The organism is Shewanella electrodiphila (genome assembly GCF_023283985.1).
Lineage (GTDB): Bacteria > Pseudomonadota > Gammaproteobacteria > Enterobacterales > Shewanellaceae > Shewanella > Shewanella electrodiphila.
In genome coordinates this window covers 57,672-173,014 of the sequence record NZ_JAKIKU010000007.1, presented here as the reverse complement: position 1 = coordinate 173,014, position 115,343 = coordinate 57,672, and the positions used below count along the sequence as shown (strand labels likewise).

Annotated in this window: 90 protein-coding genes (2 of these 90 cut by a window edge); 43 read left to right on the top strand and 47 right to left on the bottom strand. The window is 41.6% G+C overall.

Going from position 1 to position 115,343, the window contains the following annotated elements; translation table 11 throughout:
• Both L2737_RS14110 and L2737_RS14105 read left to right on the top strand, forming a co-directional pair.
• A protein-coding gene (locus L2737_RS14110; RefSeq protein ID WP_248956119.1) for a TlpA family protein disulfide reductase crosses the window boundary here: on the top strand, window positions 1–72 show its final stretch. The gene continues 456 nt to the left of window position 1, outside the view; only the last 72 of its 528 coding nucleotides appear in the window; its start codon lies beyond the left edge, outside the window; the stop codon is at window positions 70–72.
• A 147-nt stretch (window positions 73–219) separates the two neighbouring features.
• The gene (locus L2737_RS14105; protein WP_248956118.1) at window positions 220–666 is read left to right on the top strand and encodes a YHS domain-containing (seleno)protein; all 447 of its coding nucleotides are present in this window, start codon (window positions 220–222) and stop codon (window positions 664–666) included.
• A 198-nt stretch (window positions 667–864) separates the two neighbouring features.
• Here the strand turns inward: L2737_RS14105 and L2737_RS14100 are convergent, their stop codons facing one another.
• Complete coding sequence (locus tag L2737_RS14100) at window positions 865–1,269, bottom strand: hypothetical protein (RefSeq protein ID WP_102527736.1); 405 nt, start codon at window positions 1,267–1,269, stop codon at window positions 865–867.
• Window positions 1,270–1,696: 427 nt separating this feature from the next.
• Between L2737_RS14100 and L2737_RS14095 the strand changes: the two genes are divergently transcribed.
• Both L2737_RS14095 and L2737_RS14090 read left to right on the top strand, forming a co-directional pair.
• Window positions 1,697–3,370: a SulP family inorganic anion transporter gene (locus L2737_RS14095; RefSeq protein WP_229370706.1), complete on the top strand. Its 1,674-nt coding sequence runs from the start codon at window positions 1,697–1,699 to the stop codon at window positions 3,368–3,370.
• A gap of 310 nt (window positions 3,371–3,680) precedes the next feature.
• The gene (locus tag L2737_RS14090) at window positions 3,681–4,172 is read left to right on the top strand and encodes a TIGR00645 family protein (protein ID WP_102527734.1); all 492 of its coding nucleotides are present in this window, start codon (window positions 3,681–3,683) and stop codon (window positions 4,170–4,172) included.
• Window positions 4,173–4,344: 172 nt separating this feature from the next.
• On the opposite strand, the gene L2737_RS14085 is transcribed toward L2737_RS14090, so the two are convergent.
• Window positions 4,345–5,646: an anaerobic C4-dicarboxylate transporter gene (locus L2737_RS14085; RefSeq protein ID WP_248956117.1), complete on the bottom strand. Its 1,302-nt coding sequence runs from the start codon at window positions 5,644–5,646 to the stop codon at window positions 4,345–4,347.
• Window positions 5,647–6,051: 405 nt separating this feature from the next.
• Window positions 6,052–7,032, bottom strand: coding sequence for a helix-turn-helix domain-containing protein (locus L2737_RS14080; protein WP_248956116.1), 981 nt, complete (start codon window positions 7,030–7,032; stop codon window positions 6,052–6,054).
• Window positions 7,033–7,626: 594 nt separating this feature from the next.
• On the opposite strand from L2737_RS14080, the gene L2737_RS14075 reads away from it, so the two are divergent.
• Window positions 7,627–8,604 carry a DUF1852 domain-containing protein gene (locus L2737_RS14075; RefSeq protein WP_229370704.1) on the top strand — a complete coding sequence of 326 codons (978 nt, stop codon included), beginning with the start codon at window positions 7,627–7,629 and terminating at the stop codon, window positions 8,602–8,604.
• 91 nt (window positions 8,605–8,695) lie between these two features.
• On the top strand, window positions 8,696–9,733 hold the full coding sequence (locus L2737_RS14070) for a methionine synthase (RefSeq protein WP_248956202.1): 1,038 nt from the start codon (window positions 8,696–8,698) through the stop codon (window positions 9,731–9,733).
• A gap of 116 nt (window positions 9,734–9,849) precedes the next feature.
• Here L2737_RS14070 and L2737_RS14065 read toward each other — a convergent pair whose 3' ends face one another.
• Complete coding sequence (locus L2737_RS14065) at window positions 9,850–10,680, bottom strand: sulfite exporter TauE/SafE family protein (protein WP_248956115.1); 831 nt, start codon at window positions 10,678–10,680, stop codon at window positions 9,850–9,852.
• 419 nt (window positions 10,681–11,099) lie between these two features.
• Here L2737_RS14065 and L2737_RS14060 point away from each other — a divergent pair, with 419 nt between their 5' ends.
• From L2737_RS14060 to L2737_RS14050, 3 genes are read left to right on the top strand one after another with little or no spacing between them, the layout of a single operon-like run.
• Window positions 11,100–11,519 (top strand): hypothetical protein, encoded by a 420-nt coding sequence (locus tag L2737_RS14060; RefSeq protein ID WP_248956114.1) that lies wholly within the window; start codon window positions 11,100–11,102, stop codon window positions 11,517–11,519.
• Between the two features lie 47 nt (window positions 11,520–11,566).
• The gene (locus L2737_RS14055; RefSeq protein WP_248956113.1) at window positions 11,567–12,013 is read left to right on the top strand and encodes a hypothetical protein; all 447 of its coding nucleotides are present in this window, start codon (window positions 11,567–11,569) and stop codon (window positions 12,011–12,013) included.
• The gene (locus L2737_RS14050; protein WP_248956112.1) at window positions 12,010–12,636 is read left to right on the top strand and encodes a DUF1240 domain-containing protein; all 627 of its coding nucleotides are present in this window, start codon (window positions 12,010–12,012) and stop codon (window positions 12,634–12,636) included. The genes L2737_RS14055 and L2737_RS14050 overlap by 4 nt, the downstream gene beginning before the upstream one ends.
• Before the next feature lie 388 nt (window positions 12,637–13,024).
• On the opposite strand, the gene L2737_RS14045 is transcribed toward L2737_RS14050, so the two are convergent.
• A complete protein-coding gene (locus L2737_RS14045) occupies window positions 13,025–13,714 on the bottom strand; it encodes a zinc metallopeptidase (protein WP_248956111.1) in 690 nt (229 codons plus the stop codon).
• A 376-nt stretch (window positions 13,715–14,090) separates the two neighbouring features.
• On the opposite strand from L2737_RS14045, the gene L2737_RS14040 reads away from it, so the two are divergent.
• Entirely contained in the window at window positions 14,091–17,171 is a 3,081-nt protein-coding gene (locus L2737_RS14040; protein ID WP_248956110.1) for a hypothetical protein, read from the top strand.
• A 259-nt stretch (window positions 17,172–17,430) separates the two neighbouring features.
• Here the strand turns inward: L2737_RS14040 and groL are convergent, their stop codons facing one another.
• Window positions 17,431–19,074, bottom strand: coding sequence for a chaperonin GroEL (gene groL, locus L2737_RS14035; protein WP_229372485.1), 1,644 nt, complete (start codon window positions 19,072–19,074; stop codon window positions 17,431–17,433).
• A gap of 49 nt (window positions 19,075–19,123) precedes the next feature.
• Window positions 19,124–19,414, bottom strand: a complete 291-nt coding sequence (locus L2737_RS14030; RefSeq protein ID WP_055022857.1) for a co-chaperone GroES — start codon at window positions 19,412–19,414, stop codon at window positions 19,124–19,126.
• Between the two features lie 224 nt (window positions 19,415–19,638).
• On the opposite strand from L2737_RS14030, the gene L2737_RS14025 reads away from it, so the two are divergent.
• From L2737_RS14025 to L2737_RS14015, 3 genes are all read left to right on the top strand, one after another.
• Window positions 19,639–21,030 carry an MATE family efflux transporter gene (locus L2737_RS14025; protein WP_248956109.1) on the top strand — a complete coding sequence of 464 codons (1,392 nt, stop codon included), beginning with the start codon at window positions 19,639–19,641 and terminating at the stop codon, window positions 21,028–21,030.
• 158 nt (window positions 21,031–21,188) lie between these two features.
• Window positions 21,189–21,539: a hypothetical protein gene (locus L2737_RS14020; protein WP_248956108.1), complete on the top strand. Its 351-nt coding sequence runs from the start codon at window positions 21,189–21,191 to the stop codon at window positions 21,537–21,539.
• Between the two features lie 349 nt (window positions 21,540–21,888).
• A complete protein-coding gene (locus tag L2737_RS14015; RefSeq protein WP_248956107.1) occupies window positions 21,889–23,700 on the top strand; it encodes a methyl-accepting chemotaxis protein in 1,812 nt (603 codons plus the stop codon).
• A gap of 83 nt (window positions 23,701–23,783) precedes the next feature.
• Here the strand turns inward: L2737_RS14015 and L2737_RS14010 are convergent, their stop codons facing one another.
• Entirely contained in the window at window positions 23,784–24,425 is a 642-nt protein-coding gene (locus L2737_RS14010) for an FxsA family protein (protein ID WP_248956106.1), read from the bottom strand.
• Window positions 24,426–24,794: 369 nt separating this feature from the next.
• Here L2737_RS14010 and cutA point away from each other — a divergent pair, with 369 nt between their 5' ends.
• From cutA to L2737_RS13990, 4 genes are all read left to right on the top strand, one after another.
• Entirely contained in the window at window positions 24,795–25,118 is a 324-nt protein-coding gene (gene cutA, locus L2737_RS14005; protein WP_102527720.1) for a divalent-cation tolerance protein CutA, read from the top strand.
• The gene (locus L2737_RS14000) at window positions 25,115–26,977 is read left to right on the top strand and encodes a protein-disulfide reductase DsbD (RefSeq protein ID WP_248956105.1); all 1,863 of its coding nucleotides are present in this window, start codon (window positions 25,115–25,117) and stop codon (window positions 26,975–26,977) included. The genes cutA and L2737_RS14000 overlap by 4 nt, the downstream gene beginning before the upstream one ends.
• A 152-nt stretch (window positions 26,978–27,129) precedes the next feature.
• The gene (locus tag L2737_RS13995) at window positions 27,130–28,803 is read left to right on the top strand and encodes a cation:proton antiporter family protein (RefSeq protein ID WP_248956104.1); all 1,674 of its coding nucleotides are present in this window, start codon (window positions 27,130–27,132) and stop codon (window positions 28,801–28,803) included.
• Between the two features lie 197 nt (window positions 28,804–29,000).
• Window positions 29,001–29,777: an ABC transporter permease gene (locus L2737_RS13990; RefSeq protein WP_248956103.1), complete on the top strand. Its 777-nt coding sequence runs from the start codon at window positions 29,001–29,003 to the stop codon at window positions 29,775–29,777.
• A 103-nt stretch (window positions 29,778–29,880) separates the two neighbouring features.
• On the opposite strand, the gene L2737_RS13985 is transcribed toward L2737_RS13990, so the two are convergent.
• Window positions 29,881–31,668: a flavocytochrome c gene (locus tag L2737_RS13985; RefSeq protein WP_229372499.1), complete on the bottom strand. Its 1,788-nt coding sequence runs from the start codon at window positions 31,666–31,668 to the stop codon at window positions 29,881–29,883.
• Window positions 31,669–32,136: 468 nt separating this feature from the next.
• Here L2737_RS13985 and L2737_RS13980 point away from each other — a divergent pair, with 468 nt between their 5' ends.
• The 4 genes from L2737_RS13980 (at window position 32,137) to L2737_RS13965 (ending at window position 38,130) form a co-directional block, all read left to right on the top strand.
• Window positions 32,137–34,113, top strand: coding sequence for an ATP-binding protein (locus L2737_RS13980; RefSeq protein ID WP_346349197.1), 1,977 nt, complete (start codon window positions 32,137–32,139; stop codon window positions 34,111–34,113).
• Complete coding sequence (locus L2737_RS13975) at window positions 34,110–35,492, top strand: sigma-54-dependent transcriptional regulator (protein ID WP_248956102.1); 1,383 nt, start codon at window positions 34,110–34,112, stop codon at window positions 35,490–35,492. Before L2737_RS13980 ends, L2737_RS13975 begins: the two co-directional genes overlap by 4 nt.
• 396 nt (window positions 35,493–35,888) lie before the next feature.
• The gene (galK, locus tag L2737_RS13970; protein ID WP_102529469.1) at window positions 35,889–37,031 is read left to right on the top strand and encodes a galactokinase; all 1,143 of its coding nucleotides are present in this window, start codon (window positions 35,889–35,891) and stop codon (window positions 37,029–37,031) included.
• 64 nt (window positions 37,032–37,095) lie between these two features.
• The gene (locus L2737_RS13965) at window positions 37,096–38,130 is read left to right on the top strand and encodes an aldose epimerase family protein (protein ID WP_248956101.1); all 1,035 of its coding nucleotides are present in this window, start codon (window positions 37,096–37,098) and stop codon (window positions 38,128–38,130) included.
• Between the two features lie 250 nt (window positions 38,131–38,380).
• Here L2737_RS13965 and L2737_RS13960 read toward each other — a convergent pair whose 3' ends face one another.
• Complete coding sequence (locus L2737_RS13960) at window positions 38,381–38,812, bottom strand: hypothetical protein (protein ID WP_248956100.1); 432 nt, start codon at window positions 38,810–38,812, stop codon at window positions 38,381–38,383.
• Window positions 38,813–40,221: 1,409 nt separating this feature from the next.
• Between L2737_RS13960 and L2737_RS13955 the strand changes: the two genes are divergently transcribed.
• Window positions 40,222–40,641: a hypothetical protein gene (locus tag L2737_RS13955; RefSeq protein WP_248956099.1), complete on the top strand. Its 420-nt coding sequence runs from the start codon at window positions 40,222–40,224 to the stop codon at window positions 40,639–40,641.
• 100 nt (window positions 40,642–40,741) lie between these two features.
• Here the strand turns inward: L2737_RS13955 and L2737_RS13950 are convergent, their stop codons facing one another.
• Window positions 40,742–41,722: an NAD(P)H-quinone oxidoreductase gene (locus tag L2737_RS13950; RefSeq protein ID WP_248956098.1), complete on the bottom strand. Its 981-nt coding sequence runs from the start codon at window positions 41,720–41,722 to the stop codon at window positions 40,742–40,744.
• Window positions 41,723–42,103: 381 nt separating this feature from the next.
• On the opposite strand from L2737_RS13950, the gene L2737_RS13945 reads away from it, so the two are divergent.
• From L2737_RS13945 to L2737_RS13915, 7 genes are all read left to right on the top strand, one after another.
• On the top strand, window positions 42,104–42,889 hold the full coding sequence (locus tag L2737_RS13945) for a substrate-binding periplasmic protein (RefSeq protein ID WP_248956201.1): 786 nt from the start codon (window positions 42,104–42,106) through the stop codon (window positions 42,887–42,889).
• 409 nt (window positions 42,890–43,298) lie between these two features.
• The gene (locus tag L2737_RS13940) at window positions 43,299–45,755 is read left to right on the top strand and encodes a M1 family metallopeptidase (RefSeq protein ID WP_248956097.1); all 2,457 of its coding nucleotides are present in this window, start codon (window positions 43,299–43,301) and stop codon (window positions 45,753–45,755) included.
• A complete protein-coding gene (locus tag L2737_RS13935; protein WP_229369834.1) occupies window positions 45,755–46,267 on the top strand; it encodes a DUF6702 family protein in 513 nt (170 codons plus the stop codon). The genes L2737_RS13940 and L2737_RS13935 overlap by 1 nt, the downstream gene beginning before the upstream one ends.
• Window positions 46,268–46,584: 317 nt before the next feature.
• Window positions 46,585–47,316: a DUF1538 domain-containing protein gene (locus L2737_RS13930; protein WP_198589547.1), complete on the top strand. Its 732-nt coding sequence runs from the start codon at window positions 46,585–46,587 to the stop codon at window positions 47,314–47,316.
• Window positions 47,317–47,388: 72 nt separating this feature from the next.
• The gene (locus tag L2737_RS13925) at window positions 47,389–48,255 is read left to right on the top strand and encodes a DUF1538 domain-containing protein (protein ID WP_248956096.1); all 867 of its coding nucleotides are present in this window, start codon (window positions 47,389–47,391) and stop codon (window positions 48,253–48,255) included.
• A 3-nt stretch (window positions 48,256–48,258) separates the two neighbouring features.
• The gene (locus L2737_RS13920; protein ID WP_102527483.1) at window positions 48,259–48,609 is read left to right on the top strand and encodes a P-II family nitrogen regulator; all 351 of its coding nucleotides are present in this window, start codon (window positions 48,259–48,261) and stop codon (window positions 48,607–48,609) included.
• Window positions 48,606–49,010 (top strand): CBS domain-containing protein, encoded by a 405-nt coding sequence (locus tag L2737_RS13915; protein WP_102527482.1) that lies wholly within the window; start codon window positions 48,606–48,608, stop codon window positions 49,008–49,010. Before L2737_RS13920 ends, L2737_RS13915 begins: the two co-directional genes overlap by 4 nt.
• A gap of 170 nt (window positions 49,011–49,180) precedes the next feature.
• Here L2737_RS13915 and rfaD read toward each other — a convergent pair whose 3' ends face one another.
• From rfaD to L2737_RS13875, 8 genes are all read right to left on the bottom strand, one after another.
• Complete coding sequence (gene rfaD, locus L2737_RS13910; RefSeq protein WP_248956095.1) at window positions 49,181–50,134, bottom strand: ADP-glyceromanno-heptose 6-epimerase; 954 nt, start codon at window positions 50,132–50,134, stop codon at window positions 49,181–49,183.
• Window positions 50,135–50,186: 52 nt separating this feature from the next.
• Window positions 50,187–51,206, bottom strand: a complete 1,020-nt coding sequence (locus L2737_RS13905) for a glycosyltransferase family 9 protein (RefSeq protein ID WP_248956094.1) — start codon at window positions 51,204–51,206, stop codon at window positions 50,187–50,189.
• A gap of 253 nt (window positions 51,207–51,459) precedes the next feature.
• Window positions 51,460–51,756: a hypothetical protein gene (locus L2737_RS13900; RefSeq protein WP_248956093.1), complete on the bottom strand. Its 297-nt coding sequence runs from the start codon at window positions 51,754–51,756 to the stop codon at window positions 51,460–51,462.
• Complete coding sequence (locus L2737_RS13895) at window positions 51,753–52,223, bottom strand: cytochrome b/b6 domain-containing protein (RefSeq protein WP_248956092.1); 471 nt, start codon at window positions 52,221–52,223, stop codon at window positions 51,753–51,755. The genes L2737_RS13900 and L2737_RS13895 overlap by 4 nt, the downstream gene beginning before the upstream one ends.
• A 98-nt stretch (window positions 52,224–52,321) precedes the next feature.
• The gene (locus L2737_RS13890) at window positions 52,322–54,307 is read right to left on the bottom strand and encodes a TonB-dependent receptor domain-containing protein (RefSeq protein ID WP_248956091.1); all 1,986 of its coding nucleotides are present in this window, start codon (window positions 54,305–54,307) and stop codon (window positions 52,322–52,324) included.
• A 109-nt stretch (window positions 54,308–54,416) separates the two neighbouring features.
• Complete coding sequence (locus L2737_RS13885; RefSeq protein WP_248956090.1) at window positions 54,417–55,325, bottom strand: LysR family transcriptional regulator; 909 nt, start codon at window positions 55,323–55,325, stop codon at window positions 54,417–54,419.
• A gap of 273 nt (window positions 55,326–55,598) precedes the next feature.
• Window positions 55,599–56,348, bottom strand: coding sequence for a single-stranded DNA-binding protein (locus tag L2737_RS13880; RefSeq protein ID WP_102527479.1), 750 nt, complete (start codon window positions 56,346–56,348; stop codon window positions 55,599–55,601).
• 121 nt (window positions 56,349–56,469) lie between these two features.
• Window positions 56,470–57,837, bottom strand: coding sequence for an MFS transporter (locus L2737_RS13875; protein WP_248956089.1), 1,368 nt, complete (start codon window positions 57,835–57,837; stop codon window positions 56,470–56,472).
• A gap of 341 nt (window positions 57,838–58,178) precedes the next feature.
• On the opposite strand from L2737_RS13875, the gene uvrA reads away from it, so the two are divergent.
• From uvrA to L2737_RS13855, 5 genes are all read left to right on the top strand, one after another.
• On the top strand, window positions 58,179–61,097 hold the full coding sequence (uvrA, locus tag L2737_RS13870) for an excinuclease ABC subunit UvrA (protein ID WP_248956088.1): 2,919 nt from the start codon (window positions 58,179–58,181) through the stop codon (window positions 61,095–61,097).
• 58 nt (window positions 61,098–61,155) lie between these two features.
• The gene (locus tag L2737_RS22510; RefSeq protein WP_428848392.1) at window positions 61,156–61,251 is read left to right on the top strand and encodes a pentapeptide repeat-containing protein; all 96 of its coding nucleotides are present in this window, start codon (window positions 61,156–61,158) and stop codon (window positions 61,249–61,251) included.
• Window positions 61,252–61,387: 136 nt separating this feature from the next.
• Entirely contained in the window at window positions 61,388–62,308 is a 921-nt protein-coding gene (locus tag L2737_RS13865; RefSeq protein WP_428848391.1) for a M20/M25/M40 family metallo-hydrolase, read from the top strand.
• A gap of 166 nt (window positions 62,309–62,474) precedes the next feature.
• Window positions 62,475–64,304, top strand: coding sequence for a DEAD/DEAH box helicase (locus L2737_RS13860; protein WP_229369818.1), 1,830 nt, complete (start codon window positions 62,475–62,477; stop codon window positions 64,302–64,304).
• Between the two features lie 124 nt (window positions 64,305–64,428).
• Window positions 64,429–65,457 (top strand): lipid A deacylase LpxR family protein, encoded by a 1,029-nt coding sequence (locus L2737_RS13855; RefSeq protein WP_248956086.1) that lies wholly within the window; start codon window positions 64,429–64,431, stop codon window positions 65,455–65,457.
• 146 nt (window positions 65,458–65,603) lie between these two features.
• On the opposite strand, the gene L2737_RS13850 is transcribed toward L2737_RS13855, so the two are convergent.
• Entirely contained in the window at window positions 65,604–66,545 is a 942-nt protein-coding gene (locus L2737_RS13850) for a DMT family transporter (RefSeq protein ID WP_248956085.1), read from the bottom strand.
• A 242-nt stretch (window positions 66,546–66,787) separates the two neighbouring features.
• Here L2737_RS13850 and L2737_RS13845 point away from each other — a divergent pair, with 242 nt between their 5' ends.
• Window positions 66,788–67,891: a phosphoribosylaminoimidazolesuccinocarboxamide synthase gene (locus tag L2737_RS13845; RefSeq protein ID WP_229369812.1), complete on the top strand. Its 1,104-nt coding sequence runs from the start codon at window positions 66,788–66,790 to the stop codon at window positions 67,889–67,891.
• 86 nt (window positions 67,892–67,977) lie between these two features.
• Here L2737_RS13845 and L2737_RS13840 read toward each other — a convergent pair whose 3' ends face one another.
• Window positions 67,978–69,132, bottom strand: a complete 1,155-nt coding sequence (locus tag L2737_RS13840) for an acetyltransferase domain-containing protein (protein ID WP_102527470.1) — start codon at window positions 69,130–69,132, stop codon at window positions 67,978–67,980.
• Window positions 69,133–69,437: 305 nt separating this feature from the next.
• On the opposite strand from L2737_RS13840, the gene L2737_RS13835 reads away from it, so the two are divergent.
• A complete protein-coding gene (locus L2737_RS13835) occupies window positions 69,438–71,585 on the top strand; it encodes a TonB-dependent siderophore receptor (protein WP_248956084.1) in 2,148 nt (715 codons plus the stop codon).
• A gap of 89 nt (window positions 71,586–71,674) precedes the next feature.
• Window positions 71,675–72,793: a PepSY-associated TM helix domain-containing protein gene (locus L2737_RS13830; RefSeq protein WP_229369802.1), complete on the top strand. Its 1,119-nt coding sequence runs from the start codon at window positions 71,675–71,677 to the stop codon at window positions 72,791–72,793.
• 135 nt (window positions 72,794–72,928) lie between these two features.
• Here the strand turns inward: L2737_RS13830 and L2737_RS13825 are convergent, their stop codons facing one another.
• Window positions 72,929–75,109 (bottom strand): ExeM/NucH family extracellular endonuclease, encoded by a 2,181-nt coding sequence (locus L2737_RS13825; RefSeq protein ID WP_248956083.1) that lies wholly within the window; start codon window positions 75,107–75,109, stop codon window positions 72,929–72,931.
• A 251-nt stretch (window positions 75,110–75,360) separates the two neighbouring features.
• Window positions 75,361–76,812 (bottom strand): S10 family peptidase, encoded by a 1,452-nt coding sequence (locus L2737_RS13820; protein ID WP_229369844.1) that lies wholly within the window; start codon window positions 76,810–76,812, stop codon window positions 75,361–75,363.
• A gap of 333 nt (window positions 76,813–77,145) precedes the next feature.
• Between L2737_RS13820 and L2737_RS13815 the strand changes: the two genes are divergently transcribed.
• Window positions 77,146–78,114 (top strand): phosphotransferase, encoded by a 969-nt coding sequence (locus L2737_RS13815; RefSeq protein WP_248956082.1) that lies wholly within the window; start codon window positions 77,146–77,148, stop codon window positions 78,112–78,114.
• A gap of 192 nt (window positions 78,115–78,306) precedes the next feature.
• Window positions 78,307–79,746, top strand: a complete 1,440-nt coding sequence (locus tag L2737_RS13810; RefSeq protein ID WP_248956081.1) for a methyl-accepting chemotaxis protein — start codon at window positions 78,307–78,309, stop codon at window positions 79,744–79,746.
• A 126-nt stretch (window positions 79,747–79,872) separates the two neighbouring features.
• Here the strand turns inward: L2737_RS13810 and L2737_RS13805 are convergent, their stop codons facing one another.
• On the bottom strand, window positions 79,873–81,243 hold the full coding sequence (locus L2737_RS13805) for a hypothetical protein (RefSeq protein ID WP_248956080.1): 1,371 nt from the start codon (window positions 81,241–81,243) through the stop codon (window positions 79,873–79,875).
• A 182-nt stretch (window positions 81,244–81,425) separates the two neighbouring features.
• A complete protein-coding gene (pmbA, locus tag L2737_RS13800; RefSeq protein WP_102527462.1) occupies window positions 81,426–82,769 on the bottom strand; it encodes a metalloprotease PmbA in 1,344 nt (447 codons plus the stop codon).
• Window positions 82,770–83,017: 248 nt separating this feature from the next.
• Between pmbA and yjgA the strand changes: the two genes are divergently transcribed.
• The 4 genes from yjgA (at window position 83,018) to L2737_RS13780 (ending at window position 88,023) form a co-directional block, all read left to right on the top strand.
• Complete coding sequence (gene yjgA / locus L2737_RS13795) at window positions 83,018–83,551, top strand: ribosome biogenesis factor YjgA (protein WP_102527461.1); 534 nt, start codon at window positions 83,018–83,020, stop codon at window positions 83,549–83,551.
• A gap of 24 nt (window positions 83,552–83,575) precedes the next feature.
• Window positions 83,576–86,137: an Ig-like domain-containing protein gene (locus L2737_RS13790; protein WP_248956079.1), complete on the top strand. Its 2,562-nt coding sequence runs from the start codon at window positions 83,576–83,578 to the stop codon at window positions 86,135–86,137.
• Window positions 86,138–86,373: 236 nt separating this feature from the next.
• Complete coding sequence (locus L2737_RS13785; protein WP_248956078.1) at window positions 86,374–87,270, top strand: LysR substrate-binding domain-containing protein; 897 nt, start codon at window positions 86,374–86,376, stop codon at window positions 87,268–87,270.
• A 252-nt stretch (window positions 87,271–87,522) separates the two neighbouring features.
• Entirely contained in the window at window positions 87,523–88,023 is a 501-nt protein-coding gene (locus L2737_RS13780; protein ID WP_248956077.1) for a hypothetical protein, read from the top strand.
• 120 nt (window positions 88,024–88,143) lie between these two features.
• Here L2737_RS13780 and L2737_RS13775 read toward each other — a convergent pair whose 3' ends face one another.
• The 22 genes from L2737_RS13775 to L2737_RS13670 form a co-directional block, all read right to left on the bottom strand.
• The gene (locus L2737_RS13775) at window positions 88,144–89,283 is read right to left on the bottom strand and encodes an ABC transporter permease (RefSeq protein WP_248956076.1); all 1,140 of its coding nucleotides are present in this window, start codon (window positions 89,281–89,283) and stop codon (window positions 88,144–88,146) included.
• The gene (locus tag L2737_RS13770; RefSeq protein ID WP_248956075.1) at window positions 89,280–90,482 is read right to left on the bottom strand and encodes an ABC transporter permease; all 1,203 of its coding nucleotides are present in this window, start codon (window positions 90,480–90,482) and stop codon (window positions 89,280–89,282) included. The genes L2737_RS13775 and L2737_RS13770 overlap by 4 nt, the downstream gene beginning before the upstream one ends.
• A 47-nt stretch (window positions 90,483–90,529) precedes the next feature.
• On the bottom strand, window positions 90,530–91,504 hold the full coding sequence (locus tag L2737_RS13765; protein WP_102527455.1) for an HlyD family secretion protein: 975 nt from the start codon (window positions 91,502–91,504) through the stop codon (window positions 90,530–90,532).
• Window positions 91,494–92,939 carry a TolC family protein gene (locus L2737_RS13760; RefSeq protein WP_241906383.1) on the bottom strand — a complete coding sequence of 482 codons (1,446 nt, stop codon included), beginning with the start codon at window positions 92,937–92,939 and terminating at the stop codon, window positions 91,494–91,496. The genes L2737_RS13765 and L2737_RS13760 overlap by 11 nt, the downstream gene beginning before the upstream one ends.
• Window positions 92,940–93,075: 136 nt before the next feature.
• A complete protein-coding gene (tldD, locus tag L2737_RS13755) occupies window positions 93,076–94,524 on the bottom strand; it encodes a metalloprotease TldD (protein ID WP_248956073.1) in 1,449 nt (482 codons plus the stop codon).
• A 233-nt stretch (window positions 94,525–94,757) separates the two neighbouring features.
• The gene (locus L2737_RS13750) at window positions 94,758–95,591 is read right to left on the bottom strand and encodes a carbon-nitrogen hydrolase family protein (RefSeq protein WP_248956072.1); all 834 of its coding nucleotides are present in this window, start codon (window positions 95,589–95,591) and stop codon (window positions 94,758–94,760) included.
• Window positions 95,515–100,005 carry a YhdP family protein gene (locus tag L2737_RS13745; protein WP_248956071.1) on the bottom strand — a complete coding sequence of 1,497 codons (4,491 nt, stop codon included), beginning with the start codon at window positions 100,003–100,005 and terminating at the stop codon, window positions 95,515–95,517. The genes L2737_RS13750 and L2737_RS13745 overlap by 77 nt, the downstream gene beginning before the upstream one ends.
• Window positions 100,005–101,495, bottom strand: coding sequence for a ribonuclease G (rng, locus tag L2737_RS13740; protein ID WP_229369773.1), 1,491 nt, complete (start codon window positions 101,493–101,495; stop codon window positions 100,005–100,007). The genes L2737_RS13745 and rng overlap by 1 nt, the downstream gene beginning before the upstream one ends.
• A gap of 101 nt (window positions 101,496–101,596) precedes the next feature.
• A complete protein-coding gene (locus L2737_RS13735; RefSeq protein WP_248956070.1) occupies window positions 101,597–102,190 on the bottom strand; it encodes a Maf family protein in 594 nt (197 codons plus the stop codon).
• 2 nt (window positions 102,191–102,192) lie between these two features.
• Window positions 102,193–102,681 (bottom strand): rod shape-determining protein MreD, encoded by a 489-nt coding sequence (gene mreD, locus L2737_RS13730; protein WP_102527448.1) that lies wholly within the window; start codon window positions 102,679–102,681, stop codon window positions 102,193–102,195.
• Complete coding sequence (gene mreC / locus L2737_RS13725) at window positions 102,678–103,583, bottom strand: rod shape-determining protein MreC (RefSeq protein ID WP_102527447.1); 906 nt, start codon at window positions 103,581–103,583, stop codon at window positions 102,678–102,680. Before mreC ends, mreD begins: the two co-directional genes overlap by 4 nt.
• Before the next feature lie 63 nt (window positions 103,584–103,646).
• The gene (locus L2737_RS13720; protein ID WP_055022908.1) at window positions 103,647–104,696 is read right to left on the bottom strand and encodes a rod shape-determining protein; all 1,050 of its coding nucleotides are present in this window, start codon (window positions 104,694–104,696) and stop codon (window positions 103,647–103,649) included.
• A gap of 289 nt (window positions 104,697–104,985) precedes the next feature.
• Window positions 104,986–109,599, bottom strand: coding sequence for a DUF6701 domain-containing protein (locus L2737_RS13715; protein WP_248956069.1), 4,614 nt, complete (start codon window positions 109,597–109,599; stop codon window positions 104,986–104,988).
• Window positions 109,589–110,026: an MSHA biogenesis protein MshP gene (locus L2737_RS13710; RefSeq protein ID WP_248956068.1), complete on the bottom strand. Its 438-nt coding sequence runs from the start codon at window positions 110,024–110,026 to the stop codon at window positions 109,589–109,591. Before L2737_RS13710 ends, L2737_RS13715 begins: the two co-directional genes overlap by 11 nt.
• Window positions 110,027–110,051: 25 nt before the next feature.
• Entirely contained in the window at window positions 110,052–110,897 is an 846-nt protein-coding gene (locus L2737_RS13705) for a PilW family protein (RefSeq protein WP_248956067.1), read from the bottom strand.
• Window positions 110,897–111,466 (bottom strand): type IV pilus modification PilV family protein, encoded by a 570-nt coding sequence (locus tag L2737_RS13700; protein WP_248956066.1) that lies wholly within the window; start codon window positions 111,464–111,466, stop codon window positions 110,897–110,899. The genes L2737_RS13705 and L2737_RS13700 overlap by 1 nt, the downstream gene beginning before the upstream one ends.
• The gene (locus tag L2737_RS13695; protein ID WP_248956065.1) at window positions 111,456–111,953 is read right to left on the bottom strand and encodes a type II secretion system protein; all 498 of its coding nucleotides are present in this window, start codon (window positions 111,951–111,953) and stop codon (window positions 111,456–111,458) included. The genes L2737_RS13700 and L2737_RS13695 overlap by 11 nt, the downstream gene beginning before the upstream one ends.
• 190 nt (window positions 111,954–112,143) lie before the next feature.
• Entirely contained in the window at window positions 112,144–112,632 is a 489-nt protein-coding gene (locus tag L2737_RS13690; RefSeq protein WP_248956064.1) for a type II secretion system protein, read from the bottom strand.
• 173 nt (window positions 112,633–112,805) lie between these two features.
• The gene (locus tag L2737_RS13685) at window positions 112,806–113,309 is read right to left on the bottom strand and encodes a type II secretion system protein (RefSeq protein WP_248956063.1); all 504 of its coding nucleotides are present in this window, start codon (window positions 113,307–113,309) and stop codon (window positions 112,806–112,808) included.
• A gap of 173 nt (window positions 113,310–113,482) precedes the next feature.
• Window positions 113,483–113,971 carry a type II secretion system protein gene (locus L2737_RS13680; protein ID WP_248956062.1) on the bottom strand — a complete coding sequence of 163 codons (489 nt, stop codon included), beginning with the start codon at window positions 113,969–113,971 and terminating at the stop codon, window positions 113,483–113,485.
• A gap of 199 nt (window positions 113,972–114,170) precedes the next feature.
• On the bottom strand, window positions 114,171–114,683 hold the full coding sequence (locus L2737_RS13675; protein WP_248956061.1) for a type II secretion system protein: 513 nt from the start codon (window positions 114,681–114,683) through the stop codon (window positions 114,171–114,173).
• A 167-nt stretch (window positions 114,684–114,850) separates the two neighbouring features.
• Window positions 114,851–115,343: the 3' portion of a pilin gene (locus L2737_RS13670; RefSeq protein WP_248956060.1), read on the bottom strand. The gene runs 113 nt beyond the window's last position; the window shows 493 of its 606 coding nt (coding positions 114–606); the start codon falls outside the window, past its right edge; the stop codon is at window positions 114,851–114,853.

Below are 115,343 nucleotides of genomic sequence, written 5' to 3'. Positions count from 1 at the left end.
CGTGGTTTTACCTCTGAAACCATGTTACGCAGGTTAACCAACGAACTCAGCCAAGGTGAATGCGCATTGTAATCACAATTTGTATTTAAATATTCTTGGCTATTTCACTCTTTCTGAAATGATTTACTGCTTTATTAGGTCTCATTCTTTATCAAGATAACCAGCGAGACCAGTTGTACTTTACAACTGAATAAGGCGAAGTCTTCCAAAGGATATGAGATGAAATTACTGACGACACTATTACTGCCACTGATATTATTCATCATGGCTGGCTGCACCAGCTTAAATAAACACCCCATCTATAATAACGAAGGTTATGCTGTTTCTGGATATGATGTTGTCGCTTATTTTACCGACAATAAAGCCGTAAAAGGTGACCGCCAATTTCAGATTGAATACCAAGGCACTCAGTGGTTATTTGCCAGCCAGCAGCATCAACAGTTATTTGAACAATCCCCTGAGCGATATATACCGCAATACGGAGGATACTGCGCCTATGCCATGAGCAGTGGCTTTGTGGTCAGTAGTGATCCAAATGCATTCACCGTTTTTGAAGACAAACTCTACTTAAACTACAGCTTGAGCGTGAGAGAAAATTGGCTTGAAAACAAACACCAATTCATCAAAGAAGCGGATGAATATTGGCTTGAGAAAACCAGCCACTAATTCGTCAACAAAAAGGCCAGAATAACGCTATTCTGGCCTTTTTTAAGTTGTGCTAGGGGTTGGATTTTGCTGGTTGAGTTTTTAGAGATAAAAACGGATTAAGCGCCGCGAGTGGATTACCGCCTAGCAATCTAGGCAAAAATCGCGAACATAACCTTGAAAGCTCAACACCTCCTAATTATGCACCCCGATAATTCGCTACTTAACCCAGCGCATAAGCTCATTGGCATTCATTAATGCATACTGCCTTTTCACCAACTTACCTGCTGGCTCAAAAAGGAGTACCTCAGCAGGTCTGGCTTGATACTTGCCAATAAACTGGTCACCCTCTGGGGTACCGATCCTTGCAATAAGAAATGCAACATCATCACCTAATGCACCACGAGCCTCATTCATTTGCTCTGTCTGGCTATTACTTACAGCAAGGTTGGGATCATAGACAAATACGACTGCAGAGATACCCGAACCAATATCCTCATGGGAAGTTTTAAAACCTTTTGGCAAAACCGAAAAAACTACCGCAACCAATACGATAATAGCAGCGACAATACCCAAGCCCACTAAAGGCTTGCGGCGAGTAGTGTTTGAATTAGAAGTCCCCATAATAGCAATGCTCTCTTTAAGTGTTGAATTAATTGACGTCGTAACAGACTGTAACAACCCTACCTGAGGCCAAGATTAAATCAATATAATGAGCTTGAACTTAGCAGTAATTTATAATTTGTCTGCTTTAAAAATCGGTTCACACTGTCCAACATGCAGATAAAAAAGCACTACGGCGGCCAAGCTTAAATTAACCCAAGCTTAAAGAAACCACAGCTTAAGAAGCTATATTTAAGAAGCTAATAACTCTAAAAGACATGGCCTTATTTAGCGAAATTCTGCCTAAAAATGTAATCTCATGCAATAAATCTCATTTGCAAAACAAGCTCACAAATTCAATTACATTTGCGACATTGATCCCATTAATATATTCACTATACAATGCTGCAAAAATTTTGTGTTGCTAACGTTTTAGGTGGTATTCGCTTTGTTTAAACAACGCTTTCAAGATGTCAGTCTAAAGGGAGATATATTTGGTGGTGTTACTACTGCCATTATTTCATTACCACTTGCTCTCGCCTTTGGTGTAGCGTCAGGTGCTGGCGCAGAAGCGGGGTTATGGGGCGCCATTCTCGTTGGTTTTTTTGCCGCATTATTTGGCGGTTCTTCGACACTAATTTCTGAGCCTACGGGCCCAATGACAGTGATCATGACGGCTATTTTGACCACCATGGTGGCCAAATATCCAGAATCAGGCGTAGCAATTTCATTTACCATTGTGATGATGGCTGGTGCATTTCAGTTTTTGCTGGGTATGCTCAAATTAGGTAAATATGTCACCTTAATGCCCTACAGCGTAGTGTCTGGTTTCATGTCTGGCATTGGTATTATCTTGATCATCTTACAGTTGTCGCCACTTTTAGGCCATGCAGCTCCTGCTGGCGGTGTTATTGGGACACTTAATGCGCTGCCTGAAACCTTACTAAACATAGATTTCAAAGAACTATTTTTAGGCATATTAACCCTAGTCACCTTATTTTTATTCCCACAAAAATACCGTAAATATGTCCCCGCACAACTGGTCGCGTTAATCGCAGTCACATTACTGTCGATCATATTTTTTGATGATGACAGCATACGCCGAATTGGCGAGATCCCAGCAGGCCTTCCTTCAATCGTCATCCCGCATATCAATAGTGAAATCTTCACCACCATGATTATTGATGCCTTAGTGCTCGGAACTTTAGGCTGTATTGATACCTTACTGACAGCCGTGATTGGCGACTCATTAACCCGTAAAGAACATGATTCAGATAAAGAATTACGCGGCCAAGGTTTGGCTAATATGTTGGCCGGTTTATTTGGCGCATTACCCGGTGCAGGCGCAACGATGGGCACAGTCACCAACATTCAAGTAGGTGCGCGTTCGCCGGTTTCAGGCATGACACGTGCGTTAGTACTGGCATTAGTTGTGTTAGTGGCAGGTGGATTAACCGAACCTATTCCGATGGCGGTACTGGCTGGTATTGCTGTCTATGTGGGCTTTAATATTTTAGATTGGAGCTTTATTCAGCGCGCTCATAAAGTCAGTGTTGCAGGCATGGCCATCATGTACGGCGTTATGCTGCTTACTGTGTTTGTCGATTTGATTGTTGCGGTCGGATTAGGGGTGTTTATCTCAAACATCATCATTATTGAACGCCTTAGCCGTGAACAAGCTCGCCAAGTCAAAGCCATAAGTGATGCAGACCAAAACACAGTACCACTCACGCAAAGCGAAAGTGATTTATTGGATCAAGCCAACGGCAAAGTGTTGTTCTTTTATTTGTCGGGGCCGATGATTTTCAGCGTATCGAAAGCAATATCACGTCAACACAACAGTATTAGCGAATATGAAGCGATGATTTTAGATTTAACCGACGTCCCCATGATTGATGTGACTGTCGGTTTAGCTCTAGAAAATGCGATTAAAGATGCCCAAGATGCTCATTGTGAAGTGTTTTTATTGTGCCCAAATCCGCAAACCCGTGAGCAATTAAATAAGTTCCGAGTGATTGATTCATTGCCTGAGCAAAATACCTTCTTATTCCGCTATGAAGCGCTACAAGCGGCGTTGAAGCATGTGGGCCTTAACAATCAAGCCAAGGTTGGACATAACTAGCAATAACTAATAGCCATTAGCGCAAGACACCTCAAAGCTAAAGTCGTGCGCTATTAGCATCAGTAAAATGGCAATGGATTTGCCAAGCAAGAAAAAATATCTACAGCTTTGAAGTGCATCAATATCAATATTTGTTCTACCTACAATTAAGTTAGCGCCTTGAATTTAAGTAAACTCATCAGTGCCGATAAATAACCTAAACTTATTATCTTGATGAAAGATAAAATGATGAGTGTGGATTAGCATCATTGTGGTATTGTTCGAAAATCGCTGATGAGTAGCGATTTTTATTTTAAAGGTTGGATTACCAATGGAACAAATGTTTGAGAAATTGATGTATGCATCACGCTGGATCATGGCGCCAATTTATCTAGGATTAAGCCTGATTTTGATTGCACTGGGTCTGAAGTTCTTTCAGGAGATCTTTCATATCTTACCGATTATCTTTCAAATGAAAGAAGTTGATTTAGTGCTAATTGCCTTATCACTGATTGATATCACTTTGGTTGGCGGGCTCATCGTGATGGTGATGTTTTCAGGCTATGAAAACTTTGTCTCACAACTTGATGTCGCTGATAAAGATGAAAAGCTCAACTGGCTTGGCAAGATGGATTCAGGCTCGCTTAAAAACAAAGTCGCGGCCTCAATTGTCGCCATCTCATCGATTCATTTATTGAAGGTGTTTATGAATGCCGAAAATATCGAAAACGACAAAATCATGTGGTACTTACTTATCCATATCACTTTTGTGTTATCAGCCTTTGTCATGGGCTATCTCGACAAAATAAGCCGCACCAAATAATCACTATTTGTGCTAACTCATTAGAGAAATAACTAAGCAAATAGCTAGATAAATAACTAGATAAATAACTAGATAAATAGCCCTGCAAATAATTGGGGTAGCAATAAGCTACCCCAAACAACTTTCAGTTACAGCTTGTATGACTAGATAGTAAAACTAATCGTATTTATGCCTATAAAATCATCTCAGCAAGTACAAAGCCGATAATCACTGAACTCACAATAGACACCACACCCGGTATCACAAAAGGATGATTAAATACCCATTGACCAATGCGGGTAGAGCCAGTGTCATCCATTTCAACTGCAGCCAACAAGGTTGGATACGTTGGCAATACGAATAACGCACTCACTGCTGCAAACGAAGCAATGGCCGCCTCTGGGCTAACCCCTAGCATAAATGCTGATGGCATTAATGCAGCAGTTGTTGCTGCTTGCGAGTACAGCAACATGCTCGCTAAAAACAAAATAATAGCCAACATCCACGAGTGCTCTTCTAACAAGCCACCCGATAGCGCTTTAATCTCTTCTAAATGCCCTGATACAAAGGTGTCACCAAGCCACGCTACACCTAATACACAAATACACGCGCTCATACCCGACTTAAACGTCGCAGCATTAAGCACCTCTGCCGTATCCACTTTACAAAACAGGGTAATAGCGGTGGCGGCGGTTAACATAAACACCATAATGGCTTCATTTCGCGGTAATGTCGGATTCTCAATAAGCGCAACAGCATCACTAATCGCCGTGGCATAAAACACCACCGCCACAATAGCTACCAGAAAAACCATCACTGAACGCTTAGCGCTCGCAGGTAACTCAATGCTATTTGTTTCGCGTTTGCTCACTAAACCTTGCGCAACACGTTCTTGATAAACCGGGTCATCTTTTAACTCTTTACCCATAAATTGGGCAACAAAAGCACCGACCATACAAGCAAGAAAAGTAGATGGAATACAAATCATCAATAAACTGATATAGCCCACGCCTTTACTTTCAAGCATGCCACTCATAAGCACAACTGCAGCTGAAATCGGTGACGCTGTAATCGCAATTTGAGAGGCAACAACGGCAATACTTAATGGCCTTGAGGGACGAATGCCCTGCTCTTTAGCTACTTCAGCAATAACGGGCAAAGTGGAAAATGCTGTGTGTCCCGTACCCGCAAACAATGTCATTGTGTAAGTCACAACTGGGGCTAAAAAAATTACCTGCTTAGGATTTCGGCGTAAGATCCGTTCAGCAATATTAACTAAATATTGCAATCCACCCGCAACTTGCATCGCCGCAATCGCTGCGATGACCGACATGATAATCAGAATCACATCAATAGGAATGGTGCCTGGGGTCATACCTAACCCAAGAGTTAACACCAACACACCTAAACCACCAGCAAAGCCAATACCAATGCCGCCAATCCGTGCGCCGATAAAGATGGCTGCTAATACCACCACTAACTCAATTGTTACCATAAATCCTCCCAAGCCATAATTGCGCGCACTCTACTGCAAAGCTAATAGATCTTATAGATGATTAAATCAATAAAACCTTAATTAGCAGAACAATTATCAATAAGTGTTAACTAGGGCGTGTTGTTCATTGCAGGTTGAGTTTTGTTCGAGATAAAAACGGAATAAGCGCGGGCTGTGAATTGCCGCCTAGCAATTTAAGCACTCTTGTTCGCAAAAAACGCTCAACAATGCAGAATCCGATTTAACCGCCCCCTACGGGCAGCGTTTGTTGTCCATTTTTACGACGTTATCGGCTTTATTATGCAGAATAAAATGTATTGTGCGCAGAAGAGGTTTACCCTTGGCGATTTGCTCCAAGTTTCTTTCGACGCACTGACTTCGCCCCCCTGAATTCCCACGTATTAATTAAGGCGTGTCTTTGTGAAGTAATTCCATCAAGCCAACGAGTGCGGCAAACAGTACGGCGCCAACAGGCCAAATAATCCAAGTGATACCCCAAGCCATTGTCCAAAAGCTCCAGCCAAGATAGATAGCAATCAGCAAGGGCCAATAAAATCCAGCCAACTTCTCGGCTCGTTTAGTACGTCTAGTTGTCTCTGTCTCTTTAACGGCTTCTTTCAATACATTGCTATAGGCATCATATTTTGCTGAAACCGGTAAAATAATGAATAGGCCAACTGCAATGATAAAAAGCAGTACATCTATCATTAATAAAACGATGTCTTGCTCAAAAGAAAAAATACTCACGCACAGCAGCGGAACAAAGCTAACAATAAAACAGAAGATACCTACAGATAAACGCAAATTATAAGCCGGTCTAAACTGTTTACGCTTTTCATGAAACACGCTGTGAACACCATAAGCGAGTTCAAATGGTTCATCTTCTATCGCCGCTATTTCATCTTGATATTGGTTTGTCTTGATAAAAAAGCTCACTCCAACTGACACCAAAATCAACACACTCACAATACCCAATGCCGCTGCGATATCACCCGTCATGTTTAATCGATTCGTTTCCGCCATCGCCATAAAGAAAAATAACGGCATTGCAGAACACACACACAAAACCACGCCTTTAGAAACAAGATTTGTCATTGCGATTTTATGCTCAACATACTCAGTCGCTTGCTCTAGGGTAATATGGTTAATGCCTGGTTCTTTGGCTTCCGTAGCAACTTCAAATTCCTCGTGCTCATCCTTTAGTAAGAAGTCTGTAGACACATCAAAAATCTGTGAAAGCATAATGATTTTATTTAAATCAGGAATGCTATTTGCCCCTTCCCATTTAGAAACAGACTGACGAGAAACATTCACTTTCTCAGCCAACTCTTCCTGCGACCAGCCCAGTTTCTTCCTTAATCTAATAATCTTATCTGCAAGTATCATTAGTGAGTCCTTTTAATCAATAATTGAGCAGCAAGCATAAGAAATCAGGCAGTTGCTCACTAGCAAGCCAGCTTGTTAATCTGTCAACCAGCAGTTGCGTTATTGATTATTAAGCCATATTTCAGCCATATTTTGTATCTAATCGCTAAATAAGCACAGAATCTGAAACACGGTGCAAAATACTCTTCCACCCTATCGATATTAAAAAGCACCGATATCTTATGCTGTCGAGGCGCTCAAATCTTGTCGCTTTATCCCTTCAGGTGACAAATCAGCAAGCATCATTTCAGGCATGGTTAACCAATAACGTGGCCACTAATTCAAACAAGTTACGCCTACCCTGACAGCTCCCATTATTAGCGTTTTAATACCGCGCTATCTCAGCCATTTTCTTCACCCAAAACTCAACATGAACAACGCTCATGTTGCAGCGGAAATTTAATCAATTTTCATCAAGTAATGAAACACGTATAAATCAAACACAGCTTAGAAAAACTTGAAACTGCTGACTGGCAGTTATCAAAAAGCAGCAAAATACTAAAAATATTAACCAATATTCAGCTTTGATTACACAAGATGGGATACCAGAACATCATGAATAACGAATTTACTTTTACGATTAAAAACATCTGTCTCGATGAGAACTACCAGCCATCAGACAGTACCCGTATTACCACTAACTTTGCTAATTTGGCCAGAGGTGAGAGCCGCCAACAGAACTTACGTAATGCGTTAAAAATGATTGATAATAGTTTTAATGCGTTAGCTTACTGGGACAACCCAAAAGCTGACCGTTATTCAGTTGAGCTTGAAATTGTCTCTGTTGATATGGAAATTGAAAACAGTGGACAGACGTTCCCCTCCATTGAAGTATTAAAAACCCATATTATTGATCATCAAACCAACGAGCGGATTGAAGGCATAGTCGGCAATAACTTCTCATCTTATGTGCGAGATTACGACTTTAGCGTATTACTGTCTGAGCATAATAAAGGCCAAAGCCAATTTAGCATTCCTGATACCTTCGGCGACTTACACGGCAAGCTGTTCAAGTATTTTGTTAATTCAGATACCTATAAACAGCACTTTAAAAAAACACCCGTAATATGCCTGAGTGTGTCAGATAACAAAACCTATCAGCGCACAGGCAATCAACATCCATTATTGGGCTATGAGTACCAACCAAATGAGTCGTCGTTAACTGAGCAATATTTCAAAAAGATGGGTCTACAAGTGCGCTATTTTATGCCGCCTAAAAGTGTGGCGCCTCTAGCATTCTATTTCTTTGGAGATTTACTCAATGATTACAGCAACCTTGAGTTAATTAGCACCATCAGCACTATGGAGACGTTTCAAAAGATTTACCGCCCTGAAATTTATAACGCGAATGCCGTGGCAGGTAACTGTTATCAACCTAACTTGAGCAATCAAGATCACTCTATCACTCAGATTGTTTATGACCGAGATGAGCGCAGTAAATTAGCCATAAAACAGGGTAAGTTTGCCGAGGAGTACTTCATTAAACCGTATCAAGCCATATTAGAGCAATGGTCTGCGAGCTACTCGCTTTAATCAGCAGCGCTATTAACAAGCACATGAATAAACAATCGCAATCGAAACACTTTTAGCCAAACGGACAGCAGCACTTATGACGACGAATACAGTGAAAACATTACTGCCAACATCAACGGCTGGCAGTTTACCTAAACCTTCATGGCTGGCAGAGCCTGAAGCGCTTTGGTCACCTTGGAAATTACAGGGCGCAGAGTTGATTGACGGTAAGCACGATGCGCTGCGTTTATCACTACATGAGCAACAGCAATCGGGTATTGATATCGTCAGTGATGGCGAACAAACTCGCCAACACTTTGTGACCACCTTTATTGAGCACTTAACGGGTGTCGATTTTGAACAGCGTAAAACCATTAAAATTCGTGACCGTTATGACGCCAGCGTTCCAACAGTAGTCGGTGCGGTTTCTCGGCCAAAGTCAGTGTTTGTTGAAGACGCAAAAATACTGCGAAAACAAACCAATCAACCGATCAAATGGGCGCTACCTGGCCCTATGACCATGATAGATACTCTTTATGATGCCCATTATCAAAGCCGTGAAAAACTGGCTTGGGAGTTTGCCAAAATTCTCAACCAAGAAGCGAAAGAGTTAGAGGCTGCAGGTGTTGATATTATTCAATTTGATGAGCCTGCATTTAATGTATTTTTTGACGAAGTGAATGAATGGGGTATTGCTTGTTTAGAGCGAGCCATTGAAGGGCTTAAGTGTGAAACCGCGGTGCATATTTGCTATGGCTACGGTATTAAAGCCAACACGGATTGGAAAAAGACCTTAGGTACTGAGTGGCGCCAATATGAGCAAGCTTTCCCTAAGCTACAACAATCTAATATCGATATTATATCGCTGGAATGTCACAACTCCCATGTGCCCATCGAACTGCTTGAGCTTATTCGCGGTAAAAAAGTAATGGTCGGCGCTATTGATGTCGCCAGCAACAGCATTGAAACACCAGAAGAAGTCGCCAACACCTTACGTGAAGCGCTTAAATACGTCGATGCTGATAAGCTGTACCCATGCACTAACTGCGGCATGGCGCCGTTATCTCGTGATGTCGCAAGAGGAAAGTTACAAGCATTAACAGCAGGGGCTGATATTGTTCGAAAGGAACTATCAATGAGCGAACGATAAAAGCGTAAACCCCGAGTTAGAAAGGCTAATGGTAAGTGCTTAACCTGAGCACTTACCCAATCCTCCTAAAGTGAAACACTAAAGTGAGAAGCTAAACAGACAGCTAAATAAACAAGTTATAGAAAAGGTTGTATCAACATACGCAACCCCGTAAAGAGTAATACCAAAGCAAAGATCTTCTTCAATTTAGCAGCATCCAGTTTTGCCCCGAGCGATGCACCAACCGGCGCAAATAACACCGTCAAAGGGACAATACACATAAAGCCAAATAGGTTAACTAGACCCAATGTCCCAACTGGCGCATCGCTTGGAGTGCTCGCCAATATCAGCATAGTCAGTGCAGCAGGCAATGAAATAATGAGCCCAATCGCCGCAGCCGTGCCAACAGCCTTATGCGCAGGATAATTAAATAACGTCAGTAATGGCACCGAAATAGTACCGCCGCCAATACCCACCATTGAACTAAAAAAACCAATAGAAGTGCCCATCATCGTTTGGCCCGCTTTGCCGGGTAATTGTTGAAAAAGCGCAGACTTCCCCGTTCTCAATAACATGTTTAGTGCTGATAAGGTTGCAATGATGGCAAACATCGCCGTCAAGATAGCACCATCAACACGCGTCACAAGCCAACTCCCCAGTAAAACGCCGAGCAGAATAAATCCTCCCCAACGCTTAAGCAGTTCAAAATCGACATTGCCTTTTTGATTATGAGATCGAATCGAACTCACCGAGGTTGGCACTATGGTTGCCAGCGAGGTAGCAGTCGCAACCAACATAGCTGATTCAGCTGACACCCCAAAACCTTGAAACAAAAAATACAGTACTGGCACAATAACGATGCCGCCTCCTACCCCCAACAAGCCCGCTAAAATGCCCGCAACGACACCAGTGGCAGCCAAAGCAATAATGGTAGACAGGTTTGCTGTTATAAATTCAATAATATTCATGCTCGTCGACTTCAATTTGTTTATTGTGACAATTTAACTAATTGTAAATAAATAGACTTGGTTGATGAATTGAATTGTATTCATCAATACATGAGTGGAATTCAATATGAGATTGAGTAGAGGTGTTCGCTAAGGTTGCGTAGTAGGTATTAAAAATTAATTCTGTCATTAAAAGACCAGCAGGACTTGATATAGGGGCTTTAATTTTTGAATAAAATAATAAGATAAAAAGAAGCGATACAGATATTGTGAAAGTTTACTTTTCATATTGGTATTCATTTCTAGATTACATCATTAAGAATGCATTTAGGTTTTTAGATAGCTATTTAGGCTAGATTACATAAGCCAAATGCTGAGTTACAATTAGCATTATAAAAAAGGATTTAGACACGAAATATAAGGATATTCCATGTCAGCATATGCCAGTAGAGCCACCCACGATTACCAAAGAAAAAAAACAACTCACCAAAATATTGTCATGTAACGAACACACCTTAGTACAAATGAATTCTGCCGAATTTATTGAACTTACTATTAGTCACAAACAAAAACAGGGCATGAGTAAAGAGCAAGCTGCAAATGAAGTAGGCACAATACTTTCAAATGCATCTCCCGCAGGTGAGCAATATTGGGACAAATACCGTGATAAAATTAAAACATTAAGCGGATATATACCTGTATTTGATGATGGTATAGCACTTGCTGCTCTTGCGATTGACATGCAGCGAAGTGGCAATGTTTCAATAAATATAAGCTCGCAACTTATTCTGGAAAATCTTTTATCATATTCCAAGGCTATGCAGGCCTTAGAAGAGATCTTACTGGCACTCGGTATTTAGCTAACAACCCCAAAGTCATCTCAATGGGGATAGGGAAAGCTGGAGCATTGAGCACGATTAAGGCTGGTGGTGTAGTTACAATTCTCATTTCAGCGGCATTCCATGCATTCGAACAATTGATGGATGATAAAAAAACCTGGCACCACTTTGTTGGAGGCATGGCTGTTGATATATTGATTGCTGCAGGAAGTGCTGCAGTATCTTTAATATTAGTTACAGCAGCGGCAGCTTTAACGACTGCAGTTGTTGGCGGGTTAGCAGTAATTGTTATTGTTGGCACAGTTATTGGCTTTTTTAGTTCCATGTTTATAGATACCAAATATTGGTCTAAGCGAATAGCTGAAGCATTGATCGATATGGAAAAAAATATGCTCACTAACACTTCACATATTAATAACCAACTACAAGAAGCTAATAGGCAATATCACGATGACCCAATATTATTTATACATAGATTATTTGGTATTCCATATCGAGGCCCAATTCTACGATGAGCAATAAAAGTTATATTGAAAAGCCAATAAGTAAAAAACAACTAAAAGTTCTTTCCGCACTGTTAGTCTCAATTTTTTCATTTATGTTTTATGTTTGCGGCAGTGTCTTTTTCGAAGAGCTTAGCAATATAGAAAAAATAAGAGATAGTCATATTTATATTGGTAATAGAGATCTCGCTTTTGGTGCAATTTTTTTTATCCCTGTTCTCGCAGTACCAGATTACATGTTTATCCTCGTCCTTCTGGATAAATTTAAGGATAATGTGATGAAGCTATTTATCAAAATAGCGATCATTTCAATACCAGTAATGATAATTTCAAGCATCACATATAGCTTTTGGATTGGTTCTGAATTAAGGGCAAATGGTTACTCACATTGCACTTTGTATGACTCACCAACTCGAGGGGCGCCTGTAATATGGGTTAAGTCTGATAGATATTGTCAAAAGCGAGCGGTGCTTATTGAGTATGATTTACTCAAACGACTCGACCAATACGACAATGATGGAAAAGAACCCTCAGATGAAGAATTAGACGTAATGATTGTCGAACTACTCGAAGATAACCCATTCTATCGCCGAGAATATGGGTTATCAGATCTTAAAAAGCGGCAACCTTTATAAGATTAAACATATATGTGAGCACTAACTAAAGAAGTTCTTTAAGACAGAAAGCTCATTTTTAAATACCCCAGTAAAGAACAAGAAGCCCCGATAACGTTAGCTATCGGGGCTTTATCATTTCTATTCAATAAGCTTTGCTTTAACGTTCAGACTAAAGACCAACATAAGCATCTAACGCAGGATTAGTCAGATTAGAACAAAGAGATTTACCACGACGTTTAGCTGACTATACGGGTGGTGCAGCAACGCCATTATCACCGATTTAGACAAGCTAAGAAGTGAAATTAGTTCACGCCATCCAAAGTTTAATAACACCTTAAAGTTTACTCTGGCCTTGTTTACTCGACTTGTTTCAATAGCCGCACACGCTACTCACTGATAGTAGCTATTAGCGACGCAGCACCGCTATCCAGCGGCCAAGATTGAGTAAGCTGGCCAGCGAGCCAGCCACGTAGGTTAGCGCCGCTGCCTTGAGAATCTTCTCCGCATGTTTTAGGTCACCGTCGTGCAGGTAGTTACCCTCTTTGAGTATGGGCAGCGCCTTGCCATAACTGGCGTCGAACTCCACCGGCAAGGTCACCAGATGCACAACAGTGCTTAACCCCATAGAAAGCACGCCGATTAATATGGTCAAGGCGCCAGCCTGCGGTATACGGGTGAGCATTAAGACCACTGGCGCCGCGAACATCATTATGCCGGCAATACGTTCACCGACCATCGCTGTTCTAGCGAGCTTCTGTCGCATCAAAAACAAAGACTCGCCGCGAGAATCCTGCAGCGCATGCCCAACCTCGTGGGCAGCGACAGTCACAGCAGTCAGGGAATGACCGGAATAGTTATCCGGCGAAAGGCGAACAGTCTTAGCCCCAGGATCATAATGATCGCCATCAGGCGTCTCTTCAACCTTAACGTCATTTAGGCCAAAACGATCTAGAATATGGCGAGCAAATTCACCACCGCTACCTTGCTGACGGTAGCGATCAGCGGGCTGTTGAAACTTGCTCATAATGTGCTTAACCCACAAACCAGGCAAGAATACGCAGCCCGCAATGACAATAATTAGAATGATCCATAGCATGCAAACCAGTATGCCATAAACCTTGATATAACTCTCACGGTTTTAAAGCCACTAAAAAGCCTCAATACCGTTAGGTATCGGGGATGTGTAATTTTCTATGCTTTAAGCTTTTAAGCTTTAGAGCAGCGATGAATTTTGCATTCTTAGCACAGGTTAAAATGGGTGGCTAAAAGTTTTTACTCGACCCTAGTTGTCATTTTTCAAGAGTTCGGTGATAAATTTCCTCTATTTTTTTATCAATTATTTGGCCTAGATGTAGATGGGGCGCATGGCCTTTCGCAAATGAAACTCATTAATTTCAATAGAAAAAAATTAAAATGAGTGATACCGTACCCACTTAACAACTTAGCAACATAACCACATAACAAGGAAGATTATGTATTTTAGAATGCTCATCATGGCATTTAGCCTAATGTTCACAGCATTAACAAGCGCAGCTTCGTTACCAGGAGTTAGAATTCATGACCCTTATCCGGTTTTTACACCAGGTACAAAGCTAAAAAGCTTCTACGGTGGTTTCGAAGAAGCAAAGGTCACCACGACAAACTCCAACTTATTCAAAGCAATAGAACTAGAATCAAAAATACTATTGCTAATGACGGACGAAAATCAACTTCTTAGGCTTTACGTGCTAAATAACGAAAAGCTAGAAAAATTATCAATAAACACAAATTTCCATGTACCAAGCAATTCGAGGTTGAATATACCGATAAACCATATCGTCTTAAATGATAAGGTTGCTATTATAAAGATACCAGATGCATACATAGTTACAGATGGAACGGAAGGTGGCACACATCAGTTGACCCCAGAATTTCCAAATCATATTGGAAGCTACAACAATTTCTGGGCCGCTAGCGACAGTTCAATCGTATTTAAAGAGTTTGATCTGTTATATGAAGTAGATATCAAAACAGGAAAGCTACTCAGCACAACTGAGCATGAAAACTCACATACACCTTATATTATGGTTAGCGAAAACAAATCAGCTATTGCGCATGATCATTCATATGATGACGGTTTTAATCATGTCGTTTACAATAAAAAAGAAATTGTTCACAGATTCAAATCAGAAATACAATTAGACAATTTTTTCATAACTAAAGATTCTGACCGAAAGCTACTAAAATTTGACAAAGAACTTGGTATTATTGAATATTTCTCAGAGAGCAGCATTCCCAAATGTAATAACAACGATGTAAAAATAAACCACTTTCCAGGTATAAAAGATGACGAAAAAGTAATAGCGTTCTTTGGCATATCAGATACAAGCGCACAATGCTTTTACACATACAATAAAGAATCAAAAAAGATAACAACCCACTTCATGGAAAGTTTTTATTCTACCGAAATAATATCTGCCAACGAACAAGAAATCATATTGCTAAACGATTATAGATTATCCACATTTTCGCCACCAAAATACGATTACGCTAAATATGAGATTGCAAAAAAAACAACACTCCAATTATTTGACGACAACAAAGAAAGATTAATAAGAAATATTACATCATCAACCAGCAATACTTTATTTCACTCTAAACTTCATAATTGCAATGAAAACTGTACAGAAGTATCAAAACTCAGCTTTAAACCATTTTTAAAGAAAATACTTAACAATCGACTCAGACGTACTGATCCTAAAACAAGCTTTGACCCAGAATCTCTTGTATCAATAGATGACCCATTAACACCTAGCACAAATATAAAACACTTTTATTTTAATAACAATTATTACGCATATGGCCCTTTCCCATCTTTAGGGCTATATAAAGAGTCACTAAGAGAAGAGAGGGTTTATTGGAAGCCCATATATATATCAAAGGCTAACAGCCAAACTATCAATAATGAAGACTCTAACTGGAACTTCATTGAAGACCAGTTTGTTTCATTAGGCAACGTAAGTGGTGATAATAAAAAAACCACTTACATAACCACGATAAATTTAGGCAATAGTTATAATAAAATAGCAATCCAGTCAGAGAATTATTATAGCAAAATATTTAGCACTGATGACTCATTATTATTAACTCATGAGACTCATGATAATTTGCTTAAAATATCTAAAAACTCTGCAAAAGAGTTCGACCTATCAGCTTATACAGATAATACACATTCAGGAAAAACTGTAATACATTACGACGAAGCGTATTATCTAAATAATAAGGAAAGCATTACATTTAACATAGAAAACGAAGAACCAAGTGAAATATCATATAAAAAAGACAGCAATGATATACGACACACATCTTGCGGTAATTTCATTTATTATAATAGCTACAATGATGAAATACAGGACTTCGACATTTTAAAATTCAATAAAGAAGGGGAGTATCTAACAGCTCATAAAGGCAGAATATTGAATCCGGGCATGTCAGATAAGAGTGATACAATCCTAATAAAACCTTCCAACGAAGATGTGATATTACTAAATTGTAATAATGACCAAAATGAAGATATATTTAGTGAAACAGAAAAGCACAAACTAAACATATTTTTTACTAGTAATACTTCAGCCTACAGTAGCAACTCTGATACAATTTACAAGATAGTATCTGGCGAACTACATAAATATGATCTAGAAAAAAATCAGCATTATATATATCCAGAGACTCAAATAGGAATGTTTAGAACGCTCCCTATCGACTTCAACGGTTACACAATCATTGAGATCAACGATGAAATATACGAAGTAAAAGAGTCTAATCTCACAAAGATATCCAGTAGCTTTCCTGAAGAGTATAAACAATTGTTTATCAGCTCCAAAGATAATAGATTTGGATTATTAAAAAAGCCGGATGGTAAAAGCAGCAATCGCTTGGCATTATATATTCTTGACCGAAATACAGGCTCTATTTACGAAACTGGAGTGAAAGCTGGTTACAATGACGTGCGAATGTACACACTTATCCAAAACAAATTTGTTGTCCGGGGAAGTTATAAAGGATACAAAAGCGCAAATGTTGAGATAGACCCCTATTGTATTGTTGATAACCTATGCGATACACAGTTTGATAATAGGCCTCCAATTGTAGCGATTCAAGATAACCTCTACTTTGAGCCTGGTGATGAAATTGCAGTTTTGCTAAAAGTAGTGGATGAAGATTTAGACAATCTAACCTTTACTTTAGAGAGCACCCATGAATGGCTCAATATAGACGATAGAGGTGTACTAAGAGGCACCATACCACCAACTAACGCTAACTACTCTGTCAATGCAAATGTGAGCGATGGGGTTAACTCTGTAAACATAAGTCCTTTTACAATTGTAGTTCACAATGATGGAATAGAGTCTATCTCAGAACCAAATCCTGACCCTCAACCAGAGCCTGTTCCAGCTAGTTCAAGCGGCGGTAGTTTAAGCTTCTACACGCTGATCACACTAGCCGTTTCTGTATATATCCAAAAAAGTAAACGCCTATATTATATCCGTCGACGCAATAGGGTACCTGTTTAAAAACCACGTTATAGCTCGACACGTACTAAACTAAAAAGAGTAATAATCACAACCTAATAAAAACCCGACACTGTCACCAGTATCGGGTTTTATATTATGCTTTTTAAAAAGCTAGCTGTTAGCTATAAGCTATAAACTATAAACAACAGAGCATCTAACGCAGGAAAAATTGACTAGTACAAGGCGCTGCAAGCGAAGCATACGTTTTGTGTATGTGAGCGAGTAGCAACGCAGTAATAGCCAATTTTAACCAGTTAGATTACATGCCCATGCCGCCCATACCGCCCATTCCACCCATTCCGCCCATATCTGGCGCTGCAGCTTCTTGTGGAATTTCAGCTACCATTGCTTCAGTTGTGATCATTAGACCTGCAATTGATGCGGCAAACTGTAGTGCACTACGAGTTACTTTAGTTGGGTCAAGAATACCCATTTCTAGCATGTCACCGTAAGTGTCGTTACCTGCGTTGTAACCGAAGTTACCTGTGCCATTTTTAACTGTGTTAGCCACAACTGAGGCTTCTTCACCTGCGTTAGTTGCGATTTGACGTAGAGGCGCTTCCATTGAACGTAGTGCGATAATCACACCGTGTTTTTGGTCTTCGTTGATCACTTCAACTTCAGAGATTTTAGAAGCAACACGTACTAGTGCAACCCCACCTCCAGGAACAACGCCTTCTTCTACTGCTGCGCGAGTTGCATGTAATGCATCTTCTACGCGAGCTTTTTTCTCTTTCATTTCAACTTCAGTTGCTGCGCCAACTTTGATTACTGCAACACCGCCAGCTAACTTAGCCATACGCTCTTGAAGTTTTTCTTTGTCGTAGTCTGAAGTTGATTCTTCAACTTGAATCTTGATTTGTGAAACGCGACCAGAGATTTGCTCTTGCTCGCCGTTACCATCGATGATGGTGGTGCTGTCTTTAGTGATAACAACACGCTTAGCTGTACCTAAATCTTCTAGGGCTGCTTTTTCAATCTCTAGACCGATTTCTTCAGCGATAACAGTACCGCCAGTAAGAATCGCGATGTCTTGTAGCATTGCTTTACGACGGTCACCAAAGCCTGGCGCTTTAACAGCTGCCACTTTAACGATACCGCGCATGTTGTTGACAACTAATGTTGCTAATGCTTCGCCTTCAACGTCTTCTGCAACGATAAGCAATGGCTTACCTGTTTTAGCTAACGCTTCTAGGATTGGTAATAATTCACGGATGTTAGAGATTTTCTTATCAACTAATAAGATAAATGGTGCATCTAACTCAACGCTGCCAGTTTCTGGCTTGTTGATGAAGTATGGTGATAGGTAACCACGGTCAAACTGCATACCTTCAACAACGTCTAATTCGTTTTCAAGCGCTTGGCCTTCTTCAACGGTAATAACGCCTTCTTTGCCAACTTTTTCCATTGCTGTTGCAATGATTTCGCCGATTGATTCGTCAGAGTTAGCAGAAATAGTACCAACCTGTGCAATGGCTTTAGAATCTGAACACTCTTGAGAAAGCGCTTTAAGTTCAGCAACAGCAGCAATGACTGCTTTGTCGATGCCGCGCTTAAGATCCATTGGGTTCATACCAGCAGCAACCGCTTTTAGACCTTCAGTCACGATTGATTGTGCTAATACTGTTGCAGTAGTTGTACCGTCACCAGCAGCGTCATTGGCTTTAGAAGCAACTTCTTTCACCATTTGTGCGCCCATGTTTTCGAACTTGTCTTCTAGTTCGATTTCTTTCGCTACCGAAACACCATCTTTAGTGATTAGCGGTGAGCCAAAGCTTTTGTCTAAAACAACGTTACGACCTTTAGGGCCTAAAGTTACTTTTACTGCGTTAGCAAGAATGTTGACGCCGTTTAGCATTTTAACGCGGCCGTCACTGCCAAATAATACTTCTTTTGCTGACATTTTCATGTTCCTTAAAATTTGTTGATTGAAAGCGATTTAATGGCGCGGATTAACCTACAACTGCCATTAAGTCTGATTCAGATAAGATAAGTACTTCTTCACCATCAATCTTTTCTTTCTTCACGCCGTAGCCTTCGTTGAAAATCACTACGTCGCCTACTTTAACGTCAAGCGCTTTCACTTCGCCGTTTTCTAAGATGCGACCATTGCCTACAGCTAGGATTTCACCACGTGTTGATACTTCTGCAGCACTACCAGTTAATACGATGCCACCAGCTGAAGTTGACTCAACCTCTAAACGTTTTACGATTACGCGGTCATGTAATGGACGAATATTCATCTACGGACTCTCCTAATGATTGCTGCCCACAAACGAGGCGGTTTTAAACAAATGATAAGGGCATTTACCCTTTGATGTTTGATATATGGGGGTTGATGATCACAGTTCCAAGGGTATTTATAAAAAAACTGCGATTTTTTTGTAAAATTTGTCGCTAGTATTTATTAAACGATAATGAATACTGATAGAATTTGTCTCCCGTTTTCGTGTTTAAGTCCAAATTGATGAATGATAAACATGGGTTGCTCAGCGCACCAATAGGTCGTGTGCTTTTCAATATGAGCCTCCCCAACCTTATCGGTATCCTCACCATTTATGGTGGCAGCCTTATAGATACATTCTTCATTAGTCAGTTAGGTACTGATGCGCTTGCTGCTGTCAGTTTCACTTTCCCTGTCGCCATTGTGTTTGCCAGTATCGCCATTGGTATTGGCGCTGCCACATCGACTAATCTTTCTCGATTAATTGGAGCTGGCAATACAACCAAAGCTAAAAGCTTCTTATTTGACGCTATGCTGCTGACCTTCATCTTGATCAGTATATTGGTCTCTGTTGGCATTATGGCTATTGACCCACTGTTTACCTTGATGGGGGCAAATGAAAAAAGCTTGCCGCTGATCCACGACTATATGTTGATATGGTTTTGCAGTGCGCCGCTGTTAGTGTTGTTAATGGTGGGCAATCAAGGGATCCGCGCCACGGGTGATACTCGCTCGCCAGCGATTATTATGGCGGTGGCCGCAATTATTAACTTAATCCTCGATCCATTATTAATTTTTGGTATAGGGCCATTTCCCCGCCTTGAGATCCAAGGGGCTGCGATTGCGACTTTAGTGTCGTGGCTGGTCGCTTTTACCGTTTCGGGCTACATCCTCATTTATAAAAAACGCATTCTTGAGCTAATGACACTTTGCAGAGTTCGTATTACTGCAAATTGGAAAAAGCTCGGTCATATTGCTCGCCCTGCCGCATTAATGAATATGATGAACCCAATCGCTAATGGGGTCATATTAGCCATGCTTGCTAGAGCAGACCAAGCAGCAGTTGCCGCTTTTGGCGCAGGAATTCGTTTAGAAACGTTATTTTTAGTGGTGATAATGGCCATGACGTCATCGTTAATGCCGTTTGTGGGGCAAAACTTAGGGGCTGGCCAACATAAGCGCGCCAAAGACGGCATGATGCTAGCACTGCGCTTTGCTTTAGTGTTTCAAACCTTGTTGTATATCCCGATTTACTTCAGCGGTAACACCATTGCCCAGTGGTTCAGCAGTGACCCTGCCGTTATCGATTCTTTAAGCTTTTATATTCATGTATTACCCGCAGCCTATGGGCCATTAGCTATAGTGATTATTTTTGCCACTTGCTTAAATGCCTACCATCGCCCAATGAAATCATTAGTGATTAACCTCGTCCGCTTATTTGCATTAATGCTGCCTTTAGCCGCGGTTGGTTTATATCTCGGTGGAGTAAAAGGCTTGCTAATTGCATTGCCTGTAACTAATACCATCATGGGGATTGCCTGTTACATTATGGCGAGTAAACTCACTGAACCCGATTCTGCTCATCTTCACTACAACAATGACGAATTGAATAGTTCTGCTGATTCAACCTTATAGCTTGTATAAGAAGCATGGTTTACTAAGGCTGATGAATTAAGCTTAATTCATCAGCTCTTGCAGCGTTAAGGATTTAATGTTGTATTGAGTAAAATGCGACTAGCAGTAATAAATAACAGTCGGCTGTATTAAATAAACTAAATGCCAAGGAAAGCCCCATGAGTAAGTCTGTCAATGCCACCCTATTAAATGCATTTGTTTGCCCTGGAGTTGGGCACTTATATTTAGGTAAAAAAGCCATTGGCTGGAGCATTATTGCGGCATGTTTTGTGAGCCTATGTGCCATCATGACCGTGGTAATGCAGCGCGCTCAAACCATTGCCGATGATATTGTTGCCGGCAATATTCCCCTCGATTTTTATAGCATTTATGACGCGGTGCACCAAAGTGTTACCACTAACTTACCTGCTTCACTGGATATCGCAGTATTGGTGCTATTAATCTGTTGGATTGGGGGCAGTATTAGTGCCTATATCATGGGCAAAAAAATCGATGACGCTAACGGTTAAAAACATGCTTTAGTCATATAGATATGCCAGCCCCCCTCTTTCTTATCATCCATTCCATACAATCCTATCTCATCTCATACAATCCCATTCAATCCCATCCCGAACAATACTAGTGACAAATGGGTTCATCTAAAAAACATTCCGTCACCAATCTGTCCTATCAATTCGATACTGGTAAATAAGCGCAAATGAACTTTTTCATAACGGTGTTTTTCCTGACTTTCTAATCATTTAAACCCAAGTCATTTATAAACAAATTGATTTTGGTCAATTATAAACTAGGCTCAAATAGATTAGAAAATGCTAAGGATGGCATATATTGCGTCCCTCTAAGGAAGGAGAAACATGAATGTTTGATTCAAATATTACCTTGCGTAGTAAGCTCATTGTTTTAATTAGTGCTGTTATCACAGGCCTATTGCTGTTATTTCTGTTTTCGCATTTCTTTTCAGCAAGACAAGATAATTTGGCTGAAATGAAATCAACCATCCAACAAGCCAATATTGTCGCGCTCCAACTACGTCGAAATGAAAAAGACTTTCTGCTGCGAAAAGATAACAAATACCTAGAAAAATTTAATCAGAACTACCAAAGTTTAATCAGTAATATCGACTCATTAGATGTGGATAGTGCCATTTTGAATAAGCCCAACTTAGTAGAGAATTTTAGCCTCTATAAGCAACACTTTACCCAACTGGTGAATACCACGGCGCAAAAAGGTTTGGATGAAAAGTCAGGCCGTTACGGTGAACTGCGGGCGGCAACTCACAAACTTGAAGCTTGGCTACATCAACATAATAAAAGTGAAGATTTAATTGCTATGCTCACCATACGTCGTCACGAAAAAGACTACATGTTACGGCATCAAGAAAAGTACCTCACTCGCTTAGATAGCGAAATACAAAGTCTCGCATTAACACTCAGTAATTCACCAGAAGCAATGCTTTACCTTAATGGATACCAAAAAGCGTTTGCTGATTATGTCACTCTTAATAATCAAATAGGCCTTACTCCCAAGTTAGGGCTTCGAGGAGCAATGCGCTCAGCCACCCACAATGCAGAACAACAATTACAACAAGCAACAACGAGCATTAATACTTATATCACTAGTCAGCAGCGACTTGCCTTTTGGTTATCCTTGGTTGTCTTCTTAATCATTTCAGTTGTACTTACCATGGCAGTGATTAAATTAAGCCGCAATATCCGTAAACCAATTAGAGAAGCGGTAAAAAGTATCAATGGCATTATCAATGAACGTAATTTTACTATGCGGGTGCCTAAAAAAGCCGAAGATGAGTTTGGCGAAATCATTGATGCGATAAATGATTTTATCGCTTTTGCTCAAAAGATTAATATTTCGATGAGCGAACTACGTGAGGTCACACAAGAACTAGAGTCTCGCGCATTATTAAGTGGCGAGCAATTGCAATTACAGGCGCAAAAATGTGAGTCAGTGGCTACGGCTTCAAATGAACTTGAGTACTCTGTCGATGAAATTGTTAAAAGCACCACTCATACAGCGAGTACTGCAGCTCAAATAGCAACTTATGCAGAACAGGGTAAAAATCAATTAGAAGGCATGCATACTAAATTTGGAGCCACTGCAGACCGGTTAGTGAAGTCAGCGGAACATATTGAAGTCTTAATGGGTAAGACTCAAAACATTAACAACTTTATTGATGAAATTCAGAGCATTGCAGGACAAACAAACTTACTGGCCTTAAATGCCGCCATTGAAGCGGCTCGTGCAGGTGATTCAGGTCGGGGATTTTCAGTCGTAGCTGATGAAGTTAGATCCCTTGCTGCACGTACTCAAGAGTCAACCGAGCAAATAACCCAAATCATCAGTGAGCTGCAAGTACTCACACAAGATGCTTTTACCGAAGTTAGTGACTGTAAAAACATGAGTATGACCAACTTAACTGAGGTCGATAAATCCAGTCAAATACTCTCGAAGGTCATCTGTGAAGTGGATTCAATTAATGATATGGCGACTAATATTGCCGCCTCGGTTGAGCAACAAAGCAATATGCTAAAAGATATTAACGAGAATATTGCTGACGTTAAAGAAGGTTGTGATGTGTTAAGTGCCAGAGCCAGAAGTAATCACCAAACCTGCTCAGTGGCTAATGAAAAAACACTGATGATTGGCCATTTCTGATGTATTCCCCTAAGCGATAACGGGTTCAATCTAAAAAGCCTTAACTCAGTGTTTGAGTTAAGGCTTTTTACTAATAACAAGCTTTACACCTTCTCGCTTTTATCTGAATCGTTGTTTTTATCAGGTTGAGGTTCTATCTCGCCGTCAATAACATCATCTTGTTGACTTTTAGGGGCTTGTGAATCATTTTTTTGAACAAAATCAGCCTCTAGCTGATGCGAACGTGAAGTTGGCTCTTGTTTGCGCTCAAAGTCACCATCGAAGGTATTTCCGTCATTGCGTCCTTGATCAAATGGGTTTTGGCCAAAACCTTGCTGACCAAATGGGTTCTGACCCGCTTGCCCTTGAAAACCGCCACCAGCAACCACGCGCATTTGCATACGTTTAAAGATGTAGCTCGCAATGGGTGAACGAGTAAATGGGGTTAATAGTAATAAACCAATCAAGTCAGTGACAAAACCTGGAAACAACAACAATAAACCTGCTGCAGCCAACATCATGCCTTCGACAATTTCCTTACCTGGCGCTTCACCGCGTTCCAGTTTAGATTGCACTGACATTAAGGTGCTTAAGCCTTGGCTACGCACCAATGACACACCGACTATTGCGGTTAAAAACACGAGTGCCACAGTATTCAATGGGCCAAACACATCTCCTACTGAGATCAACACTGATAACTCAATAGCAGGAACAAGAATAAAAACTAAAAACAAAACTAACAGCATGCTGGCCTCAATTATTTCATTGGGTATGAACAATATATGGGGGTAATCAGGTCTTAATTCAAGACGCATCAAAATTATTGTTATTCACAAAGGTATTTAGACCTTTTGCGGTCAAGATTTTTCGAGATAATGGTTACTACTGTTTGCTTATGACGATGTCATCAATGCTATCAGTATTAAATTAGCAACTAACGCTTACATAATTCATCTCGAAAGATTATCGGCCTCTAGTGAACTCAATGACAAAAAAACGTAAAGTAGTGCGCTATTGTTATGAATAAAAACAAATTCATAAGCTCTAGCAGGCACCTATTTTAGGTTATTAAGCTTAAGCTAACTTTAAGATAAACCAAAGATGATAAGCTCCCTATGTCAGCAAACTATTTATTAGTTATAACAACTTGTCCAGATATCGCCAGTGCAAAAAAGCTCGCAACAGCGTTAGTCAACGCTAAGGTCGCTGCTTGTGTGCAATTGTATCCTCAGGTCGAATCGGTCTATGTCTGGGAAAGTGAGGTTTGTCATAGTAGTGAAGTGGCTATGCACATAAAATGCATGGCAGATAATTATGATGCGATACAAAAAATAGTGATCGATTTGCATCCCTATGAAGTACCAGAGTTAATCGCTACGCCTATTACCCATGGCTTGCCAAATTATTTACATTGGATAAAAGAAACCTCTCAATCATGAATAAAATATTTGCGCTTATATTGACCAGCTTACTGCTGCTATCACCATTAGCACACAGTGAAGACATTTTTAGTAACAGCAACAAATTCAGCTTTTTACAAGACGAACCTGAATTAATGCCCGTTGAAGAGGCTTTCGTATTTGATTACAAGCAAGACGGTAATCGAGTCGCAGTTAACTTTGTCATAGCCGAAGGCTATTACATGTATCGTGACAAGTTGACCTTTAGCGCAGATGGCGCAGTCATTGGCGATATCGAATTGCCAAAAGGTAAAATGCACGATGACGAATATTTTGGCGAACAAGCCGTTTACTACTCTTATGTCGAGCTGCCATTGGCACTTAAAGAGGCTGCTGCTGGCTCAAAGGTGCAAGTCACCTTTATGGGCTGCGCCGAGGGTAAGCTGTGTTATCCACCTACCAAACGTGATGTAAATCTAGAAGCCGTTGCGGCCAACGATGGCAAACTTGCCAAGAAAAAAGCCATCATTGGCGATGACTACGCCGCAAAACAAGCAGCGCAAAATGCCCCAGCCAACCCAGAATCACAAGCACCAATCACGCAGCAAGATAGCTTAAGCCAAATGTTGGCTAACGACAGTCTGATGTGGACCTTAGTGATTTTCTTTGGTTTAGGCATTGGTTTAGCCCTAACCCCTTGTGTATTCCCAATGTACCCGATTTTATCAGGGATTATTGTCGGCCAAGGTAAGCAATTATCTACCGCAAAAGCCTTCACCTTATCGATGGCTTATGTTCAAGGTATGGCGATTACCTATTCGCTATTAGGCTTAGTGGTCGCTTCTGCTGGGATGAAGTTCCAGGCTGCGCTGCAGCACCCTGCTATTTTGATTTTCTTAGCAGTGATGTTTGTGCTGCTCAGTTTGTCTATGTTTGGCATGTACGAGTTACGCCTGCCGGGCAAATGGCAAGATAAAATGAACAACCTGTCGAATAACCAAAAAGGTGGCAACCTGATTGGCGTATTCTTTATGGGCGTGATTTCAGGCTTAGTCGCTTCACCTTGTACTACAGCGCCATTGTCTGGTGCATTGATTTATGTGGCGCAAAGCGGTGACTTACTGCAAGGGTTCTTAGCACTCTACGTATTAAGCATGGGTATGGGTGTGCCGTTACTTATTATTGGCACCTCTGGCGGTAAATTATTACCACGTGCAGGCGCTTGGATGGATATCATTAAAACCATCTTTGGTTTCTTACTGATTTCAGTGTCTATCGTAATGGTAGGTCGTATCTGGCCTGGGGTTGTCTCTGATGTACTTTGGTCGCTATGGGGCGTTGGCTTAACTGGCTACCTTATCCACCAAAACAAGCTGTCTGAGTTTAACTGGAAGCAAACCACTCGTGGCATTTTGCTTACGCTGACATTATTGGCAAGTTTCTCATACGGTTTCCAAGCGGTGATGTCTGCCATGGGGTTACAAGCGCCGTCTCTCAGTAATGAAATCAATCAAAGTGAACCTGTTAAACATGCCGAATTTAAACTGATTAAATCGGTAGATGACTTAGAAGTTGAACTGGATAAAGCCAGTATTAGCGGTAAAACCGTTATGCTTGATTTATATGCTGACTGGTGTGTGGCCTGTAAAGAGTTTGAGAACATTACCTTCGTCGCCCCTGAAGTGATGGAGCGTTTAGATCAAATGGTTTTACTGCAAGCAGATGTGACCAAAAGTGATGCAGTTGATGTTGAATTGCTCGAGCACTTCAGTGTGTTAGGACTACCAACACTCTTAATGTTCGATGAAAATGGCAATCAACGTGAAGATTTACGAGTAACGGGTTTTATGAACCCTAAACCTTTTGCTGAACACTTGGATTTATTACTTGTAAAATAATTTATAAATTTTTAACGTTATGAAAAAAGGCCAATTTATTTTTAAATTGGCCTTTTTGTTGATATAGGTTTAAATTTTAATATCAAGTTAATTTTATTGTTATACAATCTACTTAACTACAACCCATTTTCAACAACTAGAAATAAGGCATTATGGAACCAGCAATTTTCATCATTACCCTGCTTTGCGGCATGCTCGTTAGCCGAGTCGGATTACCTCCGCTTATTGGTTATTTAGCAGCAGGCTTCATACTGTTTATTTTTGGTGTCCAAGATGAAAGTGTGCCATTACTGCAAGAACTAGCTGACTTAGGCGTTATGCTGCTGCTATTCGCTATTGGCTTAAAACTCGATGTAAAAAGCTTGCTTAAATCTGAGATTTGGGCCAGTTCCAGTCTGCACTTAATCGGTTCGATTTTGTTCTTTTTGCCCATATTAAAACTCTTGGGTTTAGTCGGTCTAGATAGACTGGTTGATCTAGAGATAGACCAACTATTGCTGCTAAGTTTTGCCTTAAGTTTCTCAAGTACCGTGTTTGCCGTTAAAGTGCTCGATGAAAACGGAGATGGCCAGGCACTATATGGCCGTATCGCCATTGGTATCTTGATTATGCAAGATATCTTCGCGGTATTGTTCTTAACGATTTCTAAAGGCGAATTCCCATCAGTATATGCCTTAGGTTTACTGCTACTACCGTTATTGAAACCGGTGATTTATAAAGTGTTTGACCGAGTGGGCCACGGTGAAATGCTGATCTTATTTGGTTTATCTATGGCACTTATCATGGGTGCATGGGTATTTGAAGCCGTTGGTTTAAAACCTGATTTGGGCGCTCTGATCATGGGCATTTTACTCGCAGGTCACGCAAAATCATCTGAGCTTGCTAAGTCCATTTACTACTTTAAAGAACTATTCTTAGTCGCCTTCTTTTTAACCATTGGCTTAAATGGTCTACCCACTATCGAAGATGTGGGACTTGCAGGGTTATTAGTGTTACTTATTCCGTTTAAAGTATTGCTGTTTTTCTTCATCCTTACCCGCTTTAAGTTGCGTGCTCGTACCTCGCTGTTTGCCTCGTTTAACTTAGGTAATTACAGTGAGTTTGGCCTGATTGTTGCGGCGGTTGCGGCGCAAAAAGGCTGGCTACCAGCAGAATGGTTAATTATTTTAGCGGTGGCATTGAGTATTAGTTTCTTAATTGCTGCGCCATTAAATGCGAGCGTAAACCGCTTGTATCAGCGTTTCCATGACACACTCACTACCATTGAAAAACATCCACTTCACCCAGAGGATAGACAAATCCCAGTGGGTAATCCTCGCTTTTTGATCTTAGGTATGGGGCGAATTGGTTCAGGTGCTTATGATGAATTGCGCAGTAAGTACAGCGGCGAAATTTTAGGGATTGAACACAAACAAGAGTTAGTGGATTTTCATCGCAACGAAGGCCGTAATGTTGTACAAGGCGATGCCAGCGATACCGATTTTTGGGAAAAACTTGAACGTGCCCCTAAGCTTGAATTAGTCCTACTGGCTATGCCGCATCACGTGGGTAATATGTTTGCCGTTGAGCAACTGAAAAAGCTCGAATACCAAGGAAAAATTAGTGCCATTGTCCAGTACTCTGAAGATGCTGAATCACTGAAAGAGCAAGGCGTAAACAGCGTTTATAACTTGTATGAGGCAGCAGGTGCAGGTTTTGTCGATAACGTCATCCACGAATTACTTGAGCCTAAAACTGAAGGTGAACAAATAGCCAATGGCGCAGAAACGAGTGCAGATAAAGCCAGTGCTAAAAATGAAATAACGCCTAATCTGAGCAAACCTTAGCTTGATTGAGTAATGGCTGCCGACTGATTATTTTAGCGGCAATGTAGCCAAATCAAAACTGCGTCTTATGTTGTTATAAGGCGCTTTTTTATGTTTGAATCACTAGCTTGAATAACCTAGCTTGAATAACCTAGCTTGAATAACATATGCCGACTTGTTTAACTAACCTTTCAGCCATTTACACCCAAGGATAGATTATGGATATTAGCTGGCTTGCCCTTGGGCTGTTTATGTTGGTATTAATTGTCCCCTTTGCCATTAATCGCTCATACCAACTGCATCTCGGTAAAGAGATCTCCATCGCCGTGGTGAGAATGACGCTGCAAATGGCTTTAATTGGCCTGTATCTGCAATATCTTTTTCACCTCGATAATGTCTGGGTAAATCTCGCTTGGCTATTGGTGATGCTACTGGTTGGTGCTAGTGCGATTATCAGTAAAGCTAAATTACCTAAACGGCCGTTAATGGTGCCTATCTGCACTGGGCTGCTACTTGGACTCATGCCTATTTTACTAGTGATGATGTTGTGGCTATTTCAGCCGACACCGATTTATAGCGCCCAATACCTGATACCCACTGCAGGTATGTTGTTAGGCAATAGCCTGAGCGGCAATATTATTGCGCTGCAACGTTTGTTTGCTGCATTTGAAGAAAAACAGCCTCAATATCACGGCGCTCTGGCGTTAGGTGCTAGCCCTAAACAAGCTGCCGCACCATTTGTGCAAACTGCATTACAGCAATCTTTTGCGCCTATTCTAGCGTCCATGGCAACCACAGGTTTAGTCAGCTTACCTGGCATGATGACGGGACAAATCTTAGGTGGTGTCGACCCAATTATTGCTGTGAAGTATCAAATCGTAATTTTAGTCGCTATTTTTGCCACCTTAACCATTTCGGTGGCCACCTCAGTCAGCTTAACCGTGAGAAAGTTACTTACCCACAGTGGAAAAATGCGCTTTAACACTCACCTATAAAAAGCATAAAAAAAAGTGAGCCAATTGGCTCACTTTGCATTGATAACATTAAGGGGAATAATGTTATCGCTAAACTTATTGATGAAGACTTACATTTTAAAACTTACTTTTTAGAGTATGCCGCAGCTTGCTCACCCGCTAAGCGGCCAAAGGTAATGATGTCAGAGATTGCGTTGCCACCTAAGCGGTTAGCACCATGAACACCACCAGTCACTTCACCAGCACCGTATAAACCAGGAATCACTTTCTTATCTTCAGAGAGGATTTCAGCTTTATCATCAATCGATACACCACCCATTGTATGATGAACGCCAGGAGTCACTTCGATTGCGTAATAGTTACCTTCATTCAGTGCGCGCGGTAAGTTAGGACGCTCAAAATCAGTGTCTTTACCTGCTGCAACTAGTTTGTTGTACTGCGCAATTGATGCAGTAAGTGCTTTACCGTCAATACCTTCTAACTTGCCTAGATTTTCAGGAGAGTCAGCTGAAGGAACCACGCCAAGTTGGATGTATTTGTCGATTTTCTTCAGTGATTTACGCACTGAGTCATCAAAGATTAAATAAGCCACTTTACCTGTTTGGTTAAGAATCGCTGCCGCTGCTTTATCACGAGTGGTGATTTCATTAACGAAGCGTTTGCCTTCTTTGTTCACCAAAATCGCACCGTTACCACGTACCGCTTCAGTCACCATCACACCACCTTTAACCGATAAAGTTGGATGTGCTTGAATGTATTTAACGTCGGTCATGCCTGCACCAGCGTTACCCGCAACGTCAAGTCCGTCGCCTGTTGCGCCAGGTTGGTTAGTTGAAATAAAGCCTTTCAATTTAGGGTCGTACTGAGATACACGTTCATTGTTGCGGCCAAAACCACCTGTAGCCATGACAACGGCATCTGCTTTTACCCAGTAGTAGCCTGTGTATTTACCTTTAACCAGTAAACCTTCCACTTTACCAGAATCATCTTTTAAGATTTCAACACCACGGGTGTTCATGCGCATATCTACGTTACGCTCTAACGCATTATCGTAAAGCACTTGAATCACGTGAGCCCCGACACCTGCACCACCAGTTGGGCGATGTGAACGGTTAGCAGATGCGCCGCCCATACGGCCAACATCATTTAAATCAGCGCCCATTTCAGTCATCCAATCAACTGAACCTTTTGAGTGCGATGTTAATACATCAACTAATTTAGGATCGTTTAAGTCGCGGCCACCTTTCATGGTGTCTTTGTACATAGACTCAACGCTATCTTTAATGTCTTTGGCTTTTTGTTGATCAGTCCAAGCTGCATTCATGCCGCCGGCTGCAAGTTTTGCGTTACCACCAATCACAGGCTCTTTTTCAACTAAAATGACTTTTGCACCTTTGTCTGTCGCTGCAACAGCGGCTGAGAAACCAGCACCACCTGAACCAACAACGATAACATCAACAGTATCACTAGGCGCACTAGCCAATGCCGCTTTACGGTCAGCAGAGTCTTTTGCTAGTTCAGCAATGGTAGGCTCATAACGTTCCCACTTACTGCCAAATGGCATATCGAAGTCGAAGCTATGACAAGAATCACAGTAGACGACTGATTTTTCATGGCCACTGTGACAAGAAGTACAGGCTACATCGCCAGGGAAGTGAGATTCATGGGCATTGTAGTTTTCACGAGTATTATTTTCAGCGACTTCTTCTAATGTGCCATGACACGACACACATTGCTCATTTTCATAAGTCAGGCTGTCATTAGATAGCTCGCCACTGGGTAAATGGCAGCTTTCACAGTCTTGATTTTCTGAATGCATGTCAGCAAGATTGTCTGCAGCCATCACGCCGCCAGCAAGGCCTGCTGAACCGAGTAAAACAGCTAACAAAGCTGCGCATCGTGTTAATTTCATGGTAACTCCTTAAAAATAGCCATGACGCTAATTCGTCACTTTCATGCCATGCTGTATTAAGCATCACATTGGCTACTGAACCTGATTTATTACCATTTTTATCCTGTTTTAACGCTTGCTCAATCAAACTTGGCAGACTCGTTTCCAAACTGAACAACTGATCACATCTGGCTTTTCTCACTATGCAAAAGCGCATAAGCCAATTCAGCACTATGCATTTTTGCATAGTTGATAGTGATCAAACCCACACTTCCCTTTGATTAAAGCCATATTTCAAATTGCTCATTATTGGTAATATTTAGCGCCACTTTTTCTATCAAATTTACGCCCAATGCCACAGTTATGAAGATTATGATTTGCTAAAGTGCAATTAAGAAATCAATACAACTCATTGAAAAACGTTTAATGAAATACCTACTCTGTTTATTGCTAGTCATCAGCTTTCCTTCGTTAGCAAAGGAAACTATTGTGTTTGGGGTGCACTCCACTACAGCTCCTTTAGAGTGGCGAGATAACGGTGTTGACCAGGGTTTTCATGTTGAGTTAATGAACAGTATTGGCCATTTGCTAGATCGACCCATTATGGTGCGCCGTAAGACATTCCAACAATTGATGACTGATATGCATGATATTCACAGTCCGATTGATGTGGTGGCTGTCGTCAGCCCGATCAATAAAAGACGTGAGTTAAGCCAATCAGATCCGATTTATGCCACTCATGCCAAAGCTTTTACGCTACAAGGCGAAGATTACATTGATAATTGGTCTGACTTAGCCGGTAAACGAGTGGCGGTAAAAACAGGTGCATTTGTCGATGTTTTTCTAAGGGATCAACCGCAAGATTTTACTCAAGTAAAAGTTGATTTATACGAAACGGGCTTTCAAAAACTGATCACTAAAGAAGTGGATGTGGTACTTGCTGAAAACTTTGTCGCACGTCGCCTGCAGCCCAAATACCCTTCTGTTCGAAGTGCCAGTGATGCGCTTATCTTCGGCGCATTCACCTTTGTTAGTCACCCCAAAGACGCTGCATTACTGCATGAGATCAATGATGCTTTACGACAACTCAAAATTTCTGGCGAGTACGATAGGTTAGTTAATAAATGGTTCGGTATGGGACGTGAAAAGTTCGATATCACTTCAACCCATAAAAAGATGCTTATTCTTTCTATCGTGATATCCATCATCTCAGCTATAGGGATGCTGTATACCATTTCAGTCAGCCGCAGTTTAAAGTTTCGCTCAGAAGCCTTAGCTCTTGAGTTACAACAACGGGAAATGGCTGAACAAAAAATCAGGTCCTTATCCCATCAGTTTCAGGCTGTGCTGAATGGTATTCCTCACGGCATGACCATTTTTGATAAACAAATGCAGTGCCTATGGAGTAACGATAACAATCAATTACTCAGCCATAGTAAACTTCATTGTGTTGACGGCACTCCATTTGATTTAGCCACCAGTGTCAAATCAGTCATAACTTCAAAGAAATCCTTCATCGCGGATATGGGCTATTTAGCCCAGTACTGGCAAATGCAAATTCACCCCATCACAGATGAACAAGCCGTAGTACTGCTTGAAGAAAACACCGAACAGCAACACCTTCGCCAAGCGAACGATGAAGCCAGTCGCTTAGCCTCGCTCGGGGAACTGTCAGCAGGTATCGCTCACGAAATTAATAACCCTACCGGTATCATCATTCACTCAATCGCCTTGTTTTCTGAAGCGATGAAAGACCTACAACCTGCTGCGGATTATTATCAACAACAAAACCCCTTTTGGTTAGTAGCAGGACTTGATCCGCAAGCTGCATTTGCCGAAATAAGTCACAGTACCGAAGTGGTTGAAGAAAGTGCCAAACGTATTTCGCGGATTGTAAATGACTTAAAACGCTACGCATTACCCAACCTTGCCTCAAATCATCAAGCCATTGGTTTGAATGAAGTGGTACAAGTGGCGCAGCGATTAACTGCGAATCAATTAAAGCGCTATCAGGTCAGAATTGAGCTAGCAGAACCTAGCCCCAAGATTAACGGGGACGCACAGCAACTTCATCAAGTCATGATTAACCTAATTCAAAATGCTTGTCATGCGACTCCACCAGGTGATGGGGTGATTTTGATTAAAACGTTCTCAACTGACACCGCTGCAGGCATCAGTGTGCAAGATAACGGTAGCGGCATGGATAAAGCGACATTAAAGCGCATAACAGAGCCTTTTTTCACCACCAGACGTTCACATGGTGGCAGTGGCTTAGGCCTCTCCGTTTGTAGCCGCATATTAAAAGAACATCATGGACACATGAAAGTCACTTCAACCGTTAACGAAGGTAGCTGCTTCAGCTTAACCTTCAGCCTACTGGTTCAGGAAGGTTTAGACGCTAGTCCCATGACTGACTCCAACAGACAAGAGCACACTAATAACGATAGCAAGGAGCTAAACCCGTGAAACTCGCCCGTAATATTTTATTAGTCGATGATGAAGCGCCTTGGTTACGTACTCTGGCAGTCACCTTAAATCGTTTAGTACCAGAGGCGGTTATTGATACTTGTGTTGATAGTCGTCAAGTGATGAATCGCTTAGAAGGCACAGATTACGCGCTGGTATTATTAGATTTAACCATGCCATTTCATTCTGGTGAAGACTTGCTGGCTCAAATCCGTCTTGAACACCCCAATACTCGGGTGATTATTGTCACAGGGGTAAATGAAGTTGATACCGCCGTGCGCTGCATTAAAAATGGGGCTTATAACTACTTTATTAAAACCGATGATGTCGCTGATTTAGCCTTAACCGTGCGCCGTGCACTGGAAGTGGTTGGGCTTGAACGTAATTATCACCGCATTAAAGAAAGCTTTTTAAGTAAGACTTTGGCCCAACCTAGTGCCTTCAATAATATTCTGACATGTGAACCTAATTTACTGGATCAGTTTAGATACTTGGAGGCGGTGGCATTCAGCCCTGAACCGATATTGATTTACGGGGAAAGTGGTACAGGCAAAGATGAATTCGCCAAAAGTTGCCACCAGCTTTATAGTCCAGAAGCCCCTTTTGTGAATGTGAATCTAGCTGGGATCAGTGAAAGCGCATTTGAACTGCAATTGTTTGGTCAATTGAGCCAAGAGCCAGGAAAGTCGCAAGCGGGCGCGTTACATCAAGTGGGCAAAGGCTTATTGTATTTAAACGAAATTGGCGACTTACCTTTGGCATCCCAAGCAAAGTTATTAGATGTTTTGCAGCAGAAACAATACTATCCGATTGGTAGCGATCGCCCTTACCCTGTGAGTTGCCGTATCATTGCCTCAACTCAACATGATTTACTCGCACGTAATCAAGAAGGCTTATTCAGACGTGACCTGCTTTATCGCTTACGGGCGCATAAAATTCATTTACCGCCATTAAGGCAGCGTAAATTAGATATCGCCATGTTAATCAATCACTTCATTTCATTGGCCGCTGCAGAAATGAATTTAGCACCGCCACAGCAACCAAATGACTTAGCCAACCAACTAAAATGCTATGACTTTCCTGGAAATTTACATGAACTTAAAGGCATGGTGTTTGATGCTGTCAGTCGCAGCGATGGCATACAATTAAACATTTCGCCCTTTATGGAAGCGATTAATGAGCATAAGTCGACTGCTGAGCATGTTGGAAATAGCATCATTTTCCCACAAGTATTACCCACATTAGCAAATATGAGCCAAGCCTTAATTGATGAAGCCATGAGCCGCACTGCCAATAATCAAACCGCTGCGGCGCAAATGTTAGGGATCAGTCAATCAGCTCTAAGCCGTCGTATTACTAAAAAAGATGAATGCTGTTAGGTCTGCCTTAGAAACAGGGCGATATTGCAATGACGCCCATTGGCATATTTTTATTGAGGATATGTCAGCGGGTATTAGTAATCGCGAATATTGTTCGGTAAGCAGAATAATCTATCAATCATAATACCCCTTTTGAGTTTGGATTTGGCTGAAACAACATGAGTTAACTCAAAAAAAACTCACATTCATGCCCAAATAGAATCAAAATTGTTAATCCTAGTTACACCTCCGACCAATCGTGATATAAATCACATATCTATAGCGCAATTAACTCACTTTCGACTAAATTTAAGGTTAAGTAAGTCAATACGATATTAGTCACTTAGTACGTAACTTAGTCAGTAACATAGTGCGTAGCCTATTACGTAACTCGGCATTCTTTGGAACTGTAACTGTATGTCTAATCCTGCTCAAAAAGCCATGAAGTTGTTTGTACAAACATTTGGAACTACGGCTGATGACCTGTATCAAGCACCAGGTCGCGTCAATATCATTGGCGAACACACGGATTATAACGAAGGATTCGTTTTACCCGCTGCAATCAATTTTCACACTGTTATCGCGGTTAAGGAACGTAGCGATAATACCTTCAGAGCTGTTACTGATGCTTTTCCAGGTCAAATAGAACAGTGGAAGTTTGGTGAAGAAGGGTCAACTCAAGACCAAAGCAGCTGGGGCAATTATTTAAAAGGATTTACCGCGTCAATGTTTCAATCAGGCCTGAAAGCAAAAGGGCTTGATCTTGCTATTGTCGGCAATGTGCCATTAGGCGCAGGCATGTCATCTTCTGCGGCCTTAGAAGTCGCATTCGGCACCGCCATTAGCTACGCCAGTCAACTTCACTTGTCTCCCTTAGCGATTGCTCAAATAGCCCAACGTGGCGAGCATCGTTTTATCAAGACTGAATCTGGGATCATGGATCAAACCATTAGCGCCTTGGCTGAAGCCGATCATGCGTTATTGATTGATTGTTTGGAGCTCGATAGTGAGCCTGTCGCGATCCCTGAAAACCTCAGTTTATTGATCGTTGATCCTAACATTGATCGCCAAAGCCTGATTGAGCGTTTTGATAAACGTAAACAACAGTGTGCTGAAATAAATGACTTATTGGCTGTTGAGTCTTTACGAGAAGTCAGTCTAGTTCAGCTTAATCGTGAAAAAGACGCATTAGGTGAAGAGTTATTTGCCAGAGCAAGACACGTGTTAAGTGAAAATCAGCGCACCATTAGTGCCGCGCGCGCACTAGGCCAAAATGACATGCCAAGGTTTAGTCAATTAATGGCGCAATCCCATGAGTCGATGAAGACTGATTTTGACATTACCACACCAGAAATTGACACTTTAGTCAGCATCATCAAACAAGTCATCGGTAACCGTGGCGGCGTGCGTATGAGTGACGGTTGTGTGGTCGCGTTAATTGACCACGAGTTAACTGATCTCGTCGTTAATGCGATTGAAGACAAGTACCTTAAAGAAACAGCAATAGAAGCCATTATTTACCTATGTTCAGCCAGTAATGGCGCAGGAAGAATTGATTAAGCGATGACCAAGTTTACGTCGTCGCAATCTTCAAGTTAACTCATCTCATCAGGAAGAGACTTTAATGATTCAAATAACAGCCCTTGAACCATGGCAAGATCCGCGCGGTGGTCAAATTGAACGGATTCGATTAGATAACGGCAAAGTGGCTGTTGAAATATTAAGTCTTGGTGGCATCATTCACCAATTATGGACCGCCGATAAACAAGGCGAGATGACAAATATCGTTTTAGGCTGTGACAGTGTCGCTGACTATTTAGCGCAGCAAGCCTATTTAGGCGCGATTGCAGGGCGTTACTCTAACCGTATTGCCAACGGTAAAATGAGCTATCAAGGCCACGAATATCAACTTGATGTTAACCAAGCAACTAACTGTTTGCATGGCGGCGCCGATGGCTTTCATTTAAAACAATGGCAGATGCAACCGCTAGAAGACGGTGTCAGATTAACCCTCACAAGTCCTGATGGCGATATGGGGTTTCCTGGAAATTGCCAGGTGCAACTAGATTATCGGTTAGATAACAACAACCTGCTTATCGACATGCAAGCAAAGGTCGATAAAGCCTGCCCTATCAGTTTAACCCAACATAGTTATTTTAATTTAGAAGGCGCGAGCAGCAAAACCAATACCCGACATCAGATTCAAGTGGATGCGCAGCATTACTTACCAATGAATGATGTAGGCGTGCCTATTGCAATGAGCTCAGTGACTAACAGTGATTTAGATTTATCCCAAGCCACAGTATTTTCCGAGCAAACCCAGCGTCCAGCACTTGCGGCAACTAATGGCTTTGATCATTGCTATGTACTGCAAAAGACTGCAGATGATTTAGTCCGATTTGGTTGCCTTTCAAGCCCTGAAAGCGGCCGCACAATGACGATTTATACCAATCAGCCTGGAGTTCAAGTCTATGGTGCAAACTTTCTTGAAGGCGCTATCGGTTTTAATGGCGAAGTTTATCAATCACACCAAGCAGTGTGCATAGAACCCCAAATGCTGCCAGATTCACCTAACCAGTCTGATTTGCCCGGTGAACCTTGGGTACCTGCTGGCGGCACCTATCGTCACTCTAGCCGCTATGAATTTGGTATTCTGTAAGGCGAGGTCATCTAAACTTTGACCTTTTAGTGTTCAGAAACTCACAGCAATAAAAATGGCGCGAACGTAAAAGTTCGCGCCATTTTTGTCTAATCTGATTATGTCTGCAAAACAACACCATGTTTGCTTGAGTAAAGTGCTATTTGAGTAAAGCACTGTTTGAGCAAAATACTTTTTGAGTAAAGTAATATTCGAGCAAAGTACTTTTTGATAAAAGTACTTTATTGTAAAAGTAATGGGCTAGATGATATTAGTCGTCACTATCGTCACTCATACTCGCTTCAAAGCCAGTATCTTCAAATTCCATATCATCGTCATCTAATACCTCATCCATAGGCTCTTCTAATGCTGGTATCGCTTTGGATTTAGTCGCAGGCGCAGAGTCTGGAACCGAAGACAATTCAATGTGCGCTTCGTGCTTAACCATAAACTCAGAACGTGCAGCTATCCAAGCTGCATTATGCTCGGCTTTGACCGTTTGTAACTGTTCAGTTTCAAGCTCATGCAAGTTAACTTTAACGATATCTTCAACGTATTCACCGATGGTGTTTCGGTTGACATTGAATAAATAGATCCGCCCCGGAGATGCATCTGGCAACTGATTGTCATGGACAACAATAGAAGTGCCTCTCGATGTGCGAAGCTCACCAAACCAAACTTGTTTTTTTGCTGTGTTATACATATATGCCAACACCCTTAAATCAACACATACCTTTGATAATGCACTATTTATAAGCACACCGTTTAATAAACAAACCACACTGATAGCGCATGATTATTGAGGCTAATTAATCAAAAACAGATCCAAAAATCAATAAATGTTTTATGAACTTTTTGATATTTTGAAGTCGGTATTGTGATTTATAACTTAACCGTATCAATCCCACTACTTAAAACACTATCGCTCAAAATTCAATCAAGGCTTTCAATTTCAAATTTAGTTGAAAAATGACAGCCTTCAAGTCGCTAATTTAAAAAATACAGTTTTAAAAACCATCAATATGGGCAAGTGAAAAGATAACCACGTAAAATCAAAATATTGGCAGGCTTAAGTGAAAAATATTCCGCTCATAGACAGTGATAAAAATTCAAAGCGGTGAGAAACGAGACAAACAAAAATGACTAAAATTGGATTCGTCTGAGTGTTCTAATGATCTTAACTCATCACAGCCCCAAGATTTGTTAGCAACTTTAGTCAGCTAATGATTTCTATATTTGGATAAAAATCTAAATCAAAGTCTAAGTTAACGTCTAAATCAAAGTCTAAATCAAGGTCGTGGCGCTTCGCCCACACCAGACGAAAGGGAAACAACAGCATTTCCCTTTTCGATATCCCTTGCCGCTCCGACGAAGTGTTGTTCCTCATGCTAAATGAGCGAATTTGCTACCGCCTCAGATTCGCCATCCCTGGCTCAACTGAGGCTATGTCGGCGTCCTGCCTCCATCACGAAAATTAGCTCAACGCATTCGGACACTTCCAACGGAGATTATTGAGTCTGCAAGTTCATTTGTTGTTACAGAGCTCATTCTGTAAAGGTTTAAAACTGCTTTTGATCTTCTTTGAATGTTCAATTTGAATTGAGGTAAGCAAGAAAATTACGTGAGTCCAGACATGGATGTCTGGCTAGCTTTCGAGGGGAAGGGACGCCCCATCGGAAGCGTTAGTGATTTTTACAGCTTACCGAAGGAGACTTCAACAGATGGTTAACGCTGGATGATTCTCCGTTGGAAATTTTGCTGTTTAAATTTCGCCGGAGCTGCGGGGTGTTCTAAGAGGGAGTAGCAGTTCACTCCCTTTTAGTCTGGTGTGGGCGAAGCGCCACGACTTTGAGCTACTCCAAACATCGCTAGACAATGAAACAAGGTAGCGAACTCTAATACCCTGATAGTTATAAATTTAAAAATTAATCATTATTTTTCAGCCACCTTTACCAGGAAAGCCCGTTTAAGTTTAAGCTGTAAAAAATAAATTAGTATTTATATCAATCAGATAAAAAATGTAGGATGATATTAATCAATAACTTAAGCCGCCGACTTTATCGGGCGAACCGTTCAATAAGCTGTTATACGGCAAAGGAAGCATGGTGTAAATTGAACCTTTCACAAATTCAATCTAGACAAAAAATCGATAGTGCTATTTTTACTTTTGGCACATACGAATCCGATAGTGAAAAACTATTTGGCTATAAAGTTTATTGTGCGGGTTCTGGTTCACATAAAATCGAAAAATTTATGCCTTTGCAAAACGAAAGTTTAACTGAACTCATAAATAAATTTAAACAGTTAAAACATCAAAATTATAAAGGTAAAATTAAAATAAAATCAGGTTGGTCTAACATAAATCTACAATTCTATGGTTCCAAAACTGATGATGGTATTAAAGTAAAAACTTATATCACAGGTTTCTTATTTTTTAGTTCTGGTTTTGGCTCTTCATATATCAGCCAATCAGATTTAGATCGTTTAATAAATAATTTAGAACAATGTACTGTAGTGCAAACTGCCGTATAACAAGTCATTCAAAAGGACAAAAAAACAGTTGGCTTTTGCTCCTTCGTCGCTAATTTTAGCAAACTGTTTTCAGCCCCTTAAATGGGCGTTCTTACTGATGCTAAATCAGTTTCAAAATAATTTTACCTTGATGCTGGCCAGACTCCATATATTGATGTGCGGCAATCACGTCATTAAAAGCAAAAACTTTATCTAGATTTATATGCATTTTTCCGCTTTCAAGCATTGGCCAAACATGCTGTTTAAGACCTTGTGCAATCTCGGCTTTGGCTTCAATGCTTTGTGGCCTTAACGTAGAGCCTGTCCAGCGAATACGTTTCGCCATGAGCCTAAAGATATCCACTTCGGCTTTCATGCCCCTTTGCATTGCAACCGATACCATACGGCCATCCATTGCGACTACTTTAAGGTTGCGATTAACAAAATCGCCACCAGCAATATCAAATACGACATTCACACCTGTTCCATTTGTCGCTTCTAAAATAGGTTCGACAAAGTCCTTCTGATGGTAATTGACCGCAACAGTCGCCCCTTGTTCAAGACAATATTGGCACTTTTTATCTGAGCCTGAGGTAGCAAACACCGTTGCGCCTAATGCTGACGCCATTTGAATCGCAGTAGTACCGATACCGCCAGAGCCACCATGGATCAATACACTTTCGCCTGCCGTTAATTCTGCCCTAACCACCATATTGCCCCAAACGGTAAAGCAAGTTTCTGGTAAAGCTGCCGCTTGTTCATAAGTGTAATTTTTGGGGATCGGCAAACAATGACTGGCATCTGTGATCACCTGTTCGGCGTAACCACCACCTGGCACCAGCGCACAGACTTTGTCGCCTACTTTCCATTGCGTCACGTCGTCAGCTAGCTCAATAATTTCTCCTGCCACTTCTAAACCTAGGATAGCACTTGCCCCTTTAGGTGCAGGGTAAGCACCTTCACGTTGCTTGATATCTGGCCCATTAACGCCAGCGGCATGTACTTTGATTAGCACTTGCCCTTGGGTTAATACTGGCAGTTGACTATCGGTAAAATACATCACCTCTGCACTACCTGGTTTATTAAAGCTCACATGTTTCATATCTAATCCTTTTCGACAATGACACTCGTGAATAGCCACCTATACTTAGCAATAGCTGGCACCTTCGAGCATTGAGTATGATGACTTGTCTAATCAGCTGGTATTTGAAGGCACTTAGCCGTATTTAAAGACAGTTAGCTCGCATTTACAGGCAATAATGAATAAATAACATCAGGAACCCTGTCGTTTTAAGATACTATATCTAAGCTTATATTTAACGCGTTTAGCGTTAAAACAAAATAGCTAACCTATTGAATCAATCAGGCTTGAGCGCTTAATGTCATGATTAGAGTCATACTCTAAATATGAAATAAACACTCAAGATATTCAATTTAATAGCTACTAACGGTCAAACCAACCGGAATTGATATCATTGTGAAAATGACTCTAAAAACAGATTTAGCCAAGATACTCAAATACTGCATAGGCCTTATGCTATTTGCCAGTTGCTCTTTTTCAACTTCGCTATCTGCCAAACCTCTGTTAATCGCCTCTGATATCTGGTGCCCTTATGTCTGCGAAGCTCGAACAGGCTATGTTACTGAACTGACTCAACGCGCCTTTGCTGAAATGGATCAACCAGTACACTTTATTGCAGTGCCATTTAATCGCGCCTTAAAAGAAGTCCAACAAGCTAATGTTGATGCAATTCTAGCTGTGACACCTGATCATGTCGCTCAATATGATTTACTGACTGATGACCTGATTATTGGCTATGCCAGTAAAGATTTTTACACGACGAATAGCTTTGCGTGGCAGTTTAATCAAATTGAAGATTTAGATACTGTGCAGGTAGGCATAATACGCGGCTATGATTATGGCGAACGACTTAATGCCAAAATCGCAAATTCGAATCGTTTTTATATTGCCTCAGGTAACCAGCCGTTAACCATGAATCTCAAACGACTCATCAAAGGTCGCTTCCATGTCATGATTGGTAATAAGATTGTGATTGAACAAACCGCAAAAAAAATAAACCTTGATGATCAAATTCGTTATGCAGGAAGCTTTGGTGAACCTATTCCGCTTTATGTTGGCTTTAATCAAGGTAATACAAAAGCAGCTAAAATGTTTGCTGACGGGCTGAAAAAATTGAAGCAAACAGGCGAGTTCCAGCAGATTCTAGACAAGTACAACATTGAAATGAGTGACGATTCAACCTTTTAACTTTCCATTTGGCTTTATGACAAATAAAGCCACTCGCGCCATATCAGTCATCTAATCACCCCATAATAAAACAGGCTATCTAAGTTCATGTTTATATAGCATTAGTAAAAAATAGATATCTTATCACTATCATTTTTTATTTAGCTTTCACTGATATTAACAACCTATTTAGCAGGACTCATCCAAATAAGTTACAAAATGTGTACTTTTAACACATTTGTTATGGCTGAGTGTACAATCACGCATTGGCTTTACAAAGCCCCAACATTACCCATGTATTAATAGTCTTTCATTGAAGATAAATGTCACGATAAACCCCATCGTACACTGCTATTTTTCCTGTCGCGTTATTAAAAATATAAGCATGTGGCACTGATAATATGTATCAAGTGACCACTTCGGAGCCAGCATGAAATCTTACCCTAAGGCTATCGCGCTAGTATTAGGCCTATTGTATTTACCTTGGGTAAATGCCTCGCCGATAGAACAAACCAAAGGCGACTTTGAAGATAAGTTTCGCCAATTAGAAGAAAGTCACCCTACCCCAAATGACTACCGTAACGCCGCTGGCGAGCCAGGTAAAGATTACTGGCAGCAGCAGGTTGATTACAAAATCAATGTGAAACTGGATGAAACTCAACGCCGTATTGTGGGCAGCGAAGCCATTACTTATCACAACAACTCACCTTATACCCTCAAGTATTTATGGATCCAGCTCGAGCAAAACCGCTTCAGTTCTGACTCAGTTGCCGAACGCAGTAGTAGTTTTTCAGGCCTAGGTAATAACGCCAGTGCTTCAGCTAAAGCGCAAGACAAAGCGCCAGCTAAAATTAATTTATCGACTTTACGCCGTCAGCAGTTTATGGACGATGTAGAGCTGGGTTACCAGTTATCTAACATCACAGATGCTAAAGGCAAAGCGCTAAAATATGTGATTAATGGCGCGCAAATGCGAGTCGATTTAACTAAGCCACTGAAACCAAATCAAACCACTAAAGTGAATATTGATTTTGCCTTTAATATCTTAGAAGAAGACGCCGTAGGCGCACGTTCAGGTTATGAACACTTCCCTGATGATAAACGTGAAGGCGGTAATGATATTTTCTTGCTGGCTCAATGGTTCCCGCGAGTATCGTCTTATTCAGATTACGAAGCTTGGCATAATAAAGAATTTTTAGGCCGTGGTGAATTTACCCTAGAATTTGGTAATTACGACGTCAAGATGACAGTGCCAACTGACCATATCGTCACTGCGACTGGCGTATTACAAAATCCTAAAAAGGTGCTGACTAAAACTCAGCGAAACCGTTTAGAAGATGCCAAAGATGCTAAGAGACCAGTATTCATTGTCTCTGCCGATGAAGCCTTAAAGAACGAATCAAGCACCCAATCAGGCCAAAAAACCTGGCATTTTAAAGCTGAAAACGTGCGTGACTTTGCCTGGGCATCTTCGCGTAAGTTCATTTGGGATGCCAAAGGCTATCAACAAGGTGGCGACACTATGCCTGAAGTCATGGCAATGTCGTTTTACCCTAAAGAAGGCGGTGAGTTATGGGAAAAATACTCAACTGAGTCTGTCATCCATACCATGGAAGTCTACTCGCGTTTTACGTTTGATTATCCTTACCCAATGGCCATTAGCGTCAATGGCCCAGTTGGCGGCATGGAATACCCGATGATTAGCTTTAATGGTCCCCGCACCATTTGGCATGAAGACGGCACTCGAAGCTATACCTTATCTGAAAAACAATTCCTCATTGGCGTTGTGATCCATGAAGTGGGTCATAACTACTTCCCAATGATTGTGAACTCAGATGAACGTCAATGGGCTTGGATGGATGAAGGTTTAAACAGCTTTTTAGATGGCGTAGCCAGTAAAGAGTGGGATCCTGATTTAGCCTGGGGACGTGAGCCAAGCGACATCATCGAATACATGAAGTCCAATGTGCAAGTGCCTATCATGACCCAATCTGATAGCATCTTAAAGTACGGTCCGAATGCCTATACTAAGCCTGCTGCAGCGCTTAATATTTTACGTGAAGTGGTGTTAGGTCGTGAGCTTTTTGACTTCGCCTTCCAAGAATACTCTCGCCGCTGGGAAAATAAACGTCCAACCCCTTATGACTTTTTCCGTACGATGGAAGAAGCATCAGGTGTTGATTTAGATTGGTTTTTCCGTGGCTGGTTTTACACCACAGATCATGTTGATATCAGCATAGATAAAGTTTACCAATTGCGATTAGATACCCAAGATCCTGATATTGATTTTGACCGTTTACGCCAAGAAAATGCCGATAAACCAACATCTTTATTTGTTGAAAATAATCAACAAGCAGGGATGAAACCTTGGGTTGATTTAAATGGCGACTTAGCCGATTTTCATGATAAAAACGATCGTTTTACGGTGACCAATAAAGAGCGAAACAAGTACCAGTCAACACTTGCGAAGTTAAAGCCCTGGGAACGTAAAGCACTCGCTAGAGCAATAGAAGAAGATAAAAACTATTACGTCATGAACTTCTCAAATCTTGGCGGCCTGGTGATGCCAATATTACTTGAGATGACCTATGATGATGGCAGTACTGAAAAGCTGACATTGCCTGCAGAGATTTGGCGACGCTCTCCTCATGCAGTGAGCAAGCTGATTGTCACTGAAAAATCACAGCAATTGGTGTCAGTTGAAATCGATCCAAGCTGGGAAACCGCTGATGTAGATATTGAAAATAATCATTATCCACGTCGCATTATCCCGTCGCGAATTGAAGCTTATAAAAGCGAGAAACGTAAAGGTAAGCATCGACGCGACATCATGCATGAGATCAATACCGAGATAAAAGAACCTGAAGCCAAGGAGTATAAAAAATAATGTCACGAGCAATTATCGCAATCAGCTTGTTATTCGTTGCCGTTTTTAGCTTCAGCACTAACACTTGGGCGCATCAGCAAAAAGAAAGTTATAGCAATGTGCTGTTTAATGAACGCACAGGTAATTTAGAAGTGCAGCATCGGTTTTATTTACACGATGCTGAGCACGCGGCAAAGCGCCTATTTGATAGTAATACTGATTTAATCAAAGAGCCTGTTAGTCGTGATGCTTTTGCTTATTATGTGCAGGACAAGTTTCATATTGCCGATGATAAGCAGCAAACTATCAAGCTTAATTTGGTTGGTACTGAAGTCGAAGGTAAGTATTTATGGGTGTACCAAGAAACTCAGATAAACCATCAAACGATGAGTAGTTTTTACATCAAGATGGAAAGCTTACAGGAGCTTTGGCCAAGTCAGCTTAACTACATTAATGTTGAACGAGAAAAGCAAGTGAAGTCATTAAGGTTAAGTGCTGGTGATGCTTGGCAGCACCTGTCACTCGATAAGTAATCATGTAAGCCATTGCTTCAGAGTGGGACTTATTTTTGACTTAACATTGTGTATTTTAAAAAAGACCTTCGGGTCTTTTTTTTGATTTATTTATCTCCTATCCCTTCTTCACTCTTGCCTAGCGCACATTTATTTTCACAATTTGATCTAGCTCAAAAACACCGTAACTTTTGTTAATCTTTTGTTGTTTTACTGTATCAGGTTGGCACACTGGATAGTGTAATAAGTAAATAATTGCTGCGATGACCGTTTTACTTCGACAGAAAAACTTAAGCTAAGCAATTGTCATATAAGTATTAATATTCACAGGAGGTGGAATGGGCGGATTAGTAAAGTTATTACAATCTATGCTCGGCAGTTTTCGAGATTTAGTCCCCATCATTTTGGTGGTGAGTTTTTTTGAGATTTTTATCCTTCAACAAGCACCTGCTAACCTCTTTTCCATCCTCGTCGGCGTTGTCTTTATCGTCTTAGGTTTAACCTTTTTTGTTTTCGGCTTAGAAATGGGCTTATTCCCTATTGGTGAGTCATTAGCCCATGCCCTTGCCCGCAAAGGCAGTACATTCTGGTTGGTTATTTTTTCATTTGCTTTGGGGTTTGGTACCACATTAGCTGAACCCGCGTTAACGGCGGTGGCCGCTGAAGCCGCTGAAGTCGCTGCTGAAGGCGGTGCTATAGCCTTCACAGAACAAGCTATGGACAGTTATGCCATGGGACTGCGCCTAACTGTTGCAGTCTCGGTTGGTCTGGCCATATTGCTCGGGGTTATCCGTATCGTAAAAGGCTGGCCGATTCATTATTTGATCATTGGCGGTTATGTCATCGTGATGATCCTCACCAGTTTCGCCCCAGAAAGTATCATTGGTATTGCTTATGACTCTGGCGGAGTAACCACCTCGACCATTACAGTGCCATTAGTCACAGCGTTAGGTGTTGGGTTAGCCACAGTGATTAAAGGTCGTAATCCGATGTTAGATGGTTTTGGGTTAATAGCCTTTGCCAGCCTTACACCGGTCATTTTCGTATTGCTGTACGGCATGGTGCTATGAATATGACTGAAAAACATATGAATCATAAGGGTTTTTTCACTCATTCTACAAGTATCTCAATGGGGGAAATCAATGGTCTGGCTTAGTCAGTTGTTCGACACTTTATTGCTCACCATGCGTGATGTTGTCCCTATTGCGACCATTTTATTTGGTTTTCAATTGGGCGTACTTAAACGACCGATAGCCAATTGGAAAACCGTGGTTCTGGGATTTGTGTATGTCATCCTAGGTTTGAGTTTTTTCCTGGTAGGCCTAGAGTTAGCGCTGTTTCCTATTGGCGAGAACCTCGCTAATCAGCTCACATCACCGAGTATCTTGCACCCAGACGGTTCAGCTGGGCCTTACTTGTGGCAGGACTACTTTTGGGTTTATGTATTTGCTGCGGCCATAGGTTTTAGTACCACAATCGCTGAACCCTCTTTAATTGCCGTCGCGATTAAGGCCAATGAAGTCTCCGGCGGCACTATAAGCACCCAAGGTTTACGCATTTCGGTCGCTATTGGGGTTGCATTTGGTATTTCGCTCGGCTGTTTTCGCATTGTGGTTGGCGATCCTATTCATTACTACATAATGGCGGGTTATGTGGTGGTGGTGATCCAAACTTTCTTTGCACCTAAGTCCATTATTCCTCTTGCCTATGATTCTGGCGGTGTGACCACATCAACGGTCACTGTCCCGTTAGTTGCTGCGTTAGGCTTAGGGTTAGCCTCCAATGTAGAAGGCAGAAATCCATTAATTGATGGCTTTGGCCTCATCGCTTTTGCCAGTTTATTTCCCATTATTGCTGTCATGAGCTATGCACAAATCGTCGCTTGGCTCGATAAGCGCAGAGATAAATTGGCTGACGATGCCACTGAAACCGTCACAGTAGAAGAACAAACAACAACCAATCAAGCTTCTATAGCAGATATAGAAACTAATCGATCCGTTAAGGAGTAATTCATGCGATTTAAGCTCATTATCGCGTTTGTCGACGACATCACAACTGACAATATACTTGATGCCGCAAGAGAAGCTGGCGCGACTGGCGCTACCGTTATTAACCACGCTAGAGGTGAAGGGCTTAAGAAAAAGAAAACCTTCATGGGCTTGGGATTAGATGTTCAGCGCGATGTCATTTTGTGGTTAGTTGAAGAGCATATGAGTCGCCATATTTTAGAAACAATCTGTGAAGTCGGCGGTTTTAATACCAACCCAGGCCAAGGTATCGCGATTCAAATTGATGTTGAAGACGCCGTCGGCGTGGCGCACCAAGTCGAGAAACTCACTAATGATATTAAGGATCAGATATGAAGCCGTCGACCCCGATTAAAAACCGTGATGTATTAATGAATCAATATGCCATGATTGACGGCATGCTGACTATCAGTGAAGCCATTGCTATCGCCGTGGAGAAAAAGGTATCGATTTTAGTGGTGAATAAACGTCATGAGCATGATGAATATGGCATGTTACTTTTAAGTGATATTGCCAGAAAAGTGCTCGCAACTAATAAGTCTCCTGAGCGAGTTAACGTTTATGAAATTATGATAAAACCAGTAATGTCAGTGGATGCTGAAATGGATATTCGTTACACCGCTAGGCTATTTGATCAATTTCAAATTAATAAAGCCCCCGTAGTGGAACATGCCAATATCATTGGTTTTGTCACTTACGATGACATCGTATTAAAAGGCATGGTCACAAGCGCTTAATGCTTAATGCTTAATGATGAGTGATGAGCGATTAGCGATTAGCGATTAGCGATTAGCGATTAGCGATTAGCGCTAACTATTACATTCACACTGGCCATAAAAAAGCCTTGAAGCAATGACTTCAAGGCTTTATTTTTTATTAAGAACCAGCCTTAATATTCAGTCAAATATTACTGACCAATAAAGTGTTGGTCTTTCAGCCAATCCAAATATTCAGGCACCGCTTGCTCAACCGTTTTGAATACATGATCGCACCCTACTGAGCGCAGCTGAGTTAAATCAGCTTGGGTATAACTTTGGTATGCGCCCTTCAATTTATCGGGGAAAGGAATGTATTCAATTTCACCTTTGCCATGATAGTTAACCACAGCATTAGCAACGTCATTAAAGCTTTGAGCTTGGCCTGTTCCACAATTAAAGATCCCTGATACTGACTTGTTTTGCCATAACCATAAGTTCACTTTAACCACGTCTTCAACAAACACAAAATCACGTAACTGCTGACCATCTGCATAGCCATCAACACCGGCAAATAAGCGACAGACACCATTCGCTTTGATTTGGTTATTAAAGTGGAAGGCAACACTCGCCATGCCGCCTTTATGCTGCTCTCTAGGACCATAAACGTTAAAGTAACGTAGACCTGCAACCTGTGCATTGGTGTCTTGCTGTCTGACATATTGATCAAACAAGAACTTAGAGTAAGCATAAACGTTTAGCGGTTTTTCAACTTCACGCTTTTCAACAAAGGTGTCACTGCCGCCGTAAACAGACGCTGATGATGCATAAATAAATTGCACATCATTTGCTTGGCTATAATGCAGTAATACTTTTGAGTATTCATAGTTGTTTTGCATCATAAACTTGCCATCCCACTCAGTGGTCGATGAACAAGCTCCTTGATGGAAAATAACTTCTAATTTACCGTCAAATTCGCCGGCTTTAATGCTGGCTAAAAAGGCATCTTTATCTAAATAGTCAGCAATTTCGCAATCTGCTAAGTTAAACATCTGTGTGCCGTCAGATAAATCATCTACTGCGATAATATCTGTACGACCTAATTCGTTTAATGACTTAACTAAATTACTACCAATAAAACCTGCAGCACCTGTTACAACTATCATAAGAATAATTCCGTTATTGTGTTTAACTCATTTGCAACCAATTTAGGAGAGCTTACTCGCTAATATCGTCTGCATAAAATGTATTTAAAAACTGCGCAGTCTCTGCCGCCGCTTTATCAAAATTAACTAACGCCATATTTCGGCCGGTTTTCTTACCGATTGGCGGTGTGAATGCTAAGCGACGTGCATCAGCCGAGAGTGACTGCCAACGTACTTCTGGGGCTGAGCGTCTACCAGCATAAAACCCAACTGTAGGGACATTATGCAGCCCAGCAAGGTGCAATGGTCCAGTAGAGCCTGCAATAAACATATCCGCTGCAACCAAAGACTCGGCAAATTCAGCCAAACTGGATAATGGCTTGGCCATTGCGACTTTAATATTACTCGCTACGAGTAAATCATGCATCTGCTGTGCAAGACGTTCCTCTTCACCGCTATAGGTTAAAACAAAGCGACAATTCAGTTTAGTCTGTTTATCAATATCAATCAGCATGCGAGCAAAGCTGTCCACAGGTACACCACCTGAGGATCCGCCTGTGCCTGGGTGAGCAAAAATTAACTTCTCATCATTTTTCTGATGATAATATTGCTGCCATTTCGGTTTTTGTTGCTGCACATTCCATAAAGGTCTAGTCACTTCGGGAATATCGTAACCGTTTTGCGCTAAAAAAGACTCCACCAACATACATGCACCACGCCAGCAACCTTCACCTTTTTTGTATTGGTGATCCGCTCGATGCTTATAAAGGTACTGATACCAATTATGTTTTGGTGCTAACACAAATGGAATGTTTGCTGGCTTTAAAAATTTATAACCACGAAATTCAGACAACGACACAATCGCACCATCGTATTCTCGTTCTTTAATGCGCTCGCTGATCCCTTGATCATCACCATCATCGATAATCACATGATCTACGTAGGGACAAGCTAATGCAAAAGCTTTAGTTACTGGTGAAACAAGCACTTCAATGCTGGCCTCTGGCATGGCTTTTTTCAGCAAACTCAAGGCTGGCCAGCTTAACGTAAAATCACCAATTTTATCGTATCTAATAAACAGAATTTTTTTCATTAACTTAGGCCTAAGTACTCTTTACCTGTAACTTAAACTCACCACTTATTTGGCTAGATTTTGCTATTTTATACCAAGTGAAGAGAGTAAACACGCTAGAGGTGTAAAACTTGTTAGCTTAAAATAAAAAAATCCCTGTATAACAGGGATTAATTTTAATTTTCGCCGTCAAATAGCGTATCTACAAGATGAGATTGCTGCGATTAACGAATATAAATCACTTACTATGCTCAGCCTGATTGCAGTTAAGCCATCAGCTTTTAATGATTTTTGGTTTAATCAAGCGCTTTAGAAAACCATAAAGCTTCATCACTGACACAGTTAGCAGCATAGGCACACCAATCAAAATCAGCTCTTTGACAAAGGGCAGTATATAACGCATATAACTTGGAATATCGCGTTTTTCACCATCCCCATGGGAGTACCCTTGAAGATTGATTTGTTCAGCCCACGGAGTCAGCTCTAACAAAATCAACAATAGGCTAACCAACAAAGAAATACCCACCACAATCAGAAGCCTTGGCTTTAAACGGTAATTTACGTATTTCATGCTGCTTTCTCCTTAGTCATCATCCGTTTAGTGAACTTTACCATCCAGCTCCAATGCAGCGCTAAATGAACCCCTAACATCGGCATAATAAAGGTGGCAGAATCATGGTGTAATTTTGACCAAAAAGCTTGTATTTCAAGTGAAATATCTAGGAAAGGAAATATTGCCTCTGAGACTAAAAAACCACTCACAAAAACTAATAGCATCATTAGATAAATGAGGTAGCTCCATACAATATTAAAGCGCTCTTTCATTGTGACTTTTGAGCATAAACGTTTAAAACTGGCTTTAGCCCAATCCCAATGTAAGAGTAAATGAATGACAAAAGGTACAATCAATACCACGCTGAACCATTCGTGTAACGGCACGCCAGTGGCTTGCGGCGCCGACACTATCATGAAGCCAATAAGAAAAAACACATCCATGACATAACGTGTTTTTTGTAAGTTTTGTTTCCAATCCGACATTATTAAATAACCTAAATCGCTAACTAATTGATTAACTACACTGCAATCCCAAAAGGCTTAGCCTGGGCTAAGCCTTAAATTGATATGCTTTTTCTACACTAGAAAATATATGATGCGCTTAATTTGAAGTTACGGCCTGACTCGTAGTCTTGGACCGTATCACTGGTGTAAGACGCATGTGAGTAATACTGCTCGTTAAAAATGTTTTCAATGCCAAAGTTAACAGTCAGCGCTTCAACATCTGCTGGTAGCCATTGCATAGTCAGGTTGTGTACGTCATAACCTGCTTTTTCAATGATTACGCCGTCATATGGCACATCATTACTTAAGGTCACTAATGAGGTCCAATTGAAGCTGATATCATATTCACTGAGTTCGTAGCCTAATGTGACAGAAGCACTATCACCCACTTCATAACGTAACGCTTCGCCTGTATCTTGGTTTTCAGAATTTGATTTAGAGTAAGTCACTCGGGCATTAAACGCGTCTTTACGCAAACTTAAAGTCGATTCAAAGCCTTCAATATCGTAGTCGCCCAAGTTGGTGTATTCGCCTACAGGTCGCCCCTTACCCACTGACCAGTTATCAATGTAATCATTAATTTCAGTCTTAAATACATTGATTGAGAAACCCAACTGATCTAAACCAAGTACATCTTGATCAAGGAATAATAGCCCTACGGTATTATTCACCCCAGTTTCCGCTTTTAAATCTTGGTCAAAAATGGTGTCATAGTCAGTATACGTTTCTCTCAGGCCAGGGCCTTGAAATAGCTCTGTAGAGCCAGCACTAATGGTCCATTGATCGTTAATAAGGTATTTAGCAGATAAGCCAAAGGTGAAATCGGTCCAGGTTTTTTCTAGACCGTCATCAGTGCCAGGCGAGTACATGTCGACTTTATAGTGGTTATAACGAACACCAGGGGTCACGAACAGTTTTTCCGTTATGCCGATTTCATCTTCGATGTAGAAGTCGTTTGAATTAGCAGTTTCTTCATTATTTGATACACCGTCTTCGAGATATTGAGAGGTTTGCTCATAACCTTCACCACCGTAGCGTAAAGTATGAGACATATTGGCAAATTCCAACTTGGATTCAGCCAATATCGAATAACCGGTATGTTCTGATCTGCCTTCAGTGTTAGAGGGCATGTAGCTCAGCTCATTCTGGTAAATACTGGTACGTAAATTAATCGTGTCACCTAAATCAAGCTCATAAGCAAGCGATAAACTGCTACGGGTATATTCAATATCTTGAGTTTCTAAGTCATTGTCGCCGTTATAACCACTGCCGAAATTGGTTTTGATGTAATAGTCACCTTCATCAGTATATTGATCATAAGACACCACAAAGCGGCTAGAGTCATCGACATCCCAACCTAGTTTTACGATGCCATTAGTAATGGTGCCGTTATTGCCTGCAATTTCATTACCATCACCATCGTCAAAGTTGTTTTTATCTGTGTAGGTAAAATACACCATTGCATCAATATTATCGGTCAGTTGCGCATACGAAGTCGCTGATGCCCCCGCGTAATCATTACTGCCATAATTAGCGTGTAATCTCAGGCCAAAATCCTGTTCTGGATCAAGCAAGTCTTGGGCATCTTTGGTTTCAAATGCCACACCACCCGATAATCCACCCGTTAATACAGAATTAGTACCAACATTAATGTCCACCGCTTTTAAAATGTCAGCATTAATGAGTAAATTGCCTGAATGATGGAACATATTGTTGTTCTGGCTAATACCATCAACGGTAATGTTAAGGTCTAACTCATCAACACCACGAATATTAATACCCTGCACCATAGAGTGAGAGCCACCAATATCGATACCTGCCTGATCGCGCAATAAATCACTTAAATGATCTGCTTGTTTTTTTTCAATATCTTCAGAGATAAGCGCCGAATTATTGGTAATGGTTGTACCCCAAACCTGAATTTTGTCGACGTTGTCAGGCGCTTCTGAAATGGTGGCATTGTGCGCGTCATCGGCGATTGCACTAAAAGAAAGTGTGGCAAGTAAACTGGTGATAACTATGGCTATAGGAGATCGAACGAATGCGATATTTGGTGTATTCATAACCCTAACTTAAACTTTATTTAATATTGAGAATGATTCGTATTAAGCCTCTTAATAAGAATCATCGCAACGGATTAAACATAGCTAGGTTGCATAATGACTATTTACATTATGAATACTTTGATTTAACTAGCCCCCTAAACCACTTACTTACAGGGTCGTTGTGATAACGCTTGTGCCAATAGAGATACACTTGGGTTTGATCGGCTTTAAGTTCAGCAGGAGACTTTCTTGAAACAAGTGCATGTCGATGACAAAGTTCTTCAGAAAAGTGACTGGGTAAATGAAACATAATGTCGGTATTCTCAATCACTGTACCCACACTAAAAAAGTCTTTCAAACGAACTGGAATAGAAATGTCTTTGATACCTAGCGCCTCAAAACAAGGGGCTATCGAAAGATCTTTTTCACCTTGTAATGAAATTTGTCCAAAATGACAATGACGTAACTCTTCAATGGTTAATGGCTTATCAGCAAGAGGGTGAGATTGTGACATCACCAATTCAAATTCACGCTTAAACAGCGGCATTCGATAAACCAAGCCTTCAGAAGATGAAGGTTCATGACCCGTCACCACAAAATGAGTATCACCTTTCAACAAGCCTGAAAAATGGGGTTTGGGTAACGTATCAATTTCTAAAGTGATATTCGGTGCTTGCTGACGAAAATCAGTAATAGTTGCATCAATGACTCGATTCATCTGCGGTGGTAAGCCAAAGATTTTAATGGTCGCCTCACTGGTTTTAGGATCAAAACTTTGTTTGTTAACTAAATTTTCGACCTTATTGAGGATAATGTTTAAATCTTGCTGGATTGATTCTGCTTTAGGGGTTAACTCATAGCCTCCAGCCATACGCGTCAATAATGGATCATCAAACAATTCACGTAATTTACTCAAAGAGCGACTAATAGATGGCTGGCTCAGTCCCATAGATAAAGCCGTATTACTGATATGCTTTTCTTCTAAAAGCTGTTTTAGAATAATCAGTTGATTGAGATCGAGTTGAGATAGATTCATAGAATTTAAGCAGTAACCACACCTGGATTTTGAGAGCATACTCATTCTAGCATTACTAACCAACAATCTCACAACCACAGAAACCTAACTTATCAACCCAAGCCATCAAGCTATTTGCTTCAATAAATAATTTTTCCCAAACAACATATCAAAGTCTTTATAAGTGAATAAAAACAATAAATGAAGTTGTTTGTTCAATAAAAAAGGCCCCTTAGTATTTGTATACTAAGGGGCCTACATAAACTGTATTTTAATTTAAAAAGTCAGTCATCTCTAGAACGGGATATCGTCATCCCAATCTCCACCTAAATCAGGCGTAGTATTTTGTGGTTGTGGCGTTGGCGCTGGGCGTTGGGCTGGCGCAGATTGCTGCTGGAAGCCACCTTGCTGTTGCGCAGGTTGTTGGAATCCACCTTGCTGCTGTTGTGCTGGCGCTGGGCGCTGTGCTGGAGCAGACTGCTGCTGGAAACCACTTTGTTGTTGCGCTGGCGCTTGTGGCTTAGGCGTATAAGCAGGCTTTTGAGCAGCTTGTTGCTGAGCTGGCTGTTGCTGAGCTGGCTGTTGGAAGCCACCTTGCGCTTGTTGCTGGCCGTAACCACCTTGCGATTGAGGTGCACTTTGCTGAGGAGCATTACCGTAGCCACCTTGACCTTGGTTCATGCCACCTTGCTGACCGCCTTGACCACGGCTATCCAGCATTTGCATTTCCATCGCGTTAATTTCTGTCTTGTAGCGATCTTGACCAGTAGTCTGATCCTGCCACTTGCTAGTTTGCAGTTTACCTTCTAAATAAACTTTAGAACCTTTTTTCAGGTATTCACCAGCTACTTCAGCTAAACGACGGTACATAACGATGTTATGCCACTCTGTACGTTCTTGCTGTTGACCTTGTTGGTCTTTCCAAGACTCACTCGTTGCCACAGTAAAGTTAGCGACGGCGTTACCATTTGGCATGTAACGAACCTCTGGGTCCTTTCCTAGGTTACCGACCAAAATTACTTTATTCACACCACGACTGGCCATTGAAATCTCCTGCGATTTACCATGTTCTAAATTTAATTACGTTCAAATTTTGTTGAATCAATTATGTCATTTTTATGCTCACTGAAGCATCAGTTGAGCCACAAAAACACGAATTTAATTCTTAGCTGACAGAGCCTAACACAGCTCGCGCTTCTCTTAAATCGAATTGATCATCTACTTTTAAATAAGCTGCTTTCTCTTCAATCACCACAATGGCTTCGGCAACCCCAGATAGTTGTGACAACTGAGTTGCCATATCTTGCGCATGATTTCTATCTTTCGCTTCAGCTTCAAGCGTATAGCTTTTAAGAAGCACAGGTTTTTCCATGCCAATGGTCAATAATAACCAAACAAACATCAATGCTAATGCGACAAAAAACACCCCTGAAGCGCCAACAAGTTGATAAGCGCCACCGCCTAACATACCACCGCAAAATGCACCGAGGAACTGACTGGTAGAATAAACGCCCATGGCAGAACCTTTATCCCCCATAGGGCAAAACTTAGCAATAAGGCTAGGTAACGAGGCTTCTAAATAATTAAAGCCGGTGAAAAACAGCACGACTGCGCCACTTAATACCCACAAGTTATCGGCATAAATGCCCATTGCTGCCAGTGATACCATCATAATCATCAATGATATTTGGAACATGGTTTTGGTGTTATTACGCTTAACGCCGATGATAATTAACGGCACCATTAAGAAGAAAGCGCCGATGAATGCAGGGAAATACAACATCCAATGTTTTTCTTTCACTAAACCAGCGTCAACCAAGTCTAGTGGTAAAGCTACAAACACCGCAGTTAAGACTAAATGCAGAATAAAGATACCCGCATCAAGACGGAACAATTGTGGATCCATCAACATGCGTTTTAGTTTGGTTGGCGTCGCGACAGTATCGCCCTTAGGCGCTTGTGATACAGGATTCGGCACCAACACCTGTACAATAACCATGCCCAATACAGCTAAAATCGCGGTTAAAAAGAACAAGCCTTCAAGACCTGCATATTGCGCGACAATTGGCCCGGCTAATAACGACAGCGCAAATGAAAAACCAATACACATTCCGATAATCGCCATCACTTTAGTGCGCTGCTCATCACGAGTTAAGTCAGCAGCCAAAGCTAAAACAGCAGCGGCAATGGCGCCCATTCCTTGTAATGCACGCCCAAACACCACACCGTAAATATGATCAGACATGCCGGCGACAATACTGCCGATAGCAAAAATGACTAAGCCGCCCAGAATAATCGGTTTACGGCCATATTTATCAGACAACATACCCATTGGGATCTGTAAACAGGCTTGTGTTAATCCGTAAGCACCAATGGCTATACCGACCCATAATGGCGAGAATCCTTCCAAGTGTTGGCCGTAAAGCGCAAACACGGGCATGATCATAAACAAGCCCATCATGCGTAAGCCGAATACACTAGCTAACGAAAATGCGACCTTTTTCTCAATGCCGGAGAGTCCATTTTTGGCCATTCAGTTGCCCTTAATTTTGTATCTGTAAAAAATTTTGAGTTGCGCATATTATCACAGCGTCCTAATTTAGCTCAAAAGGAATAATGAACCAAGGTACAACTGTTTATCGTATTTGCTAATGAAGTTAAACAAACAGGTTATAATGTGTCTTACATCGCAGTTCATTAATATTCGACTTTAGCTAACAAAACAACCAAATGAACTAACAATTTAGCACTGTACAATACTGTATGAAATACTGTATAAATACAGAATAAAATCTAATCACAAATCAAATGCCTTAACTTGTTTGCCAAGATATTCAGCTTTATCGGCGAGCGAGTACAACATCAGAGTGAAGAATGGATACCATTGAAATTCGTGGTGCACGAACCCACAACTTAAAAAACTTTGACCTAAAAATTCCACGGGACAAACTGATTGTCATTACGGGATTGTCAGGTTCAGGCAAATCATCATTAGCCTTCGACACTTTATATGCTGAAGGACAACGTCGATATGTTGAATCACTATCTGCTTATGCACGTCAATTTTTAAGTTTGATGGAAAAGCCAGATGTCGACCATATTGAAGGCTTAAGCCCTGCGATTTCAATTGAGCAAAAATCCACTTCACATAACCCACGTTCAACCGTGGGCACCATCACTGAAATTTATGATTATCTGCGTTTACTGTTTGCCCGCGTTGGTGAACCTCGATGCCCGACTCACGGCCAACCATTAGCGGCACAAACCGTCAGCCAGATGGTGGATAAGGTGCTCGAGCTACCAGAAGGTAGTCGGCAGATGTTATTAGCCCCAGTGGTTAAAGCCCGTAAAGGTGAACACGTAAAGTTACTAGAAAGCCTAGCCGCACAAGGCTATGTCCGTGCACGTATTGATGGTGATGTATGTGACTTATCCGATCCACCAACCCTAGATTTACATGTTAAACACACCATCGAAGTGGTCGTCGACAGATTCAAAGTGCGTGATGATCTTAAACAACGTTTAGCTGAGTCATTTGAAACCACACTAGAAATGTCTGGCGGTATTGCTGTTGTTGCTGACATGGCAGGCGAAGCTGAAGAGATTGTATTCTCTGCTAATTTTGCTTGTCCCCATTGTGGCTACTCTATGGCTGAACTTGAGCCACGTATTTTCTCGTTCAACAATCCTGCCGGTGCCTGTCAAACTTGTGATGGATTAGGTGTACAACAGTACTTTGATGCTGACCGCGTGATCACTAATGGCGAGTTATCGCTAGCTGGCGGCGCTATTCGTGGCTGGGACAAGCGTAATTTCTATTATTTCCAAATGCTCAGCTCATTGGCTGAACATTATAAGTTTGATGTCGAAACGCCGTTTCAGCAGCTTACAGATAAAGTCCAAAAAATTGTTCTGCATGGCTCAGGCAAACAGAGCATTGCCTTTAAATACATTAACGACCGTGGTGATGTGGTTATTCGTAATCATCCCTTCGAAGGCATATTGAATAATATGGATCGCCGCTATCGTGAAACTGAAAGCAATTCAGTGCGCGATGAACTGTCTAAATTCATTAATACTCAATCGTGTAAAAGCTGTGGCGGTTCACGCCTGCGTGAAGAAGCCCGTAATGTGTTCATTGGCGATTTAACCTTGCCGCAATTAACCGAATGGTCCATTGGCGAAGCATTGGGTTACTTCAAAGACATCCATTTCACTGGTCAAAAAGCGCAAATAGCAGAAAAAATTCTTAAAGAAGTGGGTGATAGACTCGGATTCTTAGTCAATGTCGGGCTTAATTATCTTAGTTTAGATCGCTCGGCAGATACCTTATCTGGTGGTGAAGCCCAACGTATCCGTTTAGCCAGTCAAATTGGTGCCGGCCTTGTGGGTGTAATGTACGTCCTTGATGAGCCATCAATTGGCCTACATCAGCGCGATAACGAGCGTTTACTCCAAACCCTTATCCACCTTCGTGATTTAGGTAACACGGTTATCGTGGTCGAGCACGATGAAGATGCGATTCGCATGGCTGATCATGTGATTGATATTGGCCCAGGTGCTGGCGTACACGGCGGAGAAGTTATTTGCTCTGGTGGCTTGAAAGATATTATTGAGTGTGAAGAGTCGATTACTGGTCAATACATTTCCGGTAAAAAACAAATCCACGTCGGTGAGCAGCGCACACCAATGGATCCGAAAAAGGTTATTGAGTTATTTGGCGCTACAGGTAACAACTTGAAAAATGTCGACTTAACCATTCCGATTGGTTTATTCACCTGTGTCACTGGTGTTTCTGGTTCAGGTAAATCCACACTGATTAATGATACTTTTTATAAAATCGCTCACCGTATGCTAAATGGTGCGACAGTCGATGAACCCGCTGCCCATAAAAGCATTAAAGGTATGGAGCAATGCGACAAGGTTGTCGATATTGATCAAAGCCCAATTGGCCGTACTCCACGTTCAAACCCTGCCACTTATACAGGTATATTTACGCCGATCCGTGAGCTTTTTGCTGCCACACAAGAATCTCGAAGCCGTGGTTACTTGCCAGGTCGTTTCTCGTTTAACGTTAAAGGCGGTCGCTGTGAAGCTTGTCAGGGTGATGGCTTAATTAAAGTCGAAATGCACTTTTTACCAGATGTGTATGTTCCCTGTGATTCATGTAAAGGCAAGCGCTATAACCGCGAAACCTTAGATGTGAAATACAAAGGTAAAAACATTCATGAAGTGTTACAAATGACCATTGAAGAAGCCCGCGTCTTCTTCGATCCAATCCCTGCAATCGCTCGTAAGCTGCAAACGCTTGTTGATGTTGGTTTATCTTATATTTGCTTAGGCCAAAGCGCGACGACATTATCGGGTGGTGAAGCTCAGCGAGTGAAATTATCTAAAGAGTTGTCTAAGCGAGATACAGGCAAAACCTTATATATTCTCGATGAACCCACTACAGGTTTACACTTTGCCGATATCCAATTATTGCTTGATGTATTACATAGATTAAAGGCAAAAGGTAATACTATTGTGGTGATTGAACACAACTTAGATGTGATTAAAACCGCAGACTGGATTGTCGATTTAGGTCCTGAAGGTGGTTCTGGCGGCGGCATGATCCTAGTGAGTGGTACGCCTGAAGATGTTGCTCAAAATACTGAGTCGCACACGGCGCACTTCTTGAAGCCATTGTTAGAGAAGATGCCTGCGTTAACATCGGCTAAAGCTAACAAGGCAGCGGCTAAAAAGGTCACTAAAAAACCTGTAGCCAAACCTGGAAATAAAAAATCCGATTAAAAGGTAATGTAGTTAAAGTTAAACTTTATGGAAGACTAACCAATGGATATGAAATGGAATTTCAGTTAAAGGCGCTAATTTTAAAGGCACTAATTTTAAAGGGGCTAAGCTTAAAGGCATTAAATTTAAAGACATTAAGTTTAAACGCACTTAGCTTAAAGCCTTTAAGTCCAAGCGTTGGCAAAAATAATGAGCTTGTTCGCCATGGACAAGCTCTACATTCTCAGTTAGTTAATCAAACGTTCTCGTCTGCAATCTCTTCATTTAATGCTCACGCTTTATCGGTTCTGTTGTTGTGTTTATTCTTATCTGGCTGTGCGTCGCAAAACTGTGGCAATTCACCCGTTAATCACTGGAGCAACCAAAGCCAGCTGCTTGAAGATATTCGCGTATTAAGTAGCCCTAAATTTGAAGGAAGAAAAACCGGGACATATGGTGCCGACCTCAGTCGCGAGTACATTAAACAGCGCTTTACTGAGCTAAACCTCACACCATGGCAAGATGAATTTGAGGTGCCTTTTAACTACCGGTCTAATTTTTCAGATAAACAAGGCATCAACTTAATTGCGACCATAGAAGCCAGCAACAACTCCCAACGCTGGCGCGTGATTACCGCGCATTATGATCACTTAGGTAAAAAAGGAAATAAGGTGTTTGCTGGCGCTGATGACAACGCCTCAGGCGTCGCTGCGATGCTAGCAATCGCAGAGCAATGGCAACAGCAAGAGAATGACAATATCAATCTAATGATTGTCGCCACCGATGCTGAAGAACCCGGTTTATATGGTTCTTATGCACTAGTTGAGCAATTAACTTCAACACCTGATATGCAACTGGAAATGTCGTTAAATCTCGATATGATCGGCAATCCTTCTAGGCCTCATGCAATTTATATAGAAGGTGAGAAAAATTTATCTGAATTTAGTCAGCTTAAAACTCAACTCCAAGACTATAATCAATTATGTATTCGGCAGAGCCGTTCAAGAATGAAAAACGGCAGCATGGTGAAGATTGATTGGCTGCGTGCTTCGGATCATTATCCGTTTCACAAAATGGGCATACCTTGGCTGTATTTAGGGGTACCGACTCATAAACAATACCATACGATTAACGATACCATTGATACGATTAATATTGGTTTTTTAGCAGCGGTCACTGAAACGGCATTTGAATTAGTCTCAGTGAATAAGCAGCAAATTGCTTTTCAATAATCAGGCCAATTTTAAAAACTTATTGAAAATATATAGTCAAATGGGTGAAAGCTTGCTATAATATCGCCCCTTTGACGCGGGAAATCGACACGGGGTTGATTTTCTGTCTGTGAAACTTTAGCGCGAATGATACAAATTTCGTGCATACCCACAAGGCTACAACTCAATGTCATCCGATGAAAGAACTTTCCGCGAACTTGGTTTATCCGAGAATTTGCTTCGTGCCCTTGACGATCTAGGTTACGAAAAACCAACTCCAATTCAGTCAGCAAGTATCGACCCGCTAATGGCAGGTAAAGATATTTTAGGTCAAGCTCAAACTGGTACTGGTAAAACAGGTGCTTTCGCACTGCCTTTACTTAACAGTGTTGACCAAAAACTGAATGCTCCTCAAATCCTAGTGCTTGCGCCAACTCGTGAACTTGCAGTTCAGGTTGCAGAAGCATTTGGTAGCTACGCTAAACACATGAAAGGCTTCCATGTACTACCTATTTATGGTGGTCAAAGCATGCATCAACAATTAAGTGCGCTACGTCGTGGCCCACAAGTTGTTGTTGGTACGCCTGGTCGTGTAATGGACCACATGCGTCGTGGCACATTAAAATTAGATTCATTAAAAGCATTAGTGCTTGATGAAGCTGATGAAATGTTAAAAATGGGCTTTATTGACGATATCGAATGGGTATTAGAACATAAGCCTGCTGACAGCCAACTTGCTCTTTTCTCTGCGACTATGCCAGAGCAAATCAAGCGCGTTGCTAACAAGCATTTATCAGATCCTGTTCACATCAGTATCTCTACGACTAACTCTACCGTTGAGTCTATTGATCAACGTTTTGTTCAAGTATCTCAACATAACAAACTTGAAGCGTTAGTACGTGTATTAGAAGTTGAAAATACTGAAGGTATTATCATCTTCGTTCGTACTCGTAACAGCTGTGTTGAATTAGCTGAAAAACTAGAAGCTCGTGGCTACGCTTCATCACCATTACACGGTGACATGAACCAACAAGCCCGTGAGCGTGCTGTTGAACAGCTTAAACGTGGCAAGTTAGATATCCTTATTGCTACTGACGTTGCGGCTCGTGGTCTTGACGTTGAGCGTATTGGCCACGTAGTAAACTACGATATCCCATATGATTCAGAAGCTTATGTTCACCGTATTGGCCGTACAGGTCGTGCTGGTCGTACAGGTATGGCAATTCTTTTCGTAACAAATCGCGAAATGCGCATGTTACGTACCATTGAGCGTGCGACTTCAAGCCGTATTTCGCCAATGAAAGTACCTAGCCCTGAAACTGTTGCTGAGCGTCGTTTATCTCGTTTAGGCGAGCAAATCCAAGAAACCATTAATGGCGACTTAGATTTCATGAAGAACGCTGTTGCAGAATTATGTCAACAACTAGAAATCGACACTGATTTGCTTGCTGCTGCATTATTACAACAAGTTCAATCTGAGCGTCCTTTACAGCTTCCAGCTATTCAAGAGCGTCAACGTGATTCTCGTGACAGTGGCAGAGATCGTGACAATGGTCGTGAGCGTCCTCGTCGTGATTCACGCGGTGGCCGTCCATTGCCTACAAGCTTTGGTAGCGCAGAAGGCTTAAAAGATAAGCCTGACGTTAAGATGTGTCGTTACGTAATCGAAGTAGGTCGCGACAATGGTGTTGGTGTAGGTAACATTGTTGGCGCTATCGCTAACGAAGCTAACATCGACAGCCAATTCATTGGTCAGATTCAATTATTTGATCAAGTGACTTCAATTGACTTACCAGACGGTATGCCAAAAGATGTGCTGACTCATTTACGTAAAGTACGTGTATGTGGCAAGCCACTTAACATCCGCGAAGCGGGTGATACGCCTTTCCCTGAGCAAAGCGACCGTCCACGTCGTCCACGTAATGACCGCCCTCGTGGTGATCGTCCTCGTGGTGACCGTCCTCGCGGTGATCGCCCTCGTAATGACCGTCCACGTAAGCCACGTGATAGCGAGTAATTGATCACAGTATCAACAATCTGTTGAACTGAAAGCGTATAAAAATGGAGCCTAGGCTCCATTTTTTTATGCCTATTGCTATACTCTGTACTCGTTGATACTTATTGATACAGTTCACTCATCTATGCTAACAACCGCAAGCAAACTCACGTTTTACTTCCTCTGCTTTTTATCGCTAATTAGTCAGTCTACTTTAGCGAATGAATCTAATAACGATTGGGTCCAATTTACGTTTGAGAATGATGCCTTTGGTTTAATTGATACCAGTGACAACGGTTACAGTAATGGTCTTGATTGGAGCTGGGGAAAAGCGGTCGTAAATGATTATGACGATATAGACTTACCTGGGTGGCTAGAAACGCTTTATGGTTGGAGCTATTTAAATCAGGGTAACAATAGGCAGTATCAGGTTAGCTACAGCGTCTCTCAGCGGATGTATACGCCTGATGATTTACAAGTCGATACCTTAATCGAAGCCGACAGGCCCTACGCTGGCACCCTGCTTTGGCAATCGAACTTACGTAGTTATGCTGATGGCATTGGCGACAATTTAAGCATCACTTTAGGTGTCGTGGGTCCAGCCTCTTTAGCAGAACAAACTCAGAAACAAGTGCATAAAATTATCGATGCTAAAGAGCCCTTAGGTTGGGATAACCAACTCAGTAATGAAGCCGTTTTTCGTATTCAAGCACAGCGACTCTATCAGTGGGCATATACACCAATTTCAGAGAATGTGGAATTTGATAGTGTCCTACATGGTGATGCTTCTATAGGTAATTTGATGAGCCATGCGGGTGCAGGTTTAACTTTCCGTATTGGTAATATTCTTAATCAGAGCTATGCCTATATCGCGCCAGCAGCCTCAAGAAGTAATAATGGCTATATCGTCAAAAGTGCTGACCGATTGAGTTGGCAATTCTTTGTGACCTTTTATGGCCGCTATGTATTAAATGACATCACCATTGATGGCAACACGTTTAAAGATAGCCATTCTGTAGAACTGACCCATGAACAAGCCATGCTCAATATGGGATTTATGCTCAACTGGAAAGACTGGGGGCTAGTTTTTTCAACCATTCGAGGCACTGAGCAATATAACAATCAACCCAGTACCGCCAACTTTGCAGCTGTCAGCATTAGCTATCGTTTCTAGGGCATGTTGCTGTTTCAAGGTTATTTGAGCAGCGAATTTTGCTTAGATGCGAGGCGGCAATTCATTCGCCGCGCTTAATCTGTTTTATCTCGAACAAAAACTCAACCAGTAAAGATCAACACGACCTCATCATACTTTGACGACTTTTACTCTTGATGCTTATACGCACGTTTGTTTTGATATACAGGCCAAATTTGTACCGCAAACACTGAACCAATTATCAATCCGATACCCAATAATGACCAGCCATCAAGAATATCTGCGCTAAACACTTGTGGCCACCAGCCTACTTTCACCACAATCGCATTGGCAACAAAGCTCAACACAGGGGTTAATGCGAGCATCGCACTGACCTGAGCCGTTGGCCAATACTTCATCGCCTGCCCAAAACAGCCATAAGCAATTAAGGTATTTGCCGCGCAAAAGCACACGATAATCCAGTCGTTAGTACTCATCAGCTCGAAATGCTCAAATTGACTAAAAGGTGCCATGAGCGCAATGCCCAAACCATAAATGAATAACAGCACATTATTGGGTGATAGCTTAGTAATTAATGACTTTTGTAGCAGCGCATAACTTGTCCAAGATAAGACTGAAAATTGCACTATTAGCACGCCAAAACCTATCTGGCTGGCGTTGCTCGCCGACGTATCTAAGCTTGGGTGGAAAAATAATAACACTCCAAGAGCTAAGGTCGCGAAGCAACTAAGCTGCACAGCAGTTAAGCGTTCTTTAAAGAATAAGGCGCCACCAAATGCCAGATAAAATGGTGCCGTTTGAAAGTTAAGCTGAGCGGTTCCTGGTGACAAATAATCCAGTGAATACACAAAAGATGTGTAATTACACATTAATAAAATACCCGCAGCCGACAATCGTAGCCAATCGCCTTGAGTTAATCCTATAAATTGTCTTAATGCCCCAAACCGCCACTGCAATAACAGCGTCACCACAAACGCCACTAAGAATCGAAACCAAGTTAGTGTAACAGGATCGATAAAACCACCCGATAGCTTTAAGGCTATGGGTAATATCCCCCAAAAAATCACGGCAACAGAAACAAAGATGAATCCTATACGAGTATGGCTCACTAGATTGAAAATCTCGATTTTAATGGCTTTAATTTGGCAACATATTGCCTGATTGTTGCAGACTAATAAACCCATTAAACGTTTAAATATTAGGCTCAGTATTCGCTATACAGGATTAAGAGTTTAGCCACCTGATAAGCATGGAAATCTCACTTAATACAGGTAAAATAGCCGCCATAAAATTGCTAAATCCTTTGTCACCAAGGGTAGCCCCTACATCTAACTTCTAAGGAACACTGGTCATGAGTCTTGCTGATTCAGTTCTTGCCATTAATAATGATTTGCCTATCCGTACCGATAAACCGGTACATAGCGGTAAAGTCCGCAGTGTTTATTGGCTCACAGAGGCTGATAGCAGCCGCCTGATCCGCGATAAAGGCTACAATGTCCCAGCTGATACGCCGTTAGCTATCATGGTGATCAGTGACCGCATTTCCGCTTTCGATTGCATTTTCCATGGTGAAGGCAATTTGCAGGGTATTCCTGGAAAAGGCGCGGCGCTAAATGCAATCTCCAATCATTGGTTTAAACTGTTTGCAGAAAATGGTTTAGCTGATAGCCATATCTTAGATATTCCGCATCCATTTGTTTGGATTGTTCAAAAAGCACGTCCAATTAAAGTCGAAGCAATTTGTCGTCAATACATTACTGGTTCAATGTGGCGAGCTTACGCAAAAGGTGAACGTGAGTTTTGCGGCATCACTTTGCCAGAAGGCCTTGAGAAAGATCAAAAATTACCTGAATTACTCATAACTCCTTCAACTAAAGGGATCTTAACCGGCATTCCTGGTGTTCCAGAGCAAGATGACGTTAATATCAGCCGTAGTGATATAGAAGCCAATGTTGAAGCATTTGGTTTCGAGAAAGCCTCGGACATCGACTTATATGAAAAGCTGCTTAAAGAAGGTTTTAAGGTTATTTCCGACGCATTAAGTGGCCACGACCAAATGTTTGTCGATACCAAATTTGAATTTGGCTATGTCGATGACAAAGATGGTAACTCAAAGCTGATATACATGGATGAAGTCGGTACTCCTGACTCTTCACGTATTTGGGATGGCGCAGCCTACCGTGATGGCAAAATTGTTGAAAACTCCAAAGAAGGTTTCCGCCAATTCTTACTCAATCATTTTGACGATGCTGATATTTTGTTAAACAAAGACAGAATGCCTGAACGTGAAGCACTAGCCCGTGATAATGACTTACCCCTTGAAGCGATGATGAATGTGTCGCGCACTTATACGGGCGTTGCAGAAAAGGTCACAGGCAGCAGCATTAACCTTCCTGAAAACCCGAAAGAAGATATCATTAAAGTCCTGCGTGAAAACTACGATTTAATCGTGTAGTACAGCAAGATAATTAAGTATAAACAAGCATGATAAATTTGAACAAGGCGCCACAAGGCGCCTTTTTTGTATCCGTTAAACACAGTTTATAAATACTTAATCCAAGCCTGTTTACTCTGATGTTTATACTGACTAAAACGTTTAGTTGGATAGTAAAGCAACACGGCTAAAACGATTGTTACAACCCACACCCAACCTATATGGGTAAAGCCATATAATTCGCCATAATTAGGGCCAATAACATTGACGGCAAATCGGTACATAAACAGTAACAAATACAGGTGCACAATATAGAAGAACATCGGTGCAGATCCAAATGTGGATAACACCTTACCGTATTGAGGTTTGACCTTTTCAAGCATGCTTAAGCACAAAAGTGTGCCGCCAATGGTAACCAATAAAAAACCAAGAGATGGAGGATACTTAGTCAGATTAAATATCGACTTTAAGGTCATAATTACACTATCACCTTGCTGCCAATCTAAAGTCTCTCCATAAATATTAAAACCACGTAAAATCGCAAATAACGCAAAACTAACCAGACCTAAACCAATTAAAATCTTATGGCGTTTAACATCATCAAAACTCGCAGCGTAAATTGGTGCAATAACATAACCTAACAAGATAACCCCAATCCAAGGCAGCACTGGATAACTGGCTCGAATACCGACAAAATCACTGGTAAAAATATTACCGCGATCATGCAATATTGCCCAAATGGTATAACCCCACTCACCTGGCGCAAAGCTAATTGGTGTCAGAGCATTGTGTCCAAACACAATCACCAAACCAATGACCCCAAGCCAAAATCTTGGTAAGCCTATAAGTAACGCCAGCGCAAGCATACTGATACCAATTGCCCACATGACTTGTAGCCAAATCATGTCGTAATTTCCCATCCACTGAAACGTAATCACGGTGCACTCTAATGCTATGATAAACAGGCCACGCTTGATTAAAAAAGATCTCGCAGAACGCTCTGGGCCAAATTGCGGATGACTATATAACCAGGCGGAGACCCCGGTTAAAAACACAAAAGTTGGCGCACAAAAGTGGGCGGCAAAACGACTGATAAACAATCCTGTACTGGTGCTATCAAGTGTCATGGGATCGGTGACTTGCTCATGGAAGAAAAAACGCTCTCTCACATGATCAAGCAACATAATCAACATGACGATGCCACGCATTATATCGATGCTATCAATACGCTTTTTCAACATCTGTGCACTTACTGTTTTCATTAATAAAACTCTCTTACTGACTTTCTAAATACCATTCTGACATCAGAATAAATTAGCTGCAGTTGCACTATAGCAATCACCAACTACAACAGATCTTCCTCAAGTGCCATAGTGAAAATAATACGTCAATATAGTAATGAAATATTTTCAAAATCTTTACAAAACCAATCAATTGTAAATGATAATGATTTTCATTTAACTTATATTAACTTTTCTATATCATCTGTCTCGAAAAAAATACATCCCAAAACAACACTTTCAATCAGTAAGCATTGAGCTTACACAGCAGTTAAGATGATAAAAATATGAAACTTAGCCCGATTTACTTATCTCTATTATGCGCTTTTAGTGTCATACAATACGCCTCTGCAGCGGATCAAGAACCAAAAGAAGACACCGCTGTTAATGATGACTTAGAAGTAATTGAAGTGACAGGACGTTACATTCAAGGTTACAACGCTCACTCTGCAAGCGGTGCATCTAGATTGGATCTAGCAATTACCGATATTCCTCAATCAGTATCTGTTATTACTGAAGCTCAAATGAAAGACTTTCAGTTAACTGACATCAACTCAGTACTAGATACCGCCACGGGCATTAACGTAGAGCGTATCGAAACAGACCGCACATATTATACTGCTCGCGGTTTTGATGTGACAAACTTTCAAATTGACGGCATCGGTCTACCATTAACCTCAGGTAACAATCACGCCGACGAAGATACCGCTATTTATGACCGAATTGAAGTTATCCGTGGTGCAAATGGCTTAATGACTGGGGTAGGTAATCCTTCAGCTACTGTTAACTTTATTCGCAAGCGCCCAACTGTTGAAGATCAACTCCTTATCTCTGGCACCTATGGCAGTGATAACAATGCCCGTCTCGAACTTGACGGTTCTGTGGCGATTACTGATAAGGTTTCAGCCCGTGCAGTCGCTGTTAAACATAAACAAGATTCTTACCTTGATCGTTACGAACAAGACAAAAATGTCTTGTATGCCTTCATCGAGGCTGAGCTTACCGATAGCACGACTATCTCGTTAAGTCACAGCTATATAGACAATGACGCTACAGGCAATAACTGGGGAGCTTTACCGCTTTATTATACTGATGGTAGCCCAACCAATTATGACCGTTCGACCAACACCTCTGCTGATTGGTCTAACTGGCAAGTAGAAAAGAATAATACTGTTTTTGAGATAAGCCATTACTTTAATGATGATTGGCGTTTACGCGGAACTTACTCACATAAAGTGACCGATGAAGATACCGAATTATTCTATGTTTATGGCACCCCTGACAAAAATACCGGGTTAGGTTTAACGGGTTATGGCAGTGAATATGACTTGGATGAAACTACTGATTTAGCAGACTTATACGTAGATGGTAATTTTGATCTATTTGGCCGTAACCATCAGTTAGTGGTTGGTATTAACCATGCTGAACTAACATACAACGATAGCTCGTTATACGACTACACCACAGGTAATGGTTTCCCTGCTATGCCCGACTTAAATGACTGGGATGGCAATACACCTAAACCAACCTTCAATGACGGCCTAACGGGCAGTGACGTACGCACCAAACAACAGGCGGCATACTTTACCGGACGCTTTAACCTATTCGAAGACATGCATGTTATTGCAGGTGGACGTTATAACACTTGGGAAGCGAACGGCGAAGCCTACAGCGTTGACCAAGAAACGGATGCAAGCGAGTTTATTCCTTACCTAGGCATGGTGTATCGCTTTAGACCTGAAATCATTGCTTACGCAAGTTACACCGAAACCTTCCTTGCACAAAAAGAGCTAGATATAAACGATCAGATGCTCGACCCTGTCACCGGTGAAAGCAAAGAAATCGGCATTAAAAGTGAGCTATTTGACGGCAACCTGATTGCCAGTTTGGCCTATTTTGATGTTGAGCAAACCAACTTAGCCACATTAGATCAATCAACAATATTACTGCCACCTGATCAACACCGCTATATCGGTGCTGACGGCATTAACAGTAAAGGTTTCGAAATTGAATTTGCAGGTGAATTGTATACAGGGCTTCAAGCCAGTATTGGTTACACCGACTTTGACATTAAAGGCGATGACGTTGTTGCTGATTACACACCAGAAAAACTGTTAAAACTTGCAGCGACCTATGAGTTCCAAAATATCGAAGGCTTCTTTATCGGTATGAACATGCGCTGGCAAGATGATACTTCTCGTAAGCAAGGCATCGTGGCTGATGGTTTTGACAATGCAGGGCAAGAAATTGTTACCGAGCAAGAAGCCTATGCCATCGTTGATTTAATGGCTAAGTATCAATTTACTGATGATATTCAATTGACAGTAAATGCCAACAATGTGACTGACGAAAAGTACATTACTAGTTTGTACTGGGCTCAAGGCTTTTATGGTGCACCAGCTAATTACAGTGCCACGCTAACCTGGAAGTTATAACCCTATTCAAAGCCTCCTTGCTCATTTAGCAAGGAGGCTTTGCTTATTTAGGATGGACTAAAAGTGTTATTAACCTCTTAGAGTAAATTATGAGAAAAACATTATTCAAATGGCACTCCTACGGAGCGCTTATCGCCATGCTGCCGTTATTGATCATTTCAATAACTGGCAGCATTTTGGTTTTTAAAGTCGAAATAGATAGCTTGCTGCGACCAGCCCATATGGTGGTTGACGCTGAGAGTACAAGCGAGCGTGTCAGCTTAGATACCTTGATGCAAACCACCTTAACGGCTAACCCTGAATACGAATTAGGAGGATGGGAGCTGTTCGATGATAAGCAACGTTCTGACGCCGCCTACGTGATAAAACGCGGCACTGAAGATTGGGGGAAAGTCTATATTAACCAGTATTCTGGTGAACTATTATCTCAGCCACAAGCCATGGATCACTATATTACTGACTGGTTATTAGAGTTACATTACTCGTTTCTATTGCACGTAAAAGGCGCATGGGTGGGATTTTTTGCTGCGCTACTGATGTTATTTTTAGGCATAAGCGGCATTATTTTATACCGTCGTTTCTGGGCTAAAATATTCACTATGCGCTTTAATGCAGTAAGACGAATTTTATTCAGTGATATCCATAAATTCATTGGCATTTTAAGCTCACCTATTTTACTTATCATGGCATTCACTGGCGGCTACTGGAATATTGCCGGCATATTGCATGAAATCAATGACCATGGTGACGGCGGCCATGTTTATATTACTGCGCCACTCCATAGCCCTGATATTTCGTTTGAGTCGCTCAGGCAGCAAAGCAGCCAAGAGATCCCAACTTATCAGGCGGGCTATTTAGCCATGCCCCATGAACCCGATAGAGATATTTCATTTTATGGTGCCGTCGAGACAAGTAACCCATTAAACAGTGAATACTCGAGTGTAGTTAAATTTGACAAGACCACAGGCGAATTGTTGAGTAAACAAGATATACGCGAAGCGGGTTTTCTGATGGTGTTTTTAGACAGCTTTCGTAAGCTTCACTTTGGCTATTTTGGTGGATTACTCACTAGAATTATCTGGTGTATTGTCGGTTTAATGCCAGTTTTTCTTGGTTTTACTGGCTTATATTTATTTTGGAGTCGCCGCAAACAAAAAACAGCGGCTAAGCGTTCAAGAATTGCCATTGACACTCAATCAGCAACTTAATATTTGCAGCTAAAAAAAGGAGCCAATAGGCTCCTTTTTTGTTGGTATTGATGAATCAATCTATCCAATAAAACCAATTTATCTATTCAATAAAATCAAATACAAGTCACGCCTGTTGTTAAGCTATCATGCTCATTAAACAGTGAGCCGCCTGCTCTTACGGCCAAACCCTAATGCGGATAACAATAATAAACCTAAAAAGCTTAAACTCGCGCCAGCAGCCTTATCTTTAATCACTGCCACATTAGATGCTTGCGCCTCAGGGTATGACAGCGCGATGAGCACTGGATCGTGATCAGAGGAAGAGTAAGCATTGTCAGACTTAGCCAACTCTCCAGTATATTTACTGCTGTATTCAAACAAGCTCGATTCAACGGCATTAATATGCCAATCTTCAATCGCCACTAACCGCGCTGCTAAGCTTAAATTACCTAAGGCGTGGTCTAAGTTGCCCAATTCACCACGATAACTGTACGAGTAAGTCTCAGGGCCATGTGCTTGGGTATTTAAATTAATTAACCCGAACCCTTTATCAATCACCAACCCTTGGGCTTCATGATCTAGGCCATTTAAGCGAGTGTGTGATGCAGTACTGATAACACGTTCACTACGATTGGCATCATAGTCAGTTAACACGGCTAATGGATCTTCTTTGCCATAGGCATTCAAATCGCCGATAACCAGCACATCTCCGTCTAAGTCTATTATCGACTCACCAATCACCTTGGCGGCGGAAACACGAAACGCATTACACTTTCCCTGTAAATCCTCAGGTTCTGAATCTTCATTAAAGCTTAACCAATCTTCTAAACAGCCTGAGCCTTTAGATTTAAAATGGTTAACTACAATAGTCAGTTTTTGATCATTAAGCCTAAAACCTTGCATCAAACTGTGGCGCTGATATTTTTTGTAAGCTGGATTCAACTCTTTTACGCCATCTTTAATACGTGAAACAACGCCCTCTTCCACGTGTTGCTCTGGCGTAGCGATAACCTTTGCTAGGCCATCTAAAGTGACCACAGCAGGTCGATATAATATGCCGACAGCGATGGCATCACTGCCAACCAAGCCATTGTTGTCAGTCACTTCGACAAATTGATAAGCAAGTTCAGTAGGCTGTTTGTCATTTAGCGCAGTGACTAAGTTTTGAATTGCACTTAACTCACCAAAACCATTATTTTCAACTTCCATTAAGCCAATAATGTCAGCATTCATTGCCGCCATCGCATTAATGATTTTTGTTCGTTGCAGCAGCATTTCTGACTCTATCTTGGCGCCGCGATTGTGACCTAATGGATTAGCATCACCGCCAAATGGGCTGTTAAAGAAGTTCAGCACGTTAAAACTGGCTACACGTAAATCACCTTGATTCGCTATCGCTGGCGCAGCGCTGCGATCCTGATTGCGCACAAAGTCACTGGCACTGATTTCGTTGATTGGCATAAAGCGATATTTGTCGTAGCTATAGCCGATGACCCCTTCAATATTGATCAATGTATCGCCGATGCGAATATAACCATTCTCGGCATTAAAACTTGGAAAGTACGGTACCTTGCCATGGTCAGCTTTATAGTCTGATTCAACCACCAGCTGATTACTGATATTGGCTTTATTTAGTGCTATCGCCTCAGTAGATAAAGGCGCATAAACCTGAGTGGCTTTCATTAATGGCGCTTGATGGGATAACACCATATTGTTGCGATACGAGTCATAATCAAGACTGAATGAACGTGTAACTGTCATGTCACTCTCAGCGGTTAACACCACCTTCATGCCTTCAAATCGTTCAAGGGCTTGAGCTAAGCTTTGACCCTCTTTTACCTGCAATGGAGTTGCGGCTATCTCACCAACTTGATTACCGAGTTTATATTTTTGCTGGGGCTCAAGATTGATTTGGGTAAAACCTGAGTATTCTTGTACTTTACCTGTTACGCAGATTTCCATTCCTGGGACGATTTCAGCTGGCGCAGAAGCGCCCCAATGGACAAAAATACCGTCAGATGTCAAAGGTGAACCATCACCTAGTGGATCTTGAATAAAGAAGCCTTTATATAATCTTTCCGCTCTAGCTGTGACTACACCTGTGGTGGTGACTTCCTTAACGGATTCATTGCTTTGCGCAGTAACAAATGGACTAGTAGAGCCAGTACCTTGGATCTGATAAATCGGGGTGATGTTTTCAGCGTCACACAAAACTTCACTCGCCATTGGCGTTTTAGTTATAGCCGTTTTAGTGATAACCGATTTAGCTTGTGCCAACATTGGCATAGCCAGAATGATAGGCAACGACACCGCAGATAATATGCTCACTCTCATTTTACATTCCAATTTATTATTTTTTATGCTTATTGATGCAATATATTCAACAAGAACTAGATCAAGCACTAGGTGAAAAATTAGGTCACTAATACATTGAATAATATTACTAAATAGGCTGATTTGATAGATAAAAAAGGAGCCGAAGCTCCTTTATCATTATCACTTAATTACTTGCTTGCTTGCTAATTGCTAATTGTTAATTGTTAATTGCTCAATAAGTTCGACAATCTGTTAGCAGACATAAGCAGTTAATATTTTGCAGCCTCATTTTCTTTTGGCATAGTCGCTTCAATAAACTCACGTAAATCTTGATTAGATTGCTTTAAGTCTTCTGAACGCAAGTACATCATATGACCGCTACGGTAGCCTTTAAAGCTTAAACGGTCTTTCATTTTACTGCTTGGGTCAAGTTGCCACATGCTGTATTTGGCATCAAAATAATTGGTCGCACCATCATAATAACCAGCTTGCACCATCACATTTAAGTATGGGTTTTGCGCCATTGCCTGACGTAAGTTTTCGCCGGTTTTATTATTGGTACGATCCCAAGGGTGTACATTACCTAACATGTAATACTTGATATCCGTTTTATAATTTAACTCTTCACGCATGTAAGCATTAATCGCTGGGGTAAACGAGTGCAACCATGAGGTTAACTCCGCATTGTAATCAGGGCTGTCACCCACATCTTGCTTATCAATACCCAGGTAACGCGAATCTAAACGACCTACCGTTTGGCCACGCTCTCGAAGTAACGCCTTCCAAAAAAAGCGTGTCGATACATCAAGGTTAGATTTAAGTACTTCATCCACACTCAAGCCTGAAAAATAAGCCACTTTTTCAGCTATTTTCTGCTTGTGATCAGGCGCGATAAAGCCACCCATGGCTAATGCAGGAATATATTCATTAATCGTAAACGCTTCAACTTCTGGGAGAAACTCGGTTAAATCAGCATTTTGTAATTCTGCAGACAAGGCCTTGTGATACCAAGCCGCCGCCGCAAAATACGGTAGGCGATTAGCCGATTTAACAGGCCCTTTACGCTCAATACCTATGTCTGTCGGTGACACTAAAACGACACCGTTAAGATACATCCATTGACGGTCTTGTAACTCTAATGCCAAACCAGAGACACGAGTTGTACCGTAGCTTTCGCCAATAAGGTATTTAGGTGAGCGCCAACGTTCATTGCGACTCACAAACGTATTTAGCCATTCAGCCAAATACTTAATGTCAGCATTCACACCAAAAAACATTTTTTGTTGTTCATCTTTGCTTGGCATCTCGCCATCTTTATTGGGCAGTACTCTTGAGTAACCAGTGTTAACTGGGTTTACGTAAACGATGTCAGCAATATCAAGAATTGAATGAGGGTTCGCTTTTACCCCGTATGGTTGCAACGGATAACCTTCTTCATCAACATTAATCGCACGCGGGCCTGTGTAACCAATATCCATCCATACCGATGCAGAACCTGGTCCACCATTAAATGAAATCAATAAAGGGCGTTTCGCTGTGTTACGCACATTTTCACGCTGGTAATAGGTGTAGTTAAGGGTTGCCACCGCATCGCCATTTTCATTCCATACTGGTTGCGTACCTACCGTGGCGGTATAGGAAAAACTATTACCATTCACTTTCGTTTTATGTTCTGTCACCACGGTTTCATCAACAGCGATTTTACGACTGTGTTCAGCCATAGATGATGAGCGAGTGTTGTTAGTGTCGTCTTCCGCTAAAACTGAGGTTGTCGCCAATAGGGGGGAAAAACAAAGCAGCGTCGCTGCGAGGGTAATAGCCTTCATACCGGTTCTCTTTTTTATTAATCTAGGGTATTTGTGTGCGTCTATTAAATGTCCAAATGTCTCACAGTGCAATCAAAGTGTTATCCTATGGGCAACTTCAACACAACAATTACCTATAACCAACTAATTTTAAAGACTTAATAAAATTAACAATAATCGTAAGCAAACGTACATTCACATTTTATTTTACAGTATCAGCTGAATTAATGACTGCCTAGGAAACCCTTTATGAGCAAGACACTACAATCCTGGCAACAAGCCAATTGGCCGCAAACCGCTCAGCGCTGGACTGAAGCTGAGTTAAGCAAACAAAACATTCGTTTAATCGATGAATTACAAGTTGTTAAAACGTGGGCTTTGGGTCATGTACTCAAGCAATCAACTGGCTCAGGTGATACTTTCTTTAAGGCCACGGCTTTCTTACCTTTGTTTTCAAATGAGGCCAGTCTATGTTCAAAGTTATTTGAACTGTTTCCACAATATAGCGCTAAAGTCATCGCATTCGACGCCCATCAGCAATGGATGTTAACCGAAAGTTTTGGTGAGGCATTTGTCGATACCGTGCCGCTTTGTGACTGGGTTAAACCTTTTACTGAGTTCGCCAATCTACAATTGGCTTCTGTTGACCACATTGAAGAGTTAGAAGCGGCTGGCTGTATTCGTCGTGACATTACCCAATTACCAACACAGCTGCAGCGCATTTTTAATGATAAGGCCATTATTTCTCGCTTCCCCCAAGATATTGACCTATCTACTGAACGCCTAAGCCAAGTACTCACTAAGCTCAAACAATCTGTCACAGCATTAGCCGCTTATCAGTTGCCTTCTAGCTTGGTTCATAGTGATTTACACATCGAAAATATTGCTCCACGTAATGACGTAAAAGAACACTTTACCTTCTTTGATTGGAGCGACGGCTGCATTAGTCACCCTTTTATCGATGGCACTTACTTATTTAGAATGGATGACAGTGAGGGGAAGCAACAAATTATTGATGCTTACTTAAATCAATGGTCAAAATATGGCTCCAAAGATGAATTAAAACGAGCATGGCAGCTTGCTGAAAGTATTTGCTATGCACATCAAGCTGTTTCGTATGCTGGAATGCTGCATATTTTGTCAGAGCAACAAACCCCAGATTTAATCCATGCATTTGAAAATGCTTTTAGACGGTTTTTGCTTAAGGTGATGAATTAATAATGATAAAAAACCTAAAAAAAAGACCTTGTTTACAAAGAGGTACAATGAAATAACTTTTAGTTATGTTGTTTACAGCAACCACATGTAACAAATCGAATAAAAAAGAATATATTTTGTCAAAAAATCGTATCCAAACCGATCAAGCTGCTCTAGAATTTGGTTAATTTCCATCATTTAAGTGTCGGCACTATGAAGCAAGTTGAATTTCGTAATATTGATAAGCTTTTTATCAAAATGTCTATTAACGATAAGTTCTGGGCTATTTTTGCACTCTTTTTACTGATTATCGGCAGTGTGTCGGTTAACAGTTATTTCAATAGCATTAACCAAATAGAACAACACTCTATGACTGTGCTGACAGAAAAAGTCACCGCGACCGTTAATGCGCTTGAAGCCACAAACCAGTTAGACCAAGCAAGTAGTGCAGGTTTATCTGTGTCTGATTATAATCAACAAAGCCAACGTAACGACAATAATATCACTGCTGTTGTCCAAGCTAATGGCCAGTATTACTCATTAAACCAATCAGTTTATCAACTTGAAAACGATGCCAAACAAGATGCATTTTATAGCTTGTTACTGTCATTCTTGTGGGTGTTGCCATTTGCATTGGTGATTTATTGGAATGCGACCTTCATTGGGGGTGCGTTGTGGGTACTATGGGATACCACTGCTAAAATTGGCAAAGGCGATTTAACTTCGCGCTTAGGTTTCCATCCTGGTCGCGATGAATTTGGTACTATTGGCTGCGCACTAGACCAAGCAATGGATACATTAACTGAATTGGTTGTTACGGTTAAGCAAAGTGCTGACACTCTACATACAACATCAAGCTCCTTTGCAGATGAAACCCAGCAAAGTGCAGACCAAATCGATCAGCAATACATTTCATTAGATTCAGTTGCAACTGCAATGGAAGAAATGACCGCGTCATCACTTGAAGTATCAAATATTGCTAAAAATACCACTCAGCAAGTTGAGCAAGATTCTGAATACACTAAGCAGAGTTATACTCGGGTGAAACGTGCGATTGAAGAAATTCAGCAGTTATCGACTTACATTGAAAAAACCTCAGATTCTGTTGGTAGCCTGAAAGAGAATGCCACTAAAATTAATGAGGTGATCACCACAATTAATGCCATTTCTGAGCAAACGAATTTACTGGCATTAAATGCGGCAATTGAAGCCGCTCGCGCCGGCGAAATGGGTCGAGGCTTTGCTGTCGTTGCCGATGAGGTGCGTACCCTTGCAAGTCGCACACAATCAGCAACTGTTGAAATCCAATCTATGATTGAGCAGCTGCAATCTGAAACGCAAAATATTGATAGCATTACTCAAGATACTGTTAAGCAAGCGCAAAGCAGTAGCGACTTAATCACTAATATTGGGACTGATGTGAACGCCATTGCTGAGTCATCGCGTTCGATTATGGACATGAGCTTCCATATTTCAACATCGTCTGAAGAGCAAAGCGCTGTGGCTAATGATATTGCTAAAGAGTTGACGGAAATTCGTGTTAAATCAAACACCATCCGCGATCTTGCAAGCCAGTCTTCAAATGGTGTCGTTGAACTATCTGCCGCATCAGCTAATTTGGGCAGAATTTTAAGTAACTACCAAACAGCTTAAAGGGCGCTTTATGTAAATAAGCCCTCTTTACAGATCACTAGAAATGAAAATGCCGATATTCAACATATCGGCATTTGTATTTCTGGGGTCTTATGTTTTACATTTTACTGAATAAACATAAGAGTTTTAAAGCTGATGTAAGGTGTAGCCAAACTGACTTTCGCTGTCTTTGGTTAATACAAAGCTATAGTTAGTATCACCATCAAACGTGATAAGGTCTGACTGATATAGCAAGGTTTGGGTGCCATTATCAGATTCATAAACCACATTAATTTCATAGTCATCTTGAGGCATAACAAGGCTTTCTTGTTCAGTAAAATCAATATCCTCAATCGTGTATTCAGCTGATTCAATGGTTTCCGTGCTATTAACAAAATACACAGTTAAGTCATCATAATCTTCTGATAAGTTCGCCACATCAACATTGTATTCATAAGCTCTTGGGCGCATGTCATGTTCGATCACCATGCCTTTGATACTGTCATCTTCTTGGTACAACAGTAAGGTGCGGATATCATCTTGGTTAAAGGTCACTAACACGTTATCCAAGATAACTTCACTGGTATCGGTATTAGTCACTGTTACGCCATAGTCATTAAAACCCGTTTGCTGGAAGTCGCTAACAGTGAATGGCGTAATATCATGCAGATAATGCGACTCTAGCTTACTCACCACATCGACATTTAGCGTGATGTCTTCAAGGCCATTAAATACCCTGAAGTCAGCGGTAGAATCAATATTAGTATAAGTAACTGGCGTCGATGTTGAGTCCACACTGTCTAGCGTGACCTTTAAATCACCCGAGCCAAAACTGTTACGCAGCACAAATTTATAAACAGTCTCAGTGGTTAAGCTCATACTTTCTGTGGTGTAAACCACGTTATCAGTCCCCTGATCAGTTAAATAGATAATATATTCATCGGTATCTAACATCAGCTCGGTAGTGTAGCCACGGTATCCGATACTGCCTAACATTGTCGCATCTTGATATTCATCGCTGTCTAGCGAAATATAAGCGTCATAGGCCATATCTTCAGACGTAACATTGGCTACCAAGACCTGCATTTTACTGTAATCTTCATCGTCATCATCATTCATATCATCCATATCGCTACGTTCGTAGCTAATGTCTAATAATTCTGGCGATTGATAGTCTCCATATAAAACAAATAAATGATTATCTTCATTACTGAAGCTCATATCCTCACTATAAATCGTGACCGTGTCTTCATTTTCATCTTGACCATATATTTCCATTGCCACGCTACCTGTATCGTAGCCATATCGCGGCATGGAATCTCCAAATTCAATATAACTGTATTCATAATCATCTAACACTAGCGACGTGGCAGTACTGTTCGCTGAGGCATTATAATATTGCACATACGCAACGGAATCTGAGTCATCATCACTATCACCATCAATAGAGTCGCACCCCATCAATGACACACTTCCCAAGCAAACCATCATCAAACTGCACACATTTCTGTTAAACATATCTACTCCGTTAACTGTTTAATTACATTCTCAAGAGATAGGACAAAGCGTGGATGTAATTGACCGTAAAGAAGTGTAAAGATAAGAAAGCCAGCGTAAAGGGGTTAAATATCTGAAAATGAGATACAAAAAAGCACTGCTGGAGCAGTGCTTAATAAGGTTTATGTTTTTGCTTAAGCAGATTAGCTACCTGCGATTTTCATCTCACTCAGTAAGATACCGCCGGTACGGATTGAAGAACGTAAATCTTGATCCTTAGCAACCGCTTGCACGCCCATAAACATGTCTTTTAAATTACCAGCGATAGTAATCTCTTCCACTGGGTATTGGATTTCACCGTTCTCGACATAAAAGCCTGCTGCACCTCGAGAGTAATCCCCGGTCACCATGTTCACGCCTTGACCCATCACCTCAGTGACAATTAACCCTGTACCCATCTGTTTAATAAGTTCATCAAAGGTTTGCCCAGAGTGACTTAAAGTCCAGTTGTAAATACCACCAGCATGGCCAGTATTAGGTAGAGATAACTTACGTGCAGAATAACTGGTTAATAGATATGTTTCTAATTGGCCACGATCAATGATTTGACGTTGCTGAGTTGCCACGCCTTCACTGTCATAGTTTGCACTTGCAAGTGCGCCAACCATATGCGGGTTTTCTTCAATACTAAACCAATCAGGAAACAGTTGAGTATTGATAGAATCTTGTAAGAAGCTTGATTTACGGTACAAGCTACTGCCGCTAATCGCACCAATCAAGTGACCAATCAGGCCTGTCGCGATTTCAGGTGAAAACAAAACAGGTAAGTTCGATGTTGGGATTTTACGTGCGTTAAGACGGTTTACCGTCTTATTTGCGGCTAATAATCCCACTGACTCTGGCGTCATTAATTCGTTATATTTACGGGCAATAGTGTAATCATAATCGCGTTGCATATTGCCATCAGCTTCTTCACCAATCACCACACAACTTAAACTATAACGCGAGCTGCAATAGCCATTTAAGAAGCCATGGCTGTTACCGTACACTTTAGCAGCGGTATGTGCATTAGCCGTTGCTCCGTCTGAATGTTGCACTCGCTCATCAACCGATAAACTGGCTTCCTCAGCACGAATGGCTAGCTGAGCCAGCTCGTCAGGACTGATATCTTGTGGATGATATAAATCTAGATCGCGAATGGTTTGCGCCATTAGCTCTTTATCCGCTAAGCCGCTAAATGGATCTGATGAGGTATATTTTGCGATGTCATTCGCTGCTTTTACCGCTATAGCAATCGCATCAGGACTTAAATCTGATGTTGATGAGCTGCCTTTACAACCATCTCGGTAGACTGTAATACCTAAAGCACCGTCTTTATTAAACTCAACGGTTTCAACTTCTTTCTCTCGCGTTGAAACCGACAGTCCTTGTTGTTTGCTAATGGCAACTTCAGCAGCACTCGTGCCTAATTTTTTTGCATATTCTAATGCTACAGCAACGGCATCTTTTAACGCCGATAATTCAGTATCAATATTATTGGTAGACACAAACTTACTCTTCAGTTTCCATTGTTGCGCCTAGCATATCAAATTCAAAACTGTATTGATAACCAACAAAACAAGGATTTAGCCCCACAAATAGGGTTAAATAAACTAACCTTTAGTTATCGTGTTGAATTATCACTTAATGAGTGCAAATGTGTTTTAAAGTAAATCGTCTTCTTAACGTATATTCAGTGGCCGCGATAGCCTCTGAAGTGTTATTATTCGATGATATTTATTAGAGGTTATTTACTATGAAAATTGTCGGCGATTCAGATCACTTCCACCAGCCATATGACAATGACGATGATTACGTCAGCAGAACAGAATTCAAGAAAGAAAGCGAAGATGCACAAGAGCTAGGCATGCGCCTTATTGCTTTAAGCAAATCGCAACTAGACAAAATTGGTTTAGATGAATTTTTGTATGATGCTGTCTTAAAAACTAAAAGCATTAAACCGAAAACTGAGGCATACCGACGTCATCTTCAGTACATCGGTAAATTAATGCGCGGTTTTGAGCACGAACCCATCATTACAGCACTAGATAATGTGTTGAATAAAAACAATAATGAAACTGCTCAAGTGCAGATTATTGAAAAACTTCGTGCCCGTTTACTTGAAAATCCAAACGAAGAAGTTGAAACATTACTTGCTCAACATGAAGCATTTGATCGTCAAAAGTTGCGCCAACTTATTCGCCAATCAACTAAAGAGTTAGCCAAAGGCCCTGAATCAAAATCTCATAAAGAATTATTCAAATACTTACGCGCCGGTTTAGCTGAATAAAATTTACTTACAAGGATGTTGCTGATGCTACTAAAAAAAATAATACATGCACTGCCTTTATCAATTGCTTCACTTGGATTACTCGGGTTACTTGCTGGCTGTAATGGCCCGTCTGATGACAACGACAATGGTGGGGGAGAAGATGGAAGCTATAGCATTAGTGTTAGCTACCAAACCGTTGTTAATGGACAATGTGATGCCGATACCGACTCACTGACATTTGATATCAACGAAAGCTTTTGTGCGGTAGCTCAGCTTAAACTGTCCAATAGCAACGTCAGTGGTGCCATTGTCAATTTTACCCCTGACTTTGGTGAAGCCAGTGCTGAGAGTAAGTTAACTGACAGTGATGGCCTCGCGAGTGTATTTATTAGCTCTACGAGCAATGCCGTTGGTGCGGGCACTTTGATGGTATCGTTCAATCCTGATGATGCCGATAGTGTCAGCGCAAGTAAAAATTATCAGTTTGAAGATACCAATACCGTGCCTACACCGGATACCATTTCGGTTACAGCGAGTATCACTCAAGCAGGTCAAACAGTCACCCGCTTTAAAATTGATCAAGCTGTACTGCTGACAGCCAGTGTAATGGATGGTGCTAACCAACCAATCGCAAATCAACTGGTTAGCTTCCAAGCAGGTAATGCCAGTTTATCACCTGATAGCGCACTCACTACAGCTGAAGGCATTGCGAGCATTAGTTATACCGCTTCAAGTAGTGAATTAGGCGCCTATACCTTAGTCACCAGCACTGATTTTAACGATGAAACAATATCTGGTACCAGTGATTATGAAGTATTAGCGGGTGATGAAGTGATCCCTGAGGGCACTTTAAAGTTTGGTTTTATTGATAACTCAGACCCTGACGCAGATGTGTTTATTGAAGGTAAATTAGGCTCAACCTTAACTGCCGATGCTGACGGTAATTTTATTATTGGTGCAGGTGCGAGTTTTGGGGTTTATGCTGATGTTATTGTCGAAGCAGCTGACGGGACATTCGAGCCATTACAGAGCCCAGTAAGCGTATCATTAACCTCTGATTGTGTAACCAATACTGATGCAGCTATCGACTCTCCAGTGGTTACATCTACAGGTACAGCAAGCTCAACTTATCAAGACTTAAGCTGTAGTGGTAATAGTGTCCGAAGTGAGCAAATTGTTGCAACAGCACTGATTGGCAGTGAATCCTTCAGTGCAAATTTTGATTTTTCATTAGAGCGTCAAACACTCGGAAGTCTTAGTTTTGTTTCTGCAGACCCGACTCAAATCCGCATTAAAGGTGCTGGCGGGACTGGCTCTACCGAGACTTCATTAGTGACGTTTTTAATTAGCAGTGCTAATGGACAACCTATAGCACTGCAAGATGTAGACTTTAGTTTAGATACTATTGTTGGCGGCTTAAGCTTCTCAAATGGCAATACCACTAGCCAAGCAACCAGTAATTCTGATGGTTTAGTCTCTGTAACGGTTCAATCGGGTACTATTCCGACGCCTGTGCGTGTTTTAGCATCAGCCACAGATTCAGGCAATACCATTACCACTCAGTCTGAACAGCTCACTGTTAACACAGGTCTGCCTCAACAGCTTGGGTTTAGTATCTCTCCTTCGTTATTTAACCCTGAAGCGGGCAACAACAATGGTGAAGAGGTCACAATGACCGTGTTTGCTTCTGACAGTTTCGGCAACCCAGCTCCTGACGACACCACAGTGAACTTTACTGCTGAAGGTGGACAAATACAGCCTTCTTGTTCAACAGTTAATGGTAGTTGCTCTGTCATATGGACATCAACTGACCCGCGCCCAACCGATCACCGTGTAACAGTATTAGCCTATGCGCTGGGTCATGAAACCTTCTTTGATACCAATGGTAATAACATTTTTGATGATGCTGATGGCGGCGTAATCACAGATGCTTGTTTAGATGGAGTAGGAAATGCCATTGCCTGTACAGGTAATGGTATGGACCGAGAAACTTACCATCAAGGTGGTTTCAGTGACTTAGGTGATGCCTTCAGAGATGATGATGAATCTGGGTTTCGCCGTGATGGTGAACCTTATTTCAATACTACAGGTGATACTTACAACGCCCATTGCGATGTCATTGACTGTGTGAACCCATTTAGTGGTGATGGCATGTTCAATGGCCCACAATGTGAAGGTAGTTTATGTGGCGAAGACCAAGCAAACAAAACTTACATTCGCGCCGCAACGGTATTAACCATGTCAGGCTCGGGCGCTACAATCATCACCACTGATGTTGATAGTAATCCGATCAGCGATTTAACTTTAGCACCAGAAGCCATGAGCACTATTTTTGTTGAATTATATGATAGTGCCAAGCAAGTCTTGCCAGCAGGAACGACACTAACCGTTACAGCAACCAATGGCGCAATCGACTTCAATGGTTATACCGTACCAAATAAAACCTGCTACAGCTTTACCGATGCAAGCCTTGAATGTAATGAAGTGGCGACTCGATTTACCTATACCGCATCTGATGAAGTTGGCCAAGACACGATAACCTTAACCACAACCACACCTGCGGGATTAAAAACTGAAGTATTTTTCAGTGTGACAGTTGAATAAGTTTATTCACAAAAGGCTAAGTTAGTCGTCAAATCGTTCAAATTAAAAGCTGAAATATTGTACAAAAGCCTGCTCATGCAGGCTTTTTTATTGACTGAATTCAGCGCACCAGAAAAGTGCAGACGCTCAACCATAAAGCGAATGGTTACTCACCAATATACTAAACCATTGAATTTTATCGCTTCAGTATTGGCTTAGCATTTGCTTATATATTTTTTTAGTTAATTGAGAACACCATGTTACCTTTACATACCTCACTTCGAGGTTTGCGCTGTTTTTGTGTAGCCGCAGAGTGCTTAAGCTTTAAAGAAACTGCCCATCGACTTTTTCTCACCCCTTCAGCGGTGAGTCACCAAATCAAACAATTAGAAGAAAATTTACAACTTTCATTATTTAAGCGTCAAACTCGCTCAATAACCCTCACAGATGATGGCAGTCGTTTCTATCAACAAGTCGCGCCATTAATGGTGAAATTATCAGAAACGGTCAACCAATTCAATCAACAAAAAAGTATGCAAGAAGTAAGCATTTCGATGCCTGAATTTTTTGCCAGTGAGCTGTTTGTGCCACAACTCGTCGGTTGGTCAACAGAGTATCCACATATCAACTTAAAGCTAGAAACCGTAAAAACTCGCTCTGCACAAACCGCCCAAACAGATCTATCCATTGTGTTATCCGGCACTCGACATAACAGTGAACATTCATACCAACTCTTTCCACTTAACTATGTTCCTGCTTGTAACCCCATTTTATATGCCCACATTAAAGATAAGGGACTGGACGCTTTATCAGAAACACCATTAATCGTTCACCAAGCAAGACCCCACTCTTGGGAGCAATGGGCTGAAGCTGCTGGAATACATAACTTTAAAGCCAAACAAATAATCCAGTTAGACAGCATGTTCAGCGTTGCACGAGCCGCAGAACAAGGCTTAGGCATTGCCCTTATTCCCCTACCGATCAGTCAAAAGTGGTTTGATAATAAAAGCTTAGTTGCTTTATTTCCCCAAACACTCAACAGCCGAGATAACTATCACCTCATTCATCACGGCAACAGCCAGCCTAATGTAGACGTTCAACAGTTAATTGACTGGATTGTCGCGCGATTTAATTTTCAAAATAAGCCGCTATAGAACCCTAAATTGTGTTGTTCATTTTTACTGCGTTATCGGCTTTTATGTAGCATGGCTACACCACAAAGCCTCTGCCTTATCTAAATGAACAACAACTCGCTGCAAAAACAACTGTGATAGTTCAATACGCCCTAAATATCGATAAGTGAAAAAAACTCACTTATCGATCCAATTATTCTCGTTTGTCAGCTATCACAGTTTTGCCTAAATTAGCGATGTAGCAACCGCTACTACCTATAAAGGAGTATTAAAATGAAACATTCTAAACTGACCTCAATGATCGCTGCTAGTCTATTAATTGCTTGTTCAGGAAGTGTTTTTGCTGCAGCAGTAGAAACCACAAGTTACAAAATGGTGTTAATTGAAAACATGCCAGGTGTGGACGCCATTCAAGCGGGTGATCTTGCTGAAGGCATCGCATTAACCAAATCAGCTAAACGCTCTGCAATCGATACTTATACACGTAACCTCAATTTATGCGTTGGTTACACCAAAATGTCTAAGTATGAAATTGCCGAAGAAGCCTGTACTGAAGCAGTAAAAATGGCTGTTAATGCAGACAAGCTACCATCGATGCAAATGCGCGCATACGCCTACAATAACCGTGGTGTGATGAAAGTATTAGCCAATGATAATACAGGTGCCTTAGAAGACTTTAAAAAGGCAGCTAAAGCCACTCATGAGCCAATCTACAAGCAAAACTTACTTCGCCTAGAAGCTGAACTTAACAACGCTGAAACGGGAACTTTATAATTTGGAAGACGATCAACAGCGACAGCAAAGCTTAATAAAGCTAATTAATAATACTGAAAAACCAATAGACATTGCGCTTAAGCCAATGTCTATTTTTTTATGGATTTGAAAGGATGTGTTCTACGCCAAATCACTCGGTAGTCTGCGCTTGACACCTATGTAAGCCAGCAATAAAAACAAAGCAAATAATACCCACATTTGCAGCCATTGCGGCAACACAGTCACCCAGTCCGCCCCCATTTGATTTAATTCTAACATTCCTAAAATGGCGGGTACTGCCGGGATAACTTGTGATAATTGCACTAACACATCTGGGATTAATGCTAATGGCCAAACAAAACCTGACACAAACAATATTGGCATTGAAACTAACAGCAGCACTTGGGTCGGTAGCTCACGCTTAACAAACAAACTGCTTAAGGCGATACCACAAGCTGCAGTCGACAATAAAAATGGCAACATGAACAAACTGACTTGGGCTAATGTCGCCTGCACACTGACATCATACCAATAGAAACAATAGCCTAGATAAAAGCTTGAAAACAGCACATAGATAAGACTAAATACCGTTAATCGAGCACCAATTAAGGCTGAGGGGGAAACCTTATTCCAGTAACCTTTTTTACGCCATTGCCCAGCCCCTAAAATCCCCGTACCGATCAACAAGGTTTGATGCAGAATAAGTAAAAATAACCCAGGCACTACATAGGGCGTGTAGCCTAAACTGGGATTAAATGCTGGAACACTATTAATATTGACTGAATTTAAGCTTTGCTGAGCTTGGATAGGGTTTTGGCCTCGAGCCAATAAACCCACCATTTGAATTTGCTTACCCGCATCCATGCCGGCGCTAATGAGACCTTCTGCAATAGCTGAGTAAATCAAAAAGTAGCTCGCATCACCGCCGTAACTTAAGGTGGCACCTTTACCGAGTAATAGGTTGCGTCTGAAACCTTCAGGGATCACCAATAAACCGTGAGCTTTAGATTCTGAAATCCATTGCTCTGCTTCATGAATACTGCCAAGTTGCGCCACAATGTTAATTTTAGGGCTTGCATCGGCATGCCTAAGTAATTGCCTGCTTAACGATGAATTGTCATGATCAACCACCACAACCATCTGCTCTGTTGGCACCTGATTTAGATAAGGTAAGGGATATAAAACAGAATAAAATAACACCCCACCAAACATGGTAACGACTATCGCTTTATCAGCTAATATGGCCTTAAACTCGGCAAGTAATAATTGTAGCCAACTCATAAGCTAGCCCCTTTGTTATTACCTACAACAACTGATTCATCAGGTGACTGAATCTGGCTTTGTTGATTCGATAATTGCTTGCTACTGATCATTCGCTCGAGCGCCCAGGCCAGAACCAACACAATCAAAAAGTACCCATAGGATAAGAATTGCTGCAAGACTTGCGGTGTCTGTGCCCCATAGCTAATCACGCTTATATGAGAATCAATATAGTGGCTAGAAGGCATAATCAACCGCCACCACTGAGCTAATTGCGGCATATCATTAACAGGGAATGTCACTCCCATAAAGGCAAATGCTGGCGCAAACAGTGCAGTACAAAAGCTAACACTGCGTGCAGGCTCACGCATTAATAAGAACACCAAAATGACTAACGTCCAAAGCGCGAGAAGCATCATCACTAAAGCCATCACTAAAAGGCTTAAGGAGCCCGCAAAAGGTAGGTTCAGATAACCATATAACCATGCAAGAATGAAACAACCATGAAGCAGCATAATCGGCGTGTAGAAAAGGACCTTACAAACGACTTGTCGCCAGAAATCACTAGGCAATAAATAACTATCACCTTTGTTGATTAGCGTACTATTTAACGCATTTACAAACGTCATCATCGCAATCAGTTGTAATAGTGCAATCAACACCGGTGGCACTAAAAAGCCCACATAATTGTTGTTACGGTTAAATAACGCTGTTGTTTGACTGGTGACAGGGCTTAAGTTGACGGCCACAGAAGCTCGATTAACTCCGCTAAGGAGTTGATTCATGCCTGCAACTTCCATTAATCCAGCCCCTAGACTCATTTGAAGCTGGCTAGATAACAGCTTACCCACCAATAAAAATTGGCTGTTATACCGAATATCAACGGTAGGACTACCACTGGTTAGCAATGACTTTTTAAACTGATGAGGAAACAAAACCAGCGCATAAACTTCAGCTTGCTTCATTGCAGCTTCTGCATCCGCTAATTGCGCATAAGCAATAGGTTTAATAACCGAGTTGGCTGTTAAATTGCGAGTTAACATACGGGTTAATTGGCTATTGTCCTGATCGACCACAGCCACAGGAAGTTGCCTTGGCAAACCTGCACTAAACAGCCACCATAAACACAAAATACTGATAAGCGGAATGTAAGTCACCAAGGCAAGTTGCCAAGGCGAGTGCCATAAACGATTAAGTTCCTGTTTTAGTAAAGCCCGCATTTTTGCACCTTAACCTCTAACGACACTTTAACCTCTAACTAAAAATGCTAATCAACACTCAATAGCACTGACATACCGACTCTTAAATCAGCAATTGGACGATTCGGACGCAGCTCCACCTCAAAGGTGCGCATATCAAAATCGTGGCCACTTTCAGTGGAGCGCCAAGTGGCAAAACTGCCCATGACGCTAATATGTGAAATGGTAAATTCTTCTGTCACATTTAACGCAGGGATCGTTAATGCCACTGTTTGACCTTGCTTAAAATCAGCTAATTGGTCTTCACGCAGTTGCATTACCGCCCACGCATCAGAAATATCAATCAGGCTAACAACAGGAAAGCCGCTTGGTGCTAACTCACCCGCTTGTAATAACACTTCACTGACCTCAGCCACCTTAGGAGAGCGCATTTGGCTATCAGCTAAAATAGCACTGACTTCTTTAACTGCGCCCTCTGCCATACGTGCATTACCCGCAGCTGCAGCTTTCGTTTCAACTCGAGCACCTTCATCAGCCATTTGGTACATAGCTAATGCAGCTTGCTCAGTATATTGCGCCGCTTTCCATTGGGTGAATGCTTCATCTCGCTTTTGTCTGGCGACCACGCCTTCATCAAACAAGTTTTCCACTCTTTGATAGGTTGTGGCCATTAAGTCTGTTGCCGCTTTCGCTTTTAACCATTGCTCTTTAGATGCTGTGACTTGTTGCTGACGCGCGCCATTATCTGCTTCTTGTTGCATGGCTTTAGCAGCATCTCGTCCGCCCTCTGCTTGCATCAGTTTTGCATCTAACTCAGGGCTGTTAATCGCAAACAATAAATCCCCAACTGCCACTTTATCGCCACGTCGAACCATGACTTGCTCAACTCGTCCCGGCACCTTAGATGAAATGTTGTATTCTCGCGCTTCAATTTGCCCTTGTAATACCGTTTCTTTTGGCTCAAATGCTAGTTTTAGTCCGTAAGCTAATGTGCCTAGCAGAAAAATAATTGCGATAACGGCAATAACTCGATTAGCCCGCATGTTGCTGCTCCTGTAATTGGGTTCGACCAATGAACTCATCTAATTGGCCACTGATAGCCATTAATCTTGCGTAAGCCTGTACATAACGATATTGCGCCCCTAATTGCTGAGTTTTCACCGCGCTGAGTTTAAGCTCTGCATCGACTCGATCAATTGAGGTGGATAGGCCTTGATTAAAGGCTAACTCTCGCAAACGCAGGTTTTCTGTTGCCAACGCCAAAGATGTATTTAACGCTTTCACTTCTTCATCGGCTTGTTGTAATTGACGAAAGCTTTGATCAACCAATAAGCTTAAATCCTGTTGTGTTTGAGCTTTTGTATACTTGGCTTGTAACAATGCGCTTTGTGCTGCTTCCACTTTGCCACTGCGGCCATCACGACTAAACAGTGGTACATTGACGCCAACACCTACCATCCAGTCTGGTTCAATCTGTGAAAACAAGCTGTCATCTTCATACAAGGTATAGTTACCGTATAAAAACACAGTCGGGTGATAACGCCCCTTCTCTAGCTGAATGAGGCCACTCGCTTGTGCTTCTTTGGCTTCAAGTAGTTTCAGCGCAGGATGTTGAGTTAACGTTAGCTGACTTAAACGCGGCAACGAGGGAGATTGAGGCAAACTGAACAATCCAGAAGTGGGATTAGCATCGGTGAGCTGCAGCATTCGCGATAATGCAATTTGCGCCATTTCATGTTGGCGTTTTGAGCTACCTAAATTTACTTTGGCATTTTCTAGTGCCACCTGAGCATTCAATCGCTCAACTTTGGCAATCTGACCTTCACGCTCTAGTTTTTGTGCATGAGATTCATGTTCAGCGAGTGAATCAACTAATTGCTGATTGGTATTTACTAAGGTTTGCGTCACCGCTACGGCGAAATAGCGATCCACTAACTGAGTGAAAAGATCTCGTGTTGTTAATGAGTATTGATGCTTTTTCTCTTCGACATGGGCGGCATGAATACCTTGAGCAGCTGTAATTTTACCACCGGTATAAATCGGCCACATCGCTTGTAAGCTAGCGCGAAAAATATCTTGTTCAGTAAACGGCGTGACAAACATTGAACCAGGGATCGCCGCTAATGCTTCACCTAATGCCGGTGGTAAACCCGAAGGATCAATCGCAGCTAGAGGGTTAAGATCACGTAAATCTAGTTCGATTGGCTTTTCTAAACGGGTATAACTACCTGCAAGATTCAGTGAAGGCAGATTCATATCTTCGCCAGCACGCTCTTCAGCTTCAGCACGACTGACTTCTTGAGATTGGGCTTTGAGTTGGTCGCTGACAGTTAATAATTGCTGCCACGCGCTATTGAAGGCAATAGGTTCTGCTACAACAGGATGGGAAAGCGCACATAACGCAAGCAATGACGGCAATGCAGTTCGTCTTTTACTTGAATCAAACATACTCGAACAGAAAACAGCTAAATGCCTCATTAACTTCATCCTTTAAGTAGAGTAATTACTCTATTGATGGAGAATTATAACTAGTTTTACTTTTCACTACTACAGCAATGCTTTACCTATGTCACATAAATAAAAAAGGTGTCACCTAGACACCTTAGCAATTCACTTAAGCTGTACCGCCTACGGTTAAGCTGTCTAGTTTTAAGGTTGGCTGACCGACCCCAACAGGAACACTTTGGCCATCTTTACCGCACACACCAACACCTTGATCAAGTGCTAAGTCATTACCCACCATCGAGATTTGACTCATTGCTTCTGGACCATTGCCAATTAAGGTCGCGCCTTTAATCGCGTCGGTCACTTCGCCGTTTTCAATTAAGTAGGCTTCAGAAGCTGAGAATACAAACTTACCAGAAGTGATATCAACTTGGCCGCCACCAAAGTTTGGTGCATAAATGCCTTTTTTAACAGATTTAATCATCTCTTCTGGCGTAGAATCGCCAGCTTCCATATAAGTATTGGTCATACGTGGCATAGGTAAATGAGCATAAGATTCACGACGACCATTGCCAGTTGTCGCTTCGCCCATCAAGCGCGCATTTAGCTTATCTTGCATGTAACCTTTCAAAATTCCATTCTCAATCAAAGTGGTTTTTTGTGTCGGCACACCTTCATCATCAATGCTAAGTGAACCACGGCGATCTGCAATGGTGCCATCATCAACCACTGTCACCAGTTCTGACGCCACTTTTTGGCCCACTTTACCGCTAAAGGCACTGCTGCCCTTACGGTTAAAGTCACCTTCTAAACCATGACCTACCGCTTCATGCAATAATACACCTGGCCAGCCACTCCCTAATACAACCGGCATTTCGCCAGCTGGCGCATCAATGGCATTCACGTTCACTTGTGCTTGGCGCACTGCTTCACGTGCAAACTGAAAACAAACAGGTAATCCTGCGTCATCATTTACCATAAATACACTGTAATCATGACGACCACCGCCACCAGCACTGCCGCGCTCACGTTTGCCATTATCTTCTAAAATGACACTGCAATTAAAGCGCACTAACGGACGAATATCTGCAGCTAATGTGCCGTCACTCGCCGCCACTAAAATCTCTTCATGAACGCCAGATAAACTCACTACAACTTGAATAATGCGGCTATCAAGGCTGCGAATATAAGCATCGGTTTCTTTTAATAACTTAATCTTTGGTGCTTCTTCCATCGCAGCAATTGGGTCGGCGCTGTCATATAAACTATGAGTGGTATGACGCTTAAAGGCATGTACTTTATGCTCTTGACCCGCGAGTGCGATGCCTCTGGCAGCTTCTGCAGCAGACTGCAATGCAGCTGGGGTAATTTCATCGGCATAAGCAAAACCGGTCTTCTCACCCGTAATCGCCCTAACGCCCACACCGCGTTCAATATGAAAGCTGCCTTCTTTAATAATGCCATCTTCAAGGGCCCATGTTTCATGGCGGCTACCTTGAAAGTACAAGTCTGAAAAATCAATATTATGTTGGTGAATAATGTTTAGGTAATCCTGAAGACCATCTAACGTTAATCCATCTTGTAATAAACTTTGTTCTACTTGAGCTAGAAATGGCATTAATTCTCTCTTTAAGCCTAGCGGCTTCTAAAATGATGCTAATCAATCGCAATATCAACTGCGACTCTCGATAATTTGTTGTTTCTTATTAAAGCAATTTATCATTACTTTGACGGCGCTGCTTTATATTCAAACGGTGCTTAATATTCAAATGGTGCTTATTATGCTTTTACTTCATACAAGCTCAGTAGGTATAAACCCAGTTAACATACTCATGGGATGAGTCATTACAATTAACTTATGAGCGATGGCACTTTAAAGCGGTTATGCTGCATCACTGGAATTTGCTGCCTGATTTTTTCAAGCGACTCCAGCGATACCTGATGCTGAACCCAGCCAAGGCCTGTTTTACGTTCGGCGAGTACTTCCCCCCAAGGATCAACAATCATGCTTTGTCCCCAGGTTTCTCGGCTACCTTGATTATGCTGCCCCCATTGATCTGCTGCCAATAAAAAACATTGGCTTTCAATGGCTCTAGCCTTTACTAACGTTTGCCAATGCGCTTCACCCGTCACTTTAGTGAAAGCCGAAGGAAGTGCAATAAAATCAGCGCCAGCAAGCCGTAACGCGCGAAACAGCTCAGGAAAGCGAATATCATAACAAATGGCTAAGCCGACATTGCCAAATGGTGTCTTTACCACCGTTATACGTTCACCTGGGCAAAACGTATCACTTTCTCTATAAGATTGGGTGTTATCAGCAACTTCAACATCGAACAAGTGCAACTTATCATAACTACCTAAGGTATCACCCGCATCATCAAATAGATAACTACGGCTAAAGACTCTGCCATCTCCCGCTAAAATCGGGATAGTACCTGCCACCATATAAACTTGATGCAGCTTAGCCAAATCCGCTAGTGCGTTTTTAAGATGACTGGTCTCATCATCTCCTGCAACATCGAGTTGCTGTTTCTCGTGGCCACCAAACAACAAACTGCACTCAGGTAACACGACTAATTGCGTTTCACCTTGATGCCGAGGAAGGCATTTAAGCTGCGAGTCTATATATGCCAGATTGGCTGTGACGTCTCGACTGCTTTGGCATTGTAATAAGCTGATTTGCATCTGAGCCTCTCTGGCTGATATTGAGCTTTCTGATACTATCTTGGTAACTTGCAAAAGAGATAACATTCGCATCTTCAATCGTCGCATTAAACGTTAAATCAGAAGTTGATTCATCAAGCGTTGGCTTGGCGTCAGATACAGCTTCTGGTTCAGGCTCGAGTTCAGGTTTGACGCTTACTTCTGTAGTAGGAATTTCATCGCTACTCACACCATTGTTCAAACTTTTGATTGCATTATCGCTTTTACTAACGTTTATGCCGTCGTTTGAATCAAGCGGCGTTTCACCTACAGGGACGTCTTTTTTCGGCAAGATTGACTCAGGAATTTCAATTTCTTTACTTTTGCGCTCTAGTTCTTCTAGTTGAGGGTCAGTCATCGTGCCGCCTAAACGGAAACGAATTTCTGAAATAACCTCAATCACAGGCTCCAACACTTTAGTTAAGGCAAACGCACCCAAACCTAATGTCCATGCACTGGTACTCAGCAGTACCACTGTCGGCACACTGGATGCAAGCTGCGGAATAAAGCGAATATCATAATTCAAACTTTGGCTGGTTAAGTCAGTATAGCCACGCACTTTCATGTTGCCTGCTATCGCGTCCATTTCTGTATCAGTAGTTTTAACCACGCCATTATCAATATTCAGTGAACCACCAAACGAATCAAAATAAAGCCCTTTACCGAATACATCAGAGAAATCTAACGACAGCTTTCTCACCAAGGAATCTAAACTAAACAAAGAGAAAATACGGGCGCCTTTATCACTGATTTCAGAAAGGTAACCCTTACCCATATCAAATCTTAATTTACCGTTCAACGTTTCTAAAGAAAATGCATAAGGTGCCCCTTGCCATGAAAACTCTCCAACCATATTCACAGGCGCATCTTTCAAACCTGGGTTGATACCCAGTGCATCAGATAAAGCATCAAATTTACTCGCTTCAACATTCACATCAAATGTAGTTAGGCTTTTACCGTCAGCAAATGTCCAATCCCCAGAAGCCTGCATACTGACTATGGGACGGGTTAAGGTTAAGGTTTGAAAACGATAACCATCTTCATAAGGGATACCTTGTAAAACGAGGTGCCCCAGTTGCGCTTGATATAACTTAAAGTCATCAACATCGACAGCCAAGGGAGGCAAGTTTTCCAACAAATTACCGGGGGTAAATTCCGCTTCTTCTGCAGACTTAACCTTTGGAGATAAATGCAGCTTACTGGCGACAATTTTAAGTCCTTGTTCGCGCCAGCTTGGATAAAAATCAACATGACCATCAAGCTGTTCAGACTGAATATCAAAACGCCAAACATGTGTTAACGGCTTGGCTGAAAAGCTCAATTGATTAAAATTCTGACTTAAGATATTTAATGAGCCTATTTTGGCATCGATTAAAATCAAAGGTGGAAAAAAGCTCGACTTCGGTGCTGCTGTGACTTCATTTAACTGAGGCTCCGAAGACTGTAGAGCTGGAATCGATGTGTCAGCAAGAGTCACTTCATTGGTTTTCGCCACAGCTGCAGTTGTTAACTCTGTTTTCAAGTCAGGCTCAACCTGTAAGTCAGTACCTTCAATTGCTTTATTAGCGGGGGCGTCAGCTGTCGCCATTAATACTTGCGTCGAAGTAATTGATTCTGTGTGAACGATCGTGTCAGCCGTCGCTGTTGCCAACGCATTCGCAGCAAGCGAGCTTTCAGGTAAGGCATCGATAGTTGAATTCGCTTTATCAGTAAACTTGCTGATGATAGGAAGCCACTGGGTCAATTCAGCTTCAGGCAAATCAATTTGAATATGGCCTTGGTCTTTAGCGAGTTTGTCACCTAATTTAAAATGCCGCCCTAGCAGTAAATCATAGTGAGCGAGAGCACCGCCATTACCTTCATTAAAGCCTCCCCAAAACTCAGCATCTTTACCCAGTTTTATCCCTAAAGATGATTGTTTATTATCACCGACTAGCTCTGCGCGGAGGACTTTAGCTTGATCTGCATCCTTATAAAATGGCGCTGGAAGTGACAATGATGTACCAACGAGATCTGAATTGACTTGAACCTGAAGACGGTAACCCGTTGGATCAAATATCATCGTAACAGCACCATCCCAAGCCATATTGCCTGAGTAGTATTCGCTTAACGGGTTATCAATATAGCTCGGTAACGTATCAAGATCCCATTGCCCAGCCAAGTCTATAGTTAATGCCAGATCCCCAGTGTTGGTTGGCTCTGTGGCAAAATCAAATGTCAGCGGCTGCTCAAATAAATTGGCATTTATCGCTAAGCCATTCACTTCAGCATTATTGAATTCAACATTACCTGTGACTTTTTCAAGTTGTAGCCCTGGTGTCGTAACGTATACGCTATTGCCATTAAACTTAATGATACCTTTATTATCTGCTTTTCCACCTTCGTAAAGCGGAATGGTTAAATCTAATTCACTGACAATATCACCCGATATTTGCACCACATTTAATGTAGGGCTAATTGAGGTTTTTAACGGTGAATTATCAATTACAGCTTTGGCTGCATCGGCATCAGCGCCAACGTTAGCTTCTACTCTCAATGTCGTTTCTTTACCCATATGTGGGATATAGATATGGGCGCCATCAGCCGAGACATCGAGTAAGTTGCCTTTATTGACCACAAGATCCATCGCTGCATTTTCAAATAAAGCATATAAGCTCAAATCGTCGACAGCTGGCCAAGTCGGCTGAAACGAAAAAGCACCATCATTGAGATTAAAGCCCGCTTGAAAAATGCCCGAGTTATCTTGATAAGGAAATTGGTTCAGCTGACCATGCCACACAATTTTCGCATCAGGGATCTCCCCTTTTAATAAAGAGGCATTTAAGTAATCAACTAGGTTGTCACTCATTGTGTGCAGCGGGAAATATAGACCTGCATTATCTACGTCAGAAATTGCCACATTAGCACTTAATGCCAAGTGCGCAGCATTATGCATATCTAATTGCATCGATGCAGCAATGTCTATATCTGGGTTATGAAAATGCACATTAGGCAAAGTTAACCGAGAATTATCGACACTGTACTGAACTTGAAAGGCCTCGCCTGTTAACGCAAGTGGCGCTTCAAAACCATCTTGAAAGTCTAATCGATAATCTTGCTGAGGAAACTCAGCATTTAACAAACCATTGGCCCAAGACAGATTAAAGTCAATCGCGCTGCTTCCAGGGATATTATTTGAAGCTAGCCACTGTAGTTGTTTAACCTCTGTTTTTAATAACAGAGGTTTACCTGGCTCTTTTAATAGCTGCAAAGGCCCAATAAGCCCTTGAGGTGAGAGTGCGCGCCATTTTGCGACTCCTTTCTCGCCCATTTTAGGGATAAGAGGTAACAGCGGGGTTAATACTTCAGGCGCAATTTCGTTAATGCTAACAGAGAGGTCACTGTAATTCGTTTTTAGGGACAATTTAAGCTCTGGCCACGACTCACCATTAGTTGAAAAATCTAAGTCATGACTGCTCACTTGCCAGCCCGTTTCATTCGGCTGCCATTTTAACGCTCCACCATTAATGGCAAACCTTTGTTGCTCGCCAGCAGTATTCCACTGTAACCAACTGGGTTCAAACATCAATAAACCTGTATTGATTGTCCGGTACTCAATTCCTAGCCAGGCTTCAAGGTTCACTACCCCTTCAAATTCAATATTGTCCAGTTTAAGCAACGGCTCATGTTGCCTAGACGCCCACTCACCTAAATCTAACGATTCTGCTGATAAGTAAATCTGTCCAATCAGTTCATCAGGGTTATAACCATCACCATTTAAATCCACTCTTAATGCCAGTCGCTCACTTGCTGATGCTTCTGAGTCAAGGTGCATAAAGCCTTTACCTTGATGTAAGTCTGTTCCGTTATGCCAGATAAAATTGCTGATATAAATCGGTCTAAAATCATGGTTATGGCTTAATAGCTGAAGGGTGCCGTCGCTGATGGAGAAATACTCGAGCTGTTCTAGTAACAGTGCATATAACCAATCTATATTGGTATTGCTCACTGGCTTTGCGCTTTTTGTAGACAACTCATCAACATTAAGTGCCACATGTATACCATCAAACTTTACGGTTTCAATTTTAGGAGACAAAGTCAGCAAGGTTTGCCAGAAATCGAGTTTAAAGTGGACTTTGTTAGCGATGATCGTTACCGGCAAAGCTTGCTGGGGAGGAACAACTAAATTATTTACCGTTAATGCTGGCCCAAACGCTTGCCATTCAGCTGACAGTTTGCCGACTTGCACTTCCACTTGATATTGGTCGCGCAAATAATTGATCACTTCATAACGAGCTTCGGGTAGTTGGGGTAATAAACCACGGATGAGACTGACCGCTAGCGCAAATAGTACAAGTACTACGGCTACAATTTGGAACAAAAAACGACACACTGTTACGGTTTTACTTTTGGGCACTACACCATCACCACATCATACTTATTTTGAGTATATAAAGTTTCGTTTTGAAGGCGGATTTGCTTACCAATATAAACTTCTAGCTCAGCCAATAAGTGGCCTTCCTCATTACTTAAACTCTTGTAAACTGCAGGGGAGCAATATAATAAAAACTCATCAGCTGCATATGCTCGGTTTAAACGAATAATTTCTCTAAAAATCTCATATGAAACGGTTTCTACCGTTTTCATCGAACCCGTGCCATTACAAGCTGGGCACTCACCGCACACCACATGCTCAAGACTTTCACGTGTGCGCTTTCGGGTCATTTCAACTAAACCTAACCCAGAAAAGCCACTCACACTGGTTTTAACTCTGTCCATCGCTAAGGCCGCTGTTAAGCTGTCCAATACGCGTTTCTTGTGTTCTTCATTCATCATATCGATAAAGTCGATAATGATTATACCGCCCAAATTTCGCAGTCTTAATTGTCTTGCTATTGCTTGGGTGGCCTCTAAATTAGTATTGAATATTGTTTCTGCTAGATTTCGATGACCAACAAATGCACCAGTATTAATATCAACTGTGGTCATAGCTTCTGTCTGATCAATAATTAAATAACCACCCGACTTAAGTTCAACCTTTCGCCCTAATGCACGTTGAATTTCATTCTCGACATCATAGAGTTCAAAAATCGGTGATGGCCCTGCATAGTGCTCAATTTTGGCCGCTATTTCTGGCATAAACTCTTGCGCAAAACCTTCAATTTCAGCGAAGGTTCGGCGTGAGTCCACTTGGATATTGTCCAGTTCAGTGCCAACAAAATCACGAATAATTCGCACTTGAAGCGCTAAATCTTGGTACAACAAGGTCGCACCTTTGCGCTTACGACGTTCACTGACCTTAGCCCAAACTCGGCGTAAAAAAGCGGCATCCTGTGCCAGTTCATCATCACCTACGCCTTCGGCAGCAGTTCTGATAATAAAACCGCCATCTTCATCGACATAAGGCTCAGTGATCTTCTTTAAACGGCTACGCTCTGACTCTTCTTCAATGCGTTGCGACACACCAACATGGCTTGAGCCGGGCATAAAGACTAAATAACGCGAAGGTAAGGTAATATCAGTTGTGAGGCGAGCACCTTTCGTTCCAAGCGGATCTTTAACCACTTGCACCATGATATCTTGTCCTTGGCGAACCAATTCTGCGATATCACGAACAACAAAGTTGCCCTTTTCAACATCAGCTACACACTCGGTATGCGGCACAATGTCAGAGGCGTGTAAGAATGCGGCTTTTTCTAGGCCGATATCCACAAAGGCAGCTTGCATGCCAGGTAGCACACGACTGATTTTTCCTTTATAGATATTGCCCACAAGGCCACGTTTCATGCGGCGCTCGATATGCACTTCTTGTAACACGCCGTGCTCAACAAGTGCGACCCTTGCCTCAGTTGGCGTGACGTTAATCAGTAATTCAGAGCCTTTTTTACGCTGTGCTTTTGTTTGCATAAGCCACCTGTTTAACGCCCTGCTGCAAGGATGATGCATTACTCACGCGTATATTTTTTGATAGTCAGCGCAGTAAAATTCACATGTTTGCGAACGAAAAGTTAAGTTAATTCAATTTGATTCATTTCATGTAGTAATTCGCGCGTCTCAACAAGAGGTAAACCGACTACCGCTGAATAACTACCCTTTATCGACTTTACAAAGCAACCACCTAAACCTTGGATACCGTAAGCTCCCGCTTTATCCATTGGCTCTTGTGTGTCGATATAGGCATTAATTGTATCTAGTGTCAGATGACAAAAAGTCACTTCCGTCTGGCACAGTCTAGTGAGTGTAGTCTTACCATTGGTCACCGCTACTGCCGTCATTACCTGATGTGTTTTCCCTGATAAATCAGAAAGTATGCGTTGCGCATCTTGCTTATCTACTGGTTTACCTAATATCTGCTCACCTAATACCACAATAGTATCTGAGCCAAGCACCTTATGGCTTTCGCCATTAGGACACAAAGCTAAGCCTGTTTGGGCTTTTTCTTTAGCTAATCTAACAACGAAGTCCGCAGCAGGTTCGCCTGAAATATGCGACTCATCAATATCTGGTGCAACCTGATCAAATGAAAAATGCTTTTCAGTGAATCCAACTTGAGCAAATAGCTCTTTACGTCTTGGAGAAGTGGAAGCGAGCACCCAACCCATATCTAACGAACCTTATAACTACGGCGAATATTTCTAAGCACCCAGAACACCCACCACCACATAAAAATACTCGAGATAGCAGGTAAAAACATCGCCCAATCGAAGGCAACACCATTAACAACAAATTCAACCCAGTAAATAATAAAGTGATAAAGACATATAAAAATGGCTACTAAAATAGACTGCTGCCAACGGGTAAAGTTTCGCAGTCGCTGTGATTGCATCACAATCACATAAATCACAATCGAAAATGCCAAGGAACGTATACCTAAGGTTGCCCCTAGCAAGACATCCAATAATACGCCTAAGATCCAAGCGGTTAAGATGCTATAACGATGCGGTAAGGCCATCGCCCAGTAAATCATTACCATTAGCAACCAATCTGGTCGCCAAGCTTCGACGATTTTAGGCAGTGGCATGATTTGAAACATCATCCCAATAAAAATTGTCACTAATACGACAAAGCGGCCATTGGCAATATGTGCACTCATTGACTGCCCTCGTCTTGTGTTTCTGGTTCCACGCTTGGATTATCAATCGTTGATATTTCTGAATGGATTGAACTAGGCAGATCATCTAAATTGTCGTCAGGCCAAATCAGCAACACGTAGCGAATTCGATCTAATGCAGCTAACGGCTGAGCTGAAATCACAGAATAGCTTTGCCCAGCATCACGGGAGATTTTCATCACTCGCGCGACAGGGTAGCCTTCAGGGAAGCGTTGACCTAAACCAGAAGTCACCAATAAATCACCGACTACGATGTCTGTACTTTTGGCCACATGACGCAGTTCAATTTCATCAATATCACCAGTGCCTTGAGCCATCGCGCGGACATCATTTCGAGTGATTCGAACAGGTATGCCATGCGTCGGATCGGTTACCAATAATACCCGACTCGTTAACTCACTCACTTCAACCACTTGGCCAACAACACCTTGGGCATCTACGACTGATTGCCCGACAAAAACACCGGTACGTGCACCATGGTTCAGTACCACATAATGACGAAACGGATCACTGGCTACTTCCATGACTTCGGCAACCACTTTACGAGCATCCATGTGGACAGGAGAACCCAGTAAAGCTCTTAAACGTACATTTTCTTGTCGTAAATGTTCAAAACGTTGTAATCGTTCTGACATCATTAGTTGTTGCCGTAATAGTTCTTTATTTTGTTGAGCCAACATATTGCGGGTTGCAATGGAGTCTGCTGACCAATCCAATAATAAACCTGGCACGTTGGCTAAATACTGTAAGGGACTTAATACAGAGGAAATAGACTGACGAATAGGATCGAGGCGATCATTAGCGATAAGTAATACCACCGACAAAAAAATTGCCAGTGTTAATCTGAATTGTTGCGATATGCCACGAACAAAAATGGGTTTCATAATTTGTAGGCGGTGACACTCTTAATAATATCATCAGAGTCTACACCGCCATTGTTTCGCTCTTTAGTTCTCTTCAGAGAATAAGTCGCCACCATGCATGTCGATCATCTCAAGTGCTTTACCACCGCCTCGAGCAACACATGTCAATGGATCATCGGCAACCATCACTGGAATGCCTGTTTCTTGCATTAATAAACGGTCTAAATCACGAAGTAATGCACCACCGCCAGTTAACACCATGCCGCGCTCAGAAATATCTGAGGCAAGTTCTGGAGGAGACTGTTCAAGTGCAACCATCACTGCACTAACAATGCCTGATAATGGCTCTTGCAGCGCTTCAAGTATTTCGTTGCTGTTAAGAGTGAAACTTCTTGGCACACCTTCAGCAAGGTTACGGCCGCGAACTTCAATTTCAAGCACTTCGTCACCAGGATAAGCAGTACCGATCGTATGTTTAATACGTTCTGCAGTTGCTTCACCAATCAGGCTTCCGTAGTTACGGCGTACATAGTTAATGATGGCATCATCAAATTTATCACCACCAATCCGCACCGATGAAGAATACACCACACCATTTAACGAGATAATAGCAACTTCAGTGGTACCACCACCGATATCAACAACCATAGAACCCGTTGCTTCTGACACAGGTAAACCTGCACCAATCGCTGCCGCCATTGGCTCTTCAATTAAGTATACTTCGCGTGCACCTGCGCCCATGGCAGATTCACGAATTGCACGACGTTCTACTTGTGTTGCACCTACTGGAACACAAACTAAAACACGTGGGCTTGGACGGAAAAAGCTATTATTATGCACTTGCTTAATGAAGTGCTGCAGCATTTTTTCAGTCACATAGAAGTCAGCAATCACACCATCTTTCATTGGGCGGATAGCTTGAATGTTTCCAGGAGTACGACCAAGCATTTGCTTTGCGTCTGTCCCTACAGCAGCCACTGATTTTTGTCCGCTGCTGCCACGCTCACCACGAATGGCAACGACAGATGGTTCGTTAAGCACGATACCTTCGTCACGAACGTAAATTAATGTATTTGCCGTACCTAAATCGATCGATAGGTCGTTTGAAAAAACTCCACGCAGCTTTTTGAACATGTGTCTAGCCTGTATTCTGTAACGTCAGAAGAAAGAAAAATCAGGTAACTTTATCAATGCAGCTCAGTTTCCACAAGACCGAACAGGTTAACAATCGCTAATCTCGGTGTTTTTTTCGCTTTATTAGCAAATTAAATCATAAGTGCATAAAAACAACAAAATAACGAGTAAAAAAACAACAGTATTTAATACTGTGTCTCCGTCAAAAAATCGTTCAAGAATATATTTTGACGATGCAAAACCCAATAGGCTGCAAATAATCCATTTGGTCAGCCATTATGTAACTTGTTTATCGTTTTTCACGCCAATAAATAATTCGGTCATGGCCACGATAACGCCCAAAGTACGCACTCGCCCTTGGATCATACAAAGTTGTCGACGAAGCGTTTTCCCAATTCCAATACCACTGTAGCCACTCGGGCACAATCAAAGGAGCGGTTACTTGACCGCGATAATCAGCAGCTGAACCTGTAATAATCGCATTCCACAGTAAGGTAAATTCGCCGTTAGAAAAACTGCCAGTTTGCCCAGTTCGATCGATTAATTGACCCGTTGTTAAACTGGGTTCAAATTTGTATCCCAACGACAGATCATCGACTTGACTGGCTAACGCAGGGGTTACGACTGAACAACTATCATCAGTATTGGTCACCCAAGCCAGTCCATTCCAGTATTCTGTTCTGGTTGGCATTTGTAGCGTGTCGTTTTCAGCGCCATACGTGTTGTCCATCACCACACGGCCATGACGAAAACGTTGATTTGATAGTAATTTTGCATCGCAATTACTGCCACAAGTACCAGAGGTCGCAGCATTCATATCTGGGTCGGCGACAAAACTATAGCCCTGAGGATTAAGCGGATCACCATCGTTATCAACAACAATCAGCCCAATATCAAAGTCTTCAAAAGGCCCATCTTGACTAGGAGCAGTGGTTCGACTTAAGCTAGCCATATAACTACTATCTACAGTTGCAACACCCGCAACCCATGAACTTGCAGAGACGGGTAAAGCGCTCATTCGGTTACGTTTGTCGTCACCATCATCTGAATTTTCCCCCACTAAAATACCGGTCGCGTATGCAAAAGCATCTTGGTAATTCTTAGTTACCTCACTGCCAATATTAAATGCAGTTATATTCATCGCCATCGAAAATGGCTGATCCATATAATTGAAAATCCCACATGCGGGAAGGACACTCACACTGCTAACAACAAATCGGTCAGGGATAAAGCGGCCTATATTGCCAGAACTTGCTTTCGGAATATCATAAAAGGTAGAACCTAAATATTCACTGGGTGCTTTCGCGGTAAATTCAAATACACCCACCTCACTAATTGACTGAGTGATGGTGTTTTGGCTATTAATAACAGCCACATGGTCGTAGTTCCCTAGACCGAGAGTGCCTGCTTCTCCAGGATTTGGAGCCACAAGATTACTGCCTAATACAATACCTGCATGAACATAATTTGGCGTGGTTAAATTGTCACAATAATCAGTGTCGCTATCAGACTCCCAAGCCATTGCTTGAACCGTTAAATCAAAGTCTTCTCCGGCTTTTATATACACATCGCAACTACTATCACCTGCTGTGCAGCTAGCATTGGCATCCACAGGTTTTACACATAAACCAGCTGGGAAACTGACAAATGGGTCTGCACCGACCATCACCAATCCATCTTCCTCGCCTGTGCCATCGTATTGGGCATTTAACTGAATTGCGCCTGCATCGGGGTAATTCACTTCAAACTCAGCAATACCACTGGCATCAAATTGAAGTGCTATAGGAGTTCGAGCGCCAATACTCGTGCCGATATCTGTTGCAGCGCCTGTTCCAGTTACCGACACACTTGAAGCTGAAATAACCGAACTCGGATTGACGTAATCACTCCAAAAACCAACACTTTTAGTCACATTTTCAAACTGCGGTGTACACTCCAACGTCTCGGTATCTTTTTTTACGGCTGAAATACTAATAGCACCACTGGGTTTATTCGCTAACTTGTCTGGTACAGTAAAAATAAAACCGCTATCAGCAAAGTTAAAGGTACATTGCTCAGCCGTTGGTGTTGAACCAGCAACACTACATAATGTGGTACTAAAAGGCTTAGCGCCTGGTGTTGAGCCTGTGACATCAACCGTTACTGAGCCAGCGGTATTATTTCTGAGTGATAAATTAGTGCTACCGCCACTAAAACTGACTACGTTGCCACCAACCCAACCACCACCTGTAGCGATGGTTGCAGGGCTCAAGGTCGCAGTAACAAAGTCTGGTACAGTTTGAGTACAATCTGCGTTAGCACAAGCAGTTAGAGTCATTGGCTCAGCATTACAAGTTAACGCAGAACCGGTATGAGTAAATTCAAAATGATCAATGACAACCCCCACAGGGCTTGAGTCAAGTGCACAAAATTCTATGTCATCTATTTCATGGACATTATTAGCCCCACCTGTTGAACCTGTTATCGATAAGATAAAGTCATCAGGCACTGCAGCTTGTGATGCGAAAGATAAAATATCAAACTGGGGAACGATTTCGACAAAGCCGCTGCCAGTATCACGAGAGACTGACACTAACGACTGCCCTGACACACGAGAGTCAATGACGATTCTATAACGATGATTGTCATTCTCATTGTCATCAACAGGTGGAGTTAAGCAGTCGCCAGTAGTATTAGTGGTGCCGTTATTACACGTTCCGCGTAGATATGGGTAGCCTGACGTGCCACTGCCCGAGCCACGTATCGAAACGCTTTGCTGGCGGCGTCCAATATTATTATCGCCCCCTTCTGCCGAAAAATTACCATATTCGTCAATACCAATGCCTAACCAGCCACCAGCAAACCCATCAACGCCTGGTTTATAGCCATAACCTAACGGTCCCCCTGCAGCACCTGGCTGTGGGGTTATTGATGCATCAGAAAACACCATTGCAATACCGTCAGCACCGTTGCCATCATAAGCAGAATGGTCGAACTCAATTTCAATTAAATTATCAGCAGCTGGGAATAAACGTTGGTAAGTCGTTGAAGTTGCTTGGTTGCCAGCCGCTTGAGTTAGACGAAGTTTATTACTCACTATTGAAGGAGTAAAACTGCCGCTCGAGCTCGCAGCCACCCAATCGGTCCCTAAAGAAGTGCGATTAAAGTCATCAGTAAAACATTGCGAAACCGGTTCTGTTCTTTCTAGCGCAAAGAAACTGTAGTTTTCCCAGATATGTCTACGATCGTTATCTCGATAGGTATCTTCATCCACAACCATACTGACTAGATCGTTCGTCAACTGACAACGCCTTAACCAACCACCATCACCACCACGGCGATTAGTTTTACCAGCCACTAAAATTGGAACGTCAGTAAAACCCGTTAAGGGGGTGGTCACGCTACATTGATATTCCACATCTCTAATGCTATTGGTATTGAAAAAAGTTTGTGAATTTCCAAAGTGATAATTGAGGTCCTCACCGTTTAATATCAAGGCGCCTGAACCAGAAGCAACGGTCATATAAGCGATGGTCTCGGCATCGATTTGGTTATTATTCAAATTGCCTGGCTGACATTTATTATTATTTGAACGCACTTCAGAGGTATCCATGGCTAGCTGAATACCTGTATTACTAAACCTTGAAGTACTGGTTAACCAGCAATCATTATTACTTGTTTGCATTTGGTTCAGTAAAACGTCTTGCGATGAGTCCATTGTCACGCTGGTATAATTATTATTCGCCCCAATAAGCGCTAAATCATATTCGACCGAACCTGCGATAAGTTGCGTTCCATTTGATAGGTCATGTGTTCCAGGAGTCACAGCAACCCAATGCACTTCGGGCATATCGGCGCTAGAAACTATATTCCCTGGTGGTTCTTGCCTTGCCCATGTAAAGCCTGTTTCGCTGATATTTGATAAAAAAGCACTTTGGGGGCCATCAGTGGAGAGTGGATTAGTTTCAGAAATTGTCGGCATGATAAACACCAGCGGTGTTACGCCCGTAGGAAAGGCATCATCAAAAGCCACAGAAGTAGACGTTGCTTTGCCATATTGGATGTGGAAAGGTGCTGGCGAAGAGTTACAGCTGGGCACGACCGAAATTTGATCTGCTGTTTCATCAAATGTCACACTCGAGCTTCCTTCCATATTTATGTTTGAAGCAGTGATCGCCCCTGTGAGCTCTGCACTTCCCGCAATATCTGCATTTCCTTCTGCAACGACATAAGCCTCTAAGCTTGAGCCCCCTTGCATTGAAAAGTTGCCATAACTGTAAAACAAAAGCTGTTCAGGGTTATTGTTCAACCCCCAATTAGTATGGCTGTAATCATTCTTAATAAAAAAACTGACCGCACCAGAAGCTGGTAAGGTTATATTAACGCCATCTGCTAAACTTAAAGATTCTACCCAATACTGGCCAGGAGAAAAAATTATGTTACCTGAGCTACCCGATAGCGACTTTATTTTATAAACCCCTTCAGTATGAGAGGAAATAAACTCAATGGTACGATCGCCTCCATTACCAATAGTAATATTTTGGTACTCTCCCTCATCCACTTGAATAGTTTTATTATTCCATTCTGGAGGGCCAATATTTTCTGTGCTTGATGACTCACACTGTGCAAAATCCAATCGATTTACCGGCAGTGTGGCGACGTAATTACCAGCTTTACAATCCTTAGCATTACCATTAAATGGGACGCATAATTTTGCAGCTGCATTCCCACCTTGAATATAATTATGAGTAGGTAGTTGACCGTTAGTCGGTGCATTAATAATGAGGGAGCTATTAGTGCGAATTTCCCCCTGAGAATCGATGTTGTTGACTCCCTCTAAGAAAGTATCACTCCAATCTGCTCTGACACTATTACTCAGTAATATCAACACACACATTAATGAAGTAAAGAATCTAATCTCCACGTGCTTCTACCTCCACTTGGCGATTGACTCTTAAACAATTGCTCGTAGCTGCATTTCCAGCACAATCTCCAGTTTCACACACTGCATTACTGGTTATTTGATACTGAGTAACTCCATCTACACTAATAGGGTTACAGGTCACGGCGACAGTGCAACCATGAAAACCTAATGAACTAGGTGGAGTCCAGGTTGAAGTCGCACTACAAACACCCACAGCACCTGACAGCGGAAATAATTTAGCCAACTCAGCATCTGCAGCGCTATTGGCACTAAAAAGCGCTCTAGCTCCCCACACTTCAACATTGACTGACTCATCACCATCTGCCAGCATTCGAATTAAGGTCCCTGCCAGTAGAAACATGACAATTAATACAAATACGGCAATCACCAGCGCACTACCTTGTTGCTTACGCAGCCTAGTATTCATGTGACAATCTTTTAGTGATGAGTGATTAAGGTACATTGGTCACCTGCACTTGATGCTGATACTTGAAGGTTTCACCATTAACACTAAAGCGAGGTTCAAGGTGCACAATTGAGTTGGTCATTAAGTTTTGCTCTGTCACTTTAATTGCAGGTTCTGTGAGTAAACTATTAGTAATATTTTCAGCCATTAACACACCTGCGCCCATATTCGATGGCACTGGCTGGCTGATTATGTAGCCATAATTTGAATAACGATACAAACTCACATCAGATGAGCCTACTGGGCTTTCAAAACAATAACTAATCGGTTGATTAGCAAAGTAAATTCGCTTAATTGGGGACTGTTCAGCAAACTGGACTGAATTAGCAAATGTCAGGGTTATTTTGTCCGCTGCTGAAGTGGCACTTTGCACCTCAAAGCGCTTATTTCTTGATGCTTGATAAATATCATTAACACCGCCAATACTTTCATTAGCAAGAGGATACACAATCGCAAACATGCCATTGTTAACTGCAATATTATTATCAACAATGGTGCCAGTACTCGAAGCAGAATCAGGATAAATAGGTAGTTTAAGATAACTACTACTGGCTTCAATTGGAAGCATCTCAATGCATTGAAAGATGCCTAAACTAGCTGTTCGGAGTCGGACACTGTTTGGCACAGAATGGCGAATGTCACGGGTCATTCGCTCTACAGCAAAGCGGCTTTGACCTAGAACTTGACCAACAGAACTAGATTCAACAAAAATACGTGTACCAAATATAACAAAGCTGCTTACACCCACCACCAAAATACCAAGAATAATAATCACAGTGACCATTTCTACTAAGGTAAAGCCAGCTTGTTGCAAACCTCTTTTACTTTTCATTAATAGTTACTCCTTACCGCTTGGTAAGTGATAACTTCACCCGAAGGTGTTGTAACATCCACAGTGATTAATTTCTCGGCTTGGCCGTTTCGGTATTCAATGGCTACCTGCATTTGATAGCCTAAATACACATCGGCATAGGTTTGAGTTGAATCAAGCATGTTGCTATTGATATTCAGCCCATGATAATCATCAACATCATTAAAGTCGTTTCGCCCTTCACCATTGGGGCCTAAGACCGTTGAGCAGTTTATTCCGGGGTTACTAGGCGCTGTAGAATTACACGCCGGAATACCACCGTTAGAATTAGTGTTTTCATCAAAGCGCTTACCCCAAATTTCATTCATTACAGAATGAGCCAACTCTGCAGATCGAACCCGAGATAAGGTCTCTACAGCACGATCCGCTTGAGGAAGTAACATAGAGGTGAGCATGACAATAGCAATACTTAACACCAGCATGCCAATAACAAGTTCGATTAAGGTAAAACCACCCTGTGAGTTTTTAATCACGCTGTTATGAAGAGATTTTACTAATAGGTTTCTTGAGGAAGATAAATTATAAAGCATACACATACCCCTCAGACTCCATCGCAATATTGAGCGTTTCATCTGCTTTTACGACAAAGCACGCCCCATTGCAGCCAAGGTTAGCTCGACCTAGATTGTCAAAATCCATAGTAAAATCAGTATTACCATTACTTGCTAGCTCGATGATTGCACCACTACTAAAATCTTGTTTCACTTCAGTTCGAATAAGCTGTGCATCAATACAACCTGCAAAGGCGTTATTAATATTATGTTGATAAGTGCTGAGTTGGTAACCATCTGAAAAAACACTAATACGATAACAACGGTCACTGTTATTTAATGCTTTTATTTGAACGTGTCTAAGCTCACTGATAAATTCATTTCGAAGAGCATGGGCACTATAGCTTGATTCAGGTAATAATTTAGGCAAAACAAACACAGCGATAATCCCTACTATTAAAATAGTAGTGACTAACTCAATGAGTGAAAACCCCAATGTATTTTTTAAACCCCGAGTTTGAAACATTCGAATGGTCAGTGCCTTTAGTAACATTTCTCTATATACAGTATGGCAAAATATAACATAAACGTCTTGATATCCTTTACTAAAAATACCTTTCAGTAGAAATCCTTATCAGGTCATGAGTAAAACCAATATTATTAATTTTAGCCCATAAAAAAGGCCTGCAAGCAGGCCTTTAAATTCGTAATTGGTATTAGCAGCTTGATGCTATAGGAGTCGCTGAGTATGTTGGAAGATTTCCTAATCCTGTCGATTCTGTATATTCAATTATACAAGTATCTGGGCTGCCTATCTGTTGAATGGTCACAGTACCATTCCCATCATCAGTGACGTCCCATTCGGCATCATCAAACGTTGCAGCATGCTGAATAGCATCTGCAGTACCTGCAAGATAACCATACACTATGTCAACATAATCAGTTGCAGGGCTTTGTCCATCACTAATCCCAATATCGACTTTGGCATTGCCAGTAGCACTGCCTCTCTCAACACCTGCGATGACAGCTTTTGAATACACTAGGCTATTGGCGCTCTGGATACTGGCTTTAGCTCCATTTAACACAGAGACTCGGGCATCACCTTGTAAGTTGATGAATTTAGGTGCAGCTGTCACTGCTAAAATACCTAAAATGATAATAACGACAACTAATTCAATTAATGTAAAACCTTGCTGCTTTCGCATATATTAAAACCTTAAGGCGAGAAATAAGATTAATTCGCAAACTGACGTTTACTCATTTTCAGGCATGATTTTAACATTGAACATCAAGCTATCTTCGTTACAGCCAGCACACTGAAACTTACAAAATGTAAAAAACCTGCAAAAGCAGGCTTTCATTTGCTAGAAATTAAACTCTAACAGTCTGCTGCTACAGGAAATGAAATAACATCTCCATCAGCATTTTTACTTGAAAAAGTCGGTAAACTTGTTGCTGTAGCCTGTTTGTACTCAAAGAAACACAAATCTGGCGCACCTATTTGTTGAATTTTGACTATGCCATTACTAACATCGTTAACTTCCCACTCAGAACTCTCAAACGATGCTGCGTGCTCAATAGCACTAGAAGTTCCAGCAAGGTAGCCATAAACAGTTGCCACTAAATTGCTTGGATCTGCAGCGCCATCACTAATACCAATATCAACAGAACCTAATGGGTTTTTCTCTTCCCCAGCTAATGCCGCTTTTGAATAGACTAAACTATTCGCACTTTGAATTGCCGCTTTAGCACCTTGCAATGTCGATACGCGAGCATCACCTTGAAGGTTAATAAATTTAGGTGCAGCTGTTACCGCTAAAATACCTAAAATGATAATAACGACAACTAATTCAATTAATGTAAAACCTTGTTGCTTTCGCATATATTAAAACCTTAGGGCGTGAAATAAGATTAATTCGCAAACTGACGTTTACTCACTTTCAAGTATGATTTTAACATTGAACATCAAGCTATCTTCGTTACAGCCAGCACACTGAAACTTACAAAATGTAAAAAACCTGCAAAAGCAGGCTTTTATTTGGCAGAAATTAAACTCTAACAGTCTGCTGCTACAGGAAACGAAATAACATCTCCATCAGCATTTTTACTTGAAAAAGTCGGTAAACTTGTTGCTGTAGCCTGTGTGTATTCAAAGAAACACAAATCTGGCGCACCTATTTGTTGAATTTTCACCGTACCACCAGTACCTGTAACACCCCAATCATCAGTAGACATATCAACTGCATTGATGACATCTGCAACCTCTCCGGCTGTATAACCAAAAACAACGTTCAATGCTATTCCAGTTCCTATATCTACAGTCGCCTTACCATCTGTATCACCTTTTTCTACACCAGCTAAAGCTGATTTTGAATACACTAAGCTGTTTGCACTTTGAATTGCCGCTTTTACACCTTGCAATGTAGAAACACGCGCATCACCCTGTAAGTTGATGAATTTAGGTGCTGCTGTTACCGCTAAAATACCTAAAATAATGATAACGACAACTAACTCAATTAACGTGAAACCTTGTTGTTTTTGCATTTGAAAACCTTCATTAAAATAGAACAACTACAGCCCGTATGAAACAATATTGTTTGTTCACGAGCTTATTCCTTTACCACAACAATTTTATCACTATTAGAACTTTTTCGCATGTTACCAAAAGTACATAAAAGCTTTTAAAACTGATGTTTAGACATAAAAAAGCCCGCAATTAGCGGGCTAATATTAATATTGATTTTTAGCAAGCTGAAGCATCTGGTATTGCTGTAAATGAAGGAACGGTCGTCGCTGTAGCAGCACCATATGTAAAGAAACAAGCTGACGGCGCGCCAGCTTGCCAAAACTTACCTGTGGCGACGTCAAAAATCCAATCTGTAGTTATGGTTGACAGTGAAGGATCAGTACCAGCTGATATACTAACTTCTAGTGCATTTTGGAAGTTAGTAATATCGTCATCGCTCATATACCCATATACAGCTTCAACAGTTACATTATCAGCAGCATCTGCTGCTGCAACCAAAATTACTGTCGCATCATCTTCTTTTTCTTGCCCTGCTAATGCAGCTTTAGAGTAAACTAGTGTATTTGCCCCTTGAATAGCACCTTTTAAACCTTGTAGAGCTGAAACTCTTGCATCACCTTGTAGATTGATAAATTTAGGTGCTGCAGTAACAGCTAAAATACCAAGAATGATAATAACTACCACTAGCTCAATTAATGTAAAACCTTGTTGCTTCTGTTTGATTTGCATAATGTCGACCCTTTATTGAAAACAAAATATGTGAATTTTGTACATCTGTTTATTTAGTTGTTTATTACAATTCCCACTCAATATTCCATATTTTGTGGTGATTCTTTTAAAGCTTAAGCCTCTGCTATTAATGCAGCTTTCACTTATTACTCGTAATTAGTCCGTAATTAGTCGTTACTGAAACTGAGTACTTGTCCTGTGCCTGGGTTGTATGTCACTCCTTTAGCACCACTTGTCGTTAAATCTGGGGCTGGAGACGGTACACCGGTAGTCTGATCTAACGTAAGTGAAGCAACTTGGTGATAGACACACAAATCAATCCCAGTCACTGTCGTACCGTCAATAGATGTAGATGAACCACCGACACCATCTTGAGCTCGAACCGTATAACGTTGATCGCGGGCATCATCAGTATAAATTACATTACGCGGAGCACTTTGCAGCACGTTATCGAAAACTTCCTGACAAGTGTCATCACTCATCGAAGTCGCATCTGTATTTGATGTACCTGTTGGAAAGCCAAAACGCGTATCTAACGAAACAACAGTACCATCTAAAATTACCGACGTATTACGACGACCATCCACTTCCCATTGTGCTCTAACGAACCCAACAGCCGTAGCAAGTCCGCCAGCAACGCCATCAACACTGGCATTTTGC

Bases quoted from the DNA above. Each gene is read 5' to 3' on its own strand.
- L2737_RS14040 (WP_248956110.1), top strand. From the start codon at position 14,091: ATGTATTTTAGAATGCTCATCATGGCATTTAGCCTAATGTTCACAGCA.
- L2737_RS13825 (WP_248956083.1), bottom strand. From the start codon at position 75,109: ATGAGAGTGAGCATATTATCTGCGGTGTCGTTGCCTATCATTCTGGCT.
- L2737_RS13700 (WP_248956066.1), bottom strand. From the start codon at position 111,466: ATGCTTTATAATTTATCTTCCTCAAGAAACCTATTAGTAAAATCTCTT.
- L2737_RS13940 (WP_248956097.1), top strand. From the start codon at position 43,299: ATGAAATCTTACCCTAAGGCTATCGCGCTAGTATTAGGCCTATTGTAT.
- L2737_RS13760 (WP_241906383.1), bottom strand. From the start codon at position 92,939: ATGAGGCATTTAGCTGTTTTCTGTTCGAGTATGTTTGATTCAAGTAAA.
- L2737_RS14020 (WP_248956108.1), top strand. From the start codon at position 21,189: ATGAGTAAGTCTGTCAATGCCACCCTATTAAATGCATTTGTTTGCCCT.
- L2737_RS13990 (WP_248956103.1), top strand. From the start codon at position 29,001: ATGGATATTAGCTGGCTTGCCCTTGGGCTGTTTATGTTGGTATTAATT.
- L2737_RS13930 (WP_198589547.1), top strand. From the start codon at position 46,585: ATGGGCGGATTAGTAAAGTTATTACAATCTATGCTCGGCAGTTTTCGA.
- yjgA (WP_102527461.1), top strand. From the start codon at position 83,018: ATGAAAATTGTCGGCGATTCAGATCACTTCCACCAGCCATATGACAAT.
- L2737_RS13835 (WP_248956084.1), top strand. From the start codon at position 69,438: ATGAAACTTAGCCCGATTTACTTATCTCTATTATGCGCTTTTAGTGTC.
- uvrA (WP_248956088.1), top strand. From the start codon at position 58,179: ATGGATACCATTGAAATTCGTGGTGCACGAACCCACAACTTAAAAAAC.
- cutA (WP_102527720.1), top strand. From the start codon at position 24,795: ATGTCAGCAAACTATTTATTAGTTATAACAACTTGTCCAGATATCGCC.
- L2737_RS13915 (WP_102527482.1), top strand. From the start codon at position 48,606: ATGAAGCCGTCGACCCCGATTAAAAACCGTGATGTATTAATGAATCAA.
- L2737_RS14105 (WP_248956118.1), top strand. From the start codon at position 220: ATGAAATTACTGACGACACTATTACTGCCACTGATATTATTCATCATG.
- L2737_RS13965 (WP_248956101.1), top strand. From the start codon at position 37,096: ATGATTCAAATAACAGCCCTTGAACCATGGCAAGATCCGCGCGGTGGT.
- L2737_RS13895 (WP_248956092.1), bottom strand. From the start codon at position 52,223: ATGTCGGATTGGAAACAAAACTTACAAAAAACACGTTATGTCATGGAT.
- L2737_RS13770 (WP_248956075.1), bottom strand. From the start codon at position 90,482: ATGCGGGCTTTACTAAAACAGGAACTTAATCGTTTATGGCACTCGCCT.
- L2737_RS14060 (WP_248956114.1), top strand. From the start codon at position 11,100: ATGCCAGTAGAGCCACCCACGATTACCAAAGAAAAAAAACAACTCACC.
- L2737_RS13840 (WP_102527470.1), bottom strand. From the start codon at position 69,132: ATGAAAACAGTAAGTGCACAGATGTTGAAAAAGCGTATTGATAGCATC.
- L2737_RS13780 (WP_248956077.1), top strand. From the start codon at position 87,523: ATGAAACATTCTAAACTGACCTCAATGATCGCTGCTAGTCTATTAATT.
- L2737_RS14065 (WP_248956115.1), bottom strand. From the start codon at position 10,680: ATGAATATTATTGAATTTATAACAGCAAACCTGTCTACCATTATTGCT.
- L2737_RS13680 (WP_248956062.1), bottom strand. From the start codon at position 113,971: ATGCAAAAACAACAAGGTTTCACGTTAATTGAGTTAGTTGTCGTTATC.
- L2737_RS13875 (WP_248956089.1), bottom strand. From the start codon at position 57,837: ATGGCCAAAAATGGACTCTCCGGCATTGAGAAAAAGGTCGCATTTTCG.
- L2737_RS14010 (WP_248956106.1), bottom strand. From the start codon at position 24,425: ATGCTGTTAGTTTTGTTTTTAGTTTTTATTCTTGTTCCTGCTATTGAG.
- L2737_RS13960 (WP_248956100.1), bottom strand. From the start codon at position 38,812: ATGTATAACACAGCAAAAAAACAAGTTTGGTTTGGTGAGCTTCGCACA.
- L2737_RS14100 (WP_102527736.1), bottom strand. From the start codon at position 1,269: ATGGGGACTTCTAATTCAAACACTACTCGCCGCAAGCCTTTAGTGGGC.
- L2737_RS14085 (WP_248956117.1), bottom strand. From the start codon at position 5,646: ATGGTAACAATTGAGTTAGTGGTGGTATTAGCAGCCATCTTTATCGGC.
- L2737_RS13920 (WP_102527483.1), top strand. From the start codon at position 48,259: ATGCGATTTAAGCTCATTATCGCGTTTGTCGACGACATCACAACTGAC.
- L2737_RS14050 (WP_248956112.1), top strand. From the start codon at position 12,010: ATGAGCAATAAAAGTTATATTGAAAAGCCAATAAGTAAAAAACAACTA.
- L2737_RS13765 (WP_102527455.1), bottom strand. From the start codon at position 91,504: ATGCGGGCTAATCGAGTTATTGCCGTTATCGCAATTATTTTTCTGCTA.
- L2737_RS13785 (WP_248956078.1), top strand. From the start codon at position 86,374: ATGTTACCTTTACATACCTCACTTCGAGGTTTGCGCTGTTTTTGTGTA.
- L2737_RS13775 (WP_248956076.1), bottom strand. From the start codon at position 89,283: ATGAGTTGGCTACAATTATTACTTGCCGAGTTTAAGGCCATATTAGCT.
- L2737_RS14000 (WP_248956105.1), top strand. From the start codon at position 25,115: ATGAATAAAATATTTGCGCTTATATTGACCAGCTTACTGCTGCTATCA.
- L2737_RS13805 (WP_248956080.1), bottom strand. From the start codon at position 81,243: ATGTTTAACAGAAATGTGTGCAGTTTGATGATGGTTTGCTTGGGAAGT.
- L2737_RS13685 (WP_248956063.1), bottom strand. From the start codon at position 113,309: ATGCGAAAGCAACAAGGTTTTACATTAATTGAATTAGTTGTCGTTATT.
- L2737_RS13880 (WP_102527479.1), bottom strand. From the start codon at position 56,348: ATGGCCAGTCGTGGTGTGAATAAAGTAATTTTGGTCGGTAACCTAGGA.
- L2737_RS13845 (WP_229369812.1), top strand. From the start codon at position 66,788: ATGAGTCTTGCTGATTCAGTTCTTGCCATTAATAATGATTTGCCTATC.
- galK (WP_102529469.1), top strand. From the start codon at position 35,889: ATGTCTAATCCTGCTCAAAAAGCCATGAAGTTGTTTGTACAAACATTT.
- L2737_RS13905 (WP_248956094.1), bottom strand. From the start codon at position 51,206: ATGAAAAAAATTCTGTTTATTAGATACGATAAAATTGGTGATTTTACG.
- L2737_RS13860 (WP_229369818.1), top strand. From the start codon at position 62,475: ATGTCATCCGATGAAAGAACTTTCCGCGAACTTGGTTTATCCGAGAAT.
- L2737_RS13885 (WP_248956090.1), bottom strand. From the start codon at position 55,325: ATGAATCTATCTCAACTCGATCTCAATCAACTGATTATTCTAAAACAG.
- tldD (WP_248956073.1), bottom strand. From the start codon at position 94,524: ATGCCATTTCTAGCTCAAGTAGAACAAAGTTTATTACAAGATGGATTA.
- L2737_RS14025 (WP_248956109.1), top strand. From the start codon at position 19,639: ATGAATGATAAACATGGGTTGCTCAGCGCACCAATAGGTCGTGTGCTT.
- L2737_RS13675 (WP_248956061.1), bottom strand. From the start codon at position 114,683: ATGCAAATCAAACAGAAGCAACAAGGTTTTACATTAATTGAGCTAGTG.
- L2737_RS14030 (WP_055022857.1), bottom strand. From the start codon at position 19,414: ATGAATATTCGTCCATTACATGACCGCGTAATCGTAAAACGTTTAGAG.
- L2737_RS13810 (WP_248956081.1), top strand. From the start codon at position 78,307: ATGAAGCAAGTTGAATTTCGTAATATTGATAAGCTTTTTATCAAAATG.
- L2737_RS13935 (WP_229369834.1), top strand. From the start codon at position 45,755: ATGTCACGAGCAATTATCGCAATCAGCTTGTTATTCGTTGCCGTTTTT.
- L2737_RS13950 (WP_248956098.1), bottom strand. From the start codon at position 41,722: ATGAAACATGTGAGCTTTAATAAACCAGGTAGTGCAGAGGTGATGTAT.
- L2737_RS14015 (WP_248956107.1), top strand. From the start codon at position 21,889: ATGTTTGATTCAAATATTACCTTGCGTAGTAAGCTCATTGTTTTAATT.
- mreD (WP_102527448.1), bottom strand. From the start codon at position 102,681: ATGAGTGCACATATTGCCAATGGCCGCTTTGTCGTATTAGTGACAATT.
- rfaD (WP_248956095.1), bottom strand. From the start codon at position 50,134: ATGATAGTTGTAACAGGTGCTGCAGGTTTTATTGGTAGTAATTTAGTT.
- L2737_RS13900 (WP_248956093.1), bottom strand. From the start codon at position 51,756: ATGAAATACGTAAATTACCGTTTAAAGCCAAGGCTTCTGATTGTGGTG.
- L2737_RS13815 (WP_248956082.1), top strand. From the start codon at position 77,146: ATGAGCAAGACACTACAATCCTGGCAACAAGCCAATTGGCCGCAAACC.
- L2737_RS13855 (WP_248956086.1), top strand. From the start codon at position 64,429: ATGCTAACAACCGCAAGCAAACTCACGTTTTACTTCCTCTGCTTTTTA.
- L2737_RS13820 (WP_229369844.1), bottom strand. From the start codon at position 76,812: ATGGCTGAACACAGTCGTAAAATCGCTGTTGATGAAACCGTGGTGACA.
- L2737_RS14045 (WP_248956111.1), bottom strand. From the start codon at position 13,714: ATGCTATGGATCATTCTAATTATTGTCATTGCGGGCTGCGTATTCTTG.
- L2737_RS13735 (WP_248956070.1), bottom strand. From the start codon at position 102,190: ATGGGTTGGGTGCTCGCTTCCACTTCTCCAAGACGTAAAGAGCTATTT.
- L2737_RS13995 (WP_248956104.1), top strand. From the start codon at position 27,130: ATGGAACCAGCAATTTTCATCATTACCCTGCTTTGCGGCATGCTCGTT.
- L2737_RS14075 (WP_229370704.1), top strand. From the start codon at position 7,627: ATGAATAACGAATTTACTTTTACGATTAAAAACATCTGTCTCGATGAG.
- L2737_RS13925 (WP_248956096.1), top strand. From the start codon at position 47,389: ATGGTCTGGCTTAGTCAGTTGTTCGACACTTTATTGCTCACCATGCGT.
- L2737_RS14090 (WP_102527734.1), top strand. From the start codon at position 3,681: ATGGAACAAATGTTTGAGAAATTGATGTATGCATCACGCTGGATCATG.
- L2737_RS13720 (WP_055022908.1), bottom strand. From the start codon at position 104,696: ATGTTCAAAAAGCTGCGTGGAGTTTTTTCAAACGACCTATCGATCGAT.
- groL (WP_229372485.1), bottom strand. From the start codon at position 19,074: ATGTCAGCAAAAGAAGTATTATTTGGCAGTGACGGCCGCGTTAAAATG.
- L2737_RS13830 (WP_229369802.1), top strand. From the start codon at position 71,675: ATGAGAAAAACATTATTCAAATGGCACTCCTACGGAGCGCTTATCGCC.
- rng (WP_229369773.1), bottom strand. From the start codon at position 101,495: ATGCAAACAAAAGCACAGCGTAAAAAAGGCTCTGAATTACTGATTAAC.
- L2737_RS13710 (WP_248956068.1), bottom strand. From the start codon at position 110,026: ATGAATACTAGGCTGCGTAAGCAACAAGGTAGTGCGCTGGTGATTGCC.
- mreC (WP_102527447.1), bottom strand. From the start codon at position 103,583: ATGAAACCCATTTTTGTTCGTGGCATATCGCAACAATTCAGATTAACA.
- L2737_RS13945 (WP_248956201.1), top strand. From the start codon at position 42,104: ATGACTCTAAAAACAGATTTAGCCAAGATACTCAAATACTGCATAGGC.
- L2737_RS13985 (WP_229372499.1), bottom strand. From the start codon at position 31,668: ATGAAATTAACACGATGCGCAGCTTTGTTAGCTGTTTTACTCGGTTCA.
- L2737_RS13695 (WP_248956065.1), bottom strand. From the start codon at position 111,953: ATGTTTCAAACTCGGGGTTTAAAAAATACATTGGGGTTTTCACTCATT.
- L2737_RS13890 (WP_248956091.1), bottom strand. From the start codon at position 54,307: ATGAATACACCAAATATCGCATTCGTTCGATCTCCTATAGCCATAGTT.
- L2737_RS13705 (WP_248956067.1), bottom strand. From the start codon at position 110,897: ATGAAAAGTAAAAGAGGTTTGCAACAAGCTGGCTTTACCTTAGTAGAA.
- L2737_RS13750 (WP_248956072.1), bottom strand. From the start codon at position 95,591: ATGCAAATCAGCTTATTACAATGCCAAAGCAGTCGAGACGTCACAGCC.
- L2737_RS13690 (WP_248956064.1), bottom strand. From the start codon at position 112,632: ATGCGAAAGCAGCAAGGTTTTACATTAATTGAATTAGTTGTCGTTATT.
- L2737_RS14080 (WP_248956116.1), bottom strand. From the start codon at position 7,032: ATGATACTTGCAGATAAGATTATTAGATTAAGGAAGAAACTGGGCTGG.
- L2737_RS13790 (WP_248956079.1), top strand. From the start codon at position 83,576: ATGCTACTAAAAAAAATAATACATGCACTGCCTTTATCAATTGCTTCA.